General features: G+C 43.0%; 114 protein-coding genes, 11 pseudogenes and 1 riboswitch. Of the genes and pseudogenes, 100 read left to right on the forward strand and 25 right to left on the reverse strand.

All coding sequences use genetic code 11. The features are described 5' to 3' along the window. From AC58UU_RS32100 to AC58UU_RS32195, 20 genes are all read left to right on the forward strand, one after another. Positions 1-300 (forward strand): hypothetical protein (locus AC58UU_RS32100; protein WP_497321614.1); only part of this gene is annotated, 300 nt, incomplete at its 5' end. Positions 301-678: 378 nt separating this feature from the next. Further along, the gene (locus AC58UU_RS32105) at positions 679-1038 is read left to right on the forward strand and encodes a hypothetical protein (RefSeq protein WP_497321616.1); all 360 of its coding nucleotides are present in this window, start codon (positions 679-681) and stop codon (positions 1036-1038) included. Positions 1039-1206: 168 nt separating this feature from the next. After that, positions 1207-1635 carry a DUF4304 domain-containing protein gene (locus AC58UU_RS32110; protein ID WP_497321618.1) on the forward strand — a complete coding sequence of 143 codons (429 nt, stop codon included), beginning with the start codon at positions 1207-1209 and terminating at the stop codon, positions 1633-1635. A 340-nt stretch (positions 1636-1975) separates the two neighbouring features. Then, positions 1976-2617 carry an immunity protein Imm33 domain-containing protein gene (locus AC58UU_RS32115; RefSeq protein ID WP_497321620.1) on the forward strand — a complete coding sequence of 214 codons (642 nt, stop codon included), beginning with the start codon at positions 1976-1978 and terminating at the stop codon, positions 2615-2617. A gap of 236 nt (positions 2618-2853) precedes the next feature. Further along, complete coding sequence (locus AC58UU_RS32120; RefSeq protein WP_497321622.1) at positions 2854-3240, forward strand: DUF4304 domain-containing protein; 387 nt, start codon at positions 2854-2856, stop codon at positions 3238-3240. 211 nt (positions 3241-3451) lie between these two features. Then, entirely contained in the window at positions 3452-4183 is a 732-nt protein-coding gene (locus AC58UU_RS32125) for a hypothetical protein (protein WP_497321623.1), read from the forward strand. Between the two features lie 441 nt (positions 4184-4624). Further along, positions 4625-5329 carry a helix-turn-helix domain-containing protein gene (locus AC58UU_RS32130; protein ID WP_497321624.1) on the forward strand — a complete coding sequence of 235 codons (705 nt, stop codon included), beginning with the start codon at positions 4625-4627 and terminating at the stop codon, positions 5327-5329. Beyond that, entirely contained in the window at positions 5316-5642 is a 327-nt protein-coding gene (locus AC58UU_RS32135; RefSeq protein WP_497321625.1) for a hypothetical protein, read from the forward strand. The genes AC58UU_RS32130 and AC58UU_RS32135 overlap by 14 nt, the downstream gene beginning before the upstream one ends. 169 nt (positions 5643-5811) lie before the next feature. Next, positions 5812-6054, forward strand: coding sequence for a hypothetical protein (locus tag AC58UU_RS32140; protein ID WP_497321626.1), 243 nt, complete (start codon positions 5812-5814; stop codon positions 6052-6054). A 251-nt stretch (positions 6055-6305) separates the two neighbouring features. Next, a complete protein-coding gene (locus AC58UU_RS32145) occupies positions 6306-6788 on the forward strand; it encodes a hypothetical protein (protein WP_497321627.1) in 483 nt (160 codons plus the stop codon). Between the two features lie 362 nt (positions 6789-7150). Continuing rightward, positions 7151-7300, forward strand: coding sequence for a hypothetical protein (locus tag AC58UU_RS32150; RefSeq protein WP_497321628.1), 150 nt, complete (start codon positions 7151-7153; stop codon positions 7298-7300). A 3-nt stretch (positions 7301-7303) separates the two neighbouring features. Further along, positions 7304-8062 carry a cyclase family protein gene (locus AC58UU_RS32155; RefSeq protein ID WP_497321629.1) on the forward strand — a complete coding sequence of 253 codons (759 nt, stop codon included), beginning with the start codon at positions 7304-7306 and terminating at the stop codon, positions 8060-8062. 116 nt (positions 8063-8178) lie between these two features. Next, on the forward strand, positions 8179-8442 hold the full coding sequence (locus AC58UU_RS32160) for a hypothetical protein (RefSeq protein ID WP_497321630.1): 264 nt from the start codon (positions 8179-8181) through the stop codon (positions 8440-8442). A gap of 66 nt (positions 8443-8508) precedes the next feature. Then, the gene (locus AC58UU_RS32165) at positions 8509-8823 is read left to right on the forward strand and encodes a DUF2185 domain-containing protein (protein ID WP_497321631.1); all 315 of its coding nucleotides are present in this window, start codon (positions 8509-8511) and stop codon (positions 8821-8823) included. Between the two features lie 299 nt (positions 8824-9122). Continuing rightward, complete coding sequence (locus AC58UU_RS32170; protein ID WP_497321632.1) at positions 9123-10310, forward strand: ABC transporter substrate-binding protein; 1188 nt, start codon at positions 9123-9125, stop codon at positions 10308-10310. Between the two features lie 66 nt (positions 10311-10376). Further along, positions 10377-11252, forward strand: coding sequence for a branched-chain amino acid ABC transporter permease (locus AC58UU_RS32175; protein WP_497321633.1), 876 nt, complete (start codon positions 10377-10379; stop codon positions 11250-11252). 13 nt (positions 11253-11265) lie between these two features. Next, positions 11266-12213: a branched-chain amino acid ABC transporter permease gene (locus tag AC58UU_RS32180; RefSeq protein ID WP_497321634.1), complete on the forward strand. Its 948-nt coding sequence runs from the start codon at positions 11266-11268 to the stop codon at positions 12211-12213. Next, positions 12203-12991 (forward strand): ABC transporter ATP-binding protein, encoded by a 789-nt coding sequence (locus AC58UU_RS32185; RefSeq protein WP_497321635.1) that lies wholly within the window; start codon positions 12203-12205, stop codon positions 12989-12991. Before AC58UU_RS32180 ends, AC58UU_RS32185 begins: the two co-directional genes overlap by 11 nt. After that, on the forward strand, positions 12984-13691 hold the full coding sequence (locus tag AC58UU_RS32190; RefSeq protein WP_497321636.1) for an ABC transporter ATP-binding protein: 708 nt from the start codon (positions 12984-12986) through the stop codon (positions 13689-13691). The genes AC58UU_RS32185 and AC58UU_RS32190 overlap by 8 nt, the downstream gene beginning before the upstream one ends. 369 nt (positions 13692-14060) lie before the next feature. Continuing rightward, positions 14061-15224, forward strand: coding sequence for a serine hydrolase domain-containing protein (locus AC58UU_RS32195; RefSeq protein WP_497321637.1), 1164 nt, complete (start codon positions 14061-14063; stop codon positions 15222-15224). 1113 nt (positions 15225-16337) lie between these two features. Here AC58UU_RS32195 and AC58UU_RS32200 read toward each other — a convergent pair. Both AC58UU_RS32200 and AC58UU_RS32205 read right to left on the reverse strand, forming a co-directional pair. Beyond that, positions 16338-17504 (reverse strand): MFS transporter, encoded by a 1167-nt coding sequence (locus AC58UU_RS32200; protein ID WP_497321714.1) that lies wholly within the window; start codon positions 17502-17504, stop codon positions 16338-16340. A gap of 1577 nt (positions 17505-19081) precedes the next feature. Then, a complete protein-coding gene (locus tag AC58UU_RS32205; protein ID WP_497321638.1) occupies positions 19082-19276 on the reverse strand; it encodes a hypothetical protein in 195 nt (64 codons plus the stop codon). 264 nt (positions 19277-19540) lie between these two features. On the opposite strand from AC58UU_RS32205, the gene AC58UU_RS32210 reads away from it, so the two are divergent. Next, complete coding sequence (locus tag AC58UU_RS32210; protein WP_497321639.1) at positions 19541-20080, forward strand: TetR/AcrR family transcriptional regulator; 540 nt, start codon at positions 19541-19543, stop codon at positions 20078-20080. Between the two features lie 237 nt (positions 20081-20317). Here AC58UU_RS32210 and AC58UU_RS32215 read toward each other — a convergent pair. Together AC58UU_RS32215 and AC58UU_RS32220 are read right to left on the reverse strand one after the other, a co-directional pair. After that, positions 20318-20713 (reverse strand): annotated as a pseudogene (locus AC58UU_RS32215) (aldo/keto reductase); the annotation flags it as partial. 355 nt (positions 20714-21068) lie between these two features. Next, positions 21069-21446: a TetR-like C-terminal domain-containing protein gene (locus tag AC58UU_RS32220; protein WP_497321640.1), complete on the reverse strand. Its 378-nt coding sequence runs from the start codon at positions 21444-21446 to the stop codon at positions 21069-21071. 332 nt (positions 21447-21778) lie between these two features. On the opposite strand from AC58UU_RS32220, the gene AC58UU_RS32225 reads away from it, so the two are divergent. Beyond that, on the forward strand, positions 21779-22009 hold the full coding sequence (locus tag AC58UU_RS32225) for a hypothetical protein (protein WP_497321641.1): 231 nt from the start codon (positions 21779-21781) through the stop codon (positions 22007-22009). A gap of 194 nt (positions 22010-22203) precedes the next feature. Beyond that, positions 22204-24393 carry an S-layer homology domain-containing protein gene (locus AC58UU_RS32230; RefSeq protein WP_497321642.1) on the forward strand — a complete coding sequence of 730 codons (2190 nt, stop codon included), beginning with the start codon at positions 22204-22206 and terminating at the stop codon, positions 24391-24393. Between the two features lie 163 nt (positions 24394-24556). Here AC58UU_RS32230 and AC58UU_RS32235 read toward each other — a convergent pair whose 3' ends face one another. Continuing rightward, the gene (locus tag AC58UU_RS32235) at positions 24557-25297 is read right to left on the reverse strand and encodes a YwmB family TATA-box binding protein (protein WP_497321643.1); all 741 of its coding nucleotides are present in this window, start codon (positions 25295-25297) and stop codon (positions 24557-24559) included. A 526-nt stretch (positions 25298-25823) separates the two neighbouring features. Between AC58UU_RS32235 and AC58UU_RS32240 the strand changes: the two genes are divergently transcribed. The 5 genes from AC58UU_RS32240 (at position 25824) to AC58UU_RS32260 (ending at position 32107) form a co-directional block, all read left to right on the forward strand. Continuing rightward, complete coding sequence (locus tag AC58UU_RS32240; protein ID WP_497321644.1) at positions 25824-28940, forward strand: RCC1 domain-containing protein; 3117 nt, start codon at positions 25824-25826, stop codon at positions 28938-28940. Positions 28941-29041: 101 nt separating this feature from the next. After that, complete coding sequence (locus AC58UU_RS32245; RefSeq protein ID WP_497321645.1) at positions 29042-29185, forward strand: hypothetical protein; 144 nt, start codon at positions 29042-29044, stop codon at positions 29183-29185. Between the two features lie 665 nt (positions 29186-29850). After that, positions 29851-30690 carry a hypothetical protein gene (locus AC58UU_RS32250; RefSeq protein WP_497321646.1) on the forward strand — a complete coding sequence of 280 codons (840 nt, stop codon included), beginning with the start codon at positions 29851-29853 and terminating at the stop codon, positions 30688-30690. Positions 30691-30728: 38 nt separating this feature from the next. Continuing rightward, a complete protein-coding gene (locus tag AC58UU_RS32255) occupies positions 30729-30983 on the forward strand; it encodes a GNAT family N-acetyltransferase (RefSeq protein ID WP_497321647.1) in 255 nt (84 codons plus the stop codon). Between the two features lie 281 nt (positions 30984-31264). Continuing rightward, positions 31265-32107: a tyrosine-type recombinase/integrase gene (locus AC58UU_RS32260; protein WP_497321648.1), complete on the forward strand. Its 843-nt coding sequence runs from the start codon at positions 31265-31267 to the stop codon at positions 32105-32107. Positions 32108-32263: 156 nt separating this feature from the next. Here AC58UU_RS32260 and AC58UU_RS32265 read toward each other — a convergent pair whose 3' ends face one another. Beyond that, positions 32264-32848: a TetR/AcrR family transcriptional regulator gene (locus AC58UU_RS32265; RefSeq protein WP_497321649.1), complete on the reverse strand. Its 585-nt coding sequence runs from the start codon at positions 32846-32848 to the stop codon at positions 32264-32266. A gap of 1824 nt (positions 32849-34672) precedes the next feature. Here AC58UU_RS32265 and trxB (AC58UU_RS32270) point away from each other — a divergent pair. The 14 genes and pseudogenes from trxB (AC58UU_RS32270) to AC58UU_RS32335 all read left to right on the forward strand — a co-directional run. Further along, entirely contained in the window at positions 34673-35602 is a 930-nt protein-coding gene (trxB, locus tag AC58UU_RS32270; RefSeq protein ID WP_497321650.1) for a thioredoxin-disulfide reductase, read from the forward strand. A 49-nt stretch (positions 35603-35651) separates the two neighbouring features. Further along, a complete protein-coding gene (gene trxA, locus AC58UU_RS32275; RefSeq protein ID WP_497321651.1) occupies positions 35652-35963 on the forward strand; it encodes a thioredoxin in 312 nt (103 codons plus the stop codon). A 78-nt stretch (positions 35964-36041) separates the two neighbouring features. After that, positions 36042-36791, forward strand: coding sequence for an SDR family oxidoreductase (locus AC58UU_RS32280; protein WP_497321652.1), 750 nt, complete (start codon positions 36042-36044; stop codon positions 36789-36791). A gap of 933 nt (positions 36792-37724) precedes the next feature. Next, on the forward strand, positions 37725-38027 hold the full coding sequence (locus tag AC58UU_RS32285; RefSeq protein WP_497321653.1) for a peroxiredoxin-like family protein: 303 nt from the start codon (positions 37725-37727) through the stop codon (positions 38025-38027). Between the two features lie 449 nt (positions 38028-38476). Then, positions 38477-39139 carry an NAD(P)H-dependent oxidoreductase gene (locus tag AC58UU_RS32290; protein WP_171646010.1) on the forward strand — a complete coding sequence of 221 codons (663 nt, stop codon included), beginning with the start codon at positions 38477-38479 and terminating at the stop codon, positions 39137-39139. A gap of 468 nt (positions 39140-39607) precedes the next feature. Next, positions 39608-40246, forward strand: coding sequence for an FMN-dependent NADH-azoreductase (locus AC58UU_RS32295; protein ID WP_171646011.1), 639 nt, complete (start codon positions 39608-39610; stop codon positions 40244-40246). Between the two features lie 587 nt (positions 40247-40833). Next, positions 40834-41223 (forward strand): DsrE family protein, encoded by a 390-nt coding sequence (locus AC58UU_RS32300; protein WP_497321654.1) that lies wholly within the window; start codon positions 40834-40836, stop codon positions 41221-41223. A 336-nt stretch (positions 41224-41559) separates the two neighbouring features. Next, positions 41560-41940, forward strand: a complete 381-nt coding sequence (locus AC58UU_RS32305; protein WP_497321722.1) for a hypothetical protein — start codon at positions 41560-41562, stop codon at positions 41938-41940. Between the two features lie 57 nt (positions 41941-41997). Then, positions 41998-42234 carry a glutaredoxin family protein gene (locus AC58UU_RS32310; protein WP_497321655.1) on the forward strand — a complete coding sequence of 79 codons (237 nt, stop codon included), beginning with the start codon at positions 41998-42000 and terminating at the stop codon, positions 42232-42234. Beyond that, complete coding sequence (locus AC58UU_RS32315) at positions 42227-42925, forward strand: Crp/Fnr family transcriptional regulator (protein ID WP_497321656.1); 699 nt, start codon at positions 42227-42229, stop codon at positions 42923-42925. The genes AC58UU_RS32310 and AC58UU_RS32315 overlap by 8 nt, the downstream gene beginning before the upstream one ends. A 518-nt stretch (positions 42926-43443) precedes the next feature. Continuing rightward, the gene (locus tag AC58UU_RS32320; protein ID WP_497321657.1) at positions 43444-44034 is read left to right on the forward strand and encodes a YhgE/Pip domain-containing protein; all 591 of its coding nucleotides are present in this window, start codon (positions 43444-43446) and stop codon (positions 44032-44034) included. A gap of 6 nt (positions 44035-44040) precedes the next feature. Beyond that, positions 44041-44331, forward strand: coding sequence for a hypothetical protein (locus AC58UU_RS32325; protein ID WP_171643134.1), 291 nt, complete (start codon positions 44041-44043; stop codon positions 44329-44331). A 45-nt stretch (positions 44332-44376) separates the two neighbouring features. Then, positions 44377-44676: a hypothetical protein gene (locus tag AC58UU_RS32330; protein WP_497321723.1), complete on the forward strand. Its 300-nt coding sequence runs from the start codon at positions 44377-44379 to the stop codon at positions 44674-44676. Continuing rightward, positions 44591-45097, forward strand: a pseudogene (locus tag AC58UU_RS32335) (group II intron maturase-specific domain-containing protein); the annotation flags it as partial. The gene AC58UU_RS32330 and the pseudogene AC58UU_RS32335, both read left to right, overlap by 86 nt. Before the next feature lie 113 nt (positions 45098-45210). On the opposite strand, the gene AC58UU_RS32340 reads toward AC58UU_RS32335, so the two are convergent. The 3 genes from AC58UU_RS32340 to AC58UU_RS32350 form a co-directional block, all read right to left on the reverse strand. Then, positions 45211-45861: an FMN-dependent NADH-azoreductase gene (locus tag AC58UU_RS32340; RefSeq protein WP_497321658.1), complete on the reverse strand. Its 651-nt coding sequence runs from the start codon at positions 45859-45861 to the stop codon at positions 45211-45213. Between the two features lie 238 nt (positions 45862-46099). Then, positions 46100-47032, reverse strand: coding sequence for a DMT family transporter (locus AC58UU_RS32345; protein ID WP_497321659.1), 933 nt, complete (start codon positions 47030-47032; stop codon positions 46100-46102). A 421-nt stretch (positions 47033-47453) separates the two neighbouring features. After that, complete coding sequence (locus AC58UU_RS32350; RefSeq protein ID WP_497321715.1) at positions 47454-48053, reverse strand: nitroreductase family protein; 600 nt, start codon at positions 48051-48053, stop codon at positions 47454-47456. A 243-nt stretch (positions 48054-48296) separates the two neighbouring features. On the opposite strand from AC58UU_RS32350, the gene AC58UU_RS32355 reads away from it, so the two are divergent. The 8 genes and pseudogenes from AC58UU_RS32355 (at position 48297) to AC58UU_RS32390 (ending at position 54084) form a co-directional block, all read left to right on the forward strand. Continuing rightward, entirely contained in the window at positions 48297-48527 is a 231-nt protein-coding gene (locus tag AC58UU_RS32355; protein ID WP_497321716.1) for an ArsR/SmtB family transcription factor, read from the forward strand. 400 nt (positions 48528-48927) lie between these two features. Continuing rightward, positions 48928-50409 (forward strand): spore germination protein, encoded by a 1482-nt coding sequence (locus AC58UU_RS32360; protein ID WP_497321660.1) that lies wholly within the window; start codon positions 48928-48930, stop codon positions 50407-50409. A 20-nt stretch (positions 50410-50429) separates the two neighbouring features. Further along, the gene (locus AC58UU_RS32365) at positions 50430-51521 is read left to right on the forward strand and encodes a Ger(x)C family spore germination protein (RefSeq protein ID WP_497321661.1); all 1092 of its coding nucleotides are present in this window, start codon (positions 50430-50432) and stop codon (positions 51519-51521) included. 39 nt (positions 51522-51560) lie between these two features. Further along, positions 51561-52658: a GerAB/ArcD/ProY family transporter gene (locus AC58UU_RS32370; protein ID WP_497321662.1), complete on the forward strand. Its 1098-nt coding sequence runs from the start codon at positions 51561-51563 to the stop codon at positions 52656-52658. A 117-nt stretch (positions 52659-52775) separates the two neighbouring features. Further along, positions 52776-53138 (forward strand): hypothetical protein, encoded by a 363-nt coding sequence (locus AC58UU_RS32375; RefSeq protein ID WP_497321663.1) that lies wholly within the window; start codon positions 52776-52778, stop codon positions 53136-53138. A 21-nt stretch (positions 53139-53159) separates the two neighbouring features. Further along, positions 53160-53366 (forward strand): annotated as a pseudogene (locus tag AC58UU_RS32380) (IS3 family transposase); the annotation flags it as partial. Between the two features lie 160 nt (positions 53367-53526). Continuing rightward, entirely contained in the window at positions 53527-53724 is a 198-nt protein-coding gene (locus AC58UU_RS32385; RefSeq protein WP_497321664.1) for an MmcB family DNA repair protein, read from the forward strand. Between the two features lie 234 nt (positions 53725-53958). Next, positions 53959-54084, forward strand: a complete 126-nt coding sequence (locus AC58UU_RS32390; protein ID WP_497321665.1) for a hypothetical protein — start codon at positions 53959-53961, stop codon at positions 54082-54084. 53 nt (positions 54085-54137) lie between these two features. On the opposite strand, the gene AC58UU_RS32395 is transcribed toward AC58UU_RS32390, so the two are convergent. The 3 genes from AC58UU_RS32395 to AC58UU_RS32405 form a co-directional block, all read right to left on the reverse strand. Next, on the reverse strand, positions 54138-54365 hold the full coding sequence (locus AC58UU_RS32395; protein WP_497321724.1) for a hypothetical protein: 228 nt from the start codon (positions 54363-54365) through the stop codon (positions 54138-54140). A 1-nt stretch (position 54366) separates the two neighbouring features. Then, a complete protein-coding gene (locus AC58UU_RS32400) occupies positions 54367-55068 on the reverse strand; it encodes a Crp/Fnr family transcriptional regulator (protein WP_497321666.1) in 702 nt (233 codons plus the stop codon). A 147-nt stretch (positions 55069-55215) separates the two neighbouring features. Continuing rightward, entirely contained in the window at positions 55216-56655 is a 1440-nt protein-coding gene (locus AC58UU_RS32405) for a redoxin domain-containing protein (RefSeq protein ID WP_497321667.1), read from the reverse strand. A gap of 281 nt (positions 56656-56936) precedes the next feature. Between AC58UU_RS32405 and AC58UU_RS32410 the strand changes: the two genes are divergently transcribed. From AC58UU_RS32410 to AC58UU_RS32440, 7 genes and pseudogenes are all read left to right on the forward strand, one after another. Beyond that, a complete protein-coding gene (locus AC58UU_RS32410) occupies positions 56937-57587 on the forward strand; it encodes a peroxiredoxin-like family protein (protein ID WP_497321668.1) in 651 nt (216 codons plus the stop codon). A gap of 260 nt (positions 57588-57847) precedes the next feature. Then, a complete protein-coding gene (locus AC58UU_RS32415) occupies positions 57848-58051 on the forward strand; it encodes a hypothetical protein (RefSeq protein WP_497321669.1) in 204 nt (67 codons plus the stop codon). 36 nt (positions 58052-58087) lie between these two features. Then, positions 58088-58408, forward strand: coding sequence for a hypothetical protein (locus tag AC58UU_RS32420; RefSeq protein WP_497321670.1), 321 nt, complete (start codon positions 58088-58090; stop codon positions 58406-58408). Positions 58409-58532: 124 nt separating this feature from the next. Then, positions 58533-59768: an MFS transporter gene (locus AC58UU_RS32425; protein WP_171643147.1), complete on the forward strand. Its 1236-nt coding sequence runs from the start codon at positions 58533-58535 to the stop codon at positions 59766-59768. A 3-nt stretch (positions 59769-59771) separates the two neighbouring features. Then, a complete protein-coding gene (locus tag AC58UU_RS32430) occupies positions 59772-59981 on the forward strand; it encodes a winged helix DNA-binding protein (protein WP_497321671.1) in 210 nt (69 codons plus the stop codon). Between the two features lie 105 nt (positions 59982-60086). Continuing rightward, a pseudogene (gene trxB, locus AC58UU_RS32435) lies at positions 60087-61030 on the forward strand (thioredoxin-disulfide reductase). Between the two features lie 76 nt (positions 61031-61106). Beyond that, positions 61107-61442 (forward strand): thioredoxin family protein, encoded by a 336-nt coding sequence (locus tag AC58UU_RS32440; RefSeq protein WP_497321672.1) that lies wholly within the window; start codon positions 61107-61109, stop codon positions 61440-61442. 225 nt (positions 61443-61667) lie between these two features. On the opposite strand, the gene AC58UU_RS32445 is transcribed toward AC58UU_RS32440, so the two are convergent. Further along, positions 61668-62171, reverse strand: a complete 504-nt coding sequence (locus AC58UU_RS32445; RefSeq protein WP_497321717.1) for a LysR family transcriptional regulator substrate-binding protein — start codon at positions 62169-62171, stop codon at positions 61668-61670. An 875-nt stretch (positions 62172-63046) separates the two neighbouring features. On the opposite strand from AC58UU_RS32445, the pseudogene trxB (AC58UU_RS32450) reads away from it, so the two are divergent. The 7 genes and pseudogenes from trxB (AC58UU_RS32450) to AC58UU_RS32480 all read left to right on the forward strand — a co-directional run bounded on the left by trxB (AC58UU_RS32450) (position 63047) and on the right by AC58UU_RS32480 (position 67416). Beyond that, a pseudogene (gene trxB, locus AC58UU_RS32450) lies at positions 63047-63975 on the forward strand (thioredoxin-disulfide reductase). Between the two features lie 49 nt (positions 63976-64024). After that, complete coding sequence (gene trxA, locus AC58UU_RS32455) at positions 64025-64336, forward strand: thioredoxin (RefSeq protein WP_497321673.1); 312 nt, start codon at positions 64025-64027, stop codon at positions 64334-64336. A gap of 263 nt (positions 64337-64599) precedes the next feature. Further along, positions 64600-64713, forward strand: a pseudogene (locus AC58UU_RS32460) (methionine sulfoxide reductase); the annotation flags it as partial. A 5-nt stretch (positions 64714-64718) separates the two neighbouring features. Next, positions 64719-65381: a thioredoxin family protein gene (locus AC58UU_RS32465; protein ID WP_497321674.1), complete on the forward strand. Its 663-nt coding sequence runs from the start codon at positions 64719-64721 to the stop codon at positions 65379-65381. 499 nt (positions 65382-65880) lie between these two features. Continuing rightward, positions 65881-66261 (forward strand): hypothetical protein, encoded by a 381-nt coding sequence (locus AC58UU_RS32470; protein WP_497321675.1) that lies wholly within the window; start codon positions 65881-65883, stop codon positions 66259-66261. Positions 66262-66329: 68 nt separating this feature from the next. Further along, positions 66330-66920 (forward strand): ubiquitin-activating E1 family protein, encoded by a 591-nt coding sequence (locus AC58UU_RS32475; protein ID WP_497321676.1) that lies wholly within the window; start codon positions 66330-66332, stop codon positions 66918-66920. 124 nt (positions 66921-67044) lie between these two features. After that, a complete protein-coding gene (locus AC58UU_RS32480) occupies positions 67045-67416 on the forward strand; it encodes a hypothetical protein (RefSeq protein WP_497321677.1) in 372 nt (123 codons plus the stop codon). A 976-nt stretch (positions 67417-68392) separates the two neighbouring features. Here AC58UU_RS32480 and AC58UU_RS32485 read toward each other — a convergent pair. The 3 genes from AC58UU_RS32485 to AC58UU_RS32495 all read right to left on the reverse strand — a co-directional run bounded on the left by AC58UU_RS32485 (position 68393) and on the right by AC58UU_RS32495 (position 70102). After that, positions 68393-69079 (reverse strand): Crp/Fnr family transcriptional regulator, encoded by a 687-nt coding sequence (locus AC58UU_RS32485; RefSeq protein ID WP_497321678.1) that lies wholly within the window; start codon positions 69077-69079, stop codon positions 68393-68395. Positions 69080-69213: 134 nt separating this feature from the next. Continuing rightward, positions 69214-69657 (reverse strand): peroxiredoxin-like family protein, encoded by a 444-nt coding sequence (locus AC58UU_RS32490; RefSeq protein ID WP_497321718.1) that lies wholly within the window; start codon positions 69655-69657, stop codon positions 69214-69216. 340 nt (positions 69658-69997) lie between these two features. Then, the gene (locus tag AC58UU_RS32495; protein ID WP_497321719.1) at positions 69998-70102 is read right to left on the reverse strand and encodes an NAD-dependent epimerase/dehydratase family protein; all 105 of its coding nucleotides are present in this window, start codon (positions 70100-70102) and stop codon (positions 69998-70000) included. A gap of 359 nt (positions 70103-70461) precedes the next feature. On the opposite strand from AC58UU_RS32495, the gene AC58UU_RS32500 reads away from it, so the two are divergent. From AC58UU_RS32500 to AC58UU_RS32530, 7 genes are all read left to right on the forward strand, one after another. Further along, positions 70462-70815: a hypothetical protein gene (locus tag AC58UU_RS32500; RefSeq protein ID WP_497321679.1), complete on the forward strand. Its 354-nt coding sequence runs from the start codon at positions 70462-70464 to the stop codon at positions 70813-70815. A gap of 93 nt (positions 70816-70908) precedes the next feature. Beyond that, positions 70909-71571, forward strand: a complete 663-nt coding sequence (locus tag AC58UU_RS32505) for an NAD(P)H-dependent oxidoreductase (RefSeq protein ID WP_464650198.1) — start codon at positions 70909-70911, stop codon at positions 71569-71571. 93 nt (positions 71572-71664) lie between these two features. Then, entirely contained in the window at positions 71665-71793 is a 129-nt protein-coding gene (locus AC58UU_RS32510) for a hypothetical protein (protein ID WP_497321680.1), read from the forward strand. Between the two features lie 344 nt (positions 71794-72137). Continuing rightward, positions 72138-72746, forward strand: coding sequence for a thioredoxin family protein (locus AC58UU_RS32515; protein ID WP_497321681.1), 609 nt, complete (start codon positions 72138-72140; stop codon positions 72744-72746). 446 nt (positions 72747-73192) lie between these two features. Continuing rightward, positions 73193-73747: a hypothetical protein gene (locus tag AC58UU_RS32520; RefSeq protein WP_497321682.1), complete on the forward strand. Its 555-nt coding sequence runs from the start codon at positions 73193-73195 to the stop codon at positions 73745-73747. Positions 73748-73815: 68 nt separating this feature from the next. Continuing rightward, positions 73816-74154, forward strand: coding sequence for an MmcQ/YjbR family DNA-binding protein (locus tag AC58UU_RS32525; protein ID WP_171647097.1), 339 nt, complete (start codon positions 73816-73818; stop codon positions 74152-74154). 102 nt (positions 74155-74256) lie between these two features. After that, positions 74257-74574 (forward strand): FMN-dependent NADH-azoreductase, encoded by a 318-nt coding sequence (locus AC58UU_RS32530; RefSeq protein ID WP_497321720.1) that lies wholly within the window; start codon positions 74257-74259, stop codon positions 74572-74574. Between the two features lie 218 nt (positions 74575-74792). On the opposite strand, the gene AC58UU_RS32535 is transcribed toward AC58UU_RS32530, so the two are convergent. Both AC58UU_RS32535 and AC58UU_RS32540 read right to left on the reverse strand, forming a co-directional pair. Next, a complete protein-coding gene (locus AC58UU_RS32535) occupies positions 74793-75032 on the reverse strand; it encodes a hypothetical protein (protein ID WP_497321683.1) in 240 nt (79 codons plus the stop codon). Continuing rightward, entirely contained in the window at positions 74974-75123 is a 150-nt protein-coding gene (locus AC58UU_RS32540) for a hypothetical protein (RefSeq protein ID WP_497321684.1), read from the reverse strand. Before AC58UU_RS32540 ends, AC58UU_RS32535 begins: the two co-directional genes overlap by 59 nt. A 157-nt stretch (positions 75124-75280) precedes the next feature. Here AC58UU_RS32540 and AC58UU_RS32545 point away from each other — a divergent pair, with 157 nt between their 5' ends. After that, complete coding sequence (locus tag AC58UU_RS32545) at positions 75281-76537, forward strand: hypothetical protein (RefSeq protein ID WP_497321685.1); 1257 nt, start codon at positions 75281-75283, stop codon at positions 76535-76537. A gap of 40 nt (positions 76538-76577) precedes the next feature. Here AC58UU_RS32545 and AC58UU_RS32550 read toward each other — a convergent pair whose 3' ends face one another. From AC58UU_RS32550 to AC58UU_RS32560, 3 genes and pseudogenes are all read right to left on the reverse strand, one after another. After that, positions 76578-76745 carry a Ger(x)C family spore germination C-terminal domain-containing protein gene (locus AC58UU_RS32550; protein WP_497321686.1) on the reverse strand — a complete coding sequence of 56 codons (168 nt, stop codon included), beginning with the start codon at positions 76743-76745 and terminating at the stop codon, positions 76578-76580. Positions 76746-76757: 12 nt separating this feature from the next. Beyond that, positions 76758-77477: pseudogene (gene tnpC, locus AC58UU_RS32555) on the reverse strand (IS66 family transposase); the annotation flags it as partial. Positions 77478-77983: 506 nt separating this feature from the next. Next, complete coding sequence (locus AC58UU_RS32560; RefSeq protein ID WP_497321687.1) at positions 77984-78358, reverse strand: spore germination protein; 375 nt, start codon at positions 78356-78358, stop codon at positions 77984-77986. A gap of 182 nt (positions 78359-78540) precedes the next feature. Between AC58UU_RS32560 and AC58UU_RS32565 the strand changes: the two genes are divergently transcribed. From AC58UU_RS32565 to AC58UU_RS32580, 4 genes are all read left to right on the forward strand, one after another. Continuing rightward, a complete protein-coding gene (locus tag AC58UU_RS32565) occupies positions 78541-78894 on the forward strand; it encodes a DsrE family protein (RefSeq protein ID WP_497321688.1) in 354 nt (117 codons plus the stop codon). Positions 78895-79110: 216 nt separating this feature from the next. Further along, positions 79111-79191, forward strand: coding sequence for a hypothetical protein (locus tag AC58UU_RS32570; protein WP_497321721.1), 81 nt, complete (start codon positions 79111-79113; stop codon positions 79189-79191). Positions 79192-79396: 205 nt separating this feature from the next. After that, complete coding sequence (locus AC58UU_RS32575; RefSeq protein WP_497321689.1) at positions 79397-79618, forward strand: hypothetical protein; 222 nt, start codon at positions 79397-79399, stop codon at positions 79616-79618. A gap of 330 nt (positions 79619-79948) precedes the next feature. Beyond that, positions 79949-80344, forward strand: a complete 396-nt coding sequence (locus AC58UU_RS32580; protein ID WP_497321690.1) for a hypothetical protein — start codon at positions 79949-79951, stop codon at positions 80342-80344. Here AC58UU_RS32580 and AC58UU_RS32585 read toward each other — a convergent pair. Next, positions 80327-81206: pseudogene (locus AC58UU_RS32585) on the reverse strand (LysR family transcriptional regulator). The gene AC58UU_RS32580 and the pseudogene AC58UU_RS32585 overlap by 18 nt on opposite strands. Before the next feature lie 169 nt (positions 81207-81375). On the opposite strand from AC58UU_RS32585, the gene zwf reads away from it, so the two are divergent. From zwf to AC58UU_RS32635, 10 genes and pseudogenes are all read left to right on the forward strand, one after another. Beyond that, positions 81376-82866 (forward strand): glucose-6-phosphate dehydrogenase, encoded by a 1491-nt coding sequence (zwf, locus tag AC58UU_RS32590; RefSeq protein WP_497321691.1) that lies wholly within the window; start codon positions 81376-81378, stop codon positions 82864-82866. Between the two features lie 43 nt (positions 82867-82909). After that, positions 82910-83329 (forward strand): annotated as a pseudogene (locus AC58UU_RS32595) (thiamine pyrophosphate-binding protein); the annotation flags it as partial. Continuing rightward, positions 83326-83660: pseudogene (locus AC58UU_RS32600) on the forward strand (transaldolase family protein); the annotation flags it as partial. The pseudogenes AC58UU_RS32595 and AC58UU_RS32600, both read left to right, overlap by 4 nt. A 44-nt stretch (positions 83661-83704) precedes the next feature. Further along, positions 83705-85054 (forward strand): glucose-6-phosphate isomerase, encoded by a 1350-nt coding sequence (locus tag AC58UU_RS32605; RefSeq protein ID WP_497321692.1) that lies wholly within the window; start codon positions 83705-83707, stop codon positions 85052-85054. A gap of 16 nt (positions 85055-85070) precedes the next feature. Continuing rightward, positions 85071-86489 (forward strand): NADP-dependent phosphogluconate dehydrogenase, encoded by a 1419-nt coding sequence (gene gnd, locus AC58UU_RS32610; RefSeq protein WP_497321693.1) that lies wholly within the window; start codon positions 85071-85073, stop codon positions 86487-86489. 183 nt (positions 86490-86672) lie between these two features. Next, complete coding sequence (locus AC58UU_RS32615) at positions 86673-87719, forward strand: glycoside hydrolase family 19 protein (protein WP_497321694.1); 1047 nt, start codon at positions 86673-86675, stop codon at positions 87717-87719. A 48-nt stretch (positions 87720-87767) separates the two neighbouring features. After that, a complete protein-coding gene (locus tag AC58UU_RS32620; protein WP_497321695.1) occupies positions 87768-89330 on the forward strand; it encodes a carbohydrate-binding protein in 1563 nt (520 codons plus the stop codon). A 98-nt stretch (positions 89331-89428) separates the two neighbouring features. Next, positions 89429-89611, forward strand: coding sequence for a GH25 family lysozyme (locus AC58UU_RS32625; protein WP_497321696.1), 183 nt, complete (start codon positions 89429-89431; stop codon positions 89609-89611). 775 nt (positions 89612-90386) lie between these two features. Next, positions 90387-92318 (forward strand): fructose-1,6-bisphosphatase, encoded by a 1932-nt coding sequence (locus tag AC58UU_RS32630; protein WP_497321697.1) that lies wholly within the window; start codon positions 90387-90389, stop codon positions 92316-92318. Between the two features lie 92 nt (positions 92319-92410). Beyond that, entirely contained in the window at positions 92411-92680 is a 270-nt protein-coding gene (locus AC58UU_RS32635) for a VOC family protein (protein WP_497321698.1), read from the forward strand. Positions 92681-92702: 22 nt separating this feature from the next. Here AC58UU_RS32635 and AC58UU_RS32640 read toward each other — a convergent pair. Both AC58UU_RS32640 and AC58UU_RS32645 read right to left on the reverse strand, forming a co-directional pair. Then, positions 92703-92843, reverse strand: a pseudogene (locus AC58UU_RS32640) (TetR/AcrR family transcriptional regulator); the annotation flags it as partial. Positions 92844-93242: 399 nt separating this feature from the next. Beyond that, positions 93243-93458 carry a hypothetical protein gene (locus AC58UU_RS32645; protein ID WP_497321699.1) on the reverse strand — a complete coding sequence of 72 codons (216 nt, stop codon included), beginning with the start codon at positions 93456-93458 and terminating at the stop codon, positions 93243-93245. 607 nt (positions 93459-94065) lie between these two features. Between AC58UU_RS32645 and AC58UU_RS32650 the strand changes: the two genes are divergently transcribed. Continuing rightward, entirely contained in the window at positions 94066-94809 is a 744-nt protein-coding gene (locus tag AC58UU_RS32650) for an SDR family NAD(P)-dependent oxidoreductase (RefSeq protein ID WP_497321700.1), read from the forward strand. Between the two features lie 229 nt (positions 94810-95038). Here AC58UU_RS32650 and AC58UU_RS32655 read toward each other — a convergent pair whose 3' ends face one another. Next, positions 95039-95563, reverse strand: coding sequence for an SOS response-associated peptidase (locus AC58UU_RS32655; RefSeq protein WP_497321701.1), 525 nt, complete (start codon positions 95561-95563; stop codon positions 95039-95041). 1050 nt (positions 95564-96613) lie between these two features. Here AC58UU_RS32655 and AC58UU_RS32660 point away from each other — a divergent pair. The 13 genes from AC58UU_RS32660 to AC58UU_RS32720 all read left to right on the forward strand — a co-directional run bounded on the left by AC58UU_RS32660 (position 96614) and on the right by AC58UU_RS32720 (position 106422). Beyond that, entirely contained in the window at positions 96614-96844 is a 231-nt protein-coding gene (locus AC58UU_RS32660; RefSeq protein WP_497321702.1) for a hypothetical protein, read from the forward strand. A gap of 155 nt (positions 96845-96999) precedes the next feature. Then, positions 97000-97734: a DUF3221 domain-containing protein gene (locus tag AC58UU_RS32665; protein WP_497321703.1), complete on the forward strand. Its 735-nt coding sequence runs from the start codon at positions 97000-97002 to the stop codon at positions 97732-97734. 320 nt (positions 97735-98054) lie between these two features. Beyond that, complete coding sequence (locus tag AC58UU_RS32670) at positions 98055-98633, forward strand: TetR/AcrR family transcriptional regulator (RefSeq protein ID WP_497321704.1); 579 nt, start codon at positions 98055-98057, stop codon at positions 98631-98633. A 61-nt stretch (positions 98634-98694) separates the two neighbouring features. After that, entirely contained in the window at positions 98695-99507 is an 813-nt protein-coding gene (locus AC58UU_RS32675) for an SDR family NAD(P)-dependent oxidoreductase (RefSeq protein ID WP_307603253.1), read from the forward strand. 83 nt (positions 99508-99590) lie between these two features. Beyond that, positions 99591-99734, forward strand: coding sequence for a hypothetical protein (locus tag AC58UU_RS32680; protein ID WP_497321705.1), 144 nt, complete (start codon positions 99591-99593; stop codon positions 99732-99734). Between the two features lie 1247 nt (positions 99735-100981). Then, a riboswitch (ZMP/ZTP riboswitch) is annotated at positions 100982-101060 on the forward strand. A 59-nt stretch (positions 101061-101119) separates the two neighbouring features. Beyond that, positions 101120-101719: a DJ-1/PfpI family protein gene (locus AC58UU_RS32685; RefSeq protein WP_497321706.1), complete on the forward strand. Its 600-nt coding sequence runs from the start codon at positions 101120-101122 to the stop codon at positions 101717-101719. Positions 101720-101796: 77 nt separating this feature from the next. Next, positions 101797-102267: a GNAT family N-acetyltransferase gene (locus AC58UU_RS32690; protein ID WP_497321707.1), complete on the forward strand. Its 471-nt coding sequence runs from the start codon at positions 101797-101799 to the stop codon at positions 102265-102267. Between the two features lie 165 nt (positions 102268-102432). Next, positions 102433-102879, forward strand: a complete 447-nt coding sequence (locus AC58UU_RS32695) for a MarR family winged helix-turn-helix transcriptional regulator (RefSeq protein WP_497321708.1) — start codon at positions 102433-102435, stop codon at positions 102877-102879. 121 nt (positions 102880-103000) lie between these two features. After that, complete coding sequence (locus AC58UU_RS32700) at positions 103001-103858, forward strand: DMT family transporter (protein WP_497321709.1); 858 nt, start codon at positions 103001-103003, stop codon at positions 103856-103858. A 208-nt stretch (positions 103859-104066) separates the two neighbouring features. Next, complete coding sequence (locus AC58UU_RS32705) at positions 104067-104261, forward strand: hypothetical protein (protein ID WP_497321710.1); 195 nt, start codon at positions 104067-104069, stop codon at positions 104259-104261. Between the two features lie 302 nt (positions 104262-104563). Beyond that, positions 104564-105172 (forward strand): hypothetical protein, encoded by a 609-nt coding sequence (locus AC58UU_RS32710; RefSeq protein WP_497321711.1) that lies wholly within the window; start codon positions 104564-104566, stop codon positions 105170-105172. Positions 105173-105285: 113 nt separating this feature from the next. Further along, positions 105286-105810: a GrpB family protein gene (locus tag AC58UU_RS32715; RefSeq protein WP_497321712.1), complete on the forward strand. Its 525-nt coding sequence runs from the start codon at positions 105286-105288 to the stop codon at positions 105808-105810. Between the two features lie 144 nt (positions 105811-105954). Next, entirely contained in the window at positions 105955-106422 is a 468-nt protein-coding gene (locus AC58UU_RS32720) for a hypothetical protein (RefSeq protein WP_497321713.1), read from the forward strand. Positions 106423-106542: the final 120 nt, after the last annotated feature.

A 106542-nucleotide genomic window follows, 5' to 3' on the forward strand; every position in this document is an offset into this window, starting at 1 on the left:
TTCGGGCTGATGTTCGTATGGATTGCCTTCTTTTTCACCCGCTCGAATGGCAAAATGACCACGCGCAAGATATGGCGCAACAGGATTTACATGATATGCTCGAGCGCGATGATTTCCGCAATTTCTCTTTTTATCGTCGGAAATATTGTAAACATGGGGAGTATGTTAGTATTTATCGCCGAGAATTTTCTCCTCATTCCCGCAGGGGTGGCAATAATCATAAAAAGCGGTCTTATACTCGCGGACAAAAATGTCACCGCGAGCACAAAAAAGGACAGCGATATAACGCTCTCCGAGTAAATCCGATAAATTTTTAGTAAATAAGGAACATATCTTTTTCACGTATTTTTCCATCTACAAGATGAATATTGATGTCTCATTTTAAACCAGTTACGCTTACGGAATCGTTAGTGAAGCATCTATCCGCTGAAGTAACGGGCAGTAGAGCGTGGTGGAACGACTATATATCATCGCTCCCTTAGTGATACGGGTCACCGTTTCCATCAATAAGGTCTATTGGTTTCATGGAAACCCCTATAGCACTTCCACCGCTCGACTAAGAGTGAAATTTGAAGCGATACGATAAAGACGTTCATTCCAGTATATGGTATTATTTATTTAATCAAAGAATGATTTTATTGAAGTTTTACGGGAAGTTATGGAGTGTGGTGTAAACTGATGAAAAACAGACTTATCATAGGGGGCTGTATTACACTTTGCTTGATAGGTTTTACTTACTTCTTCTCTAGAGAAACACAACCTGTTGCTATGGTTGCTAACCAGGGCATCAATACCTGTAAAGAAGCACCACCTATTTCATTCCCATTGGATGGGAAAAAGTTTATTTTGAAATCTAATGATTCTCGGATAGAGCCTTTAGGCAAATTAGGTTTTGTAAAGTGTGTTAATGGTTATTTAACACGGGTTTATGACGATGGTATGAACGTAATGACCGTATATGGTTCATCGGAAAACCATGAAGACATTATCCTATCATTTAATGGGAAGAGGTGTTTGTATTCGCCTATTGCTAATTAAACGGAACAATTGCAAATTTAGAGACTGTTGAAAATGAGTAAGCTGTTTCTGCCTTACTTGTGCCACTGATTGGAAAGAAAGCACGATTTTATTGGACTATCTTCTAAATTAGGCAATAATTTTATATAGAGAGCGAGGATGTGTGGTTTGAATAATGCAAGGAGACAAATGGAAAAATCAATAAAAAATATTGCTATTCCATTTTTAAGAACATTAAACTTTAGAGGTTCTTTTCCAAGATTTTATTATCGTGAAAATGGATGTATAGTGAATGTCCACTTCCAGTTTAGCTCATACGGAGGAGCATTTTGCGTCAATGTAGACGGAGTGGATAGAGAAAAGGGAACCTTTGGTTTTCAATCTTTTAGATTAGGTAGTCAAGGCGGAGACAGGTGGTTTGTATTTGAACCTGACAATGACCTCTTCAGTCATTTGAAAAAAATCAGTGAGGGCAGATATATAGATGATAAAGTATACGAAATCTATGGACACTGGATTTATGAAGAGACAGATTTATCGAAGAGGACAGATTTTATTTCCAACAATTTAATTAGATTGATTCAACAAGAGATTATCCCTCTTATGAATGATAAGTAAAGGAGATTAGATAAAAGAGAAGTTCTATACAGAGAAACCACTCCCTTGTTAGGAGTGGTTTTGTCTTTATATACTGATGTATATTTTATGGTCAAAATGAACTTTGTGCTTAGCTACATTACGGTGAACCGTAGCATAAATAGAAGTCAGGTCGTTAAACTAACGGGAAACTTTTGTTCAACACAAAGCAATGGGAGGCTGCCGGCACGATCGGCAGCCTTTTGCTCACCGAACGGGCAGATTAGTTTAATGACAAGGGAAAAGTGATATGGAACTTGAATTACTAATCAACTGAAAAAAGGGAAAGAAGAGCATTGACTTTGATATAAGGAGAAAATGAATGATTGAATATCGTGGAATAAAAATTTTGTTTGAAAATGGATACATTCGGACAAATGGATTGTATAAAATGATAAAAAAAGAATTCATGATATCCATCAAAAAAAGGTTACAAGACGAGTATGTAGAGCTAATCAGATACTTAGTTAATTACGTAATTGATGCTAAGCCTTTAATTAAACCTGACCAAACCATTGCATACCATTCCTGGATGGTAAAATGTTGTGAACTTTCTGAACTTTATTATGAGATATGGGAAGTCCAAAGTAATGGTGAAGGTTATGTAGAAGGTGCCGACTATGCAATTAAAGTAGTTCAAGAACAAAAACAATTATGTCAGAAGTACGGGGCAACGCCCATATTTCCGATTTTTAATCAAATGATTGTTATTTCTAAAGGTGTGTATGAAGGACTAGCGGTCGAATCAGTGAGATATCCTTCACCAGAGCATATGTCGGGATGGTGGCTTACTACTGACCTGTATGACGATAACGTGGAATCTTTGATGACGGTTCATTATCACCATGCAGCATTTAAGAGACCAGAGTTAATCAAATATTTCGCTTTACCTTATGGATATAGATTTTATATATCAGAAAAAGAACAAGATATTTGGTTCGATCAAAATGCTTTGGTCGATTAAGCTAACTGGGGAACGTATGTATACCGAGATTACTTCGCAACGAAATTGACGCTATCGGATTATTGTATCGCTCCGCTAACGAAGAACATTACTTAAATAGGGATTGCTGGCTGCAGCGCAGTCAGACGATCCCTATTTTGCTGAAGTAAGGGCAGTAATGCAACGAATTATAGAGCCCTGCGTCTAAATAAACAAAGAAAAAGTTGGGGGGGTTAAGTTGTCCATAGAGAGATAAAATGATAAGTTCACTCAAAAACGTCGTTATTCCCAGCTTACGCGACCGCGGCTTCAAGGGTACTTTTCCTCATTTTCGAAGAATAAGCGAAAAGAAAATAGACCTTCTAACATTTCAATTCGATAAATATGGTGGTGGTTTTATTATCGAGATAGCAGTTTGTTCACCAGAGGGTCATACCCATCATTGGGGAGAAAAAGTTCCTCCGAACAAAGTGACCACACATGATTTACATCCCGATAATAGGCTAAGGATTGGTGATAAGGACGAATGGTTAAGATACGACAAACGTAGTTTCTTTGGCAATATTTACGACAAAGTAGCGAATAAGGTGTTAAAAAGTCTTAGTGACGCGGATGATTATTGGTCCGTCACTAACTTTCGCTAAGCTTAGGGGCACGCATGTGGAGGAGCAGGCGACGTAGAGGCACCTCTTCGTCATTAAGCTAAAGGGCAGTTTTGCGTAGCAAGCCCGATTTAGCAGGGGCCCCACATTTAGGTGCAGGGTGAAGTTTCAGGCATTACAAAGTTTAACAAAGGTTGTTGGGTGAAACATGGTATAATTCCTTATAAAAAAATCAATGTGGGGCGTTAAAACAATGCTAATACAGGAAGCCATCGAGGCAATAAAAAAAATTGATCGAGAAATTGACACCATAGACGACCTCTACGCCTTAGAAGTGTTCCATAAAGAATATTTCATCCCCAAACTTGTACCATTACCCGAAAGACCAGAGAGACTTTTAGGCCAAAATGGTCTACACTTTTTACAAATGTCCCTCCATAGGTCTTGGTATTTATTTAGCGGTGTCATTGATTCAATAAACAATAACAACGAGTTGGTGTTTGCAGTTACCACTAGGGCGCATTTTGAAATAACGGGTGCAGTTGCGTTATTTCTAAGGAAGCTGAAAAGTTTTTATGGCGGTGAAATTGCTTATGAGGAATTAGAGACTTTGCTCAGAAGGTTAAATCTAGGGATGAGGGCAAAAGGCGAAATTACCCATGCGCCAGATCCAATCAATGTTATGACTATGATTGATGCTGCTGACAAGGAATACAAAAAAGTCACAGGAGACAAAACACCGATTTTCAGAAGCGTTTATGACGAATTATCCGAGTTTTGCCACCCGAATAGCTTAGGCCTTCAAATGGCGGGGAAAGTGAATAAAATTGGGGTTGTAAGGTATAAGAGTATTGACGAACCAATTAGGGTTAGCAATTTCTTTCTCAGCAACTTTCTTATTACGGGAACTGCCTTCACTTATTTTTATAGAAATGCCCGTAGCCTACTTGAAGCACACGAAGACTTGCCAATCATCGTGAAATAAAAAAGGGGAGAAAAGTAACCTGGCTCTCCCTTTATATTTGAACATCGTGTTCAGTCAAAGACAATTCATGGCTGGACGAGTTAACCGTGAGCCTAAAAATACTGATGAGAGTAGCCGTTCTGGAAGCCATTTAACTAATGATTACGCTCCCTCGGGAACGTTAGTTGAACGAAACAGCGACAGTCTAGGACTTTATTTTTCTTGTCCTTGGCTGTCGCTGTTTCAATTCCTAGGATCAGTCTAAAACTTATTCTTCAAAAGTTGACGCTTTTTCAACTCCAAAACTGCATCAAATCAACAGTTTCTTTGGACAACAATAAATAGGTATTTGATGAGCTAAAGTGTCTTTAGGAATTAATTAATTATTTATTTGAAAACACACTTGACGGGGACATTGTCCCCGTTATGTATGATACTTATTGAAAGTTGGTGATGTAAATAATGCAGACTAAAGAAGTTACAAAAATACTCGGCACCAACAGGGAGCGACTTAAATACTTCAAGAAACAGGGGGTATTTGTTCATGAAAAAGCTATCACAGATAGCAAGAATGCCGACTATACGGAGAGGGATATTGCAACACTTAAAAAACTGGTCGTACTCACAAAGTCTGGGTTGACCTGTGGAGATATCAAAAAGGTGCAGGGTAGTGAAATGACGCTCCAAGATGCAATCATTGAACGCAGGCGTATGGTAGAGGAAGAAATGAAAAGAATGAGTGGTTCGCTGCTTCTTTTGGAAGAGCTGTTAGAAAACGATGTACATTATGACTCTTTGCCGACTGAATATTTCTGGAACGAGATACAGCAGAGAGAAAAGGGAGGCGAAGCGTTCATGGATGTGAATGAAATGTATGATTATCGCCCTGTCCCACTTATGCGTACTGTTAAGTGCCCTCACTGTAGTGCAGAGCAGAAAGTTGATTTGGATGACTATCTGTGGGATGAAACATCAAATGAAAGCAGTTTTGATGATGATATGGGGCCGGATATTGTGTACAGTTTTGATACTGAAGACAACTGTGAATGCAAAAAATGTGGTAAAGCATTTCAAATTGAGGGTTGGATTAGAGAATATCCAATAGGCGCTTACGATTCGGAGCATATTGAAGTTCATCTTAAGGAGGATTGTCATGGGGAAAACTAATGAAGAAAAAGGGCTGCTCGCAAAATTGGCAAGTGGTAAATTAGACAGTATGGTGGGAAATGAAAAAACCTACAGCGGATATAAAGACGTATACTGCGGTAAGTATATAAAAGACGGAGAGCCGGTCTCCTATAGAGAGGGAGAATCTAGTCGCTTTTTTAACGGGAAAGAAAATGAAAGGGTACCAGGAAAAAGAACAGAAGAGCACTACGATACTGATGAGCGTAAGTTGGAATTTCTTCAAAGATACGGATGGTTGATAGATGACGAAGATGCTAAGGCTTATAGCGCAAAATTCAAGCCGAAAAAATAGCAAGGTGGATTGATTTTGTTATATTCCAATTCAACAGATGGAGAGTTTCGAGACTGTAAAATAATTTGTGTAAACTCCTTAAAGCAAGCAATCTCTAGTATTAGACAGACAATAGAGAGGGGGAGACAGGAGAACACAAATTCATCGCCGTATGTAAATAAAATGAGGCATGATGGGTAATAAAACGAACCCCGTTTGGAGCTTAGAATGTCAGAAGGAGGTCGCTGTTGGAAAAGCTTCAGAAAGTAACGAGAGCGATCGAGTGTCCTTCCTTGAACGCGGTCAACATCGGCAGGCACTGCGTATTGGACCAACCCATTGGATTCCATTCGCCAGCATAACCGAAGCGATGATCGACGATCAGAACCCAGGAGGGAGCACAAACCAATTGGCTTCCTTGTTGTTGAAGTAACGGGTAACGATAGCACAACGACACCAGGCTGCCGGCAAGATCGGTGGCCTGTTCAACGGGCAGGATAGTTGAGTAAAAAACTGGTCGATCGAGCAGGTGAACGGGCCTTAGGTGCGGTCGGAGCGGTGATGATGAATTTAAGATTCATTATTGCCCTCCATGTGTAATTTTTTTATATAGACGCTTCAAAAAAACATTCCTGTCGTTTATAGCGTCTAAAGTTTAGAAACATAATTTTAGGAGGTTTCATCATGAAAAAAATCGTCCGATTCATCGCTCCGATCGCTTTATCTGCCGCCGTCCTTTTGCCTTCTGCCGCCTTTGCCGCCGAGCCAATAGAAGGGACTCTCCCGGAGAAAATAACATTAAAAGAGACGACGACGCTTTATTTCCCGGATGGAAGCGGACCGACGGGCCTCGCTTTAGCTCCTCAAACTGTGACCGTAATCGGAGGGAAGGGAAATTCTTTGACTTATACGATCGACACATGGGTCGGCCCTATGAATATTGTTGTCCCGGATACAAAAGCGGAAAAGATTAAACCTGACGGAAAATTCGTCGGGAAAACAGTCCAATTAAACAAGGTGACGACGCTTCATTCGGGTTGGACTTATCGTCCATCGGGAGCGGCCCTCGCTCCTCAATCCGTCAAAGTGACGGGACAAAACGGGATATATTTGACGGTCGAGACTTGGCTCGGTTGGAAGTATATCGACGAGAGAGATGTCCAGTAAACTATAGTAGGGCATTAAGCTAACGGCGAACGATAGCCTAGTACAACGGGCTAACAACTTAAAGTTTTCTAGAAGGGACGAGGAAAAAATCAGAAAAAAATTTTCCACTGAAAAAGCAGAGTGGTCAGATACAAGAGAAAAACACTATCGACAGGATTGTTTAGATATTGTATTTCAGTTCGGTGATACCCTAAAAAATATAGATGATAAAGTGTTTATAATAAGGAACGATAAACAATTCGAGATATTGAAACCAAATAAACAAAAAACATTCTGGTATGAAACTTGGTTAAATATAAAGGATTTCTACGGAGTATAAGCAATTATTGCTGCATGTATTGTTACGCTAACGGGAAACGATAGTGCGGCGATGGAACCGATCCATCGCTTGGTTTGACCAGCGCAAAGACTCACTGCTCGAAAAGATGCCATCGCGCGCAACGGTAGACGATCAGCAATTGGAGCAATATGGTATAATGGGCTTGAATCGGGAGACAAAGGAGGAGGAATAAGTGATGAAGCTTATCGACTTAAGCGTGCCGATTAGTCCGCGTATCCGCGAGCCTCTACCTGCGAAGATCGAGTATGCGAACCATGAGGCTGGGGCACTGCAAGCGGCTGCGGCACTCGGGCTTAAGCAGGACGATTTTCCGGAAAGCAAGGCGTGGGCGACGGAAACGGTAACCCTAAATACGCATGCGGGTACTCATATCGACGCGCCATGGCACTACTGGCCGACTTCGGAAGGGAAGCAGGCAAGAACGATTGACGAACTGCCGCTCGAATGGTTTTATTCCGATGGTGTAGTGCTCGATTTCAGTACGAAGCCGCCGGGTTACGAGATTTCGACGGACGATCTGATAGCCGAGCTGAAACGGATCAAGTATTCGTTGAAACCGTACGATATCGTTCTCATCCGGAGCGATGCGGACAAACGTTTGTACCACGAACATTATGCGTTCGTTCACGCCGGGGTATCTGCCAAAGCTACGCTATGGCTACTGGATCAAGGCGTCAAGGTAGTCGGTACTGACGGCTGGGGTTGGGATATCCCGCTCAACCTGCAAGCTGAAGCGTACAAAAAGCAGCCGAGGGAAGGCGTCTTGTGGGCAGCGCATTATGTCGGCAAGGACCGGGAATATTGCCAGATTGAGAAACTGGCCAATTTGGAAAAAATTCCGAAGCCGTTCGGCTTCAAAGTATGCTGCTTTCCGATCAAAGTGGAAAAGGCGAGTGCGGGCTGGACACGTCCGGTCGCAATCGTGGAGGAATGAGACAGAAAAAGTGCTACAGCACGTACCATGTGTAGTAGTGCTTATTTTCAGTTATTAATCCCTTTCGTTGTTCAACCGAGGGATGGAAAACGATAGCTTTATTAAGGAGATAAACGATGGAATGGATATTAGAAGATGTTGAGAAAGCCAATCAATTATCTCCAGACTCATTTTACATACCTTCTCTAAAAGAACGAAAAGGGCAAAAGAAGGGGGACCTAGTAAGGTTACACTTCATTATTAATATTCATATTCCAGAAGTAGACAGTCCAAGGGCTGAGAGAATGTGGGTGGAGATAACAGGTAAAAAGCTACTCAGCAAGAAATATACTGGTATGCTCACTAATCAACCTGTTTATATAAAAATGTTAGATGTGTGAGATACAATTGAATTTGAACCAAGGCATATTGCAAGAACAATAATAAAGGAAGATAACCCTTTATGGTTGGATATTGGAGAGAAAATGGCATTAGTGTCAAAGAAATGCTTAGAGGATGGAAGTACAATTCGTTGGATGTATCGGGAGAATGGGGATCGAGAAGAGGACAGCGGATGGAGAATATTCGCAGGTGATGAAGATGATGAATACAACAATGATACTAGAAATATAGCGATAATAAATGTTTACTATTTGTTGAATAAAGATCCCAGTCTATTAGTTCCTTTGAAAAGTGAAGTCGGTTCCGCATTTGAAAGAAAAAATGTGCAAACTCCATGGATCGAGATAAATTGTGATTTAACTAGATTACAATCAAAATAATAGAGCATGTATGCAAAACACCCCTTAACTTATCAAATAAGTTAAGGGGTGTTTTGCATTGCTGACGTTTTACAAGTTACAACATGCTTATATGTGTATAAATAAGAGAGAACAACAAGCGTACTAGACATTCTGTCAAAAATTTGACGAAATTATAGACAACTTGTGAACTTTGTTATAGTATAATTGACAATCGGTTAATTGATTAGCAAGTTGAACATGCTGGGTAAGTTAACTCTGTTTATGTATCCTTTTTTACATAAATAAAAAAAATTACGAATCTACAATGGGGGAACAACATGAAGAAGAATATCTTGGGAAAAGTTTCGTATGCGGTCATGAGTACATCATTGTTGGCGGGACTGCTGACTGGTTGCGGTGCAGCGGGAAGTGGGTCCGGCAGCTCAGGTGATGTTATCAAAATTGGAGCTAACTTGGAGCTTTCAGGCGCTGTTGCTTCTTACGGACAATCTATTGCACAAGGTATCGAGCTCGGCGCAGAAGAAATTAATAAAAATGGCGGAATCAATGGTAAGAAAATCGAAATTATTAAAGCTGACAACAAGTCAGAGGCAGCCGAAGCAACGAATGCAGCTATTAAATTAACCAGCCAAGATAAAGTGGCCGCGATTATTGGCGCAGCAACAAGCGGAGACACGGTAGCACAGGTTCAAATCGCTACAGATAACAAAACGGTATTGCTGACACCTTCTGGCACAAGCCCGAACGTAACTGTGGGAACGAGCGGCAAAGTCAATGATTATATCTTCCGTACTTGCTTTATTGACCCATTTCAAGGTAACGTTGCTGCGAACTTTGCAGCTAAAAACTTGAATGTGAAGAAGGCGGCAATCTTTGCAGACAACGCGAGCGATTACGCGAAAGGACTTGCAGCGTCCTTTAAAGATACGTTCTCAAAAGCTGGAGGTACTGTAGTCGCTCAAGAATCTTATGTAGCCAAAGATACAGACTTCCGCGCGACATTGACTCGTATCAAAGCAGCGAATCCAGAGTTCGTCTTTATTCCAGGCTACTACGAAGAAGTTGGTTTGATCATCAAGCAAGCACGGGAAATGGGAATCACGGTCCCATTCATGGGCGGAGACGGTTGGGATTCTCCGAAGCTGGTTGAACTGGCAGGCGCTGCGGCTCTGAACAATACATTTATTACGAATCACTACTCCTCCGAAGATCCGGACAAAACGATTCAAAACTTTGTTACAGCATTTAAAGGCAAATACGAGAACAAATCCCCGGACGCTTTTAACGCACTTGGTTATGACTCCGTTTACCTGATCGCAGACGGTATCAAACGTGCCGGCTCGACTGATGGAGCGAAAATTAAGGATGCTATGGCGCAAACCAAAGATTTGGCTTTGGTTTCCGGAAAAATTACATTTGACAACCAGCACAACCCGATTAAAACTGCAACAGTATTAAAGTATAAAGATGGTAAGCAACAGTTCGAAACAAAAGTTAATCCTTAATACGCATTTAGCATGGGTGGGGGAATCTCCCTCACCCGTTTCATTTTCAGAAGGGGATTGAAAATTATGGATTGGATACAGCAGATTATTAATGGGATCTCACTTGGCAGTATCTACGCGCTTATCGCATTAGGCTATACGATGGTCTACGGTATTATTCGCCTCATTAACTTTGCGCATGGTGATGTGTTCATGGTCGGCGCGTTTATCGGCTTCTATGCCATTAAATACGCTGGGTTAGGCTTCTTCCCGGCTCTAATCATCGCTATGGTTATCTGCGCGCTTCTTGGGGTCGTTATTGAGAGAATTGCATACAAGCGCTTGCGCAACGCGAGCCGAATAGCAGCGCTGATTACAGCGATCGGGGTTTCCCTTCTGATTGAATACGGAACTATCTATTTGCGCGGTGCTCAGCCAGAAGCGTTTCCGCAAGTATTGCCGAATCAAAGCTATAAATTTCTGGGAGCATCGATTAGCAGCGCTTCAATCTTCATTCTCTGCGTATCAGTGTTCTTAATGATTATTCTGCAATTCATCGTTCGCCGTACGAAAATCGGAAAAGCGATGAGGGCCGTATCCCACGATGCGGAAGCCGCTCGCTTGATGGGCATTAATGTGGATCGGACGATCTCGGCTACCTTTGCCATTGGTTCTGCTCTGGCAGGTGCGGCAGGGGTTATTTTCGGGATCTACTATACGAAGATCGAACCGCTCATGGGCGTGATTCCAGGTTTAAAAGCATTCGTTGCGGCTGTGTTAGGCGGTATTGGTATTATCCCGGGAGCTGCGATCGGTGGACTTGTCCTGGGCTTGGTTGAAACGTTGGTTAGTGCGCTGGGCTACTCCAACTGGCGGGATGCTGCTGCATTCATTATTTTGATTTTAATTCTCATCTTCAAGCCGTCAGGCATTTTGGGTAAAAATACTCGAGAGAAAGTGTAGGTGACGGATGAGGATGAAAAAAACTAACGGATTTTGGTTATTCCTTATTGTTTCCATTATTGTATATAGCCTTGTTCAGTTACTCATAAGCACAGGCATATTGAATGCTTTTTATTCGAATACGTTAATTTTTATTGTGATTAATATTATTCTCGCTGTCAGCTTACATCTGGTCATCGGGATTACAGGTCAATTCTCTATTGGTCATGCAGGTTTTTTGGCCGTAGGTGCTTATGTGGCCGCAATTTGTACGAAGCTGCATCTTCCTTTTCCGCTTGCTTTAGTTATTGGAGGCGTTGTTGCAGCAGCAACGGGCTTGCTGATTGGCATTCCGAGCTTGCGACTAAAGGGTGACTACCTAGCAATTGCTACACTTGGTTTTGGAGAGATTATCCGCATTGTGTTCGTAAATATTGAATATGTGGGCGGGGCAGCTGGGATGCAGGTTGCACATTTGACCAATTGGACATATGCCTTCCTTTGTCTGTTAGTTACCTTACTTGTCATTATGAACTTTACGAATTCCACGCATGGCCGAGCTTGTATTTCGATCCGGGAAAATGAAATCGCCGCGGATGCGATGGGAATTAACACGACGTATTATAAAGTTGTTGCTTTTGCAATTGGGGCGTTTTTTGCTGGTATTGCCGGCGGCTTATACTCGCACAATTTCTATATCATTCAGCCGACGAACTTTGGCTTTTTGAAGTCCTTCGATATTTTGATTTTCGTTGTACTTGGCGGATTGGGAAGCTTATCCGGCGCGGTGCTTGCCGCGATATTGATGACGATCGTTTCCACCTTTCTGCAGAGCTATCCGGAAACTCGGATGGTCATTTACAGCGTCATACTGATTGTTGTCATGCTGTATCGACCAACAGGTTTGATGGGAACTAAAGAAATCACTTCTTATTTAGGCAAATGGTCGTTTGGCAAAGGAGGACGTTTGCATGGCAAATAAACCTTTGCTGCTTGTAAAAGATGCCGGCATTCAGTTCGGCGGATTAAAAGCGGTATCTGGATTTAATATGGAAATTCATCAAGGAGAACTCATTGGTCTTATTGGCCCCAATGGAGCGGGAAAAACGACTAGTTTTAACCTGCTGACGGGTGTATATGTGCCAACGGAGGGCGATATTCTGTTCGATGGCAAGAGGTTGAATGGACTCGCACCTTATCAAATTACACGAAGCGGAATTAGTCGAACCTTCCAGAATATTCGTCTCTTTAATGAACTGTCCGTACTCGATAACGTCAAAGTCGCTTATCACTCTTTGTCTAAGCATTCGATGATGAGCTCTATTTTGCGCCTTCCTTCACATTTTGCAGGAGAGAAGGAAATCGAAGAGAAAGCATTGCAATTTCTCCGGATCTTTCAGTTAGAGTCCTATAAAGATGAAATCGCCAAAAATTTGCCCTATGGCCAGCAAAGACGATTGGAAATCGCTCGCGCGTTAGCCGCAGGCCCGAAGCTGCTCCTTCTGGATGAACCGGCAGCCGGGATGAACCCGCAAGAGACACATCAACTGATGGAGCTTATTGCGTTTATCCGCAAGGAATTTCAGTTAACCGTCCTGTTGATTGAACACGATATGAAATTAGTAATGGGTATCTGTGAACGGATTTATGTGCTCGATCATGGACAGCTCATCGCACAAGGAACGCCTGATGAAATCCGCAACCATCCCAAGGTCATTGAGGCATACCTAGGCGAGGAGGTGAAGAGCGGCGATGCTTAAAGTTGATGAAATCAATGTATATTACGGCAACATTCAAGCCCTGAAGGGAGTCTCTTTGGAAGTGAATCAAGGCGAGATTGTCACTTTAATTGGTGCCAATGGTGCAGGCAAAAGCACACTTCTAAAGTCATTGTCCGGTCTCCTTAAACCCAAGCAAGGTGATATCCAGTACATGGGCGGATCTATTGCGGGCAAGCCTGCACAAGAGATAGTAAAAGCGGGGATCTCCCATGTACCAGAAGGCCGCCGCGTATTTGCTAACATGTCCGTTGAAGAAAACCTGGAGCTCGGGGCTTATTTGCGTACAGATAAACGCGGCATTCGCGAAGATATGGAGAACGTGTATCGGTTGTTCCCTAGACTTCTGGAGCGTCGTAAACAGTTGTCAGGTACGCTATCCGGCGGGGAGCAGCAAATGCTAGCCATGGGTCGGGCGCTAATGGCACGCCCTAAGCTGCTTTTGCTGGATGAACCATCCATGGGTCTTGCGCCATTGTTGGTTAAAACCATTTTTGAAATTATTGTAGAAATCAACCGCACCGGCACGACAGTATTGCTGGTCGAACAAAATGCGAATATGGCGCTATCCATTGCTCATCGCGCTTATGTGATTGAAACCGGAAAAGACGTGATCTCGGGAACGGCTGCTGAGCTGCAGGCCAGTGACCAGGTGAAGCAGGCTTATCTTGGCGGTTATTAAAGAGCGGCTGCTCTGGACGGGTCCTGCCAACATTTTAACGAAATATATGCCAAGCCTTCGAACGTGATCGGCTTGGCGTTTTACTTACTCTAAAAAAACGGTCGTATTCGTATCTCTTTCGCGATAGGACCGTTTTTGTTTTTCTCGGTACTAGATTAAGGAATCTTAGATTGCAAAAGCACATGTGATGATTACCAAAAGATATACTTTAAGGAAGATAGGATATTTATGGATTATGATTCCACAAAGTGGTGAACATCATTGGAGGCTTTGGAGTACAGGGATCAGAAATTATTGGGATTGCTCTAATCCTTGTGGAAGATTATGTTATAATTATAGTTGAAAACGTTTCTGGGAGGGGATAGGAAAATGAACCCAAGTAAGCGACTGAATGATCGATTGACACCGCTACTTAAGAGTGTCATGGAAAAGGGGCCTGCCGGCTGTGCCTGTACCGTTGTGCGGCGGGGAGAAGTTGTTTATCAGGAAACCCTGGGTTATGCGGATTTGGAGAAGAAGAAGGAGATCACTCCGGATACAATCTACCGGATCTATTCGATGACTAAGGTAGTTACCTGCGCAGCGGCACTCATGCTTTATGAGAAAGGACTTTATCTGCTTAACGATCCGTTGGAGGAATACCTGACGGAGTTCAAAAATCCGCAGGTGTACCGATATAACGAATATGGTACCAAGTCTTTATCCCCTGCAGTGGGTCCGATCCGGATCAAGGATCTTTTCACGATGGCCTCCGGGCTTACGTACGGTGGTGACGGCACGGAAACCGAACGGCAAACCCGTACAATCATGGAGAACGCTGCAGCGACCGTTGACATGCAGGCTTTGTCCAAAGCGTTGGCAGAAGTTCCGCTGGCTTTCGATCCCGGCACGCACTGGAAGTATGGTACAAGCCACGATGTCTTGGCAGCATTGATCGAAGTGCTGTCCGGACAAACATTCGGAGAGTTTCTGCAGAAGGAAATTTTCGCTCCGTTGGGAATGACCGACACCTCATTCCGGATATCGGAGGATAAGCGAGATCGTTTATGTACCATGTACGATCGTGCAGAAGACGGTACGCTTACTCCTAATACCAGGATGGACGCCCGCTATCAACCAGGAAGCCGTCATGAAAGCGGCGGAGGTGGCCTGCTTTCGACGATCGGCGATTACAGCCGATTTGCTCAGCTGCTGGCGAAGGGCGGGGAGCTGGACGGGGTGCGGATTCTTAGCCCGAAAACGGTTCATTTGATGGCGACCAATCATTTAAATCCACAACAGATCAAGGATTTTAACTGGCCGCAAATGAGTGGTTATGGCTATGGTTTGGGGGTCCGTGTTATGATCGATCCTGCAGCCGGCGGCATCAACGGCTCGATCGGTGAATTCGGCTGGGCCGGTCTAGCCGGGTCTTACTTGTTGATCGATCCTAAGGAAGAATTGTCCGTCGTGTACATGCAGCAGCTGCTGCCGAGCCTTGAGCCCTTCATTCATCCTCGACTGCGGGCTGCCATTTACGGGGCACTGGATTAAGTCCGGGGTTAACGGTGGCGAGAGAATACATTGGCGCTATAATCACAGCGAATGACTCAAAAACTGAGAAGCATCGAATTAGATAATCCCTTCCTTTATTGAGACACTGATAAATAACATGTGTTGAAGAAAAAAAAGTTTTGAAGTAATTAGGCGTTCACTCTACTGGGTGAACGCTTTTTTAGTAGGTTGGAGTGATGATTAATCTAGATGAAGAATCTTTGTTAGGCGGGTTTGTAAAGTGATGGCCGCCCCGGCGACTAAACTAACGGGCAGGATAGTTCCAATTGTGTGGGGAAATGAGGTTTTTTAAGAGAACATAGGACAGTTGTGAACCTTCAGTTGGTTGATTAGAGGAGGGTTTTAATGAAGCTTTGTGAGGTAGCTATGTAACTCCGCAAGTGTTATAGAGATACTGTATTAGCAACGGCTGAAAATAAAGAGTCCCCGCAAGTATGGTGAAAGTAGAATATGGGTAATCCAAAGCTTATGAAAAATTTAACACAGATTAAACTTAAGTCTTAAAGATTAAACCTAACGTTAGTTGAAAAAGCAAGGAGCAGTCTGCAGATTATCAGGCTGCTCCTTTTTCAATGATCTATCTGGTAGATTGGTTATGGATACGCTGGACTAACTTCCAGAGCGGACAAATGTATTGTTCCATAGCGAGCAGGGCAGAGTGTATAAGTCTCAGGCTTACTAAGCTGTAGTAAAGGATAAGGGCATTACCATGATCACATCCTGTAAAGGAACGCCAACTGATAATGCCCCTATTGAGTTAAGTTTATTCCACACTAAACTCGAAAACGTTTTACCTCGAAGAACTAACGACGGCCATCGCCCGTCAGACCGTTCGAGATTACATCAATTACTATAAATTCGGATTCAAGCGAAACTAAGTAGCCAGTCTCCGATGTATTCCGAGGACTGGCTGCTTAAAACTTGCAAGGTGTCTTGATCTTGAGTCACAAAAGGGGTGCAGTTCTGTAACATTCCACCTTCTTTGTAAAACTACCTATTTTTATCATTATCTATAAACAGTAAGACGTTATAACCTTCTCTAAAGGACGACTCCGGAGTACTGGAATACTGCTCTATGATGCTGCAGCAGATTTACCCCCTGTGGAGGGCTTCTGAACGCGATAATCGGAAGGATGCAGCTGTCGTTGCAGCTCCGAGGAACACAATAGCAGCCCCGATCCAACTGATGGACGTGAGTGACACTTGCTCCACGACAACTCCACCGATGCCTGCACCGACAGCCATGGCTAGCTGCACCACAGAGTTGTTCAAGCTTAGCATAATACCTGATGCTTCCGGTGCCTGCTGGACCAAATTGTACTGCGTAGTCGGGCCCGACGTCCAGGCGGAGAAGGACCACAGCATGAGCAGTGGGAACATGACGATTGGCGACATGGCCGCGAGTGAGATAAGGATCAGAGCCACCGCATGAACCAGCAAACTGCCGATGAGCGTGCGGGGTACACCCCATTTATCCGAGCTGTAGCCCCCGAACTTGGATCCTAACAGGCTGGCAATGCCGAAAGCGAACAGCCCGATACTTACGATTTGCTCGCTCATTCCCGTAACAGAGAGCAGGAACGGCGAAATGTACGTATAAACAATCGAATATCCGGCGATCCAGAAGAACGTAATGAGCAACGCCACGGCGATTCTAGGCTCCTTCAACAAGGCCAGCTGCTTGCCGATCGGCACCGGCTCTTCCCCTTCCGACTTTGGAATCATGAAGGACACCGCGGCAATGGCCAGCAGCCCAAGTACCCCGAGGCCTGCAAAGACCATCTTCCAATCGTAGAAAGAAGCGGCCACTCTACCTAGTGGAACGCCGACAACCAGCGCGGTCGAAAAGCCCATCACGACTGTAGCGATACCGCTGCCCTTTTTACCGGGCGGAGCGAGTTTGGATGCCACCATCAATGCGGTAACAATAAATACGCCGGTACTAAGCGCCAGAACGATCCTCGAGATGAATAGAAAGAAAAATCCCGGCAAAACAGCCGTCATGGCTTTGCCTATGACAAATACGACAAGAGAATAAATGATTAGTTTTCTCCGATCCATTCGTGACGTTATAGCCATCAGAACAGGCGTCCCAAAAGCGTACGCCAATGAAAAAACAGTAATCAGCTGCCCAGCTACAGATACGGGAACCCCAATAGATGCCGCTACTTTATCCAGAATCCCCGCGATAATAAGCTCCGACGTACCGACAAGGAAGCTGACGACGGCGAGCATATAAATTTTCCATGCATTTGTTATCATTGTATTGCTCCTATTCCACTCCAATTTTATTTTTAAAATACGTTAGTAAAAAACTGAGTTATATAATTTAATTAATAAAAAATCTCAATATTCTCATGTGAAAATATCTTACATAAAACTCTTTTGCCCAATACCTAAATTTAAAGTATCTTTTCACTTTTTCCGTTACAGACCTGAGTTGTTTAATCATATAGTTCGAAAGCATTGATCCTTAAATTTGATCTGCGCTGATCGCATAAGCTACAGCATTTGAAAGTTCTGTATTTGTGCGCGCCGAATAGGAGGAGGGACTCAACAGGTAGGTCAGTGATGTCCAGAACAGCGAGAACAAGGTGAATTTTGCAGAGAGGTGTCCAGCTGCGGTACCGTCGAGTGATGATGAGCCACAGTGGTGAACACCGATCCAAGAAGACGCAGGTAAGGGACGGGGTCGCGAGATTCGAGATACGGGATAATCGTGCGCAGTTTGACGGCGAAAATAAGTACAGTTGCCGCCGCGATTCCGAAGATGCCATCTAGCCGAGGAGGCGGCGACGAAGCCGCTGATCGTACGTGAGAGCAGAATACCACTAGGGGTGCCTGACGCGATCGCGCCGACCACTCGTCAGCTTCCCTCAGGCTCGGTGAGCTCGCTGGCCAACTGGGGTCAGCAATTGCTCAGAAATGGTGGTCAGTACTCAACTGCCGAAAGCCACGAGAAGCACCGAGAAAGTCGGGGCAAGGGAGGAGTCGATGAGAATCACGGCTGACAGACTCAGGGTCTGGAATGACGCTGGCGTTGGTTGAGAGCATCGCCCCGCGGCACGAGAAGGAAGATCCCGAGTGCATATCCGAACTAGGTAACGGTCACCGGCAAAGACGACCTTTGTTGCCGGTGACATCCGATGGTTAGAGATGGTAGACATGGCCTCTTTCCCATTTCAGATTATAATAATTAAGTTGGACAGCTTCGTCGAACACTGTCGCCGTAGTTCTTTTGCATTACTTTCCTGTTCGAACTCACCTTAGTCTTCACTACAATTCTCAACCGACCTATGTACCGTTATAAGGATTTTCTAATACCTGTCCAATCATATAAATAGACATCCATTCCATAATTTCAGGATCTCTGTGCGAAAGTAAGAGGCTTTTTCTCGTATCTATTAAAGTGATTTATTCCATATCCTCTTGGCATAATTCAAAGTCGAGAATATTGAAGTTTTCGATGATTTCTTTCCTCACGCACAGTTTTCGGAATCGCGACCTTGCCTCTTTGAGTTTTATCAATGTAAAACCACCTGAGCGACAGTTTTATTTGTACTTATTCGCTAAGGATACTAATGCTTCGTTATCAAATAGGTTATTTTCAGCGAAAGATCCACATGACTCGATTTGAACGTTGTTCTCTTTCATGACGTTTGTACTTTTACTTTGATGATAGAAAGGATGGGTTTACAGCTGGAAAGACTTCATTATAAAATATCGAATCCAACAAAACGGTTCGAATAGAAGTGGCTTACTCCAATTGCCCTCTCGATACAATTCCTCCGTTGCCCGTCAAGAACTATATACGTCGCCAAAGGCTGTTGTATTAATTACAAGTCTAAATAATCCATTTTTTTTTGATTTTTCGATGCTTTTTTTCGTATTTCATAACTAGCATCCTGAATCCAAAGTTTCTTAGTAACAAATAATCTCTTCTTTTGAGACACCGCTTCGCCTTTTGATTTTCCCACCGCTTCTTCATTCTTGTAAGTAGCAGTTGTATCAATTAAACGATATCTTAGCATAAGAGCATAGTATACTGACTGTTCACATTGTTTCGCATTCTCAATTTGAAACCAAAGCCAAGAATAGGATCTCTACGCTTTTATTTAAATAGCTTTTTGCGTATTGATTCCTTCTTTTTATTTCCCTTGTATGGAATAATCATCACAAGTGTATTATTATATAAAAGACAGAATTACTGCAATAACCAGATGAGAAACTTTTGAGTAATAAGTAACAAAAACAAAGATTTTGGGGTTTATTTATGGAAAAGTGAGGGATTACGTATGTCTAAAGTGGATCGACGTATATTGAAGTCACAAGAAGCGATTAAAAAAGCTGTTGTTGAATTGATGAGTGAAAAAGATTTTGATGATATTACGATGCAAGAAATTTCAGACAGAGCAAACGTTAACCGAAAAACGATCTATCTACATTACAACGATAAATACGACTTATTGAATAATCTCATTGAAGGACACATCAAAGAACTCCGAATAATTTGCTATCCAGAATCCTCTGATGAAACCCAAATAACCTGGTTTGAGTATTTTGAAAGAAACTATAGCTTCTTTTCGGCTTTTCTGTCGGGTAAAGGAGCTCCGTACTTCCGCAGCAGATTCCTTGAATTTGTTATTGAAGATCTCCGCAATGGATGGGAGTTGGTCGAAGGGAGAAGGAACGGATTAAATGAGGACATTATGCTAAATTTTTTTGCATCAGCATACGTAGGACTCGTGGAATGGTGGTTTACGAAAGGGATGCCGTATCCCCCAAGCGTTATGAATAAACAAGCGGAGTTTATATTAGATATGAACTTGTCATAGTTTCAATAAAATGATGCCCCAATTAAAATCAAGGCATCATCACGTGAACTTCTTCTTTTTCGGAAATTTCACATGTTTCATTTTTAAAGGCTTTCGAGAGAAGGTAAACTCGAAAGCCTTTTTTAGCATATACATGCCTAGAAGCACGCATCTTCTTACAGTGATCGTCAGTAACGGCCAATCCTCATGTAGATGCTCGTGTTGGGCAGTATTGTTTTACTCTCTGCTTCAAGTATTTTAAGTATCAAATCTTATACCTGCGTATCTTTTTGCCGTTTCCGGATCTCTTTTGGAAGGAAACAGACTTGTTTTTGTGTCTATTGTTGCAATCTGTTCCATGTCTTCTTGTTTTAGTTCAAAGTCAAAAAGGTTAAAGTTTTCAATGATTCTTTCCTTACGAACTGACTTTGGTATCACAACAATTTCTCTTTGGATTAACCAACGTAAAATCACTTGGGCAACGGATTTATTATACTTTTCAGCTATGGCTACCAAAACTTTATTGCTAAAAATGTTGTTTTTTCCTTCTGCTAGCGGACCCCAGGATTCAATTTGAACGTGATGTTCTTTCATATATTTAGCACTTTCTACCCGTTGGCAGAAAGGATGTGTTTCAATTTGATTCACAGCAGGACAAAGTCACGAATAGACAAAATAGCCCTGGAAACGGGCTTTTTACCAATTACAAACTGTATGATGTGCATTTTATATAGAAGGTCTTTCTAGAATTAGATCTTAAATCTTGTGTCCCATTGCGAGGAGTTTCGGCATTTCAACCGCTCAACGACTTGGGGAGGCTCCCCAAGTGTGCCCGTGACAAAAACTTGCATACAATGCTGCTACTGCAAAATAATGAAGTTTACCACTTAATCGACAACAACATCTTTTACAAAGGAAAAGTACTTGAAACCCATGTTACTGCGTTAATTAGGATCGAAAGCATCTGACTTGGATGGCTTATTCAAGTCCTTCCTTCTTCTTTCTTAACTTAAGTTAGGTTGCTTTCTAATAGTATCCCCACTTGTTTTTCCATTACATTCGGTGGATAAGGCATACCATTCTTAAACCACCACTCCACGATTCCGACATAAACCGGTGCGATAAATTGAAGAATAATTTCTTCGCTAACCCCGCGTTTTTTTGCCTCAGTCATATCCCATCCATTCTTGACATCTTCGATGACAAACTCAAGAAATTGGCTTCGAAAGAAGGGAGCTCCCCTACTAGCTAACATGGCCGAAAAGAATAAATAATTGCGTTCAAAGTATTCGAACCAGGATATATTACCGTTTGCAGAATCATTTTCAGCTTCTGTTTCACAGATTTCTTTTAGCTCATTAATATGTTCCTGAATGAGCTTATCCATTAAATCAAATTTATCCTGATAATAAAATATATTATAAACACCAAAAGGCTTTAGATTTGATTTTTGAGCATCGACCGGATGTATATTCAGAGGTATCCAGTTATATTGATAATTACCTTAGAGAATTTTCCGAGATTGAGAGAGATAGCAGTACGAAGAGTCTTGTGCGATTTCTAACGACTTCTTTGGATTCGCGTTTAGATAGAGCATGCATGGGGTGGACGAGCAGCAACAGAATTCTGTTATATGAGTTTCAAAATCGGAATGATAAACTTGTTCTCAAACTTATCATCGGACCAGGAGATCCATCCCTCAGGGAAAGGATTTATAATGTGGCACAGAGAAATCCATCCATATTTAAAGGCATGCTGAGTTCGTTATCTCCACAGTACACGCAATTATATGCAAAGGAAATCATGCAAAAAGGCTTTCTAGAGAAAGACGAACCGATGGACGTGATCAAAGAGAAAATTAGAAAACAAATCAATAATTTCATTAGTGGTGACCTAAAAGCGATTGATAAAGCTATACTAGATGAATTATCAGTACCTATTACTCCTTAAAGTTGATAAAAAAACATTACTTTCTATTTTGTTGATGAGACCACAGAGTACCCCTTGTGGTCTTTTGTTTTGCCTATAGTTATCTTATCAAAATAGATCTCATTCTGGAAAAAAAGTAACAACTCAAGACTTAGATTTATGATAAAATGAAAACTGTCTGTAAAATTCATACAGCGAAGGAAAATGGAGGACTTATGCATATTCGACTTATATTTTGGAAGCAGTTCCTGGCCTCATTACTTTCATTAGTTCTTCTACTATCAACTTGTACAACTGCTATTGCAGGAGACGCAACGGACAATCAAAATCATTGGGCAGAAAAACAACTGTCAGAATGGATGGCTAAAGGATACTTAACAGGGTATTCCGATGGTTCCGTCCGACCAGACAAGACCGTAACTCGTGGTGAGTTTATAACTTTCATAAACCGCTCATTCGACTTTAAAGAAGCGGGTACGGTCAACTTCAAGGATACCGACTCATCTAGCTGGGATTATGGGGAAATAGCAAAAGCTATAAAGGCCGGTTATATTAGCGGTTACGAGGATGATACGATCCGCTCAAACAAAACGATCACACGGCAAGAAGCTGCCATTATCTTGACGATCTTACTTAAGATCGATACTTCTAAAGCGGTAGAAAAATCAGTGAAATTTAAAGATGAATCCTCAATTGCATCTTGGGCCATGAATGCCATAGATGTGCTAGCCTCAAAAGGTATTGTTAACGGCTATGAAGACGGTACCTATCGTCCTAATCAGTCGATTACAAGGGCAGAGGCAGTCGTGACAATTGATCGTGTGAAAAGCGCATCAGGTATCACGTATAACAAAGCAGGGACATACGGGCCGTCAAAAGGAATGGATACGATTCAAGGCGATGTCGTAATCAGTGGTGCGGGCGTAACCTTACAGAATCTCACCATTAATGGTAATTTACTGCTTGATGAAGGCATAGGTTCAGGTGATGTCTTCCTTAATAATGTCACAGTTAAAGGTATCACAACTGTGAAGGGCGGCGGAGAAAACTCCGTTCACTTTAAGGACAGTGCGCTCGTTACTGTCATCGTTAATAAGAAGGATGGTACTGTTCGCATTGTAGTTGAAGGTAGTACAAAGGTACAAACCATACACATTGAATCCTCTGCGAAGATTGAACAATCCAGTGATAGCACAACATTGATCTCGCATGTGATACTTACGAATGAGTTACCAGAGAATTCTAAAGTGACGCTTATAGGTAAATTCGATTCGGTAGATATTGTTGCTAATAAAATCGTAGTAGAAATTCTATCTGGCATCATTGGAAACTTAAATGTGAACAAAGGAGCCGAAGGCGCTAGCATAAACCTAAGCCGAGATGCTTCGATAGTTAACATGCTTTTGGACGCGGTTGTAAAAGTCCTTGGTGACGGAAAAATTGATAAAGCTACAATCAACGATGGAGCAAATGGATCAGAGTTCGATCATAAGCCAACAGTAGTTGTCGGAGTACAAAAAGATAGTATTAAAGAAAACAAGCCGGTGTTTGGTGGTGGTGGTAGTAGCGGTGGTGGTGGTGGTAACACTACGCCACAGATTACAACTGCTCCAGTATCCAGTGAGATCCATACTTTTAATTATTTTAGTGGGAACGATGAGGTTCATTTTGAGAACAATATGCCAACTGGTGCAACTTTAAAAGTCTACGACTCCGCTACGGGTGGCAATATTATCGGAAACAGCAACACGAATCAGGTCATTATCACGAACGGTTTTTCAACAGTAGTTTCCAACGTTTATGTATCTCTTACCGAAACTGGAAAACTGGAAAGCGAGAGGGTCGGACAGAAAATTGCAATTGCATTTCCATCTTCCCCCAACTTACTCGATATAAATATTAGGAACTATCGAGTGGGCGATGATCGAATTATTCTCAATCGCTATGAAATGCCTCCTGTTTCGCTTGTAAACTTTTATGATGGCACAGGACAGAGAATAGATACTACCCTCTCTACTAAATCTTCATCTTCTTTAATGTTTATTGTTAACCAAGGATTCGATTCTGTATCATCAAGCATCTATGCTGCTTATACTGTTACCGAAGATACATATGCATATGTAGAAAGTAAGAGGACGGAGCTGCAGATTCCAACACCGATCGATAAAGAAAATATGATAGTGGGAACAAATCTATCCTATACAAGTGATCAATTTGGTGAGAATTTAGTATTTCTCCACGCGACTACATCGAATGTTTCTGTAATAAGAGCTAACATTACCGATGGGTTCCTCATTGTTACTCCAGTAAATCGAGGTCTAGCAAGCGTATCTGTAGTTATTCGAAAAGAAAATGGCGAAGCTTTTAATATTGTATTTGATGTGGAAGTCATTGCTGCTCCTTGAGTAAACCTTACAAAAGAGATTAAAAGAAAGAAAAAACCTGCCCAGAGTTCAACTCTTCAGAGTTGAACTCTGGGCAGTCTCTTTTTGATTGATTACGATGTATATACCTTTTACGCCCCGCTCGGCTCCAATACAAAGAGGTGCAGCACTGAACCACTCCCGCTTAATATTCCATCGTGATGATCGGTGTCCCAACCGTTAGGCGCCACAGACCCGATGTTGTATCATGATGAAGGGAAATTTGAATGTTGACCTTGTGCTTGCCGCTCATAATAAATCCATCGAACACCGATGAGGCTAGCGATATGCTATAGGTCGACCTTTCAACAACATTTCCTTTATATACACGTGCTAATTCCGCCAAGAATTCCTTTGGGTTGCCTGACAAGGAGGCCGCTTCCGAAGAAGCATTACCTTGCATCATCACATTCCAAATGCCAAGTATGCTCTGATCTTTTAAGCGTGTACCCATTTGCTCCTGCCACTTCAAGAGATGATCTTGATCCACACTACCTGAAGCATCCAAACGCAACACCGCATAACAAGATGACTGTCCAGCTGGACTTGCAACCGTTAGCGTTATGTACGCTCCAGGTTCAAGCTCGGATTTCGCGGTATAAATCGCTTGCTGTGAAGGCAGTGAATCGTTATTCGTATGAGCAAATCCCAGTTCTCGGGATAAGCTTTCGCCCGCGGCGATAATTTTACTATTTTCGCTGTCACATTTCCCAAAATAACTTGTATATTTAATAATAACTTTAAGATCAGTTTGCATAAAAGGCTTCGCCACGTTCATCAGCAGTTGCGCATCTTGCTTGGCATGTGCATCCGCATGACGGATCCATCCGAAGAAAAGTCCCACGATTGTTAAACACAGGATGGCTTGGGTCCAACGTGTCCGCATGAAAAAAGCACCTCTTCACTAGAATCTATCACTCTAGTAAAAGGATGCCCTAATCTAGCAAATGCTAAACCTATCCACGGAACGTAGCTGGAATAATATGAAGAAAATTATAAACTTTAGCAACCTTTTTCTTATTTTGTTATACATTTATTTTACGCTTTCATTATTAGTTCGACGATCCATTTTCGCTTGTTCTTTTTTATCTAGGCAACAGTTGGAGAAGTAGCATGGCAGGAATTACATAACCCATCCACCGACTGTTCCTGATGGTAGAGGCGTCCTCTTTCTCAATGAAACCGTCGATATCATCAAAGTTGAGATGAATCCAATGTGAATCAAGTTGACTAAGCTGCGTTTCGTAAGTAGCTATTGCTGCGAACACTGCGTTACAAATATGAGCATTTATCAATGAAGTTGAATTTATTTGAGACATAAACATTATTCTACAAATTATAACGATATTTGCATTCCAAAGTAGTTACAATGTACTAATTACCACAAATTAACTACATGAGGAGACGTTAAGTTGAAGAAACGAGTAGCTATTTTATTAATTATTGTATTTGCACTTTTTTCTGGACCTAATTTAAGTTTTGCTGGAGAGGCTGTACAACTATCAAGTAGCAGGATAATTCAATTATCCACAGGTCAATCGCACGTAATGACTATTACTGATACTGGAATGTTATTAGGATGGGGAAACAATAGTCATGGACAACTTGGTAATGGTAGTTATATTAATAGCACTAAGCCATTACAAATCGGAACTGATACCGATTGGTTAAAAGTAACTGCAGGGCGAAACAATACATTTGCAATCAAAAAGAACGGTACTTTATGGGCGTGGGGTAGTAATTCTTATGGTCAGCTAGGAACTGGTGATACTCAAAACTATAATATTCCAATACAAATTGGAGCAAGTAATGATTGGGTTAAAGTAATTGCAGGAATTACATTTTCTGTAGGATTAAAAAAAGATGGAAGTATTTGGATGAGCAAGGATGGTGAAGGGTATTATTTCAAAAAAGTTTTTGATGGCTCATGGACTGACATTTCTGTTGGGGGTAGTCATTTACTTACGTTAAAGTCAGACGGCTCTCTGTGGTCATGGGGAGGGAATGGAAATGGAGAACTAGGGATAGGTACTGATGGACATACAGCTGGAAATGTTTTTGTCGATACGATTCAACAAGTTGGAATAGACTATGATTGGTCAATTATTTCTGCGGGAAATGGATCATCAATTGCACAGAAAAAAGACGGAAGTGTTTGGAAATGGGGGATGAACAGTAATAACATAAACATACTATACCCAGAAATGATTGATGCAAGTGTTAATGCCAAAGTTATTAGTTCTTCGTATTGGCATTCTACTTTAGTTAAATCAGATGGTACATTATGGACATTAGGTAAAGATACTGGCTCAGCGCAAATCCATGACGTGGGCACTCTGTTTCAGCAAATTGGAACTAAGACAGACTGGTATGAAGTAAAATCAGGTGATAGCTATACAGTAGGTTTAAAATCAGACGGGACTCTTTGGTCTTGGGGTTACAATAAATACGGTCAATTAGGAAATGGTAAACAAACTGATCAGTTGATTCCAACTCAAATAAGTAATAAAAATAACTGGACACTGGTTTCTTCATCTGGAGAACATACTGTTGCAACTGACACATATGGAGACTTATGGGCATGGGGACAAAATTTTGGATATCTTGGTGATGGTACGTGGGACACAAAATATTTACCTGAAAAGATAAGTACAGTTTCAAATGTTACATATATTCAAGCTGGTTGGTATTCAAATTATATAATTAACAAAGATAATGCTCTATACAACTGGGGAATTAATTCAGACTATCAATTGGGCGATGGAACAAATAATACTATTTACGAGCCAAAGTTGATCGGCATTAGTCAAGATTGGAAGTCGATCAGTAGTAGCTATACTGGTACTTTTGGATTGAAGAATGACGGTACACTATGGTTTTGGGGGACTGATTCAAATGGAAGCTTTTTTGGTTCCAGTTACCCATGGAAGATAATTAAGGAACCAATTCAAATTGGAATAGATAGTGATTGGGAAAAAATATCCGTTGGAAATGTATTTGTACTGGCTACCAAAAAAGATGGATCACTTTGGGCAGGAGGAAATAACTATCCAAGTAATACCCTAAATAATATTGACATGAAAAGAATTGGAAGTGATAATGATTGGGATCAAATTGATGCAGATTTCTTTTTTAGTGTTGGGATAAAAAGGGATGGGAGCTTATGGTTTTGGGGTAATGACTTACTAAATAGTAATCTTCCTAGCATGCCAACAAAAACAATAGATGCACCAGAACGTATCGGTACTGATTCAGATTGGATAAAAGTTTCAGCAGGTAATAAACATATTCTATTAATAAAAAAAGATGGTACAATTTGGGCATTTGGAAATAATGATTCGGGACAATTAGGTGTAGGAAATAGAGTTAGTAAGATCCTTCCTATACAAATTAGTAATCAAAAATGGAAAGAAATCTCCTCAGGTAGAGATGGTTCATTTGGAATAAGCATTGATGGGACGCTTTGGTCATGGGGATCAAATGATTCCTATGCACTTGGATTAGGGACAACTAATATTACTCCTGATCCTGAACATTTAGAAATAGATTTTCCAATTGTTTATGAAATTAATAACAGTGGTACAGTGGTAAATGGAGTAACAATTCCAAACTCTGATGTGCAAGTTTTAGTAAATTCTACTGTTATTGCATCGGGCAAGGCAAACGATAAAGGGATTTTTTCGATTAAGATAAATAAACAATCTTCGGGGACTATATTAAGTGTCATTGCAGTAGACGTAAATGGTCAGGTAAGCAACACAACAAGTGTGACAGTAAGCTCAGCACCAGATACAACAGCACCAATTGTTAATGGTGGTGGTGGCGGTGGTTTCATAATCAGCATCCCACCTGTGGAAACACCTAGTAAGGAAAAGCCAGTATCTAAAGACGTTTTCACAAAAAATATTGATACTACAAAAGTTATAACTGCAATAAAAGAACAAATCTTGACTAATAGAAGCTCATCCGCGAATGTTTTTTCTGATACTGCAAATCATTGGGCAAATCAAAATTTAAAAGTATTTATTAAACTTGGAGTAGTTAATGGCTATAAAGATGGTAGTTTCCACCCAGATGATAAGATTACGCGTGCAGAGTTTGCAACAATAATTTCTAAAGTATTTAGCCTTGAAAGTAGCGGCAATGTTTTAGGTCTTTCCGATGTTAAAGGTCACTGGGCTAAAGATGCTATTCAAGCGCTTTCTTCTCGAGGTATTATTAATGGCTACGAAGACAGTAGCTTTAAGCCAGATAACACTATTACTCGTGCAGAAATTATAGCAATACTTGCTCGTGTGATCGACTTAAGTTCAGCTCAAAAATCAAGTAGTGCTTCTTTCGGAGACATTGATGGTTCTTGGAATAGTGAGGAAATTAAAGAAGCTGCTGAGGTAGGGTTAATAGAAGGTCGGAATACCTCGACGTTCGCCCCGAATGAATCTTCTACTAGAGCAGAATCTTTAACAATTATCTTAAGAGCATTGGAATTAAATCCTGAAATTAAAACCATTCTAGATCAATTAAAATAAATTATTTAGGGGATCGTAACTTTACGCTCCCCAATGGGTATGTCAGTAACTATACGTTGATGCAAACCTTAGGTGTGCAGAGGTGTATCGTACCAAAAGTAGTGATAAAGAAGAAGGTTGAAATAGTAGTTGAAAGTCAGTATGGCAATGAAAGCGGCCCTGAATATGGTAGCGGGGCTGCGTGGCGAAAAGCCGCAAAATTTAATCACTTAAAACATCTTGTTATTATCGCAGGACATGCTTAGAAGGATCGTTATTACGATCCTCCTAAGCATGTCTTCTTTGTTTTTCTTAAACGCCCGTATAGGCCATGAAGCCGCCGTCAACTGGAATGGTGGTACCTGTTGCTCAAAATCAAACTTAAAGGAGTTGAAATAATTTGGCTAATTTTCTCGCAACATTTCTTTGGTTTGCTCTATGGGCAGACTCGCTATTCCTTGGAATCATAGCTAATTCAATTACTAAGAATGATCGTTTTTCTTTTGCTGTCCTAATCTGTTCAACGGGGATTGCATTTATTGGAGGCAGCTTTTTTGGCATTCTCAATTTTGTTTATGTAACTTTAGCCTAGGAGTCTCGGGCACGGTCGTGTCAACCATCGTGTCGATGTGTTTTTGATCAGCGATTGGAAATCCGCGCTTTCGCACACAAACATGTACACTAAAGTAATGCGATATTGAATAATGCACAGAAAGAAGCACTTCGTGGTTACACTCAGGTTGTCAAAGCGATGATCGCATACTGATAATCATAGAGATCTACCGCATAATAAGTGGTACGACATCATCGCTGGATCTGAATTCTGCCCCTTGACTTCTCAAACTCGGAATCAGTCGAAAGATTTCTGGGTACAGCAACCCGTTTTATGGTAACTTTAAGGATGTGTGGAAATTACAAGGAGGTTTTTATAATGAGTACTGTTCAATTTAATCTTTTCAATAATGGAATTGATTTTCTTAGAAGGGGATTAAACGAGTTTCTTTCAGAGGGAAACTCCCACTATGAAAAATATTCCGCATTACATATCGCAACTGCTGTTGAATTGATTCTAAAAGAAAAATTGATGAGAATAAATCCAGGGCTTATTTACAAGAATCCAGGATCCGCTTTTACTGTCACTGTTGATGAGGCTATTAAAAGACTGCACGATAATGGAGTTCAAATTACCCAAAACCATTTACATAGTATTTCCGTATTAAAAGACTTAAGAAATAAACTAATTCATTATCAAGTTACATATAACATTCGTGATCTCTCAATGGTTATTTCAAACTGTTTAGAATTCATACATAACTTTTTGTTAACTGAACTACAAGTAGATTTAAAAACTATAGCAGAAAGTGAAGACTGGATATCATTAATAGATAGAGTAAATAGCATAGGGAAGCATTATTTAGAGGAAGCTTTAAAGAAAATAGATGAGATTAGAAGAACAGAAACAATTTGTGTGCATAATAAAGACATTGATGCATATTGCCCGCGATGTAATACTGAAACTATGTTAATTAAAGAGTTGCTGCAGGAATATCCAAAATGGTCCGGTAATTGTTTAATATGTGGACTAGAAGCTATGCTCACGAGTTGTCAGTTCTGTTCCACGACTATTATTGATTATGGAAGCTCTGAAATATGTAATGTTTGTAGTGAAAAGATGATTGGGAGAAAAGACATTTTTAACCCATATGGAACTAAAGAAAATATTGAAGAGTTAAAGACAATAATACAACAACAACTTGATCTAAAAGATTGAACGAACTAGATTATTGCGCTTTTCGTTCCTTCAATAGTGTGGGAGCTTATTTAGGAGTATCTGGAAAGGGACTAATGACAGAGGCAGTAAAGGGGATAACTAATTTCGCTATTGAGTTTTTGGAAGCAAACCGCATCGAAATACGTTGCAATAGCCGTTATATAGCAAATGCACGTGTAGCAGAACAAGCAGGATATACGTTGGAAGGTATACTCCGAAACTGGAGTCATGAGAAGAATGGTGATTTAGCGGATATGATGGTTTTTGCAATGGTTAAAGGAAAAGAGTATTAGATATGTCTAGATACGAATAAAAGTATTGCTTTGATAAAGAAGTTACTATAATAACCTGGAAAGGTTCTGTGTGATTTTGTTTTTCTACTCTCGGGGACCGCGCTAAAGGGCAGGATGACGGGGGAATGTTATTAAGCTAACGGGAAACGTTACTTCAATAAGAATCGCAGACTTGCTGCACAGTCGGATGACGGTAATCGATAGATTAAAATTGAATATAAGATTAAACCCTCCTATTTCTAGCAAAACTAGAGTTAACAAAACTTGGGAGGGTTTTTATTATGAATTTGAAGGATCTGTGGATGCTGTATGAAGCTGATAAACGTATTTTGGGATTTAGTTCGCACACAATGAAAGCATACGCTTTACAATTAAAGATGTTAGTTTTTGATCTTGGTGATCTTGAACTAGAGGAAATATCTCTAGTCTTACTTAAAGACTATTTGGCTAGGGTATCAGAGAGATTAAAACCTAGTAGTTTAGGCCATCGAATTCGATTTGTGCGTTCCCTTTTTCGTTTTGCATTTGAAGAAGGACATCTCACGCGGAATCCTTCTATTAAGTTGAGAGAACCAAAGATGGACAAACGAATTCCGAAATTTCTGATTGAAGAGGACGTAATTCATCTTAAGATTACCTGTCGATCTCATAGAGAGCACGCATTATTAGAGTTTCTATATTGCACAGGATGCCGCGTTGGAGAAGTTCAGAAAATAAACCTTGAAGATATCAACTGGGAAAACTGTTCTGCTATTGTAAATGGTAAGGGATCCAAACAAAGAGAGGTCTATTTTACTACGGAGTGTAAGGTTTGGCTTAAGAGGTACCTGGAGAGCAGAAATGATACTTGTAAAGCATTGTTTGTCACCGAAACGAATCCTGTCCGTCGATTGTCGATTCCAACGATACGTTGGTCTTTGAAAAAGCTTGCTAAACGTGGTGATATTACTGCGAATGTATATCCACACCGATTCCGCCATACATATGCCTGCCAATTGCTAGATAACGGTGCACCGTTAGAATTTATTCAGGGGATGCTAGGACATGAGAAAGCATCTACAACTCAGATTTACGCCCAACTTCGCGGTGAGCGTAGGAGAGAATTATATCGTCGTTATTTTTAAGACTAATCAATGTATTGCCTTTACTCAAGAGAGGCAAAGTGTAGGTTACACGAACCGCTCCAAGCGGAAAGGCCATGACCCTCAACTAATTGTTGAAAAACATGACCTTTTTCAGTGCCCACTTTCACTTTTTACACCAAGGCGAATAACTGATTTTCATTTGGGTGAAATAAGGGTAGAACAAAGATACATCAGAATTTGCTCAGGCGAATAAACTCGAACAACTTTTTGAAGAAAATATGCTTCGATACTTATTAGCACCATATCTACTCTAAATTTTATATTAGGGGCTGGATGCACAGATGATTCCATTTCATCGAACATTTTAACTAAAATTTTACGCATTTTGTTATAAAGTGGATTTTGTGCCTGATAAGGAAGCTTACCCTCTATAAGCAATTGAGCTTTATTTTCAATGAAGAGCATGTAAATGCTCAAAATCCCTTTTAGCTGTTGTTGAGGTTGCTCTTGCCAATTCTTTTTAAGGTAATTTTCGATATCCTCAAAAAGAATAATAACACTATCCTGTATTAAATCCCGACACAAGTCACCTTTATTTGTATAATGTCGATATAGTGTGCCCTGACCGATCTTAGCTTCTACAGCAATTTGGGTCATGCTTACTTGATCAGCACCCTTTTGCTCAAAAAGCTTGTGGGCAGCAATTAGTATACGTTGACGATTTTCAACTGAATCTCGACGTTCTACTCGAGTATTCAATCCTGTAGTATTTTCCGCCACATAATCACATCCTAATGATAAAATTACTGATCAGACGGGTGGAGAATTCCCGATTAGCCAACTTAGGTTAATATACCTAAGTTGAAATATTGTTTAACCCCTAAAAAACATATTTGATATTTATTGTCTACAAATTATTCCAATATTATCCTCCCACTAATGAGAGATTTTTCATTCAGCACGAAACGGTCCATTCAAGTCTTTTTAAATTTACTCACTAACTTATTTCCGGGGCTAGCTGTGTTATTGTCTTCAAAATATGAACATGAATTTTCAGCTAAAGAATTAGTTTGTGACAGTCAAAATCAAAATGAATTCGGAAGTTGGACTCTCTAATACTTATCTTTCATTTTCAAGACGTATTACCGATTCAAACACAGGTACAGCTAAACGGCCAAGTTAACCATTCGACTAGAGTGAGAGCCCCCAAGGCTCTTTTTCTGTATGCCACGAGGCACGCATCTTCTAGCCGGTGAAAGTCCGGTCGCGGGAGGGGCCAAGTCCCCCGTAGCTAGGAGGCCTGCGTACGTCGAAATCCGTGCGTATGAAGTACATCGACGAAAGTACCGGTCGGAGACTGAGCGAGCGACATGCCAAGCCGTAACATGAAGTGAATCCTGCCGCGTCGTCAAAAAGGCCGAGGGAGACAAGGAAGCCGAGTCGCGGGAATATCGACGAAGGCCACGGAAGCTGCGAGGAACTTGGAACGGCAGCGAAGAATCCTCACGCGTAGAGTGGAGCGGCATGAGATGAAAGAGGATGCAGTGAACGCGGGTGAGGACACACCCCTGCTGCACGGGATTTTTTCGGCTCGTAAAGAGGCGCTCTATAAGCTCAGAAGGTGAAATGCAGGAGCGCGTCCCTGCACCCTTCAGTCGCCGTGCGGTAGAGTAGGGAGATGAAGACGAAGATTAAATGAACACTTCGCGGCCTTGAGCTGCTCACTTTAGGCATGGCACCCTCCACCGAAGGAGTTGCTCATTTTTCTCGGAGCAATCGTTTACTCACAACCGGAATGGTGGCTCTTCATCGAATATTCACTTTGGAATTCAAATACCCGATTTGAACTTCAAAATGAAAGGGTTAGTAGAGACCCTTATTTTTACTAGTCCTAATGCTATCTCAAATCTTTTTGAGGGGGAGATGATATCTTGCAACCGGGTTAGTTGAGGTACAGCATGCAAATTGTGATGCTCAGGCAATTACTGACATCATTCTTGATAAATGAACATGAATTCAATTTGATAGAAAACGCAGCGTGATTATGGCATCTATTTGAATATTGCTTCCGGGTAAGTCATTCATTTCACTTGAAGTTTGTGGACTATCAAAATGGAGCTTTGAAATCCAAATTCACACATTTGTTGATTTCACCTGAATTCATTACGCTAATAGCGTAGAGATATGTCTGCTGATAACCGCAGTGTTGCTAAAACTGCTTCATGATAAAAACGAGTTTACAATCACTTCAATATTCATCACATTTTTTGAACCGCTAGTTAAGGCGTTTCTGACATAATGAAAGCGACTCGTCATCGAAGCGTTTTCAATGAGTGGATATTTGACAGTAAGTTTTGAATAGCCGCGATTGTGTTGGCCAATTGTAATCTGGTTTACAGATAATAAAAGAATTGGGTCGTAAAATAAAATAGGAATGAACGAAATTTGTATTAAAGGAGATGCTCGAAAATGAGTTATTTAGCATTATCTAGAAAAACAGCACCGGTCACTGGAGGATTTTCCTCATAAGGTTTGCTTCAAATTTATTTGTGAACAAGTTAAATGCTCCGTGATATGGATGAAAACAGAAGAGGAGGCCTTCCTATGCATTATAAAGCGATTATTATCGGTACAGGTCCGGCCGGTCTAACGGCGGCGATCTATCTGGCAAGAGCGAATGTTGCTCCACTTGTTATTGAAGGAATTCAACCCGGCGGCCAATTGACGACAACAACCGAGGTCGATAACTTCCCGGGGTTCCCGGACGGGATTATGGGTCCCGAGCTGATGGATAACATGCGCAAGCAAGCGCTGCGCTTCGGCGCTACGATTCAGCCGGGCCGGGTGACGAAAGTGGACATGTCCAAGCGGCCGTTCACGCTGTTCTTGGAGGACGGCGGTCAATTGACGGCTGATTCGTTGATTATTTCGACAGGCGCATCGGCCAAGAAGCTGGGCATCCCCGGCGAAACCGAGAATATCGGCAGAGGTGTCAGCACCTGTGCGACTTGCGACGGCTTCTTCTTCCGCAACAAGAGAATCATCGTGATTGGCGGCGGAGATACCGCGATGGAGGAGGCGCAATTCCTGACCCGGTTCGCGTCCGAAGTTCGCGTCGTGCATCGCCGCAATGAACTGAAGGCTTCGAAGATCATGCAGGATCACGCGCGCGGCAAAGAGAAGATTGCTTGGAGCCTGAACCGGACACCGCTCGAAGTAACGGCGGGGCCGATGGGCGTAAGCGGACTGAAAGTACGTAACAACGAAACGGGCGAGGAGGAGCTGCTGGAAGCCGACGGGATTTTCCTAGCGATCGGCCACACGCCGAATACGGGCTTCTTGGCCGGGCAGCTGCCAACCGATGAGCTCGGTTATCTGCAAGTCATTCCGGGCACATCCCAAACCGCCATACATGGCGTTTTCGCCTGCGGCGACGTGCAGGACCGCATTTACCGCCAAGCCATTACGTCGGCAGGCAGCGGCTGTATGGCCGCGCTGGATGCAGAAAGGTTCTTGTCCGAGCAGCACGCTTAATATTTTCGCATAACGAATCAACCAATCATTCTTAAGGGAGGCATATGCCATGTCAGTTCAACCGATAACAGATGCTACTTTCCAAAATGAGACCGCAGCTGGCACTGTGCTCGTCGATTTCTGGGCGCCTTGGTGCGGAACTTGTAAAATGATCGCTCCGGTACTGGACGAACTGTCCGCCGAGATCGGCGATAAAGCCAAAATCGTAAAAATCAACGTAGACGATAATCCGGAATCCGCGGCCAAGTACAACGTCATGAGTATCCCCACCCTGTTAATATTCAAAGACGGGCAAGTCGTGAACCAAATAGTCGGGGTGCAACCGAAAGATCGATTGAAGGCGGCTATCGAGCAGGCCTGAGAGTCAGAAAAAAACACCCATACACCATGTTAAACCTAATCGCCCAGCAGATACGGGCTAAAATCCAGGAGGAAACTCATGAAAATTGTAGTGATCGGCGGCAGCGGACTTATCGGCAAAGGACTCGTACAGAACCTGAACAATCTCGGGCATGAAGCGGTGGTGGCTTCCCCGTCCCTGGGCGTCAACTCGGTAACGGGCGAAGGGCTGGCTGCGGCGCTGGCCGGCGCGCAAGCCGTCGTCGACGTCACCAACTCGCCTTCGTTCGAAGAGCAAGCGGTGCTGACGTTCTTCGAAACGTCGACCAAGAATCTGCTGGCCGAGGCGGCGAACGCGGGCGTGCAGCACTATATCGCCCTATCGATCGTCGGCACGGACCGTTCGCCCGGAAATGCTTATTTCAACGCCAAGGTCTCCCAAGAGAAGCTGATCCAAGCTTCCACGATTCCTTACACGATCGTCAGAGCGACGCAGTTCTTCGAATTTGCCGGCACCATCGCCTATACGGCGACGGAAGGTCAAACCGTCCGTTTGCCGTCCGCCGCCATGCAGCCGATTGCGGCCGCGGATGTGAGCGCGGCTTTGGCCGAATACGCGCTGGCGGAGCCCGTGAACGGCATTGTCGACCTGGCCGGACCCGAGAAGATCGGGATGGACGAGTTCGTCCGCCAATCCTTGAAGGCGGTTGGGGATAATCGCGAGGTCGTCACGGACAACGAGGCAGGCTACTTCGGCGGGCAAGTGGACGATAGCGCGCTCGTTCCTGCGGACGACAGCAAAGCGCGTATTGCGCCGACCCGTTTGGCGGATTGGCTCGCGCGCTCCTGATTGCAATATCTGGGAGACATATGGAATATCATGAGCAGGCTGCCAAATAGGCAGCCTGTTTTACTCTAACGGAGAACATTTGGGTAACCTTTAATGAAAAGCACGTACGAAGTTTGTTGAAGTCCCTCGGTACAATTTAATTTTCTCACGAATGCTCGCTTATTCGCAGGATTCCGCCCCTTTTATAGGGGGGGGGAGTCAGGAAGTTCGATCCGTTTAAAAACGTTGGCGACATGAGGGCGTACTGAAATAGAGGGGGAGGTTGTCGCCCCAGACATTTCCAGATACTGCACGCATTCTCCACGCCTTCCTTGGAGTTTTCACTCCCATGTCTCAACGGGTCATTGCCCTCTCATTCGTTACGCCTGTCCAAGGGGTGAAGGCCGGTCTTGCTATCGTTATGGGTCAGTGCCCTTTGGTTCAATGTATCCGGTACTCCGTGCTTTCTTTTTGAAATCCTGCGAATAAGCCAATCTACGTGCAACGCAATGGTTGTTTAAGCAGCTTGCTGAAGAGGCAGTGTTTTATGAGGGATGTACGCCTGACCGGTACGTGCCATACCAACTAAAATTCGGGCGAGTTTACCACATAGCTTCATAATCTTAATTGAGCGATTTTCTCCTGCCATCCAGGACAAAATAAAATTGACTGATAACTCAATGGTACTTGGCGGTTTAGTTTACAGATAAACATGCCAACCATCGGCATCTGTCATCTACATTACATTGTTCTGCCGTTTTACACAATTTCAAAAATAAAATGGAGAACTGTAAACTACATTACAGAACTCCGATTTTTTTAGAATTATAATTAAGCTACATTCGATATTGGAGGTTTCAGAACGATGAGTAAAATTTAACCGAATAACTGGAAGCGGCCACACAGCAGTTTAAGGCCAATGCACCGATTGAAGCGCAGATCAAGATCGGTCAAATGATTGAGGAACTTCAGAAATCGGGGATCGCTTCCGGGAAGCAACCAGGCGAGAAGACGATGGACTTTAAATTAACAAACGCACTAGGCCGGGATGTAGTTTTATTTGAAGAGATCGCGAAAGGGCCGGTTGTGCTGGTCTTCTATCGTGGCGGATGGTGTCCTTATTGCAATATGCAATTACAGGCTTACCAGCAGGTATTGCCGGAAATCCAGGCGATAGGAGCGCAGCTTATAGCGATTAGCCCGCAAAAGCCGGATCATTCGTTATCCCTTCAGGAAAAGGAAGGATTGGAATTTTAAGTCCTTAGCGATCCGAACGGCTTGGTAACGGCCAAGTACAATCTGCTCTTCGATGTTCGGCAGGAGTAAGGGAACTCATGGAAGGTATCGGAGTCGATCTTGCGGAGTACAACAAACCTCGAAATGGGTTTTGCCGGTTCCGGCTACTTTCATGATTGATGAAAGTGCCATTGTTCGCTTCTCCTATGTCAATCCGAATTTCATGCAGCGTCAAAGCCCGGAGGAAATTCTGCGAGAGCTAAAAAAACTGTAACGATTTTTGCATCATACATTTGTGAGCAGAATAATCGATTATGGTAAAAACAAGTCTGAAGAAGCGATGCTTAGTATTGGATATCCGTGGGCGGAGCGAGCGGCTGAAGCAGATTAATGAGGCAGACGCAGGCGGCTGTTGTACATGGGGCAGCTATGCATCTATATTAAATGTTAGTTAAGAAGGAGAATATAACATGACAATGACCAAGGAAGAAATTTTGAAAGCTTATCGTTTTCGGCATGCTAGCAAGGCATTTGATGCCAACAAAAAGATTTCGGATGAAGATTTTCACTTTATTTTGGAGACAGGAAGACTGTCTCCAAGTTCATTTGGCTTCGAGCCGTGGAAGTTTGTCGTGATCCAGAATGCAGCTCTTCGCGAAAAATTGAAACCTGTATCTGGCGGTGCCACGGGACAACTGCCCACTGCCAGCCATTTTGTAGTTATATTGGCCAGAAGAGAAGAAGGCTTACGGCCTGACTCGGTTCACGTGAACAAAATGTGGAAAGACATTCATCATATGCCTGAAGAAGTTGTGCAAGATTGGTACGATTTCTACAAATTCTTCGTCGAAACAGAACTCGAAGATAATGACCGTCTCATTTTTGAATGGTCAATCAGACAAACCTATATAGCATTGGGAAACATGATGACAGCCGCGGCTCAAATCGGTATTGATTCCTGTCCGATCGAAGGTTTTGATAAAAAGCAGTTGACCGCTATTTTACAAAATGAGGGTATCATTAACGGCGACGATTTCGGTGTAGCCTGTATGGTCGCTTTCGGATATCGTCAAAAGGATCCCAAACGTCCACAAACAAGACAACATCTCGATGAGATTGTTGAGTGGCGATAAACTTAAGATGATATTTCTCGGCATCAGGGGACATGTTTCGCTAACAGGTGCTCAAGTTTAAGAATGGGGTTGCTGCGGGTGCGGCAACTCCTTTTTTATGGTGCTAACGGGTAGGATTCTTTGGGGGATTGTGAAAAACCATTTTAGTACAAGAATGTAACGGCCGCTCACAAAAAATGCCTGAGCCGTCGTCAGTGACGGTCATTATAATATCTTCGCCAATTCTGACGGCTGAGATCTCAATGCGCCCCCTGTTAGCTTTTCGTATTTATCCCGTGCGTGAGGGCGTTCTTATGTTGTCAAGAATAACAATGGAGTCATCCCAATTCTACCCATGGCGACAAAAAGACCTGACACAATAAAGAAGCTGCTTTAAGATTGGCTGCAAAATATAACAACACTAAAAGAAAGAAAATGCCATTTATTTGGGATTTCATCAATTTAAGAAAAGGGAGCGTTTGATTTAACATGGCACAAGTTCTATACATTACTGCTAATCCAAAATCAATTGAAAACTCAGTTGGTCATCGAGTAGGACAAGCTTTTCTTAAAGCTTATTGCGAAACTCATGCAAATGATGAGATTCAGGAAATAAATTTATATGAAGAGGAATTTCCAATCGTAGATCGCGATATCCTTAACAGTTGGGAGAAAATGCGTCGAGGGGGAATGCCATTTTCAGAGTTGAGTCAAGTCGAGCAGCAAAAAATCAATGCTTTAAATCAATTTATAGATCGAGTAACGAGCGCTGATAAATACGTATTTGTATCTCCTATGTGGAACTGGAGTATTCCACCACGATTAAAAGAATTTATCGATTCCATTGTGGTGGCCGGAAAAACATTTCATTACACCGAAAATGGTCCTGTCGGACATTTAATGGATAAAAAAGCCATTCATATTCAAGTTAGCGGCGGTATTTATTCGCAAGGACCTTTAACGAAATTGGATCATAGTCACCCGTATTTAAAACAAGTGCTTAACATCATAGGTATTCATAATCTAGAAGTATTATATGTGGAAGGACATGATTTTGACCGAGAGCGAGCAGATGAAATTATTCGCAAGGGTATATCGGATGCAGAAAAGCATGCGATGACTTTTTAATCACGATGTCGATTTCGCCCCCCAGCTCGTGGCGCTGTTTCCGAGTCGGAGCACTGCTCGTCGTCGTCGGCCAGAAGGGATTTTTCGAACGGGAAATGGTAAATGGCCCTACTTTGCACGACGGAGCCGGTCTCGCTTCCATTAGATGATCCAGTCCGGATGATCCTCATGGTGCTTGGCTTGTTCATTGGATAATTGACGACAACCATGGACTGAACTAATAGGTAACGATAGTATCATGAAGAGCAGGCTGCCGGCATTTCCGGGAGCCTGCTCAACTATCGGACAGTATTATTTAGGAACAATCTTATCTGAGATTACAAAGTAGTGGTTTTACTCAAGCGGATAATCATAGCGAATGAAACCCTTGTAATTGGCAACCTTGTCATAGATCAAACGAGCTGTGGTATTGTCTTGACGAGTATGCGTGTTCAGCTTCATATACCGACTCCAGGGCTAGAATGATGAGCCATGTTATTTTACTGCGGGAAACCCATATCTATACATAAGGCACAACCCGAAAAATCACATCCGTAATGTGAAATATTTCGCAGAAGGATTCGTCTCATTCCGGTTATGATAAACACATGAAATACAAATCACAAAAACAAGGAGTGTTCATCATGAAAAAAGTAGCTATTATCGTACACGCCACGGAGAATGAAGGGGGAAGAGTGTCTCATGCCCTGCTGTATGGCCAAGAGCTGCACGAGGCTAATTTCGATGTCAAAATTTATTTCGACGGCCAAGGTACGACCTGGGTCAAAACGCTGGAGGATCCATCCCACATGTTCAATCCCCTTTACAAAGCCGCTAAAGGGCAGGGCCTCATCGCCGGAGTTTGCAATTTCTGCGCGAACGTTTTCGGCGTGACCGAGGATGCCAAATCCGCCGGCCTCCCGACTTTCGCCGAAGTTGAAGGACACCTCAGCATAACGAAATTGATTGCGGACGATTACCAAATCATCACCCTTTAATTTCGAAGCGGCGTAAACACCGTTTGACAACAGGAAGATGGGCTGGTCAAGACACCTTGATCAGCCCGTTTTCGCTTTCGCTTGACTCTCTCCCGTTTCGGCCATCATACCGCAGGAGTTGTTTAAAATGTGCTCCTTACCAACTAAATAGTTAGAATACAGTCATGGAGAGCAGAAAAAATCAAATCATTTCGTTGGCGTTCAAGCTGATTCAAGAAAAAGGCTTTGTTGACATGAGCTACGACGATTTATCGAAGCCGCTTGGCGTGACCAAAGCGAGCATTCATTACCATTTCGAAAAAAAGGAGGACTTAGGAGCCGCAATCCTGAGAGCGAATGATGGAGCGCTTGGAACAGCTGTTGCTTCGTATCGCTTCATTACCGCCCGAAGAGAGGCTGGAGCATTATTTTTCCGATCGGTTGTCTTGCTTCGGAATGCAGGATATATGTCCTCTATCTTCCCTGCAAGCGGATTTCGAATCGCTGCCTGTGGCGCTGCAGCACAAAGTAAAAGAAGTGAGCGAAAAGGAACTTTTTATCCTGATCCAAATTCTTAAAGCGATTCAGGAAGAAGGCGGCATCGACTCTGCAGCGGAAATCGAACCGCTTGCGATCATGATATTGGCAGGCGGTAAAGGAATTTTGCAATATCAGCGGGTATTCGGAAGGAAATTATCCCCTGTTTTTTTCAAACAAATCAATCGGCTTATTCAGTAGCCCGGCCGTGACTGGCCGGTTCTTATGACCTCAGCGGGAGCAAGGGGGGAGATGGAAATGAAGAATGTCGTATTGTATGGAGCCGATCATTGCGCCGCATGCGCCGAAGCCATAAAGTTCTTTCAACAGGAAGGAATTCCTTACCAATACAAGAGTGTCGGAACCGACAAGAAGGCTTTCGCCGAAATGCTTCGTCTCGGCGGTATCGCGACGCCGTTCATCGTAGCCGGTACGCACGTATTTCATTCGTTTGACCGCCAGAAATTGAAGGAGGCATTGAAACCGCATGGATAAGCTTTGGTATATATCGAGAATCAGCATTTTTGACTCTCTCTCTCCGGAGGATTTTAAGGAAATCGATATGATGGCTCCGATTTCCCATTTTAATGCAGTTCCCAAAGGCACGCTTATCCAAACTCCTGAACATCATCGCGACGGCTTGTTTTTCGTAAAAACAGGCAAGCTCCGGATGTACAAAGTGAACGCAGAAGGCAAGCAGTTTACGGCTGCGATCCTGGGGAGCGGCAATATGTTCGGCGAAATCGACTCCTTATCGTTCGGAACGCACGACATGTACATCGAAACGATCGAAGAGACTTTGATCTGCTCCGTTCTGCGCGAGCATTTCGAAAAGTTCCTCCTGAAAAGACCGGAGCTGGCCATGCGATTTCTGAAGGTTTTAAGCAATCAGCTGAAGGAGAAAGAGGAGCTACTTGAAAAGCTGGCCATCGGTAATATCGAAGATCGCGTGCTGCATTTGCTGCTTAAATTATCCGAGCAGTTCGGCACGGAAAACGACGGCTTCGTCAAAATCGATTTTCCTTTGACCCACCAAGAAATTGCCAATATGATCGGCGTAACGCGCGAATCGGTGACCACGATTTTGAAGGACTTGTCCCAAAAAGGCATCCTTGAAACCGGTCGAATGCAGATCTCGGTTCATTCGCAAAAAATCAGTGCATACTTGAATCATGCTGAGTTTTAACAATAACGAGCGATTACAGGCAAAACGAAACGGCCTCAATCCCATGGAATTCAGGACAAAGGCCGTTTAACCGCATTTTATTTTTTCTACTGTCTACTTGACGGGGGCAGTTTAAAACTGTTGATGCGTTTTTATTGATCCACGGAGCACACTAACCCTTGATCGTTTTGTTGTCAATTATGTAGTTAATGAAGGTGATAAGCTCGGATTTAATCACGCTTCCTCGAAATGATTCAGTTTTCTCACTCAGTCTCATGAATTCGCAGGATTTCACCCTTGGCTAAGTGTGAGAGAAGAAGATACACGAAGGAGATGATGGCTTGGGCAGTATACAGGGCAGGCATGAACAGAGGTGAAGAATGAACACCTAATTTGTTCCATATCTTGCACGTCTAAAATACTGTCCGATTCACCAAATAAAACTGGTTGATGCCTGTCCAAATTGCGATAATAGCATTCCTTGTTTATTAAGCGATAAGATGCTTGGGGCTCCGTTTACTTGCGAATGTGGACATAAAATGGCAAATATTACCGGAACCGACGCGAATTTCGGCCGCGACCTGTCGGAGTGCCTGCTGAATGCCGTGCCGCCGGGAGGAGAATGGCGGGCGCTGGTCTGGCGTGTCGTTTCTTCGGAGGAAGCGGCCATTGAGGCGATGAACCGCCAAGAGGCCTCCGCCGCGCTCGTCATTCCTGCGGACTTCTCGAAGAAGGTGGCGAGCCTGCTCTCGCCCGATCCGCAGTCCACCTCCGCCGTACTGTACGTTAACCAGGGCATGAATTACAACGGCGCGACGATGGCGAGCGGCATCGTGACCCAAATGCTCAGCGGCACGAACGCGCAGCTTCGCGAACGGCTGCTAGCGCAAGCTGGGCCAGGTGGTACACTAACGCCCTTGCAGACGAACGCACTCGCCGAGCCGATTATGGTTTTGAGCCGCAGCGTGAATACCGTCGGTCCGAACAGCTCGAACGGCAACGCACCCGTCGTGCTGACGCAGCTCGCCTGGTTCGCCGCGATGGTCTCGACGATGATGCTCTTCGTAACGGCGAACAGGGCGACCGCAAACGGGTTCCGCCTGCATCGCTTCGGCATCCGCGTATCCTAAATCCTGATGGGCATGGCTGCGCTCAGTATTCTCTGGATCGCCGGCCAAATGTTCGGCCTGCATATTCCGGACTACGAGGCCATCGGCTGGTACTTATTGTTCGTCTGTTTCGTGTTCTTCCTGGTCCAGACGACCGTCGTCAGCTGGCTGGGCGTCGCGGGCATGCTGCTCTTCGTGCTGGTCTTCTTCTTCGAGACACCGTTGCTCGGGGTACCGCCGGAGCTGCTTCCGGCATTCAGCCGCCGCTTCCTGTACGACTGGCTGCCGCTCCGGTTCGCGTTTAACATATTTCCTTAAAGTAAAAGCAAAGACCACCGGAAATCCGGTGGTCTTTGCATATCATTGTGTAGAGTTTCGAGGAATATTTTCTTCAAGTATTGTAACAGCAAGTTGAACAGACAGGCGTTATGTCTTAACGACGCCTTCCTTGGCAAGCTCGCTTATCACGCCACTGATCGCTTCGCGGTTAGCACCGAGCATATTGGCAATCTCTTGATGGGAAAGAGGCAGGTCGATCAGGGCATATCCGTTTTAAATGACGCCGAATTTGTCGCTCAGTGTGGAAAGGAGATGGAGAACGCGTTTTCTAAGACCATACCAACCGACGACCAAAAAACGTTGCAGCTTTACATGGAACAATGACCCTAAGATTCGAATTGCTTCGCAGAAAGTGAAAACGAAATTTAGGGAGATTACCTCGCGGAAAAGACCACTTTCGTTGGAGCAACGAATTAAAGAACTGAATCAATACCTGACTGGATGGTGTGGTTACTTTGCTTTAGCGGATACACCATCCATCTTTCAAGGACTAGACGAGTGGATACGGAGACGTCTGCGAATGTGTCTCTGGAAACAATGGAAGAAACCTAAAACCAAAGTAAAAAGGCTTCTATCTTTAGGAGTTCCTAAAGATAAAGCCTTCGAATCGGGAAATACCCGAAAGGGATATTGGCGTGTAGCTTGTAGTCCAATTCTTCACAAATCACTGGATAACCAATACTGGAAAACCAATGGATTGAAGAATTTATCAGATAGATACAAATTCTTACGGAATATTTCGTGAACCGCCGTATACCGAACGGTATATACGGTGGTGTGAGAGGTCGGGAGTTAATCTCTCCCTCCTACTCGATTATCTTCGACTATAGCGATGGTCACAAATGGCATTAGACACGGCTAGACAGTTACTTTCTTTGCCAGACGCGCTGCCGCTTCTTGAGCCTCATTTTTTGCTTTATCCAACACGTCCGCTTTGTCAAGCTTGCTTGTACCTTGAGCTCGGATAATTTGGTAATCCTCTATGCCGAGGAAGTTAAACATAGATATGAGGTACTTGTGTGAGAATTCGTTATCTGTATACCAATCGTTATTCGTGTAGATAGCGCCACTTCCTTGAATCACGAGTAGACTACGTCCGTCAGTTAGTAAACCTACTCCGTTTCCATTTTTTGTATATTTGAAGGTTTCGCGGGCAATCATGATGTTATCCATGTAATCCTTAAGCCGGGAGGGAATATTGAAGTTGTGAAGCGGCATGATGATCACGTATTTTTTCGCGCTCTTGAATTGGTGCAAAATTTCGTTCATTTTGCTGGTAACGCGGTTCTCTTCGTTCGTCAACTCTCCACCCGATTCAAATTTCTCCCAAGCGCTCAGAACGGTGCTGTTTATTTCCGGAATTTCTTCACCATAAAGATCAATTTGCTCAATCAATTCGTTCGGATTCATCTTGCGGTAGTTCTCAATAAAATATTTGCCGACTTCAAGACTAACTGAATCAGGGGCATCAACATTGGCATGCGCATTGATAACAAGTAATTTTTCCATTTTTCCACTCCTAAATTTGTTTAAATGGCGACATGATTATTCGCCGATAAATTTCAACTCCAATATACTGCAATGCATGTACCAAGTCTTAGAATGCAAACCTTCAATTAAGTTACGGCTTTCATTAGAAAACCTGATTAAGGTTTGGATCAACGGCCAAACAAAGTGTTCAAAGTTACGGTAATAGGGCAGATAGAGCCAGACTGTTGCAAACCGGAATTGAAGATGGTCACGGATTTTAAATTGTTTCCTTTAGGCCTAGCTGTTGAGCTACGGGAGCGCTAATCTGTGATACCTGTTTCCGTTTTATTGCAATCAATAACATACCGGCAATCGTCATGAGTCCCCCGAGCATCTGCGACATCTCCAAAGCATGCCCCAAGATAACTGAAATAATTGCTGTAAAGACAGGAATCAGATTCATCGTTATGCCGGCCTTGCTCGCACCTAGTATCTTAACTCCTTGATTCCAAAAGATAAACGAACCGACTGACGGGAACACCCCCATGTATATAACCCCTACGATCCCCAAAGAAGTGATTTTGTCGGAGTGAATCGGCTGGAAAAATAAAAAAGGAATCATCAGAATAGCACCGACCAGCGCAATCATCGCAACCAATGTCACAGGCGGAATACCTTTTGCTTTTTTTAGAAGCAATGAATAAGCAGTCCAACATAAGACGGCCAATAGCATGATCGCATCGCCCTCGTTAAACTGAGTATGAAACAACTGCAGCAGGTTGCCTTTCGTCAACACAATCAGAACACCAATAAACGAGGTGATTAATCCAATGAACTGAAAGGCACTTACTTTTTCTCTCAGGAAAATCAACGAAAAGAGCATAATCAAGCCAGGCGCAAGGGTAGTAAATAGAGCGCTGTTCGTCGCAGATGTGAACTGCAATGAAGCATACGAGAGATAAGTGTAGAGCACAATGGATAAAGTAGCTAGCAAAATGATCAACACCCAGTTATTCCTCCATATTTGATTCCATGAAGGCTTCTCAATAAATTGGGCAATGGGAATAAGAAGAATCAGTCCGACGACCCACCTTAGAAAGACTGTCCATTCAGCAGGTAATTCAGCTACAATCAATTTTCCAAAAATGATATTACCGGCCCAAAACAGATTAGCCCCGATCAGAAATGTCCATGCCTTATATTTCAACATATTTTTCACCTTCACTTTTTTTTGTTTTGCAGCCCATCGAATTCTTTAAAAGGGGTTTTTGGGTTTCTTTGTTGAAGCTCTCACCCGAGATGACTTTGTTATCAGTAATCACAGCGAACGATTCGGGTTCGCCTAGGGAAAAGGGAAAATTTCAAGGTCAGTTCCAAAAGTCTTCAGGCTACAACTATCTCAGAATCTGGAGTCCCGAACGAACAATGACTCTGCACTATTTACTTCGAACTATATAGTGAAGAATATCAGTACACTCAATATAACGCTTATTGACGAATTGACGTTCACAGCTTCATCATGTCTATTTTCGGGAATTGGCCGAGCTAGCGCGGATATCCTTATTTATATAAAATGGGATATCATGTTATTAAAGAAAGAGACTGTCATTGAGACAGCCTCAAGGTTAAGTTTATTTAAAAACTTTTATACGTTCTTGTACCGGATTAAATTTCTTTTCACCTGCTGCGGCAGACGGTTTACCGAACGGCATTTGGGCAATCAGTTTCCAGCTTTCCGGCAACTTCCATTCTGCTTTTACCCGTTCATCAATCAATGGATTGTAATGCTGTAGGTTTACACCCAGCCCTTCAGCCTCCAGCGCCATCCAGATCACCAATTGGTGCATTCCATTTGTATGCTGTGACCAAATCGGGAAGTGTTCTTGATAAGATGGATATTGTTTCATAAAACTATCAATAATTGACTGATCTTCAAAGAAAAGCACTGTACCGTATCCGTTCCGAAATCCGTTCATTTTTTCCTGAGTAGAAGAAAATTGTTCGGCAGGAATGTCTGCTTTGAGAATTTCGGTCGTAATATCCCATAACTTGTTATGTTGTTCACCCAAGAGCAGAACAACGCGGGTAGTTTGATTGTTAAACGCCGATGGTGTATGTTTAACAGTTTCCTCGATTATTTCTTGGATACTTTGATCCGAAATTGGTGATTCTTTGCTAATTCCATAAATGGAGCGCCGTTCGCGTAGTGCAGTGAATAAATCTTTCTCCAAGGTTTCCATGATACATCTCCTTACCATATTTTTCGATTTTCAATCTTCCATGTTCCTGTGTCCACGGGACATAAATTTATTATAACCACTACAAAAAAAAAGTTATGTGAAGTAAATTACATACTTGAATTGATCTTAGTGTGCAAGTGAAACTTAGTTTTAATTTAATTAGGGAACAGGAGCGATTAAAACAATACGTCACATGGTTTTTCGCTGTCAAGGGCTGCACGACGGCGCCGGATCATCGAGCTATTGGCAACTCACGCTTTGGAAATTTACGGACATTTTCAGATCAGCGCTCCTGCGGTGTCGCAGCATCTCAAGGTGCTGCTCGAGGCGAACGTCGTCACGATGGAGAAGCAGGCGAAGCAGCGCATCTATCGACTAAATCCGGTGGCGATTTCCGAAGTGGAAGAGTGGACCAGAAGGTATCGATTAATGTGGAGCCGCAAGTTTGAAAAGTTGTACATGTAGAATGACGGAGTCTCCGTAGTAGTCCGAGGGCGGGAAAGCCGGTCATACGGCGAAGGGAGACAATTTAAGTGGTTTGCTTGGCTCATTAACTGACCATAGTGAGGTGAAGACCTTTGATAATCAGTGAAATGCAAAGCAAACTGGCGACATGGTCAACAGAAAGCAAAGAACGAAAATTTGACCGACTTCTACGACTTATTGCTACGCTTTTTCCCGTAGCCACCGCCAGTACCCATCCAACGGCCTGACTGAACGACGTACAGATCAATGCTCGCCGACCTTGATCAGTCGAAATTTTTTGTGATTCCACCCATATGTATAAAAAAAGAGTTTTTTCCACAAAATAGCATGGCCCTATAAAGAATATTTGGATACTTTATCTAGAAAGGATTTATTCGCAATGAATACAGAATTTAAAAACCTCGATCAATTATTAAAATTATCCGGACAATCGAGTGACTTTAAGAAAACAGTGATTTTACTTGGTAAACAAGAAGTGAGTATTTTCTATTATAGTACCTTAATCGATGCGAAGTGGATGCAGCAACATTTGATTCTTGTGTTGCAAAATCGCTCATTGGATTCCGAAATCAAGGAAATTGAGGATATTAAGGCCTGGCTTCCCATTAATGATATAGAGATTACCGACGATTTAACAAATATTCAATTCAAACTGCTGAAAGGTTATGCGATCGTTCAACTTCATGAAAACGATCAAAAGTGTGCATTGGTTAATTTAGCCGACAATCATGGATTGCGAGAAAACAATGATACAGAAAACGAGTTTAGCGTCGTCGGCCCTAAAGTCGGTTTCGTAGAGGACCTAGATACAAACATCGGTTTGCTAAGAACACAAATCAATATCCCAAACTTGATTATAAAAGAAATCATCGTTGGTACAACTTCAAAAACAAAAGTCGCAATAATTTATATCGATGGGGTGACAAATGAACAGTATATTCAAACTGTTGAACAAAGGCTTACTGATATTGATTACGATTTCGTGTTTGATTCGTCCTTACTGGACCAAATGATGTCAGACAATTCTTTGACGCCATTTCCATTGTTTGTATCCACGGAACGCAGAGACCGAGTGGTGTATTCACTTATTAGCGGGCAAGTCGCGGTCATTAGCGACGGATCACCTTATATTATTACGGGACCCTCTACATTGTTTGATTTTTTTATTTCTGCGGAAGATTATTATTTGCCATGGATATTAGGTTCTTTTTTTCGAGTGATTCGAATCTTTGGTGTCATTTTTTCGCTGTTTACTACGTCAATGTATGTTGCGATAACCACATATCATTATGAAGTCATTCCAAAAGATTTGCTTAGTCCCCTTATTTTTTCCAGACAAAACGTTCCATTTCCTCCCTTCTTTGAAGTGCTTTTTTTAGAAATAACCATTGAATTTCTTCGGGAAGCAGGGGCCAGATTACCAACAAAAATTGGACAAACCTTAGGTATTGTCGGAGGAATTGTTATCGGTCAAGCTGCGGTCGCAGCAGCTTTAACAAGTAATATTTTACTAATTCTTGTCGCGCTATCGGCTTTAGCCTCATTTACGACACCGATATATAAGATGTCAAATACGATACGATTTTTACGCTTTCCTTTCATCATTCTGTCAGCGATATGGGGGGAAATTGGCATATTTATCGGGGTGGGTTTTCTGTTCATCCATATTATTCGTATAAAATCATTAGGCTCTCCTTACGCTGTTCCGATTTTTCCTTTTAGGATTATGTCTTTTAAAGACAGTTTTATACGTTCATCTTTTCAAATTCTGAATAAAAGACCTCAACATTTAAGAACAAAATCTTCAGTTAAGTATTCGCCTAAACCAGTTAAACAGAAAAATGACTTAGATGAAGAATAAATTATGGAAAGCGGGCCATTATGCATAGGAGGAAAATTTTTCTGGTTATCATTTTGTGTGCAGTTTTATCGGCTTGTGCCGATCAAAAAATTGTGAATCAGATTTGTCTTGCCCATGTAATTACCTTTGATACCGTTGCGAATGGCATAAAAAGCGCTGTTCTAATTTCTCACTTTAAAGAAAAGGGAAAAACAGAACTAGAACTTTTACATACGGAATCCAACTCTAATATTGGCGCTCTGCCACTACTAAATACGCGGACAAATGATCCCCTTGAAAGGGCACAGCTAAGGATGGTGTTATTCGGAAAAACGCGTGCAGAAAAAGGGACTGGGACTGTAATCCATCATTTTCTCCGCGATCCTAAAATTCCATCACGGCTTCAGCTTGGAGTCGTGGATCGGGACGCTTCGGAACTGTTGGAAATCATCAAAACAAACAATGAACCGTTTTTTTTATCGGATATGATTGAGCAAAACATGAGAAACGGAAATTTACCGTTGATGAACCTTCATGTATCCTTGTTTAATTATTATGGTGAAGGACGAGACATGTTTTTACCGTATTTTAAAATAGATAACGGAGAAGTAAAAATCGATGGTCTGGCTTTATTTAGAAGTGATAAAAAGATAACCGAAATTAGCATGAAGGACGCTTTCTTATTAAAAATGCTTATTCAGAATTCGAAGAATGGAAACTACAAGGTTCCAGTTGCAGGAAAGGCATCAAACAAACAGGGTGATGAAGATTTTATTTTATTGAGAAGCATGCATTCAAAGGCAAACTATATTGTGAACAATGTTAATCCAATCCCTTCTATTTCAATTCGGTTGAAATTGGTGACGGAACTTCAGAATGTCCCGGATTGGGTGGATTTGAGATCAGAAGAGCAGCTTACACAGCTTGAAAAAACGATGGGTTCTTATTTTAAAAAAGAAATTGAAAAATTCCTTTCACTATTGAAAGAAAATAAGGTTGATCCAGTCGGCTTGGGCGCCTTAGTAAGAAGTCGGTCTAAGAATTGGAGTGCCCAAGATTTTGAAAAAATTTATCAAGTAATAAAAATAACAGTAAGTGTTCAGGTTAAAATTGCTAATACTGGTAATGCTTGAACGATGTCTGGAAGTACAGTTTAGGGAGGTGTTTCGTAAATGAAAAATGCTGTTGACGAAAAATACTTAATATCTCCCTTCTTAATTGTTCCTCTAATGTATGTGAGTATGGTCGGGGTCGGAGTTCTGAATTTCCAACGTGAAGTGGCTGAACATGCCGGATATAATGCTTATATTTCTGTTGTTTTAGTGGGGATTAGCATTCATTTAATCTTATGGATGATTTATAAAATTTTCAGTTCTAATAAAGAAGGTCTAGATGTAACTGCAATCAACAATACATGTTTCGGGAAAATTGCAGGGAACATAATCAATTTTGCAATCGTTCTTTATTTTTTTTTCGGAGCTTATATTGAATTCAAAGCCAATATTGAAGTTATTCAAGTCTGGGTGTTTCCATCAATGAAAATTTTACCCATAAGCACCCTTTTGGTGTCGTTTATATACTATACCGTATCAGGCGGGTTTCGGTCCGTTACCGGACTAAGTTTTTTGGGATTCCTAATGGCACTCATTTTTATTATTCCAGAGAATATGTTAGTTTTTCCGTATACACATCCGGAAAACTTGATGCCTCTTTTTAACCATTCAATAACCGACATATTGCTCTCTTCTAAAAGCATGCTATATCAATTCCTGGGATTTGAAGCTCTTCTACTCTTTTACCCATTCATTAAATCACCGGTAAAATCTCAAAAATGGGCACATTTGATGGTATTTTTTGTTACATTATTGTATTTGATGATAATAATCATAACGTTTATGTATTTCAGTGAAGGGCAGCTGCGCGAAATCTCTTGGCCAACGCTTAATATGCTCAAGATTATTGAGGGACCTGTGTTCCAGAGAGTAGAATATCTAGCGATTTCATTGTGGTTGCTAAAAAATTTATCAGGCATATCTTTAAGCTTATGGGCGGCATGCCGTGGAATGAAAAACGTTTTTCAGATCAAACCGCGTGCGAGCTTGCTTACTTTTCTGGTCGGATTTCTGATATTAGAGTGTTTTCTGAAGGACCGTAGCATATTTCGATGGATGGCCGAGTTTTATTCAGACATCGGACTTTATTTTATTTATGGATATATCCCGATTTTGTTCGTAATCACGCAGGTAAGGAAAAATTGGAATAAAGGGTAGTAGTAGCACAGCTGATACCACCCGCAAACGAATGGATTATAATGCAGCTAGGTTGTTTAGTAAATAGTTACAAACGGGGCAAGGCTTCTGATCATCCTTTGAACTGTGATCCGTAAGATGGACACTTTGAAAAAAGTGCCCCTCTTGCGGGTCATTTGTGTGGCTTTTAAAGTCGCTACAGTACGGGCGTATCTCACTGGTCAACCGCCGATGGAGATCTTCTTGGAGTCAGGCTTTCATCTAGATGCCATTGGACATGACAAACCAAAGAAGTGTCTGTTGCGTTGGCGTCAGGTATTCACCGCTCGAGGTGAGGAAGGGCTGCTTGAAGAAATGCGAGGTAAACAAGCCACTGGCAGGAGGAATGCTGGTGTTAAGGTGAGTGTAAGCGGCTATTACCGTTGGTGCAACATCGAGGCAGAGCGTCAGATCAGAGAGGCTGCGGACGAACGTGAGGTACAGCTTCCAAGCACACTTTAAGCAGTAAACGGCAAAGCCGGTGCGCTGGTAATTAAAATGTGGCTTGAACGCCATAATGGGATTGTTATGAACAATAAAAAGATCCGCCGTTTAATGAAACAATTCGGTCTTATAGCGACCCTTCGTCAGGCTAACCCCTACCGTAAGATGGCAAAAGCTACGCAAGAACATCTAACGTGTGAGAACCTAACTAGCCAAAGACTTGAGAAAGTCATTTTTAGATATTGAAGAAAAGATGTGAGAAATTAGAGTGGAGCAGGATGGAATATAACAAGAAATCCGGAAGTTACAGAAGTCATCCCCTCGAACCTTCATTGATGCTGTAGAAACTCGGAATGCATTGTCCGTCCTTGAACTTAAAACACACGGAGAACTCCAAGACCGGGCTTTGAAGTGGCTATATAACCTGGGCCACATTGTAGCAAATGAAGTGGAGTTACCGAATGGGAGAAGGTGCGATGTCATCGGGTACGATGAGTCGGGAAGGATCATTATCATCGAGGTAAAAGCATCCGTCTCTGATTTTCGTAACGATGAGAAGGGCGTAGTTACCTTGAATTCTGTGACGTTTTTTATTTTCTGTTGAGAGATCCCGTTTCCGTTAATTTATTCTACAAACAACAGGATTCAATGAATGTAGGGCTTTTTTTGGAGCAAAACAGTTTGTATATAGTGTGGCTGATTCATCTGAGCATGCTCCAAAAGAACGTGAATTGATTTATAACGCAATTCATAAGCACTTAACCCGAAGGTATGTATATAGCCATTGAGCTTTCTGGTGCTTGATGAAAACCATTTCCAATTGATAGGCGTGAAGGAAATGAAAGAGCTAATTTCTGGATTAGATTCTTTCTTACAAGTAACGTTGGATGGATATCACTATCTTGAATGTATTGAGCAAGGTAATGCAGAAACAATACTTGAGAAGCCGAACAATATCGCTTAAATTAATTTCATTACATTCTAAAACGAACGTTCGCAATCTTCAAATAGAATCCGTTAATTAAGCGAAAAGCTGCCAGATTCTGCCGGCAGACCTGGTTGAGTTTTACCTTTTATCAAAGTGATTGGATGCATTATGCCAAGTACCTTCCCGTGATCGACTGCTCCGCATGGATGATCTGCGAAGGCGTGCCCTCGAACACCACCTGTCGACCCTTGCTGCCTCCGTCCGGTCCCATATCGATGATCCAGCAAAGACCACCGGAACTCCGGTGATCTTTGCATATCAATGTGTAGAGTTTCGAGGAATATTTTCTTCAAGTATTGTAACAGCAAGTTGAACAGACAGGCGTGATGTCTTAACGACACCCTCCTTGGCAAGCTCGCTCATCACGCCACTGACCGCTTCGCGGCTAGCACAGAGCATATTGGCAATCTCTTGATGGGAAAGAGGCAGATCGATCAGGGCATATCCGTCTTGAATGACGCCGAATTTGGCGCTCAGTGTGGAAAGGAGATGGAGCACGCGTTTTCTAAGATCATGAAGCGCAAGCTGTTCCAATTGCTCCTCCCGCTCCTTTAACCGGTCACTGAGTGCTTTAAGAAATTTGAGCGCGAGCTGAGGCCGATTGATCATCAGCCGTTCGAACTGAGGCTCGGACATGGTGCAAAGAAGCGACGATTCCATCGTTTCAATATAAACCCCCTTGGTTCCGAACGAGAATGAATTTAACTCTCCGAATATATTTCCTCTTGTGAGAATGCCAAGCGTGAACTGTTTTCCGCTGTCGTTCAGTTTATAGAGTCTAAGCTTGCCCTCCTTGATGAAATAGAGTCCCTCGCGCGTGGACTCCGGGGTTTGGACCAATGTGTTTTTTGTGATCCAATTGAAATGATGGATGGTATCTAGCTGATCGATCTCTCTAATTTCTTCTCGTGACATTTCTTCAAAAATACTTATTTGCGATAAATACCAGAGCTTGTTCATCAGATATATCGCTCCTCCAAAATAATGTTGGCAAAGTCATTGGCGTTCGTTGCAATAACATTATTGCAACGAACGGACTATTTTTAAGGCTTCGGATGGTTCCATCCGCGTTCTATGGTTTAAATCTGAAGCACCTGCTATGACGGTTCATTTTTTATCGATAATATATGTGGCTGTGACAGGAAGCTCAAAAGTATGGTCACCGTTATATTGATGTAGCTCAATACCAGATCTTTTCTGAATGGCTTGCATAAAGTCAGGCAGCTTGTATTTAAGATTGTAGTTTTCCGCAGTTTTGTTGTTCGTATCGCTAAGGACGAAGAAGCTCAGTTCATGTTTTTCTTTCATGGAAAGCGAATGATCCGGTGTTTGCGGGCTAATGGCAATCAATTGAGCACCGGCAGCTTTAATCTCATTCATGATGCGCTCATAGGCCTTCAATTGCAAATTGCAGTACGGACACCATTCACCCCGATAGAACACGATAATGACGGGGCCCTTGGCTAGTTCTTCAGATAATGTGACGGGTTTGCCCGTAGCATCTTCTAGGGTAAAATCGGGAGCCTTATCTCCGATATTCAGTCCTTTGCCTGCACCTTGATCTCGAAGGTCCTGAATCAATCTGGCAAATGTCGCCGCGGCATCTGGCGACATATTACGGTTTTGTGCCTGGAGTGCATCAAATTCATCTTTTAAGCTTCTTTCCCATTTAAAAACACTGTCCTGGACCATAAGCGAAATCGATTTTTGAATTGGCGGAAATTCAAATCCTAAAGATGCTGCTCTGGCATTCAATATCTTCCAAGTATAAGGAAACATGGCGTAGGGGGATAAAGTTTGTTCTTCATGTCCGCCTACATGAAACAGCGGGGTCGTATTCAAGCATTCCCCTATCTCATAACAGAGTTCTTGGATGCTTAAGTAACCGGTATTCGCCGCATTGATTGGTCCGACAAAATCGGATTTGGCTCCGATAAAATTAAGAAATTCGGCCGCATCCCACGCTGTCACATAAGTAATAGGATGCTCGGCTTCCAACACGCCGATAGATTTATGTTCAGCAACATGCCTCACATAGTAATCAAAACGGCCTGTATAATCGTCGGTTCCCGATACGACCATGGCTACGCGAACCGCAACGACGGGAAATGTCGCATTCCGGAAGAAATAGGCTTCGGCTTGGCGTTTTCCTTCGGCATAATCATATTTCTGAGCGTCTAAATCATAGCTGTATAGTTCCGGCATGAAATCGTCTTCGGTAATTTCGGTATCTTTACTGTTATAAACCGCCATACTTGAGGTTAATACATACCGCTTAACGCGGTTTCCAAACACTTCCAGGGCAATTTTGGCATCTTGAGGATTAAAGCAGATTTGATCGTAGACGACATCATAATAACAATTGCCGAACGCTTCCATCATGGCATCTTGATTCGTCCGGTCCACCTTTATTCGGGTCACGGCGTCGTCAAAATCATCTGGTGTCTGACCTCTTGTTGCAATGGTCACATCGTGGCCATCCCCGAGTAATAAATGGACTAACCGGCGACCGAAAAACGCTGTTCCTCCTAAAACGAGTATCTTCATCCATATTCTCCTTTCACGTTTGCATTCTTATTTTTTAATTAGAGAATTTTCTCCCGCCAGGAAAAAGATGCGGTTAATTGATAACCCATTGTCCATGGCAGGCTCCCTGATTCTTGCAGATTAACATGCCGGCCGAATCGGTTTCAGTAATCTACTTTACATTGTTCTTCCGAATTTCGTATTTCAAACTATGATGGAGAACTGTAATCTACTTCACTGAACTCCGCTTTAATTTGAATTTATAATCAAGCTATCCATTCGATATTGGAGGTTTCAGAACGATGAGCAACCAAAATTTAACCGAACAGCTGGAAGCGGCCACTCAGCAGTTTAAGGCCAATTCACCGATTGAAGCGCAGATCAAGATCGGTCAAATGATTGAGGAACTTCAGAAATCGGGGATCGCTTCCGGGAAGCAACCAGGCGAAAAGGCGGTGGATTTTAAATTAACAAACGCACTAGGCCGGGATGTAATTTTATTTGAAGAGCTCGCGAAAGGACCGGTTGTGCTGGTCTTCTATCGCGGAGGATGGTGTCCTTTTTGCAATATGCAATTAAAGGCTTACCAGCAGATATTACCGGAAATACAGGCGATAGGAGCGCAGCTTATAGCGATTAGCCCACAAAAGCCGGATCACTCGTTATCCCTTCAGGAGAAGGAAGGATTGGAATTTCAAGTCCTTAGCGATCCGAACGGCTTGGTAACGGCCAAGTACAATCTGCTCTTCGATGTTCCGCTGGGAGTAAGGGAACTCATGGAAGGTATTGGACTCGATCTTGCGGAGTACAACAATACCTCGAAATGGGTTTTGCCGATTCCGGCTACATTCATGATTGATGAGAGCGCCATTATTCGCTCCTCCTATGTCAATCCGAATTTCATGCAGCGTCAAAGCCCGGAAGAAATTTTGCGAGAGCTAAAAAAGCTGTAACGTTTTTTGCATCATTCGTGCCTTACGATAAGACCTGACATATCCATATATGCTGGTGATACGGGAGAAGCTTGTATGGCTGGGTTCAGCGACAATCGGAGCGGGCAGGCGCACGAGCAGGGCTGTATTCCCTGGTCGTGCGTTTAAATAGCCCACAAAGACCGCAGACGTCCAGCGTCCTCAAGCGAACATTTTGTTGATACAGAGGGGATAGAGGAGTGGAAAATAATTCTCAACCTCAGGCCATAAACGTCGAAAAATTGCTACGTCATTGGCTGGGTGCTATGAAGTTCCGATTCACGGTTGCCATTTCCGGAACAGCGAGCGATTTTGCTTCATTTGATGCCGGTTCCGGCGTCAGGACGCCGATCGAAATTGTATGTCACATATCGCAATTGTTACAAAACTGCTGTTCAGCGATTGCCGGTTCGCCGCGCGTATGGCTTGAATCTAAAGGTTGGTAGGAAGAAGCGGAGCGATTTTATAAAATAGTCGAACAATTGGATCAAGCCATCTTGCAATTTATTCCGGAGCAAATCATTGTCGAAAAGCTTGTTCATGGACCGTTAGCGGACGCGACCAGCCATATCGGCCAATTGACGCTGCTTCGCAGATTGTCAGGAAGTCCGGTTGCGTACATCAATTATTCGCAAACAACGATTTATGGGTGGATGGCTAAGGCAGACGGACATAGATTCCTGTGTTGGCTCTCAAGCAGCGTATACGGCTTGAAGAGGTCAATGCGTGGGCGGAGCGAGTGGCTGAAGCGGATTAATGAGGCAGATGGAGGCAGCTATCGACCGCGTAATGGCCGTGATTGACTCCGGAGAGATTGCCCCTTATTGGGCAAAGTAATGATAGAGGACCGGTACGGCGAATGCCATCCGGTCCTCAGTAAAAAGAAAGCAATAAAATCATCATCCAATTAATGAGAGGTCGTTCTCTATGAAAAAAATGTTATGGGTCATCTTCATGATGTCCACAGGAACTTCTTTTACGGCGCCTTTATTTCCGTTGTATCAGGAGCAGTACCGATTAAGCAGTCTACAAATCACCATTTTATTCGCTATGTATGCGATCTTCCTGCTGCCCACTTTGCTCATTGTCGGCTCCAGAGGAAGCGGTTGGGGGCTGAAGCGGGTTCTTCGCATCAGCATCCTGTTGTCGATCCTGGCCACGCTTCTCTTTATGGCAAGCCATCAGGCCTGGCTCGTTTACGGGGCGAGAATGCTGGAAGGAATCGCTTATGGAAGCTTTACGGGCACCGCAGTCGCGTTCTTGTTGAAGCATACGTCCAAAGAGAAAGCGGGCAAGGCGATTCTGTTATCGGGTATGGCCGTTTCCGTTGGTTTCGGTCTAGGACCTGCCTTGGCCGGTTTGATCATCGAGTATCTGCATCTGATGCCTCTGCGCGCACCGTTTTGGCTTTTGACTGTTCTGTTGCTGAGCGCTTGGGTCAGTCTGGAAACGTTGCAGGACGAGGATTTTCAAGCTCGGAAGGAACGCCGTCGAGCGACATCGATCTCGCTCGGGGTGTCTAACGACATTAAGCCTCATTTCTGGTCGTTTAGTGCGCTACCCGTTTTCACGCTTTTTACCTTGAACGGAACCGTTCTCTCCTTGATTCCTTCGTTCGTGAAAAACGTGATTCACACTTCCAACCTTGCCGTGTCCGGTCTCCTGATTCTACTACTTATGGGGGGCGGCACGATGATGCAAATGCTGCCTTGGTTCAAACAGCCGGTCGTACGCCTTCGGATCGGTATCGCTTTATTGGCTTGCGGAGCCTGGCTTGTCGTTCTCTCCGGGACGTCGGGAAGCATAAGCCTAATGTGGATCGGGGTGCTCGTTCAGGCGCTGGGCAGCGGTTGGACGTTCCAGATTAGCTTGCGACTGGCCGGCGAGCTTCCGAATGCATCGGAGCGGCCGAAGGTGATAACGACTTATTACTTTGCGGGTTACATCGGATTTATTGTTCCCATCGTGGGAGTCGGTCTACTAAGCTACTTATTTGACTTGTACGTGTCTCTGATCGTCCTGAATGTTCTCGCTTCCCTGGTGGTTCTCTACATATTGGGTTATTCCGTAAGGTTTGCTCGGTACTATGCCACCAGAAACGGAACGCAAGCTCAGGCGGAAGGTCTTACATCCAAGGTGGGTTCGCAGACCTTGCCATCCTGACGTATGAGGCTAATTCGTCGGGAACGTTCGAAGGAAGATGAAAGAGTAGTTATGATCAAGCTTACAAACACAGGTACAGCATTGAAGGGAAAGGCGTTATGTATTCCCTTATCACTACTCTCAGCCAGCGGCATGTCGACAGATGAACTGAGGACATTGAACGAAACCATCAATCATTTATCGGACAATGATATTCGTGTTAGCGGTAAATAAAGATGTATTGTTCTCAAGCTCGAAATTAACGCTACTTGTACATCTTTACCCCAATAAATTGTTTGCAATATTATTTTATATAATCTAAATAAGGAGTTGCTTATGATGTACAAAACAATTGTAATCGGTACTGGACCAGCTGGTTTAACCGCAGCGATCTACCTGGCAAGGGCGAATCTGGAGCATCTCTTGTTATCGAAGGTACCCAACCCGGCGGACAACTGACCACGACAACAGATGTTGAAAACTTCCCCGGCTTTCCAGACGGGATTTTGGGAACGGATCTGATGGATAATATGCGAAAACAAGCGGAGCGATTCGGAGCCAAGTTTAAATCCGGGCGGGTGAGCCGAGTCGATCTACAGAGCCGTCCGTTTCGTTTGTTCTTGGAAAGCGGTGAGACGCTTATCTCCGAGAGCGTCATCCTCTCGACAGGGGCTACCGCGAATTTACTTCACATACCGTACGAGCATAATTATATCAGAAGCGGCGTGAGCACTTGTGCTACATGCGACGGCTTTTTCTTTCGAGGCAAAAAGGTAATCGTTGTAGGCGGAGGCGATTCCGCGATGGAAGAAGCGCATTTCTTGACGAGGTTCGCCAAAGAAGTCCGTGTCGTGCACAGAAGAAACCAACTGAAAGCTTCTCAAATCATGCAGGACCGGGCACGACAAAATGAAAAAATCGAATGGAGTTTAGATCGGATACCTCTCGAGGTTATCCCGGGCGAGAAGGGAGTGTCTGGACTTAAGGTGCGCGATAATCAAACCGGCGACGAAGAAATCTTCGAAGCGGATGGAATTTTCGTAGCGATTGGCCATCATCCGAATACCGAGTTTCTTGACGGACAATTTCTGACCGATAGACAAGGATATTTGATTGTAAAGCCCAGAACATCGGAAACCAGTATTCCAGGCGTATTCGCTTGCGGTGACGTACAGGATCCTCATTACCGGCAAGCGATTACTTCGGCCGGCAGCGGTGCAATTGCTGCGATGGATTGCGAACGATTTTTGGAAGAAACATCCGATAAGTTAATTAGGAATTAGGCGAGTATTATGTATTGATACTCTATGGAATAATTAAATGTGTAATATGAAATCACTTTATAAGGAGCGACTAATAATGGAAAGACTACAATCGGCAGAACGTTTTCGCGATTTGGTTAATCGGGATCAATATACGATAGTTAAGTTCGACGCAACCTGGTGTCCCGATTGCAAAAACATGGACCGGTTTATTGGTGATATAGTAGCGGAAAATAGAGATAAGGACTTCTATGCAATCGATGTGGAACAATTCCAGACGGTTGCGGAAGAAAACGAGGTTATGGGAATTCCAAGTTTACTCATTTATAAAAACGGAGTGAAATTGGGACATTTGCACAGTAAGTATGCAAAGACACCTGTTCAAAGTGAGGGGATATCTGGAATCTGTATTCGTGTAATAAAGCTGTCATAATTGAGTATGAGCAGTGGAAACGATTTTGTATGGGAATATAATTTCAAGGCGATCGGCAGACGGGTTTGGGAGAATTTAAACAATCTTTACCTTTCAATTCCCGATCGTGAGTTTCTATTCAGCCAAACTTGTGCTTTTTTATGATAGCTTCGTAACACAGATACAACGGACGAATCAATATTCCACGAAAATATCCATATTCGACTCCCATTATCACCTAAAAGCTTATGGCCAGATTGTCTTGTCTGCCCAAAAGGTAGAGGAGGTTCTAGTTACGTAAATGAAAGCTCCGCGTTCATTTACGATGGAAGATGTAGTGGACATTGTAGCCAGTTCAGACATGATTCCAATACCTAATCCTTCCTGGACCATATTTAATGTTGTCATGTAATTATTGAGTACATATTTTATTTGAGGTTGTTTTCCGGATTGCTCAAACCAATCCATTATGGGAGGTTTACAGCCGGCATTGCAAATAATCAAGGGTTGATCCATGAGATCGACCGCCTGAATAACGGACTTCGCGGCAAGAGGATCATTCTCCTTAAATACCGTGTATATTTCTTCACGGTACAAATGGAATGTTATGAGTTCATCGTGATGGCCGGAAGGAACGATAAGTCCAACATCAACCTCCCTGGATTCAAGCCGTTCCTTTATTTCAGTAATGGTTCCCTCATGAAGTGTGAATTCAATTTTCGGATACTTCTCAGCTATACTGCACGTCAGAAATTCTCCAACCTGTCACACGGAGCAATAAAATTATTGGAATATACTCGTTTAATTCGATGTTAGTGAGGTGAATATCTAACTGCCTTAATTCGCCCTCAGGTATGAACTTTATGTCATCCTATAACCGCAGTGTTGCTAAAACTTCTTCATGATAAAAACGAGTTTACAATCACTTCAATATTCATAACATTTTTTGAACCGCTAGTTAAGGCGTTTCTGACATAATGAAAGCGACTCGTCATCGAAGCGTTTTCAATGAGTGGATATTTGACAGTAAGTTTTGAATAGCCGCGATTGTGTTGGCCAATTGTAATCTGGTTTACAGATAATAAAAGAATTGGGTGGTAAAATAAAATAGGAATGAACGAGATTTGTATTAAAGGAGATGCTCGAAAATGAGTTAATTAGCCTTATCTGGAAAAATAGTACCCGGTGACTGGTGGATCTAAGCAGTGACGTGAATGCAATTAAAAGTGCCGTAACAGACACGATCACCGCTTTCGGAGGCATTGATATTCTCATTAACAATGCCGCTACCTCTTCGATTTAAACCTTATTATCAATTCACTATTGAGGAATTTGACTACAATGTCTCCATAAATTGCGTACAGTCTTTACCGCCGTCCAGGCGGTTGGTTCTCACATGGTAGAAGGCGGTGGATAATGGTGGATAATTAATATAGGACGAATGTTTGATGAACACGCAGGTGAGTTGTGGAAGTGAAGGAAAGTCTAGACAACGACGCACACAGCTGCAACTATTTAATTTGTGTACAATACAGTTGCAGACAAAGTAAATTTTGCTTTATATCTATTTGTAAACAATTTAAATGCTCCGCGATATGGATGAAAACAGAAGAGGAGGCCTTCCTATGCATTATAAAGCGATTATTATTGGTACAGGTCCGGCCGGTCTAACGGCGGCGATCTATCTGGCAAGAGCGAATGTTGCTCCACTTGTTATTGAAGGAATTCAACCCGGCGGCCAATTGACGACAACAACCGAGGTCGATAACTTCCCGGGGTTCCCGGACGGGATTATGGGTCCCGAGCTGATGGATAACATGCGCAAGCAAGCGCTGCGCTTCGGCGCTACGATTCAGCCGGGACGGGTGACGAAAGTGGACATGTCCAAGCGGCCGTTCACGCTGGTCTTGGAGGACGGCGGTCAATTGACGGCTGATTCGTTGATTATTTCGACAGGCGCATCGGCCAAGAGCTGGGCATCCCCGGCGAAACCGAGAATATCGGCAGAGGTGTCAGCACCTGTGCGACCTGCGACGGCTTCTTCTTCCGCAACAAGAGAATCATCGTGATTGGCGGCGGAGATACCTCGATGGAGGAGGCGCAATTCCTGACCCGGTTCGCGTCCGAAGTTCGCGTCGTGCATCGCCGCAATGAACTGAAGGCTTCCAAGATCATGCAGGATCACGCGCGCGGCAACGAGAAGATCGCTTGGAGCCTGAACCGGACACCGCTCGAAGTAACGGCGGGGCCGATGGGCGTAAGCGGACTGAAAGTTCGTAACAACGAAACAGGCGAAGAGGAGCTGCTGGAAGCCGACGGGATTTTCCTGGCGATCGGCCACACGCCGAATACGGGCTTCTTGGGCGGGCAGCTGCCAACCGATGAGCTCGGTTACCTGCAAGTCATTCCGGGCACATCCCAAACCGCCATACCTGGCGTTTTCGCCTGCGGCGACGTGCAGGACCGCATTTACCGCCAAGCCATTACGTCGGCAGGCACCGGCTGTATGGCCGCGCTGGATGCGGAACGGTTCTTGTCCGAGCAGCACGCTTAAAATTTTCGCATAACGAATCAACCAATCATTCCTAAGGGAGGCATATGCCATGTCAATTCAACCGATAACAGATGCTACTTTCCAAAATGAGACCGCAGCGGGCACTGTGCTCGTCGATTTCTGGGCGCCTTGGTGCGGACCTTGTAAAATGATCGCTCCGGTACTGGACGAACTGTCCGCCGAGATCGGCGATAAAGTCAAAATCGTAAAAATCAACGTGGACGATAATCCGGAATCCGCGGCCAAATACAACGTCATGAGTATCCCCACCCTGTTAATATTCAAAGACGGGCAAGTCGTGAACCAACTCGTCGGGGTACAACCGAAAGATCGATTGAAGGCGGCTATCGAGCAGGCCTGAGTCTGAACAATCCTTTAGGTGAACCTATTACTTTGTCCGAAGAGTTAGCTAAAGGCCCGGTCATTCATATTTTTATCATGATGAATGGTACCCGTATTGTAACATGCAGTTAAGGGCATATGAACGTATCATGGGAGATGTACGAGCATTTGGCGCCAGTTTGATTTGATTAGTCCTCAAACTCCCGATCATTCTCTTTCCATGAAAGAAAAACATGAATTATGCTTTCATGTCTTGAGCGATCCTGGTAATAAAAAGGCAGGTTGCGTTATTGCATTAACTCGGCAACGCTTCGCTTTATTCCGAAAGAGGATCTGAAGAAGGAAGGATACGGGAAATACCTTCACTTGTTTGAAAATGATTCTTCGAAGGACTAAGTTTTATGAGATCCGCAGTCCGCAGTGTCCCAAAAATTATGAAGAAGGTGCGTGAAGAAATGGAAGCACGATTGAACTTAACACACAAAATCGGTCAAGGGATTTCTCCTCAACAGTTCATGGATGACATGCAGATTCGGGCGATAGAAAACAGTAATATCCCGAATACCAAAGAGCAGTTTATCTCCGTTTACGAGAATTTCACATGGACGCAAGAAGACCAGAAAGCATTCTTTACCGCTTTAAACAATCGCTCCGACCTGCACTGTTTGATTCTATGCACGGATTGGTGCCCGGACGTCATCTGGAACGTCCCCATACTGTTTCGAGTGATGGAGCAGAGCCGCATTTCGACTGAAGTGTTGCTCATGGAAGAGCATATGGAAACCATGGATCACTTTCTCACGGATGGGGGGCGAGCGCAGCCGATCGCGGTTATCTTGAATGCGTCCGGAGATGTTCTAGGCAGATGGGGAGCGCGTCCAGCCTATATTCAGGCCGTGATGGATCGGTTTAAAAAGAACAATCCAGATAAACAGAAAGCCGATTATAAGGAGAAATTGAACCAAATATATCGGGAGATCGGCGAGCTCTATCATGCTAGCAACGAATATCAGGAAGTTATGCTTCATGAATTAAGAGATTTGTTTACTACCTTTCCTTCGTGAATTTTCAATCTATCTGGAAGCAGGGATGACCGGACAGTAGTCATTTCACAATTATTGATTGTTGTCCGTATCAAACCTGAAGAGCATCATCGGCATAGCACCATACAATGATGTTTCGGGGGCCCGATTTGATGAGATTAAATGCCGGATGGGAAGAGCCGTCATAGCACCGTATGTTTTTGGGGTCATACTAGTGTTAATGCAAACATTAGGTTTAAACAGGAGCAGATCGCCGCTACTGATATGCTCCCCTTAAGGTAAACAGGTGAAATATAAAAACCTGCTACTGAATGGGGAGCTTTATTTTGCCTAGATGACAATATTCAGCACTGGAGAAACTTGTTATCCTGGAAGAAATTGAATTGAGCTTCTGCTTGAGAAGGTTCATTTCTTCGGTGGGGAGGTCGGTTTTAATTCTGTAGGCCTCTGACTCGAAGTTTTTCTGTGAAGTGATTCGCTCATAAACGCCGAAAAATTACTTCGTCATTGGCTGGCTGTTATGAAGTTCCGATTCACGGTTGCCATTTCCGGAACAGCGAGCGATTTTGCTTCATTTGATGCCGGTTCCGGCGTCAGGACGGCGATCGAAATTGTATGTCACATATCGCAATTGTTACAAAACTGCTGTTCAGCGATTGCCGGTTCGCCGCGCGTACGGCTTGAATCTAAAGGCTGGTATGAAGAAGCGGAGCGATTTTATAAAATAGTCGAACAATTGGATCAAGCCATCTTGCAATTTATACCGGAGCAAAGCATTGTCGAAAAGCTTGTTCAGGGACCGTTAGCGGACGCGACCAGCCATATCGGCCAATTGACGCTGCTTCGCAGATTGGCAGGAAGTCCAGTTGCGTACATCATTTATTCGCAATCAACGATTTAAAGGATGGATGGCTAAGGTAGACGAACATAGATTCCTGTATTGGCTCTCAGTTAAAAGGAGTTGTGCGAGTGTCACACTTAAAATTATCGGGGTGGATGCATGAAAACGATCTGTCTCTAAGAAAAAAGTACGTAAACTTTGTGATCAGACAACTTGGTGCAGGAGGGAATGGAGGATATTTTTTCCGTAACTTAGTCCAACAAGTATCGTCTTACAAGGCCAGTAATTCATATTATCAGGTTGATACCGTTTTTGATTTATTGATCGCAGATGGTGATGAAGTGGAGAAGAAGAATATAAGGAATCAATTATTTTCCGATGATGATGTGAAAGTGAAGAAATCGATTGCCTTAGCGGATCGTTACGGCGGCCATTATGGAGTGGATATAAAGAGAGTGACGGAGTATATCACTTCGCTCGAAATGCTTCGGCGCCTTTTCCCGATACATGATAACGGAAGGCAAAACATACCAATCTTAGTGCGAATGGTTGACAACGACAGATCACGGCAGCTATTCGATAGTTTCTTTTATTCTATGGTGATGAACAATCTGTTTCATATCAAAAGCATCTACGCTTCGGAAATTAACTTTAATGCTCAATTAGGGCAAATGAAGCCAACTTTTTTGACTGCAAATCAAGTCCGTGACTTCGATTGAGCAAGTAGAAAGGTGTTAGTATGACGATTAAAATTGCCAGGTTACCTGCCTTTTCTCTTGGAGAGCTGGTACGGATCAAGCGTCGTGCTGATATGACAAAAGAATGGGTGGTGTTATTCCGTAGTTGGGCGAAGCTTCTGATGTGATTGGGGAATATCACTTGGAAGGCTTTATTGATATGGAGGAATTTCCCTTAGTCTTCATATATGCCGATCTGATCGAAACCATTAATATGCTCCCGCTTCTGCTGCCGGACAAAATCAGAATCTGCTTTGCAGAGTCGATAAAAATCCTAATACCTGAAAAAGGAGAAATGTATATGAGTCAAGTTCAGTTTACGGAGGAGCAAATGCGTGACTTTTTGGAGATCAAAGGTTATGTTGTTGGTGACGCGGTTGACTTATTTGCGAAGGCTAACGCTATGAATTTTGAATACAATGAAAAAAGTGAACTTTGGAGTCCGATAAGTGATCCACATTTTCATTCGGGGGTATAGGAGTAACCAGGCAATCTACAAACGAGTAAATTCGATCACCAAAGCCTATTTTGGTATCTTGAATAAAAAAATAGAGAGGAGGCATCGCCCTCTGGCTTTTGAAGTAGAAGCTGGAGTGGCGATGCCGACTCAGTATTTTTACTTGAATGTCATGGCGAGTTGCGATGGACATACAATTTTCGTTTGTTTCAACCGAGCACCGAATTACCATAGATCAGAATATACGAAAGGCCAGTAACGTCTCTCGGCGGATTTGGTCTTCACCTTAAAGTTGCCCGGCATTTTTATTTTAATTACAACGTAACCCTCTAAAATAGCTTCCGGTTGTTAAATACAAAACTTAAGTGGGGTTGGGGGGAAAGAAGAAGCGGCTTTGGTGTGACGCCCAGCTTCTTCTTTTATAATTACGTAAAATTGTAGTTAGACGAATTTAAAAATAGATTCATAGCATTGTTACTGTAAATAATCGTTAATTGCATTTCTGATCGCCATTGTTTTATCTTGACCTCTGAAATGTAATTATCAATAACATCATCAATCCACATTGGAGCAAAAGTATCCTGACGAAATGAAAATTCTTCTAGTTTTTAATCCATCACGATTATCCGTATTAAGACCACATTCGCCATGATGCACCGTCTATTATCGTTTGAAGTGTGTCTATGCCTTTCCGTTCCTGAGAAGTACGGCAGCCGACACACGATTGGATGCCGTAGTCTGTTGAATCACCAACTTAGAATTGAGGTGCGTTAGATATTGAAAGATTCAAAATTGATTTACAGGCAAATATCGATAAAAGATCAGATTTAGACATCAATATGGTGTCATTTTTCTTATCAAGATCAAGCCTGCTGCCCAATTTCTTCACACTGCACAATAATTGGCGGGGAATTAGCGTGTCAATGAACATGCCGACTGTGCCGGTTCAACTCGATGCAAGTCTGGGCTGGGTGAATGCCGTGCAAGAGATGCTGGTTCAGGTATCGCCGGGTATCAGCATCGCGGCATCTATCTGAACAGACTTACGAGACGTTTTGATAACTCCATCCTTCACAAGCCCACTCATGACTCCACTGACGGCTTCCCGAGTTACACCAAGCATGTTGGCTATCTCTTGGTGCGTAAGAGGGAGATCGATTAAAGCATAACCATCTACGATGATACCAAATTTTGAACTAAGCATCGTTAACAGATGAATCACCCGTTCGCGGAGACCGTTAAATGCAATTTGTTCTAACTGTTCTTCTCTTTCCTTCAACCGTTCACTGACCGCTTTTAGAAATTTCAACGCCAGCCTCGGTCTGCTTATCATAAGCCGGTCGAATTGCGCTTCGGATATTGAGCAAACCAGTGTTGGTTCCATGGCTTCAATGTAAACATCTTTAGTACCACACGAGAAGGAATTGATTTCCCCAAACATGTTCCCATGAGTCAATATACCTAGAGTGAACTGTTTCCCACTGTCATTTAATTTGTATACTTTAAGCTTGCCTTCTTTGACGAAAGAAAGACTTTCGAGAATGGTATCAGGTGTTTGAACCAATGCGTCTTTCGGTACCCATTTGAAATGGCGAATGGTATTTAGTAAATCAATTTCCTTCATTTCTTCACTGGTCATTTCTTCAAAAATGCTGATTTGAGATAAATACCATAATTTATTCATTTGGCATTCCTCCATGTAACAATCCTCCAATTCAGGGAAAAGGTATCTCAATCTTATAGAATTTTTTGTCCATTCATCATGCTCTATAAGGCTCATTATGTCAATGCATCCTAGGCTTCTCAATTATAGTGACGTCACGATTTCCAAAACTTCTGACGGTTCCATTCTCGTTCTGTGATTAATATCTGAAACGCAGGCATTGATTCGGTTGTTTGATCGATGACATAAGTCGCAGGGACAGGCAGTTCAAACGAATTATCTCCATTTATATTAGGTAACATGCTTAAAATGCCTTGCATGAAATCGGGGAGTGTATATTTCAAGTTATACATTTCAGCCACTTTATTTTGGCGATCACTTTCACTTACCACAATATAACTCAGTCCTTGCTTTTCTTTTAGCGATAAAGAATTATCTGGCGTCTGAGGACTGATAGTTATAAGTTGGGCACCCGCTGACTTAATATCAGTCATGATGCGTTCATAGGCTTTTAATTGCAAATTACAAAATGGACACCATTCTCCTCTGTGGAAAATGAAAATGATAGGACCTTTAATCAATTCCTCTGATAACGTGATCCATTTTCAGTCGCGTTTTCCAATGTGAAATCCGGTGACACATTCCAGATGTTTAGTCCCTTGCCTACACCTTTGTTACGAAAGTCTTCTAAGAATTTTCCAAACACGGCAGATGCGTACGAATTGTTTGAGTTTATGGCCTGAACTTCCAATTCCAATCCTTCTTCAATGTTGGTTTCACACCTTTTTTTAGTCTTTCATCGTAACAATGTAGCAATTATAAAATAATGATTCTGTAATATAGTTTACAGATGTCAATTGGTTATGTAGTTATGATCAATACGTACCGATCCTAAATTCGTCCGGTCCGCTTTTTATTCGGGTCACGGCATCGCCAAAGTCATCGAGTCTGACCTCTAGATGCAATGGTCATATCATGAGCTTCCGCGAGCAATAGACGAACCATCCGGCGACCCAAAAACGCTGTTCCTCCTAAAACGAGTATCTACATCCGTATTCTCCTTTCACGTTTGCATTCTTATTTTTTAATTAGAGAATTTTCTCCCGCCAGGAAAAAAGATGCGGTTAATTGATAACCCATTGTCCATGGCAGGCTGCCTGATTCTTGCAGATTAACATGCCGGCCGAATCGGTGTCAGTAATCTACTTTACATAGTTCTGCCGTTTTACACAATTTCAAAAATAAAAATGGAGATTGTAAACTACATTACATAACTCCGATTTTTTTGAGAATTATAATCAAGCGTCAAAGCCCGGAGGAAATTTTGCGAGAGCTAAAAAAGCTGTAACGTTTTTTGCATCATTCATTTGTGAGCAGAATAATCGATTACGATAAGAACTGACATGTCTGATCGAGCTGCTTTCGTGATTTTCGCCGCAGTTGAACCCAAGTTGCTACAGCTTCGGGTGCTTGCTCCGGAACGATCCCTAGGGGTTCTTATGCCCACGAGACACTTGAAGCGTATACTGCAGAATTTGATTGAGAACGCCGTAAAAAATGTCCGAATATTTTATCGTTTGGAGAAGCAAAAGATCATGGGTATCGTGCATGCAAATGTTGCAGACCAGAGTGTGTGTCCGCAGCTGAATCCGTTCCTACCCGCACCTACGCTTCGCTTCATTCATGTTGGTACGCCCGCATCACGCTACAGGAGGACTTTGATCCGCAGTTGCTCTGTGAAGCCGTCGAGGCGTTAAGTGAAAGATGCCGACGCTTTTCGGATTCTCAGCGTGTCTACCTGGCAACGGGGGTTCTTTATTAAATGTAAGTTAAGAAGGAGAGAATATATCATGACAATGACCAAGGAAGAAATTTTGGAAGTTCATCGTTTTCGGCATGCAACCAAAGAATTCGATCCTAGCAAAACCATCTCCGACGACGACTTTGAATTTATTTTGGAAACGGGTCGGCTCTCGCCCAGCTCGTTTAGCACTGAGCCGTGGAGATTTGTTGTTGTTCAAAACGAACAGCTTCGGAACAAAATAAAAAACTCTTCGTATGGAGCGGCCAGCAAACTGCCGGAGGCCAGTCATTTCGTCATTATTCTTGCCCGGACCCCACTGGATATAAGATATGACTCCGCCTACCTGAAAGAGCAGCAGGTCAGAGACGTTCCGAAGGAATACCTAACAAGGCGGCTTGAAATACTTGAAGAGTTCCAGAGACATGATTTCAAGCTCCTGGATCATGAACGCTTTCTTACCGATTGGGCCGTCAAGCAGACGTATATACCGCTTGCGAACATGATGACGGCTGCGGCGCAAATCGGCATTGACTCATGTCCGATCGAAGGCTTTGACATTGAGAAAATGAACCAGCTGTTAGACGAGGAAGGGCTGCTGGAAGACGGACACTTTACCATCTCAGTCATGATTGCCTTCGGTTATCGCAAAAAAGAGCCGGGACCGAAAACACGTAGACCGTTTGATGATGTTGTGAAGTGGGTCAAATAAATATAATATGGTGGCATGTGTACCGGCGTAGGGGAGATGAATCCTTGCTCCGCTTTTTTTCATGCACAACGTTAGAATAATCGAAGCGAACGCTTGATTAAGTCGACTGTGATTGGAAGAAAGTTTAGCAACACGCCGCGCGGAGCCAAGGCAAGAGCGATCATTTACAACATCGTGGAAACGGTGGAGGCAAATGGTCTCTTCATGATAAAAACGAGTTAACAATCACTTCAATATTCATCACATTTTTTGAACCTCTGTTAAGGCGTTTCTGACATAATGAACGCGACTCGTCATCGAAGCGTTTTCAATGAGTGAATATTTGACAGTAAGTTTTGAATAGCCGCGATTTTGTTGGCCAATTGTAATCTGGGTTACAGATAATAAAAGAATTGGGTGGTAAATTAAAATAGGAATGAACGAAATTTGTATTAAGGAGATGCTCGAAAATGAGTTATTTAGCCTTATCTGTAAAAACAGCACCGGTCACTGGAGGATCTTAGCAGTGACGTGAATGCAATTAAAAGTGCCGTTTCCCAAAAATAATGAAGAGGGTGCTTGAAGAAATGGAAGCACGATTGAACTTAACACACAAAATAGGTCAAGGGATTTCACCTCAACAGTTCATGGATGACATGCAGATTCGGGCGATGGAACTTAGTAATATCCCGAATACCAAAGAGCAGTTTATCTCCGTTTACGAGAATTTCACATGGACGCAAGAAGATCAGAAAGTATTCTTTACCGCTTTAAACAATCGCTCCGACCTGCACTGTTTGATTCTATGCACGGATTGGTGCCCGGACGTTATCTGGAACGTCCCCATACTGTTTCGAGTGATGGAGCAGAGCCGCATTTCGACTGAAGTGTTGCTCATGGAAGAGCATATGGAAACCATGGATCTCTTTCTCACGGATGGCGGGCGAGCGCAGCCGATCGCGGTTATCTTGAATGCGTCCGGAGATGTTCTAGGCAGATGGGGAGCGCGTCCAGCCTATATTCAGGCCGTGATGGATCGGTTTAAAAAGAACAATCCAGATAAACAGAAAGCCGATTATAAGGAGAAATTGAACCAAATATATCGGGAGATCGGCGAGCTCTATCATGCTAGCAACGAATATCAGGAAGTTATGCTTCATGAATTAAGAGATTTGTTTACTACCTTTCCTTCGTGAATTTTCAATCTATCTGGAAGCAGGGATGACCGGACAGCAGTCATTTCACAATTATTGATTGTTGTCCGTATCAAACCTGAAGAGCATCATCGGCATAGCACCATACAATGATGTTTCGGGGGCCCGATTTGATGAGATTAAATGCCGGAAGGGAAGAGCCGTCATAGCACCGTATGTTTTTGGGGTCATCCTAGTGTTAATGCAAACATTAGGTTTAAACAGGAGTAGATCGCCGAGACTGATATGCTCCTCTTAAGGTAAACAGGTGAAATATAAAAACCTGCTACTGAAAGGGGAGCTTTATTTTGCCTAGACGACAATACTCAGCATTGGAGAAACTTGCTATCCTGGAAGAAATTGAATTGAGCTGCTGCTTGAGAAGGCCCATGTCTTCGGTGGGGTCGGTTTTAATGCTGTAGGCCTCTGACTCGAAGTTTTTCTGTGAATTGATTCGCTTGGTTTATCGTTCTAAGAAGGAATCACAAACTGATACTGAACTTAATGATCAGGAGAAGGCTATTGCCACAAATGCATATCGGCTACTTGTTGATTGGAAAACTCCACTGGGAATGAAGAAAGATGGAAGTTTCTCGGAAGAAGATTTCAGTAGTTGGTTAGAGCTAACTAAATCGTTATGTAATGAATCTGGGCATTTTGAAGTGGCACTTACACATATAGGTGGGGTACTGGTTTATTCTCCGCCTGACCTTGATGGTTTATGGATCAATGAAGTTGTTGCAGATGCCTTATATTCTAAAGATGCAGATAAAATGCGAAGAGGATTCACCCTTAAATTATTAAATTCTCGAGGGGGCCATTGGGTAGATCCGACTGGACAGCCAGTAAGAGACCTTGCAGTAAAATATAGACTTCAAGCTGAAGATGTAGAGAATGCTGGTTACCAGCGCTTCGCGGCTTCTATAAGGGGATTATCGGATTCTTATTACCGTGATGCTGAAAGAATCATTGCAGAACATCAACAAGTAGACATGGAGTTATAAGTAGTTTAATTTTATCGAAGCATCTTTTGGGGACTATACAATGTCATTTACGAAGGAGATGAGCCGGTTTGAAAAATAATTTAATTGAATACTGTCTAAACAAAAAAGGAACGAGTAAGGATTATCCCTCAGGACCCGATCCAATCGCTATAAAAATTGCAGGTAAAATATTCGCTCTTTTTTTTGAGAAAAAAGGGTACTTAGTCCTAAAATGCGACCCGGTGATTGCGGAGAACTTGAGAGAGCAGCATGAGGACGTTCGACCGGGGTATCATATGAACAAACAGCACTGGAATACGATTATTCTCGAGGGTTCTTTGCCAGAGTCGTTTATCTTTGAAATGATTGACCACTCTTACGATTTGGTTGTTAAAAGCCTTCCTAAGAGCATCCGGGAGTCTATTTAATTTCACAATTGTTGGATATCTATCTTACAAATCTGTTTCCTCATTTTTATATAACGAAGGCTGCGCTCCCGTATCTCAAGGCAGGAAGGGGCAGATTGGGGCATTCCCCCTCGGCTCAAGGCGTTCATCGACGCCTTCGTCATCGTCGGCAAGACGTTCCATTACACGGAACGCGGACCGGTCGGCCTGCTGTGCGACAAAAAAGCGCTGCACATCCAGTCGAGCGGCGGGATTTACTCCGCAGGGCCGGCAGCGGCCATGGATCACAGCCATCCCTATCTGCGCCTGGTGCTCGGCATCGTCGGGATTCGTGACGTACAAGCGCTGTACGTGGAAGGCCATGATTTTCAACCGGAGCGCGCGGAAGAGATCGTCCGGGCAGCAATGGAACAGGCCGTCAAGCTTGCCGCGGCCTGGTAACGCGCCTTAATTGGGGCAATTTATAATATGATGGCTTAATATACCATCATCTCTTCCCTTTAGGGTGGATTAACAGACAAAAGAAGAGGCTACCAAAAGAGGCTACCTTTCAGGTAGGCTCTTCTTCTTTCCGTTCGGCTCTGTTCAAAATTTTTAAGTGATTGAACTTTCAGGTTTTCCCTCAATATTTTGAATCGATTCTTCATCGACTTCGTTGGCTACGTTGAAAAACGTACAATTGCGTTCGGCGGTGGGTTCGTTTTTTTTAATAGGTCACGGAGGATTTCCCTCTTCAGCGCCTGCTCGGCGTAGAGTTTCTCGTGTTCCTTCTCCAAGGCCGCGTAGTCTGACGCTGAAGGAATGAACGCAGCTTGTTTTAAAGCCGATCCGTCCAGTTGATCAAGATCTTTGCGCCCCAGTTGCTTCCCAGCGTAACACCATCTTCGGATCGAGCTCATGCTGCCGCACAACGGCCGTCAAGTTACCGATCTCTTTGCCCTTGGCTACAACCATTTTCTTGAAATTCAGATCATACCGTTTTCTCTCCATGGCGTTCCCCTCCGACTAATTTCATTGTATCGGAATAAGGGGTGTACTGTCCAAGTTCATTTGGGGGCTAAATAGATGACCATAAATGGGCTGGAATAAAAATCTGTGGCCTAGGGACATAATGGTAACATCCGATGGGAAACAGGTGATCTAGAGAATGATGAAGAGATATCCACTTTTGATGAAAAGTGTTCCTTACAACACGAATGTTTTGCATCCATTAAATCCTTGGATACCTTTATGGTGGTCGGCAGCCTTTCCAGGATACGGACACGCTGTTATGAACAACCTCTTAATTGGCTACTGTCTAGCTATCTTTGAATTTACAATAAATAATCTTGCAAAGGTTAATCAAGCTATATATTATTCCATGATTGGTGATATCCAAAGTGCAAAAGACGTAATCGATCTTCGCTTCTTTTATTTATATATTGGAGTATACATTTTTACCATGTTTGATTCTTATCGAAGAGCTGTAGATCTCAATAATAATTATGTGTTGTCCTACAGAAAAACGAAAACAACAGACACAGCCTCTATGTCTACATTTAGTGTAAACACATTGAACAAGGTAAGTCCATCGGTAGCTCTATTCTGGGAAATGTTGATGCCAGGGCTAGGTTCATTATATTTGAACCATGTGTTCTCATTTCTGTTTAGTCTGGTTTCGTGGGTAATAACTATTACTTTTTCACGTTTTTACGTGGGATTGTTTTATAGCTTTACCGGAGATTTTGCAAAAGCAATAGAAGTTATTAATCCTCAGTGGTTTTTGTTTATTCCCTCTATTTATGGTGGATTTTTATATCATTGCTACTGGGAGGCTGTAAAAATTAACAAACATTATAAACTATCCCAAGCTCAGCTTCTGGTTTCTGAGTATCAAAATTCATTCGAAACCCCATTCCATTCGGAGAGAAAGGGAGAAGATATGTATATTGTTGCATCCTACGAACATTCAGCTTCTGTCGAAATCGCATTAAGTGAACTAGAACAGAATGGGGTGAAGAAGTCTGATATTCTTGCTTTGCCCCTACAAGTTCGAAATAAAAAGACCAGGTTGTTTGATAATGCTCATTACTCGGACGGTGTAAGTTTTGTGGATCTGGCAACCATCTTAGGTTCCATTTTCATGCTATTGGGTGGAATTTACGGTTTTGTCCTTAAGCTTGGCCCTGTGTTATGGGCATTGATCGGACTGGTCGTAGGAGGAGTTCTTGGTTTTTTAATAAAACTGATCGCGATCAAAAAAATGCCCACAATCGATTTGTTTGGTCGAATAAAAGCAACAGAAGTCTTTTTGATGGTAAAGTGTTCCGAAGGAAACGATGAATTAATTAAGGATATCTTATGGAAAAATAAAGCGTTAGGCGTTAATAATTACAATGAAAGTACTCCCCAGATTAATCTTTAGTAAAAGAAGGTCAATGTAGGGACTTCATTAGAGAAGTCCCTTATTCCTTAACTCCCATTTCCGTAAGATCCACATTCAAGTGTACATCTAATTCCCAATATTCTTTCTCCCACATTTCTGCATCCCAATTTCGCTTTTTACTTCTTACAAGTTCGCCAAATCCAAGTGGATCGATTCCCTCTTCTTTGTAAGCGTCACATAACCTCAAGCTTGCCCATGCCTATCCAATAACACGACAAGTGATCGGAATCGAAGATGACCATGGCAAATAAGGCTCGAGCGCCTCTGGATTTTGGTCTGGAAGCTGCGGAAGCTGCTCGAACAGATACTTTAAATATTGAAACGGAAGAAGTCCGTTTTCCTTTGCTGTCTCGATGACGCTGTATATCACCGCACTTGCCTTCGCACCGCGAAGCGTGTTCGCAAATAACCAATTCTTTCTCCCGATCACGAATGGCTTAATTGAGCGTTCACTTCGGTTGTTGTCGATCTCGAGTCGGCCATCCTTCAGGAATGCGGTCAATTTCTCCCACTGATTCAGGCTGTAAGAAATCGCTTGTTCAACCAGACTCTTCGGCAGTGTTTGAGAGTGCTGTTGCTTGAGCCGCAACGAATAAGCCTCCAGAATCGGAAGGCTTCGCTTCTTCCGTTCGGTATATCGTTCTTCTGGCGATGCATCCTTCAGCTCGCGCTCAATATGGAAGAGAGCATTGCAGTAAGCCAGTCCTTGATGAGCTACGGAATCCTTGTTACCTCTCGTCGCTGGCGGAGCTGCTTTCAGCGCTTCGTCATATTTACGTCGCGCATGTGCCCAGCATCCCACAAGAGTCACATCTACAACCTTATGATAGCCCGTATAACCATCGACATGCAGGTAACCTTTGAACCCGGATAGGAAGCTTTGCGGATGCTCGCCGCTACGTGTCCTCTGGTAATCATATTGATAAAAGTACCAATTGATGAAAAGAGCGAACTACAATTTCACATTTGGTTCAATGAAAAAAATATGATTGATTTTAAAGTTATTGATTTATTTTGTCCGTAGAACAGTATTAAAAAAAGGTCCTGTAGTATTTTCACCGCCAACCCCTAACCTTCTTGTCTTCCACACTATCGCGTGTGATACGGGATCACGTCCCAACCAGCCTTACCATGGTTGAACAAGTAGGGGGGATGAACTGAATACCTCTCGGGATCTAAGTCCCACGGGCAGATACGTTCGATCCCCGGCTACCGTTATCTTACGGCCTCAAAAAAATGAGGTCGACCAGAAATATCTGGTGACCTCATAATACGAACGGGCAGATTAGAAATTTGAAAATGACTGTAACTTTTTCCCGGGATTAGGAGTCTAATCCTTTCAATTATAGTAAGAGTAGCAAAGGTTAGTATTTATAAATTTATTTTAGCTTATTGGGATAAGATATAAAATACTAATATCTTTTATTAGACCAATTTACAATAAGAAATGTTAAATAAGATCACAATCACATACCCTTTCAGGAGCCTAAATTGAATGTTTTTGATCTGGTCGGTAATCTCGATATCATCAATCGGAATCCAAACCTTAATATCCTCGATCCGTTTGAATTCCGAATCCAGCGTACGAGTCTGCATCGCAAGTATAACCTGCTGGAGCAGCTTCTCATCGACTAATGTTTTGTAATAGGAAATGACTACTTCTTGCTTTCCCAGTGAAACCGTCGTCGTCTTAAAATCGCTCGATTGTGCGGATAGCTGCTTCAGTTGATCCGGATTTTCCAGCTCAGGTTGTAGTTCGGATACATGCTGTTCGGATTTAAGGCGATTGTTCAGCTTCATATACCGACTCCAGGGCTAGAATGATGAGCCATGTTATTTTACTGCGGGAAACCCATATCTATACATTAGGCACAACCCGAAAAATCACATCCGTAATGTGAAATATTTCGCAGAAGGATTCGACTCATTCCGGTTATGATAAACACATGAAATACAAATCACAAAAATAAGGAGTGTTCATCATGAAAAAAGTAGCTATTATCGTACACGCCACGGAGAATGAAGGGGGAAGAGTGTCTCATGCCCTGCTGTATGGCCAAGAGCTGCACGAGGCTAATTTCGATGTAAAAATTTATTTCGACGGCCAAGGTACGACCTGGGTCAAAACGCTGGAAGATCCATCCCACATGTTCAATCCCCTTTACAAAGCCGCTAAAGGGCAGGGCCTCATCGCCGGAGTTTGCAATTTCTGCGCGAACGTTTTCGGCGTGACCGAGGATGCCAAATCCGCCGGCCTCCCGACTTTCGCCGATGTTGAAGGACACCTCAGCATATCGAAATTGATTGCGGACGATTACCAAATCATCACCCTTTAATTTCGAAGCGGCGTAAACACCGTTTGACAACAGGAAGATGGGCTGATCAAGACACCTTGATCAGCCCGTTTTCGCTTTCGTTTGACTCTCTCCCGTTTCGGCCATCATACAGCAGGAGTTGTTTAAAATTTGCTCCTTACCAACTAAATAGTTAGATGAAAAAATCAAATCATTTCGTTGGCGTTCAAGCTGATTCAAGAAAAAGGCTTTGTTGCCATGAGCTACGACGATTTATCGAAGCCGCTTGGCGTGACCAAAGCGAGCATTCATTACCATTTCGAAAAAAGGAGGACTTAGGAGTCGCAATACGAAGCGTTTTCAATGAGTGGATATTTGACAGTAAGTTTTGAATAGCCGCGATTGTGTTGGCCAATTGTAATCTGGTTTACAGATAATAAAAGAATTGGGTCGTAAAATAAAATAGGAATGAACGGCTTCACGCTGTTCTTGGATTACAAGAACGCACAGGAGTAGGGACATTAAGAGGTAACCCGATTACACTTTGAAATATAAGTTGCCAGATTACATACATGAATTTCTTCGTAATGGGGGTATGATACTTGAAGAATTTAATAGTGTTGATTCGCTTGAGCTGCCTTCTACGGCAACTTATATAATAAATCAGAACGGCTTAATCACAGCCGGCTATGCGGATGTTGATCAAAGCAAGCGAATGGATCCTTTGGATACAATCCACGCAGTGCAATCGTTAAAATCGCGATAATCTCTGCTACTTATGAGACGTGGAGCTAGATCTATGTCTAACTGAGTTTGAAGGCTGATAATCGTATTATAGTGGAACTACGAAAAGAAAGCATAGATGACGGATTGAAAAGCGGTCATGTGATTTTAGCTGCTGTCCCAAAGCCGAACAATTTTTCGTTTCCGGTGCCCGGAGTGGTATTAAAATAAATTATCCTATTATTAGGATAATTTATTTTAATAATATATATTATTAGGATAAATGATTCAGAGAGCTATGCTGAAAGGAGAGAGGCAAATATAGCCCACTAGAAATTTAGCCAAAAGAATAATGTGATAGGAGAGATTAAACATGATGCACTATTATGTTTCCAATAAAGCTCATCTTTTTTGGGATGATGTGATTGAAGCAGTTGTGATTCGTTGGAATTCCTTTGCTCAGAACGAGGATTTCCGTGTGCCACTGGAAAAAATGATTGAACTGGCAGTCATTAAAAAGGCAAAAAAAGGCTTGTCTGATAACAGTCATATATTACTTTCAGCAGAAGACGCTAAATGGTTGTCTGAAGATTGGCTTCCTAGACTCCTGAATGTTGGCATTCAATATACGGCTACAGTTGCTCCAGATAAAACAATTACTAATATCGGCTTAAGAAAATCTATCGGAAAAGATACAACTAAATGGCATCACCATGATTTCGAGGATATACACAATGCGGTCGGCTGGTTATCAGGAATATCCGCGTGATGCGTTAATTAGTCTGGGACCGGAAAGCGGCATGTTGCGCATAATCATAGTTCCTACGTGTGAAGGCGGTATCGGCACGTCTAATTGAATCTCGAAGAGCGCTCCTTCTTCCAGTTCTTTCGATACGAATTCTCTGGTCTCGTAAGAGATTCCGAGTCCTTTCCGCGCTAACTCGATGAGAAGATCCACGCTTCCGACCTCGATTTCAGGTTTGAGGCTATGACCATAGCTTTGAAATAATACCGTGATGGCCATTCGAGCCCGGCTATTGCGCGAGAAAAGGATGACGGGGTATTGGAGCAGCATATCCAAAGATAGAACTACGTCTTTAAGCTCGGAATAAAGGGCTCCCGCTACAAAACAATCCTGCAGCTGGAAACTTTCCCTTACTTCAAGCTGGAATCGACGACCGGCATACGAACGACGCCCAAATCAATTTTTCCTTCTTTTAAGAGAGCAATGATTTCCGGCGTAGTTCCGTGATTCAGATGTAGTCTGATGCCGGGATACTGCTTATGAAAGTTTTCCAAATACGGAAGAATGTAATGCTTGAACAGTGAATCGCTTCCGCCGATACGTAGCTCGCCGCTGTCCAGATTTTTAAGCGCGGTCATTTGTTCTTCAGCCAGCGATATTAAGATCTGAGACTTCTCTATATAGGAATACAGGATGGTGCCCTCTTGCGTCAGCGCAACGCCTTTGGAATTGCGGTAAACAAAGTGATACCAAAGCAGTCTTCCAGCTGTTTGATGGCGTGGCTGACGCTTGGTTGGGTGAGGTACAAGGCTTTGGCAGCCTGAGTTAAGCTGCCTGTCTTCGCAGCCAAGCAAAATACTTTGTACAATTCGTAATTATTATTCATAGATCTGGTCTATAGTTCCTGTTAAATAGATTAATTGTATGGATGATAATCGTATTATAGAAGAACAAAAAAAAGAATCCAGAGCCTTCGGATTGGAAAACACTTATGTGACTGTTAAAGTCGCCTATGCCGGTCCTTCAAGAGAGCTCTGCTGGAAGGAGAAAGTAAATTGGAGCCAACCACGTTTGTCTTATTTGGAGCGACAGGGGATTTAGCCAAAAGAAAAATTTACCCTGCCTTGTATCTTTTGTTCGTCGATCAGAAGCTGCCGAAATCCTTCTCCTTGATTGGTCTTGGAAGAAGAGAACTGTCTGATGAAACATTTCAAGCAAATGTAGAGCAATCTCTTAGTACTTTTTCCAAAAGTGAAGGAAGAGATCCAGAAGTAATGAGAAATTTCTTGCGTGCATTCCGTTATCATGTTCTGGATGTTAACCGCAAAGAAGATTACACGAAACTGCTGCAGTTGGTTGAACAGCGGGAAGATGAGCTTAATATTTTGCCCAATCGTATGTTTTATTTATCTGTTGGACCTGAATTGTTTGAAACGATCGCAGCAAACATTCATGAAAGCGGACTTGGTTCCGCGAATGGCTGGAAGCGTCTGGTGATCGAGAAGCCTTTCGGCCACGATTTGCCATCTGCGAGACAGTTGAACATTCAGTTGAACCAAGCATTCGATGAGACTGAAATTTACCGAATCGATCACTACCTAGGCAAACCTATGGTCCAGCAAATGGGGCAACGGCTTCACTCCGCTCTCTCGGAGCAAGATCTAGGGACCCGAAATATTGCCAACATACAAATTACGGCGAGCGAAACCTTGGGCGTGGAGGAAAGAGCAGGATATTACGATCATGCAGGCGCGATCCGCGATATGTTCCAGAATCATATGCTTCAATTGCTTATGATGTTAGCGATCGAGTTGCCGAATCGAAGCTCGGTAGTAGAGGTTGGGAATCTTAAGAAAAAAGTAATGAAGACGTTGAAGCCACTTCACAAAATGGATGTTAGCCATCATATCGTCCGTGGACAATATGAGGAGGGGGAAATTAATGGGGAAAAGGTTGCCGGCTATACAGCAGAACCGGGAATTGCCTTGGACTCCCTAAATGATACTTTTATTGCGGCCAGACTAAAAGTCGATGATCTATTCTGGAAGGACATTCCCATCTATATCCGAACGGGCAAGCGATTGAAAGAGAAATTGACGAGGATTGTTATCGAATTCAAATCTGAGAGTCCCCTACAGGATCATTTGATCGTAGAGATTGGTCCCAACGATGGAATCTTCTTTCAAAGAAGCAACTCTGGCAAGGAGGTTTCGGATGTTGATAAACCCGTTCAAAGTAAATTAAGCGTCATAAAAGCTGGTATCCCGGAAGCTTATGAAATTCTTATCCACGATGCGTTGAAGGGTGATAAAACTTATTTTGCCCATTGGGATGAAGTGGAATTGTCGTGGGAATGGGTACAGCCTATATTAGACGCTTATAGAGAAAATCTTCTACCGCTTCATATCTATCCAGCGGGGACGTACGGACCTAACGAATCCGATAAGCTGCTTGAGCAAGACGGCTTTCATTGGTTCGATTTCAAAAGCGCGTCGATTAACGACGCAAACAAAGGAGAGTTATATGCTTATGGACACAAAACTTGATCAATTATCCGTGAATACGATTCGAACTTTATCCATTGATTAAATCAACCGGGCGAACTCGGGGCATCCCGGGCTACCGATGGGAGCCGCCCCAATGGCATATTCATTATGGGCAAAACATCTGAAGCATAACCCAGGCCATGCCAAGTGGTTTAACCGCGATCGGTTCGTTTTGTCCGCGGGGCATGGCTCTGCGCTCCTTTACAGTATTCTACATTTATCGGGATATAAGGTGTCGATTGATGACCTTAAGCAATTTCGTAAGCTAGAGAGTAAAACGCCCGGTCATCCAGAATACGGACATACAGATGGCGTTGACGCAACGACCGGTCCTTTAGGACAAGGAATTGCGATGGCCGTCGGGATGGCAATGGCGGAGGCTCATTTGGCTTCGAAATTTAATAAAGAGACCTTCCCCATCGTTAATCATTACACTTACGCACTTGTTGGAGATGGCTGTCTGTGACCTTGATTTTTACCGTGAATCAAGCCTTGTTGGCTGCGCGGGCAGGCGCCACTTATGTATCCCCGTTCTTGGGTCGACTAAATGACATATCGGAAGACGGCGTACAATTAGTCGTCAAGATCGCGGAGCTATTCCGAGTCCACAACTTAGATGCTCAAATCATCGCCGCATCCGTACGTCATCCTGATCATGTCACGCGCGTAGCCAAGGCGGGCGCGCATATCGCAACGGTGCCTTTCAGCGTAATGAACAAATTTCCAAGCATCCGTTGACGGATCAAGGGCTTGAGAAATTCTCAGCCGATTGGAAAAAAGCGGTTAAAAGCTGAACGACCATGAATGGAGATAAGATCACCAAGAGGAGGAACCAAACATGACTATTAAATTTGATTATTCCAACGCACTAGCTTTCATGCAGAAGCATGAAGTCGATTACTTCAAGGATTTCGTAAAAGCAGCGCATTCAATGCTTCATGAGAAGCAGGGTCCTGGCTCCGATTATCTAGGTTGGGTGGACTTGCCTCTTCAATACGATAAGGAAGAATTCTCGAGAATCAAGGACGCTGCCCAAAGAATCCGTGGCAACTCCGATGCGCTAATTGTCATTGGGATTGGAGGTTCCTATTTAGGAGCCAGATCGGCCATAGAAGCGCTATCCCATACGTTTCATAATCAGATGAACGGTAATACCCAAGTGTATTTTGCTGGGCAAAATATCAGTTCAACTTACATCGCCCATTTATTGGAGCTGCTGGAGGGCAAGGATGTTTCCTTGAATGTCATTTCCAAGTCGGGAACGACGACGGAACCGGCAATTGCATTCCGTATTCTGCGTAATTTCATAGAGAAGAAATACGGAAAAGAGGAAGCAAAAAAACGCATCTTTGCAACAACCGATAAATCTAAAGGTGCATTAAAAAAACTTGCCGATGAAGAAGGCTATGAAACCTTTGTTATTCCTGACGATGTAGGGGGACGCTATTCCGTTCTTACAGCAGTAGGGCTGCTTCCCATTGCCGCCGCCGGGCTCGACATCGATCAAATGATGGCGGGTGCTGCCGCCGCTGCACAGAAATACAATAATGCCGATCTAGCTACAAATGAGAGCTATCAATATGCAGCCGTTCGCAATGCCCTTTACCGCAAGGGAAAAACCATCGAGCTGCTGGCTAACTTTGAACCAGCCTTGCATTTTGTATCCGAATGGTGGAAGCAGCTGTTCGGCGAAAGCGAGGGCAAAGACCAGAAGGGGCTTTATCCGGCATCCGTCGATTTTTCGACTGATTTGCATTCGATGGGACAGTATGTTCAAGAAGGCCGGCGCGATCTCATCGAGACGGTGCTTTCGGTAAAGAAGCCACGGGTAGAGTGGACCATTCAAGAGGACTCGGGCAATCTGGACGGATTAAATTTTGTTGCGGGCATGACGATGGACGAAGTAAACAAGAAGGCAGCCGAAGGCACACGGCTTGCGCATGTTGACGGAGGAGTACCTAATCTGATTGTAGAGGTGGATGCGCTCAATGAATATACATACGGTGAAATGGTGTATTTCTTCGAGAAGGCATGCGGCATCAGCGGCTTGCTGCTTGGGGTGAACCCGTTCGATCAGCCGGGCGTGGAAGCTTACAAGAGCAATATGTTTGCGCTTCTTGGCAAGCCTGGATTTGAAGCGCAAAAGGACGAGCTCATCAAACGTTTATCTGTACCAGGCGGAAAATGACAGGGAGGTAGTTACAATGAAAAAACAGCAAATTGGCGTGGTCGGCTTGGCCGTCATGGGTAAAAACTTAGCCTTGAATATTGAAAGCAAAGGGTTCTCGGTGGCTTTATATAATCGTTCACCAGAGAAAACGAATGAACTTGTGGCGGAAGCGCAAGGAAAGAACCTTATAGGTACTTATAGCGTCGAAGAATTTGTCCAATCGTTGGAGACGCCGCGTAAAATATTAATCATGGTAAAAGCGGGAAAACCGACAGACGATACCATTGATCAGCTCGTACCTTACCTCAGTCAAGGGGATATTCTCATCGACGGCGGAAACGCCTATTTCCCTGATACACAAAGAAGAAATAAAGATCTGCAAGATAAAGGATTCCGCTTTATCGGTGCTGGTGTTTCGGGCGGCGAAGAGGGAGCCCTGAATGGCCCTGCGATTATGCCAGGCGGGCAAAAAGACGCGTATGAACTGGTAGAGCCAATCTTGACTGCCATTTCGGCCAAAGTGAACGGCGATCCATGCTCGACCTATATCGGAGAAGACGGCGCTGGCCATTATGTCAAAATGGTACACAACGGCATCGAATACGGCGATATGCAGCTCATTGGCGAAGCGTATCACCTGCTAAAGGATGTACTGAATTTAAATACGAGCGAACTGCATGACATTTTCTCCGAATGGAACAATGGCGAGCTGGATAGTTATTTGATCGAAATCACGGCCGATATTTTCGCAAAGACAGATCCGGATACAGGCAAACCGATGGTGGATGTCATTCTCGATTCGGCAGGACAAAAAGGAACCGGAAAATGGACAAGCCAAAGCGCATTGGATTTGGGAGTTCCATTGTCCATTATTACCGAATCCGTGTTTGCGAGGTTCATCTCGGCGATGAAAGAAGAACGCGTAGCCGCAAGCAAGCGGCTGAGTGGCCCTGCGGAATCCAGCTATGACGGAGATCCTAAGGAATTCATCGAGGCCGTTCGCAAAGCTTTGTATACCAGTAAAATCGCTTCGTATGCGCAAGGCTTTGCGCAAATGAGAGCTGCTTCCGACGAATACAATTGGAATTTGAACTATGGCCGCATTGCAATGATATTCCGCGGGGGATGCATTATCCGCGCAAGATTTTTACAAAATATTAAATATGCTTATGACCGAGACCCGGCTCTTAAAAACCTGTTGTTGGACGAATATTTCGGCGGAATCGTTAAAAACTATCAGGATGCTTGGAGAAAAGTCATATCAATTGCCGTAACCAGAGGGATTCCGGTTCCTGCGTTTGCTTCCGCTTTAGCTTATTATGACAGCTATCGTACAGAGAGACTACCGGCTAATTTGCTTCAAGCGCAAAGAGATTATTTTGGGGCGCATACGTTCGAGCGGCTTGATCAAAAGGGAAGCTTCCACTTCCAATGGATGGAAAATAACGAATAACCTATTCATGCAATCCTTATAACGAATCCATTATTTAAACAACATAAAGGCACTCCTGTGGATGATCATGAAACTTCTCATGATTTCAGACAGGAGGATTGGCGCATTATAAAAAATTAGAATTATTATTAATAAATAGTAACTTTAAAAAATATTAACAAATTAAACTTCGGAGGATTTATCATGACATCTACCATCAAATCGGCAGCGAATAACACCTTTGTCTCCGCAGAAAATCAAGGGGCGAGTCCGCTCGTTGCCAACCGGCCGGCCGCGCAAGCCTGGGAAACGTTCAATGTGATTCATAATTCCGACGGGACGGTATCGTTCCTATCGATCGCGAACAATAAATACGTGACGGTGGATCTCAATCAAGAGACCAATCTGATCGCACGCGCGTCCGTCATCCAAGAATGGGAGAAATTCAGAAAGATCGACCGCGGCAACGGCAAGGTTGCGCTGCAAGCCGTAGCCAATCAACTGTACGTATCCACGGATTTAAACAAAGGCGGCGTGTTGTACGCGAATCGTACGGCTGCAGCGGGATGGGAGGAATTCACGATCGAGCAGGCGGATACCTCCGCTACCCAACCGCAGCACCCGAGTGGCAGCGGGTTCATCGTGTCGGAGCAGGAATTCAGCCAAATCTTCCCATCCCGTCAATCGTTTTATACGTATGCTGGATTTATCGCGGCGCTTGGTGCCTATCCCGGCTTCGCGAACACGGGCGACGACACGATGCGCAAACAGGAAGCGGCGGCGTTCCTGGCCAACGTCTACCATGAGACGGGCGGCTTGTACTATATCAACGAGGCGAATACCGCGAATTATCCGCATTATTCGGACTACAGCAACACCCGATATCCTGTCGCGTCGGGCAAGCAATATTACGGCCGGGGACCGCTGCAACTCAGCTGGAACTATAACTACGGCGCAGCGGGCGATGCCCTGGGGCTTCCGCTTCTTAAAAATCCGGACTTGGTCGCCCAAGATTCCTCGGTCGCCTGGAAGACGGCGCTTTGGTTCTGGAACACGCAGACCGGTGCCGGATCGTTAACCTGTCATGACGCCATGGTGAAGTCGCACGGATTCGGCGAAACGATCCGTACGATCAACGGAGCGCTCGAGTGCAACCACGGAGGCGGGGGTCCGGTTCAAAGCCGGGTCGAGCAGTATAAGCGCATTTGTTCGATTCTGGGTGCCGCGCCGGGCAATAATCTTTCCTGCTAATCGTAATTGTCGAAGGCAGCATACTCTCAGAGAATAGGAGACATGACTATGAGTACTGGTAATTGGCGCCTCGTATGGAGCGATGAATTCGATGGAGCGAGCGGCGCGGCTCCGGACCCCGCCAAATGGGGTTATGACATCGGCGGAAGCGGATGGGGGAACAACGAGAAGCAGTATTATACGAACAGCACGAAAAACGCGTATTTGGACGGCTCGGGTCACTTGGTCATCAAAGCAATCAAAGAAAACACGAACGGCATGCCATATTCTTCGACCCGGCTGGTATCCAATAAAAAGGGCGACTGGACGTACGGCAGATTCGAGGTCCGCGCCAAGCTTCCTGCCGGGAAAGGCTTGTGGCCCGCCATCTGGATGCTGCCGACCGATTGGGAATACGGCGCTTGGCCGGTCAGCGGCGAGATCGACATCATGGAACAGCGCGGCTCGGATCCGCTAAAGGTGCACGGAACGATCCACTTCGGCAATCCGTGGAAGTATATCAGTTCGAGCTACACGCTGCCGGACGACGGCTACCACGTGTACGCCGTGGAGTGGGAGCCCGATGAAATCCGGTGGTACGTGGACGGGAACCTGCACCAAACACGCAAATCGTCGGAATGGTACAGCTCGGGCGGCGGCAGCCCGGCGCCGTTCAACAAGCGATTCCATTTCCTGCTGAATGTGGCTGTCGGCGGCAATTTTGACGGCGATCCGGATAACACGACCGTATTTCCACAGACGATGCTCGTCGATTATGTGCGTGCGTACGATCACGATGCGAATGCGGCACCGGCGCCCGTGACGATCCCCGCTCGAATCGAAGCCGAGAACTTCAGCGCGATGAACGGCGTTCAGCTGGAGAGCACGACCGATGCCGGCGGCGGCCAGAACGTTGGCTATATCGATGCCGGCGATAGGATGGAGTACAAGCTTAACGTTACCGCAGCAGGCCGATATACGGTACAGTACCGCGTTGCGAGTCCGGCCGTGACCGGCCAGATTCAATTGAAAGCAGGAGAGACGGTACTCGCGACGACGGCCGTTCCGAATACGGGCGGCTGGCAGAACTGGCAGACAGTCTCGGCGACGGTGAATCTCGATGCCGGTCAGATCACCTTGTGCGTTTTTGCGAACGGAGCAGGCTTTAACCTGAACTGGATCGGCTTCGCGAAATCCGAGAGCCCGAACCTGTTGAAGAATGCGGGCTTCGATACGGGCGATATGACAAGCTGGTTCGAGTGGCATAACAACGAGCTTGCCCAGAAGGTCGATCAGGACCAACCGCATAAGGGAAGCTTCAAGCTGACGCATTGGGCGGCAGGCGATTATCAGCAAATTACGGCGCAGAAGGTCAATGTGCCGAACGGGATGTACAAGGCGAGCGTGTGGGTACGCTCCAGTGGCGGCCAGCTCGCACTGAAGCTGTATGTCAAGAACTACGGAGGTGCAGAGCTGGGAGCGGACATCGGTACAAGTCCGGTGACGACGTATACGCAATTCACGATCGACAACATTCCGGTCACGAACGGGCAGATCGAGGTCGGGGTCTTCAATGACGCCAAAGGCGGCAACTGGGCTGCTTTCGACAGCTTCGAGTTCGTGAGCAAGTAAAAGCATGACCCCTAACACGAATGGTACGTATGATCTAGTGCCATTCGTTCTCTGATGTGAAATCGCAAGACGAAACGCAAAGGACGTGCTGGAACACGATGCAGTCAAAATCGGCAAGCAATAGGAAGGTAATCGACGTATCGCACCATCAGAGCGACCGCGGCGTTGTCGGTTGGGCTGCCGTCAAGGAGGACAGCGTCGCAGAGGCGTTCATCAAAGCGTCGGAGGGTGGTTCAGGCAGAGATAAAGCATTTGCATCACATCTAAACAAATGGCCGTGAAGTTTATTCACAGCCATTTATTCCAAACTATTATTAACAAGATGATAAGACAATGGTGATCGGAAATGCTATTAACGATTATTTACAGTAGTAATAAATAATAAAAGCAACAAAAAAAAAGAAAAAATGTAAGAGGACAAGAACATATATCTATAGAGATCCGCGCGCAGCACGGATTTATCATTGTTATGGATGTAAGTTCTTGTCTTTTTCACAAGACAAGAACTTACATCCTTTACCGATACTGGACAAGAACAAAAATCCTTTGCCGTGCTGGAGTTCAACGCATAATATTTCACAGTTAAAGAGTGTCAAAAAGCACATTAAAGACTATTTAGGGACGTCATTCAAGAAATGAAAAATTAATTTTTGTGCTAAGAACATATATTTTTTGCCGAATTATTGTACAAGAACATTTATCTATTGCCGTAAATATAGACAAGAACTTATATTCTTAGATGATTTTTTGGACAAGAACAAAGTATTATTGCCAAAGCGTGAAATTGTTCAACAAAAGAGGTAATTTGTTAACCTTTACACTTCTCATCAAATTATTCTGTGTAGGTTGATTGTCAGGTCGGTAGTCTGTTTACGAACGGGCAGGATAGCGTGGGAAGATTCAGTTATAATAGCTGTTAGTAAGAGTACCAAAGGGAACCTCGGAAACCTAATGTTTTTCCCTTTACTGTTTACACTAAGCTTAAAGGTACGCGACTAGCCCCATTTAAAAAACCTCTTATACATCACCATATTTCCTTGAAGGGGGACATCTGTTTTGGATGAGCAGTTTCTAGATTTATTGGCCCAGAAATATGATACGGAAGAACAAGTTGTGACAGCAATCATCAACCTTGAAGCGATCTCCAATCTTCCCAAGGGAACTGAGCATTTTGTCAGTGATTTGCATGGGGAGTTCCAGGCTTTTCAGCATGTGCTAAGAAACGGCTCGGGTACCGTAAAAGAGAAGATCAAAGCTTTGTTCCGTGAGGTTTGGACGGAGCATGAAATCACTGATTTTACGGTGTTAGTTTATTATCCGGAAGAAAAAATACAGCTGGTCAAAGGTGACCTGTGCAATAAACAAGCCTTGAACCAATGGTACAGACAAACGATTGAACAAATGCTTAAGCTCATTTCTTTTGCCTCTTCCAAATATACGCGCTCGAAATTGCGTAAAGCTCTGCCGGAGCAGTTTGTATATATTGTAGAAGAGCTTCTATACAAGACGGATTCCACCAACAATAAGGACCCTTATTATGAGGAAATATACCGGCAAATTATTTCCTTAGGCCAAGCGGACAAGCTCATTATCGGCCTTGCGTATACGACCCAGCGTTTGGTGGTTGACCATCTTCATGTGGTTGGAGATATCTATGACCGCGGGCCTGAGCCTGATAAAATTATGGACACACTAATCAACTACCATTCTGTAGATATTCAGTGGGGGAACCATGATGTCCTGTGGATAGGCGCCTATGCGGGTTCTCTGGTCTGCCTTGCGAATATTATCCGGATCTGTGCCAGATACGACAATCTAGACATCATCGAAGACGTATATGGAATCAATCTTCGCCCACTTCTGAACTTAGCGGAGAAATATTATGAGGACAATCCGGCCTTTAGACCGAAACTGCAGACCGACCATAACGGTTCGGAAGAGGAGATCCTGCAGATTACCAAAATTCATCAAGCCATTACAATGATTCAGTTTAAGCTTGAAATCCCTATTATCAAGAGACGTCCATATTTTAATATGTCTGAAAGACTTTTGCTTGAGCAAATCGATTACGACAAAAATGAAATCAAGATCGGCGAAAAAACGTACCCGCTGGAAAACACCTGTTTCTCAACCGTAAATCCGCAGCGGCCTGAAGAATTACTGGAAGAAGAACAGCAGGTGATGGAAAAGCTGCTGTTCTCCGTTCAGCATTCCGAAAAGCTGGCTAGACATATGAATTTTTTTATGAAACAAGGCAGCCTTTATCTAAAATACAACGGGAATTTGTTATTTCACGGCTGTATTCCTTTGGATGAAGAAGGAAACATGGAAGAAATGCAGATTGAAGACAAAGTGTATTCGGGCCGTAAGCTGCTCGATGTTTTTGAATACTATTTACGTTACGCCTTTGCGCATCCGGAAGAGACGGATGATCTAGCTACGGATATGGTATGGTACATCTGGACAGGGGAATGTTCCTCGCTCTTTGGAAAGAGGGAAATGACCACCTTTGAACGATACTTTATCCAAGATAAAGAAGCCTATAAGGAGAGAAAGAACCCTTATTACCATTTGCGTGAAAATGAGGAGATCTGCAGGAAAATCCTGCTGGAATTTGATATGAATCCAGATCATGGACATATCATTAACGGCCATACGCCAGTTAAAGAAATTCGTGGAGAGAACCCGGTTAAAGCAAACGGGAAACTGGTTGTTATTGACGGTGGTTTTTCCAAAGCCTATCAATCTACAACAGGCATCGCCGGATATACCTTGTTGTATAATTCCTTTGGGATGCAGCTCGTTGCTCATCAGAAATTTAATTCCAAAGAAGATGTGTTATGTAACGGAACGGACGTATTGTCTGTAAAAAGGCTGGTAGACAAAGAACTGGAGCGGAAGCTGGTGAGGGAAACCAATGTCGGGGAGAAGATGCTGCAGAAAATCTCAAATTTGAAGAATCTCCTGGAATATCGCTACATGAAATGAAACAACTGCTACAGCCGCGTTACGCTCCCTCGAAATGATTCAGTTTCCTCACTCAGACTCATGAATTCGCAGGATTTCATCCTGTAGATAGTATGAAGAAGTGGATGGAGGAGGAGCCGGTAGCTTGGGGATGGGGAACTGGGCATGCACCTATTAACAATCCCAACTCCAGCCCAGATTCCTTAGGTCGAGGATCGGTTCGGATGATCTTTACAGTCAAAGATCCGGATTCGGTATTCAAATGGGCCCTCGATGCTGGAGCAACCGAAGTTGCACCCATAAGTGAAGGCCACGGTTGGCGTATTGGGCGCGTCATCGACCCGTTTGGCCACCATTGGGAGATCGGCAAGCCGCTCAGCTAATGAATGCAATTAGTGAACTTTTTATATCCGGGATGTCTCGGTAATGCAGAAAAAAGTTAAAGCGGTTGATGGTGGCGCGCTCTGTGATGCGATTTACCGAAATTTTCTCGACATCCATTTCCTGTAGCAATTCAACAAAGGCTTCTCTAAGCAATCGACACATGCGGAGTATGTGGAAATCTGTGCGAGGCGTGTTATTATCCGTAATTTCCATTTACATTTCGTCAAAGAATGTCGATTGTAAATACAATATTTCTGATTATAATTTAATTTACAAAGTGTCTATTATATAACATATTGTAAACTTAGTCTATGAGAGAGATTCTGTAAAAAAAAAAAATGTCCAATGACACAAATGTGCCTACATATTTTAAAATGTAAATGCTTGAGGAATCAGGCTTTTTTATTTTTATGTGGGAAGATTTGTGTCACCAAAAAATGCACAAATGTCCCTAGGTGGTTTGAAGCCGGACGGCTATTACTTCTACATTCAGATTGCTTGAGTTGATGTTCGCCTGCTTCCATCGGCCTGTATAATTGTCGGTTCAAGATACGACCATGGCTACGCAACCGCAACGGCGGGAAATGCCGCATTCCGGAAAAAATAGGCTTCAGCTTGGTGTTTTCCTTCGGCATAGTCATATTTCTGAGCGTCTAAATCATAGCTGTATTGTTCCGGCATGAAATCGTCTTCGGTGATTTCGGTATCTTTACTATTATAAACCGCCATGCTCGAGGTTAAAATATAACGCTTAACGCGATCGCCAAACGCTTCCACGGCGATTTGGGCGTCTTGTTATTCTGTATTTCGTATTTCAAAATATGATGGAGAAATGTAATCTACTTCACAGAACTCCGATTTAATTTGGATTTATAATCAAGCTATCACTTGATACGAATACTAGCCATGTCCGAAGGGAGTCTTACTTTACATTATCCCCTAATGATTTCTCCCTTAAGGGTAATCAAGCAAATCGTTGCAATGTTTTTATATTTTGAACTTGAAAAGTTCGTTCTTCATAAAGAAACAAAATATTCACCTCCCTCAATTAAGATTTATGGTGCATTCATGACAGGCAGGTGGACACGTTCAAGCGGGATAACAGTAAAGGGGATTCTTACGCCTACTGGGGGAGTGGCAAAATTGTAATGAGTGAAATTGCCTTTCCTCATTTATTTATGTTATGACTATTGATTCACCGCCATCTGATGATAGGTTGACTGACATATCTTGGTTCTCGAAGTATGATTACAATGAATTTGATATGATATACCTACGGTTGGCAAAAGTCATTGGTGCAGGAAAAAAAGCAATGAACATTTACAAACTTGTCTGTATGATAATGATTGTGATTGACAAAACCCAAATTAAAGGAGACTGGAAGATGGAATTTCAAGGAAAAGTCGTAGTGATTACAGGTGGAAGCAGCGGTATAGGAAAAGCAGTGGCAATTGAACTGGTGAAACGAGGAGCAAATGTAATTATTAATGGCCGCCGCGAACAAATGCTGGTAGAGGCTGCAAGTGAAATTGATCCGACAGGTGCACACGTCGCTTATGTTGCCGGCGACATTTCAGACACTCAAATCGCAGACAGCTTAATCGGCGAAGGGCTTTCTCGCTTTGGCCGGATCGACACACTGGTGAACAATGCTGGCATTTTTATTGCGAAACCATTCACGGACTTCACTAAAGAGGATTTTACATCGATGTTGTCAATCAATTTGGCAGGATTTTTCCATGTTACGCAGCGTGCGGTGACTGAGATGATGAAAGTGGGTTCCGGCCACATCGTAAACATCACAGGAAGTGGGATTGTAGTACACCCACACAAGTCTTTGCCATCTGTACTTGCCGCACTGACCAAAGGAGGTTTGAACTCAGCAACAAAATCGCTAGCGATTGAGTATGCGGATAAGGGTATTCGTGTGAACGCTGTCGCGCCTGGGGTAACCAACACACCTATGCATGCGGTTGAGACACATGACTTTCTGTCTAAATTGCACCCTATAGGCCGAATGGGCGAGGTTCAAGATATTGTTGACGCAATTGTGTATCTGGAGTCCGCACATTTCGTGACAGGAGAGATTCTTCATGTCGACGGCGGTCAAAACGCTGGCAACTGGTAAGCCACTGAAAATTTGATTATAGTATGAAAAAACCAACTGCAAGGAGATTAAGGTGGGAATTCATAAAATGAGAGAATTCCCGCTAGGCCGAATCGGACAAACGTACTTTACCCCAACGAGCAGGTCACCAAAATACGGTGGGAGCATCTGAGTCGTAATTAGGGCAAGTAGGCAGGATCCCAAAGTAGGATCCCCCCTCTCTATTTACTGTTTATCTCTATTTTCTCGATCAACTGCGCTCCGTTATTTGCAAACCTTTCCGACGTCCTTTCGAAACGGGATACCTTACCATCTGTTCCGCGGGTAAGGGAACGAGCAAGGATTGAAGTAATTCTTTGTCTGAATTGTCCGGATCTAACCAGGTATCAACGCCTAATGGCTCCAGAATAACCGGCATGCGGTCATGCACATTTTTAACTAGATCATTCGGGGTTGTGGTAATGATTGTGCAGCTCCGCAGCTTTTCCCCGTCAGGCTGCGTCCATTCGTCCCATAGACCGGCATATCCATAGACGGATTTATCCTCCAACTCAAACCGGTACGGTTGCTTGTCCGCCCCTTCTTTTTTCCACTCATAGAATCCGTCTGCCGGTAGTATGACACGCTGGCTTTTCAGAAGACGGCCAAAGGCAGGCTTTTCCTGAACGGTCTCGGCCCGTGCGTTAATCATCTTAAACCCGACCTTAATGTCCTTTTCCCAAAATGGCACCAAGCCCCAGCGAAAACCTTCGTTCTTCGGGAATATCGGGGGCAAACTAGATTCTCCTGCGAAGACAATTATGTAAGAGGACAAGAACATATATCTATAGAGATCCGCGCGCAGCGCGGTTTTATTATTTTAAGGATGTAAGTTCTTGTCTTTTTCGCAAGACAAGAACTTACATCCTTTACTGATGCTGGACAAACTTATATCCTTTGACATGGTGGAGTTCAACGTATAATATTTCACCATTTAAAGAGTGTTAAAAACCACTTTAAATACTATTTAGGGACGTCTTAAAAGGAATAAACAATTAATATTTGTGCTAAGAACTTATATCTTTTTTGCCGAATTATTGTACAAGAACATATAACTATTACCGTAAATACAGACAAGAACTTATATTCTTAGCTGATTTTTTGAACAAGAACAAAGTGATATTGCCATAGCGTGAATTGGATCAACAAGAAGTGATTTGTTAACCTTTACACTTATCATCAAATTAATCTGTGTAGGTTTTAGTAATCGTAATAATTGGTGCTGTCGTCTGGATATTGAGTTTTGGCATTTCTGTTGTTGGAAACTAAAAAACACCTTCTCGTAAAGAGAGATGTTTTAAATGAGAGGCTGACAGAGACGAGTGTACTGGTAATATACAATATATGTTCAAGTGGATAGTTCCGCATTAGGTCAATACCCCATTTCGATACCCATTTCACTATTCCTTCCAACAAGCAGCTGTAGCCGATCCGATATCCCACCACTTACCGTCACGATACGTAGTTTACGGGTTATACCTTACTGGATCTGTGCAATATGCTGATTTTGATTACCATAACAACAACTTTGTGATCACTCATTTGTTTGGACTCACTATTTGGTGGAAGCGTTGCTATTTTCGGTCTCTTCATATTAATGCATTTTTAAGATACCGACTTAAAAATAAGTGGGAAAGAAATGGGGGCTTGTTCAAGTAACGGGCAGTAGAGCTTGATAAAAATAAGCAGAATGGACCATTTCAAATCTTCAAGTCAAAATGTAAAATTTTACTATAACGAAATAAAGACAAAATAACCAAACTTTACCAAACGGGAGGGAAATTCAGTGGAACGTAAAATAAATTTGCTGATTGGTTTCGTTGTTGGAGTGGTATTTATGCTTTTGCCTACGCCAGTTATTTACATATTAGGACGATATTCTTATGAAATTACTGGTGGTGGTTCATTAGAAAATATCATTCAAACTATCATTAAGACAATTGGGCTTGTAGTTGTCATCACTATTGGAATGAAGCTAATACTAGAGGCATTTAAGGAATTAAAAAATAAGAAGTAATTATTAATGTAAATGACATGGGCTTCGCTGAACGGGCAGGATAGTGGAATGTTTTCGACTAACTAAATTTGTGAACAGCTAATCCGACTGAAAACTTATTAAGTATGCATAATCGTCTAATAATTACTAACATTCATATTAGGAGGTATTCGGATTTGAAAAAATTTATTCTTGGTTTAGTTTGTGGAATCGGATTAACTGCTACGACTGCTGTTTATGCATCAGAGACCATTCAAGCATACTTATTTCCAGTCAGGTACGAAATTAACGGTCAAGATAAAGAATTAGATAGCGAATATGTAACATTAAATTATAATGGTCATGCTTATGTACCTGTTCGATTTATAGCAGAAAGTATGGGTGCATCAGTGGGATATCATCAACAGTCAAGTACAATTTTTATTGACCAGTCATCAGACGTACCTTATAGTAGTAGAAATCTTGCTTTAGGAATACCTAATCTTGAAGGATACATTACTAAAGTAGAAAACCAAAGAATACTTGTTGTAAGTTCCAATCCAAAAGATTTTAGTTCAACAGGTGGTGTTAAGGAATTCTACGATGCTGTATGGGTCACGAACGTACCTAAAGATGTTAAAGTTGGTCAACAAGTACAAGTTTGGTTTCAAGGGGGAGTCGCCTTGACTTCATATCCTGGACAGGCTAGGAGTGATAAGATATCCTTTAAGACAATTGAAAAACCTATTAAAGCAACACTATCAGAAGAACAAATTATTAATCAGGCAGTGAATGAATACGTCAATATTAAAATCTTTGTAATAAAAGAAGTTAAATATGATGAAGTTACAGATAAATGGCAAATTCGATTTAAAGATGGAATATTAGATACTTCTCAGGGACGGGATTACATAGTTCAAATTACTGATTAAGCAAAACTAATCTTCGTTATACAATGCTTCAGTATGATTAAAACTAACTTCCGACTTATTCATGGGACGTATATACTAGGTTACTTTATAAAAGTGATTAAACTAACGGTGAACGATAGTTAAGGAGCTTACCTCGCGGTAGTTCCTCTTTTTGTTCATTGAAGTAACGGGCAGATTAGTTTACTTGTGATATGCTGAACCCTATCACAAGTGACAGCGAAAAATACGGGAACGATCAGTAAAAAATGTTATTTACCGATCGTTCTCATTATGGTATAGTACTCGATGTGGAATAAAGAAAGGGGAAGGAGGAGAACATAATGCCTAGAGTGAAGGAATTTGATGAGGACGTAGTTCTGACGAAAGCGATGCATTTATTCTGGGCACAAGGCTATGAGAAGACATCCATCAACGACCTGGTCGAGAATATGGGCATCCATCGCAGAAGCTTGTACGATACGTTTGGAGACAAACATCAATTGTTTCTAAAAGTCATCGACCGTTATTGCAAGACCTTGCTCGGGCACTTTGATTCAGGCGTTACTCGCGCCAAAAGCGCAAAAGAAGCTTTGCGTTTTCTATTTGACTATATGTTTGAAGGAAACGAAGAGAAGCCGCTGGGCTGCTTGCTCGTTAATATGGCGGTGGAGCTTGCTCCGTGGGATCCCGAAGTGGACGTTATGGCTGAAGAAAGCTTTGACCGGACGGAACAGCTTATTGCCGGACTGATCCGAAAGGGACAGGAAAACGGAGAGTTCGCCACGACCCATGACGCAAGCGAACTTGCGGCGAATATTCATAACACGATGGTGGGGCTGCGCGTACTTGCTCGAACCTCCGCCGACAAAGAGAAGCTTTACCGCATAGCCGATTTTACAATGGCGATGCTTAATGCCTAAGTAAAGCTTTTTTTTTGCCAATATTAGAACGATCGATCTCAAATAAAAAGGAGAAATTACGATGAGTAAAGTGTGGTTTATTACAGGAACTTCGACAGGATTTGGCCGCCATTTTGTGGAGCAGCTGCTTCAAGCGGGAGACAAAGTCGTTGCAACGGCGCGCAGACTTGATGCTATTCAGGATTTTAAAGCGTTGGCACCGGATCGTGTCCATCTTGCTGCTCTGGATGTGACCAAGAAGGACCAAATTCAAGCCGCCGTTCAAGAAGCCGTTGACGTATTCGGGCAAATCGACATTGTCGTGAATAATGCGGGATACGGACTTTTCGGCATGCTGGAAGAGTATACGGATGAACAAATCCGGAAACAGTTCGACGTTAACTTGTTCGGCGTACTGGATGTCATTCGCGCGACGCTTCCCGTGTTCAAGCGTCAAGGCTCGGGGCATTACATTAATTTCTCGTCTTTCTTCGGAGAAGTGTCCTATCCGCCGTTCAGCCTTTACGCCGCTTCCAAGTTTGCGGTCGAAGGCTTCTCTGAGTCATTCGCACAGGAATTCGCAAGCTTCGGGATCAAGACAACCATCGTGGAACCGGCCGTGTTCGCAACCGAGTTTATCGGACACTCGATGGACCGCTCCGTGATGAAGCCGGAGTACCTGCCGTATTACGAAGCTTTTCAAAAAGGATTTTCGAACGTCAAGATCGGCGATCCGGCCAAAGCGGTGCAATATATTATTTCCGTCATTAAAAGCGGTAATGTGCCGCTCCGGCTGCCGGTTGGATCTTATTCTGCAGACACGATTCGCGAATCGTATAACAATAAGCTGAAAGAGCTCAGCGTATGGCATGAGCGTTCGGCTGAAGCGGATTGATGATAGTTCTGTTTGAAGACGAGATCCTCCAAATGTAGATTGTTAATTGAGCCATCTTATTAATGAACACTTGAGGAGGAATCTTGCATTCGAAGGTGAGCGCTTCGCCTAGTCCGCTACGTACGCAGCTACCCGGAACAGCTGCCTTTCCTGCGCGACCTGGTGGGCCGGAGGCTACACGAAAGCCAGCTCCAGCCGTTAATGAAGGTGAACCGTATCATAAGTAAGGAAAAGAGCCGTAGATGAAATGCCCCCTTAGAATAGCCCTTTTGCCGTAGATGCAGGGGGCTATTTCTGTTACGCCTTCCATGAACTAATTTTACTAAATCTTAAAATGGTGAAACCATTGAGCTAAGCACTACCCTTCACTTTTGTTAATCTATCCAATGATACGGTGAACCGTACCACAAGTCGTTGAACTAACGGAAACGATAGTTCAATTAACCGCTTTATCATGAGGCGGTTTTTCTTTTGGTTGAAATCAACAATATAGAATAACAGAAAACCATATTCTCTATTTAGGAGGAACGGTTTTTTTATTCCTTCCATCAAGCAGCCTGACTTATGTCCAAGCAATCACTATGTAGGGAGCATATGTTTATATCGTAATGAAAATTCACTGAGGGGAATGAGTAAATATGAGCGGAGTAGGTACTAGCGCAGCAGCTGTTTTGGTTCTTTTTGTTCTTTTGGTAATCATCTTATCAGCAACTTGTGTGTGGTAAAATTCTTTAATACAACACTAATATCGAGAAAAACAAAAACGGTTCCTATCGCGAAATAGATGCGCGAACACGGATCGTTTTTTTCTGTTGTTGGAAACTAAAAAACACCTTCTCATAAAGAGAGAGATGTTTTAAATGAGAGGCTGACAGAGACGAGTGTACTGGTAATATACAATATATGTTCAAGTGGATAGTTCCGCATTAGGTCAATACCCCATTTCGATACCCATTTCACTATTCCTTCCAACAAGCAGCTGTAGCCGATCAGATATCCCACCACTAACCGTCACGATACGTAGTTTACGGGTTATACCTTAATGGATTTGTGCAATACGCTGATTTTGATTACCATAACAACAACTTTGTGATCGCTCATTATCAGTTTGTTTGGACTCACTATTTCGTGGAAGCTGTTACTATTTTCGGTCTCTTCACATTAATACATTTTTTAAGATACCGACTTAAAAATAAGTGGGAAAGAAATAGAAGTCATTACGGAGAACGATAGTTGAAAGAGACTGTAAGCAATAGTTTGTAAGAAGTACTTCAAAACTTATTTGTAATTCAGGTTTTTTGCCCGAAAACACCACTTCAAAACTTATTTGTCACCAAACAGGAGATGATTATGCTAAATAATTAACGAACTTTATTAGGCGGGGTTTGCAGTCCCCAGCATTAAGCTAAAGGGCAGGTTAACGTGATAATTAACTTGATTATATTAGTTTTTTCGGACTATAATAAAGTAAATATTTGGTATGTGTAACTGGCGAAACGTGGAGTACCACGAGGAAGCACATATTTCAAACGCCGTTCGCCTGGGCAAAGTATTTGATCTAAGATCAGATGCTTTTTTTTTGTTTCATTCATGAAAGGGACGGTGTTATGGAATGAAAATAGCTTATATTCTTTTTGACAAGATGACAACATTGGATTTTGTCGGCTTTTATGAAGCGGTATCTTGGCTAAAAATTCTAAATGCTAAAGAAGATGTGTCTTGGGATCTCTGTGCAAAACACGAGGAAATTACAGACGACCGTGGTATGACAATAAAGATAAAGCATATTAGCCCAGATCTGTCTAAATATGATTTGATATTTATACCCGGAGGTATGTCTACCAGAGAATTGAGATACGATATAGAGTTTGTTTCTTGGATACAAAGTGCTCGTGATGTGGAATACAAAGTGTCTGTTTGTACGGGTGCTTTGCTTTTAGGTGCCGCAGGGTTCTTAACTGGTAAAATGGCGACAACGAACCCATCTGCTTACGAATTATTGACTCCTTATTGCACAGAGGTTGTTAAGGCTCGAATTGTACGGGATGGGAATATTTTTACCGGCGGAGGTGTTTCAGCTTCTATCGATTTAGGTTTGTACCTTGTTGAATCATTAACGAGTACAGATGTAACGGAAACGACTAAAAAGATGATGGATTACCCGTACTATCATTCAGGGAAATTGACTAGTGTTTTCATGCCGTACGAGTGATGGAATAGTTAAAATTACAAATCACGAATGAAAGTTAATTATTTTCAATAGCTTCATATAATTTAGGGGGTGAAGGCTTGATTATACGTTTATTGGAAGATAAAGATCGAAGCCAAGTTAATGATATTATGGCAAGTCATCCTCTTCAATTCCCAGAATTCATCATTGATAAATACCCGCAAAGGTGGTCTGATTTTTTGGAGATAAAGGATCATAAGAACTGCGGGTATTACGTGGCACATTCCGATATTATTCTTGGCCATGCTGGATATATTTTTGATGTCGAAACAGGCTTTTATGAAATAGTTGGGGTAGCAGTTCATAAAGAATGTCAACGTAAGGGAATCGGAAAATTACTACTTGATACCATATGTAATCAGGTCCATTTAATTGGTGGGAAACAGGTGATTCTACACACTTTGGGTCATATCAGAAATGAAAAAACGCTAATTTTCTACCAGAGTATCGGTTATGAGCAAGTAAACTTTGAAAAGGACTTCTTTAAATCTGATTATCATAGAGTAACTTTTGTGAAAAAGTGGGACTAATAGTATTCCGCTAACGTAATGTTGAAATGTGATAATTAATTGTTCAAAACTGGCTCAGTCGTTCTGATTGTTGAGCATTGAAGAAGGAAGAGTTTATTGACCGAAAAAACAAATCGTGATAGTATTGATTCATAAATTTCGAATTCGAACTATAGAGGGATTTGTATGAATGATCAGGATCTACAAGCTACATTGAAATTGTTTATCGTCCTTTCACGAGCTTACAAGAGTGTATTGGAACATTCGCAGATCGATGCGCAACGCCACGGGTTAAGTCTATCCGAATTTTCGGTTATGGAACTATTGTATAGCAAAGGTCCCCATCCGTTAAAAATGATCGGAGAGAAGATTGTATTAGCCAACGCCAGTATCACTTACGTGGTCGACAGTCTGCAGAAAAAGGGCTATCTTGTCCGTAAAGATGATGCAAAGGACCGACGTATTGTGATTGCAGCATTAACACCGGAAGGCGATGCAAAGATGGCGGAGATCCTTCCCTTACAGTTTCAAGCGCTGCATGAAGGCATGAAAGGGCTGGCAACAGAAGAAAAGCTGCAAGCTATCGAGTTATTAAAACAATTGGGCACAGTTGCTAAGAGAGAGTTAAAGTGAAATCTTCGCATTAATGAGGGGATATTTGCTCGGAGGATCGATTAATTTTTTTTGGAATAATATTTCGAATTCGTAAATTATTAAATCATAAATTCAAATTATGTAATAGGTGGTGGTTTATGTGTCGGGTCTTCTTTACGGAATGATATCCGCATTTTTATTTGGCACGGCGGATTTCCTAGCGGGAATCTCCAGTCGGAAATTAGGTATTTATTCGACCTTCTATTTCATGCAGGCAACAGGCCTTCTTTTCTTAACTGCTGTATTTCTGCTGACTGGTCAATGGCAAACTCTTATAGCTCATCCCGGTTCCACAGCACAGGCAAGCCTATGGATGGGTGTCGACGCGGTGGGAATTATGTTTTTATACCAAAGCCTCCTTAAAGGGAATGCCGCTGTGGTCGCACCGGTTGCTTCCAGCTTTTCGGCGGTTACCGTCGTACTTGCGTATTGTTTTGGCGAACGTCAGGGCATGCTTGCGATGGTTGGAGTGGTTTTGACAATTCTCGGTGTCCTTGTAACTTCGCTGCGCAGTACTCAGGCTCGATTTCTTCACAAGGAAAGATTCGTCAGTGGAACCATCTGGGCGGGTCTCGCTGCACTGTTCCTTGGCGCAGCTTTCTTCGGGCTCCGTTTTCCTAGCTCGGCCTTGGGTGGCATCGCTACCGTATGGATTGGTCGATTGCAAGCAACATTGCTTTTGCCGCTTGTCTTCCTGATGTTGAAGCGTCCTATTAACAAACCTCAGACAAAAGATTGGAAATGGCTAGTGCCTATTGGAGTGTTTGATTCCGTCGCACTGGTCAGCTACAACATCGGCCTAGAGCTTGAGCAAACTTCTATCGTTGTTACAGCCGCATCACTTTTTGCGATCATTACCCTGCTTTGGGGAGTATTGATATGGCGTGAGAAGCTTCAATGGAACCAGTGGATTGGTATTGGAGCGACTTTCACGGGGATTATTTTCATCACCATTTGATTAAGCTTGATGCATCTATCACCTTATAGATCACACATTAGTTAATTGCCCTTCAGGGCTAAAATAACGAGAACGCAATAATCAATAAGTGAAGTCGGCTGCCAAACATGGTTGCTGACTTCTCGGCTCCTGGATATTAATTTTGAAGGTTTTACCAATTCTACATGGAATAACATAAATTAAATAAGTCCTTGGGAAGAGATGAATTATGTTAGGTGCTGTTATTGGGGATGTAATAGGTTCAGTATTTGAATGGCATAATACCAAATCTACAAAGTTTAAGCTTTACGATAGGTTCACAAGATTTACTAATGATACTGTTTTAACTATAGATATAGCTGACGCTATTCTAAGCAAGAAAAACCATAGTAATAAGTTATTTGATTATTACGCAGGCAAATAATTGGTTTATTCAATGACAAGTACAACATTTTATTTTAAGTATCTTGTTTACCTTTACCAATTTGTTTATTTTGAACTTATAGCTAATTCTAAATAAATCAGGAAGATCCGCTGAACTAACGGAGAACGATAGTTCAATCACGACATGACGGCAGCCGGCACACGATCGGCTGCCTCTGTCTGTTGAAGTAACGGGCAGTTTAACGCAACTTTCCATTATTTGGTGTCGTATAAGAAGTGAAACGGGCGAGACGAACGGCTATAGAGTGAAGAGTGAGAAACTTTTAGGGAGTGAACAAAGTGATGATGTATTCTAAAGGCATCAGAATATTGATTGGTGTTGTTTTTATCGTTTGTGTAGTGGGAGGTGCAATGGCATTCCAAAGCACATATGCTAAAAGTACGATTAATCAAAGCCACACAAATCCTCCTAACTATCCCGAAAATGAAAATGGAAAGACATTCGGTTCTACTGAAGAATCCACCTCTGTTGAAATGCTACCTGATTTAATCCATGCAGGAAGTGTGAATGGCATTGCAGGATATGTGCTGAAAAAAGATTATCTCGGTGAACCTGGTCGTGATGTCCCACTGTATGATGTTGATGGGAAAAGCATAATTGGTTCTTTTCATATTGGCACTAAGAATATGAACTATCCTAAAAATAAAAACGGACAGACATACGGTTCTGCCACAGATGCTACTTCTCCAGAAACGGAACCTGAATTAATCAGTGCTATAGGTGTGGATGGCACAAAAGGATATGTGCTGAAAAAAGACATAGACGGTGAGCAACCAAAATCACCCGAGGAAGCCATTTCGATACAGAACAGTAGATCGCCAGGTGGTCGTGATATTCCGCTGTATGACGTTGATGGTGAAACCGTAATTGGTGTGTTTCATGGTGGATGAAATTAACAAAAAAAGTATGTTCAAGTGTTACGCTAACGAGAACAGATTACCACGCGGCATCTACCTCTTGTTTCGTTGAAATAATAGATGCTAAGCCAAAGAGGAGGGGACCTATGGAAACGGTGAAGATTGAAGAATATAACGATGAATGGCCATTTAATTACCAAAAGGAGAAAAGAGAAATTGAGGAGGTTATGACTGATAAAGCAATTGCTATTGAACATATTGGCAGCACTTCTGTTCAGGGACTAGGAGCAAAACCGATTATCGACTTCATGGTCGGAGTAAAGGATTTAAAAGAAGTTGAATCATTTATTGAACCCCTTGCAGAGATTGGGTATGAGCATGTTTTTCATAAGGAATTCCCTAACAGAAGGTTCTTTAGAAAAGGTCAATGGAGAGCAGGAACGCATCATTTGCATATTTACGTTTATAGAAGTGAAGAATGGAATAACAATATTCTATTCAGAGATTATTTAAAAAACCATCCTGAAATGCTTAAGCAGTACAATCAATTAAAAAAAGAGCTTGCAGAAAAGTATCCTCATGACAGGGTTGCTTATACCAATGCCAAGCATCCATTTATTATTGATGTAATTCAAAAGGCAAATTTGATCGAGAAAAATAACCTCCGTTGATTATGCTAACGGATAACGTTAGTTAAGACAAACCTGGGAGCAGATCGCCGCGGCATAGGCAGGTTTCTGCAACTTGATTGTTATTCTGTACTTCGTTATTTTGGGTGTATTTTCCTTAAAAACTCTGAATGGAAGTGTTCCTTTGTGGTAAGAAAGGCTGTTATTACGTTTTTATTGTTAGGACTCGGTATTATTTCATTTTCCATTTGGAACTATGTCGATGATGATGTAAGAAGGGTATTGTTTGAACGACAACGTGCTTGGCAGGATCAAGATTTTCAGAAGGTAAAGCAAGTGTACATAAAAACTGAAACACAAGAAGTCCTTTTGACGGAAGATAGCAAAATCATAACGGAGCTTATGAAGGATTTAAAATATAAGCTGGCAACAAATCAGTATTGGTTAGTAGAAGCTAAAAAAGGTGGATTTATCCCTTACAATAAGGGGGGATGGGAATTAGTCTTTAAAACTGATGAATATGAGAACTTGGCTTTCGCAAAATACTCACAACAAGGTGACGTGCTTACTTATCAAACGTTCTATGGGCCAGTTGCCACTTTTGCTTCAAGCGAAGTTTTAAAAAAGCTACTTAGAGAAAAGGAATTATTATAGTGCCATTGAACTACCATGAAAATTAAGAATCGGCAGTCGAAGAAAAAGAACAGCACTAAAGAAGACGCAGCTAATTCATTTTTTGAAAATGTGCAGCGCCTAGGATATTGGTGATCCGTG

The organism is Paenibacillus sp. JT22N1 (genome assembly GCF_059692155.1).

Coding starts and splice junctions, on each gene's coding strand:
- AC58UU_RS32105 (WP_497321616.1), top strand. CDS start 679: ATGAAAAACAGACTTATCATAGGGGGCTGTATTACACTTTGCTTGATA.
- AC58UU_RS32110 (WP_497321618.1), top strand. CDS start 1,207: ATGGAAAAATCAATAAAAAATATTGCTATTCCATTTTTAAGAACATTA.
- AC58UU_RS32115 (WP_497321620.1), top strand. CDS start 1,976: ATGATTGAATATCGTGGAATAAAAATTTTGTTTGAAAATGGATACATT.
- AC58UU_RS32120 (WP_497321622.1), top strand. CDS start 2,854: ATGATAAGTTCACTCAAAAACGTCGTTATTCCCAGCTTACGCGACCGC.
- AC58UU_RS32125 (WP_497321623.1), top strand. CDS start 3,452: ATGCTAATACAGGAAGCCATCGAGGCAATAAAAAAAATTGATCGAGAA.
- AC58UU_RS32130 (WP_497321624.1), top strand. CDS start 4,625: ATGCAGACTAAAGAAGTTACAAAAATACTCGGCACCAACAGGGAGCGA.
- AC58UU_RS32135 (WP_497321625.1), top strand. CDS start 5,316: ATGGGGAAAACTAATGAAGAAAAAGGGCTGCTCGCAAAATTGGCAAGT.
- AC58UU_RS32140 (WP_497321626.1), top strand. CDS start 5,812: ATGATGGGTAATAAAACGAACCCCGTTTGGAGCTTAGAATGTCAGAAG.
- AC58UU_RS32145 (WP_497321627.1), top strand. CDS start 6,306: ATGAAAAAAATCGTCCGATTCATCGCTCCGATCGCTTTATCTGCCGCC.
- AC58UU_RS32155 (WP_497321629.1), top strand. CDS start 7,304: ATGAAGCTTATCGACTTAAGCGTGCCGATTAGTCCGCGTATCCGCGAG.
- AC58UU_RS32160 (WP_497321630.1), top strand. CDS start 8,179: ATGGAATGGATATTAGAAGATGTTGAGAAAGCCAATCAATTATCTCCA.
- AC58UU_RS32170 (WP_497321632.1), top strand. CDS start 9,123: ATGAAGAAGAATATCTTGGGAAAAGTTTCGTATGCGGTCATGAGTACA.
- AC58UU_RS32175 (WP_497321633.1), top strand. CDS start 10,377: ATGGATTGGATACAGCAGATTATTAATGGGATCTCACTTGGCAGTATC.
- AC58UU_RS32180 (WP_497321634.1), top strand. CDS start 11,266: ATGAAAAAAACTAACGGATTTTGGTTATTCCTTATTGTTTCCATTATT.
- AC58UU_RS32185 (WP_497321635.1), top strand. CDS start 12,203: ATGGCAAATAAACCTTTGCTGCTTGTAAAAGATGCCGGCATTCAGTTC.
- AC58UU_RS32190 (WP_497321636.1), top strand. CDS start 12,984: ATGCTTAAAGTTGATGAAATCAATGTATATTACGGCAACATTCAAGCC.
- AC58UU_RS32195 (WP_497321637.1), top strand. CDS start 14,061: ATGAACCCAAGTAAGCGACTGAATGATCGATTGACACCGCTACTTAAG.
- AC58UU_RS32205 (WP_497321638.1), bottom strand. CDS start 19,276: ATGCTAAGATATCGTTTAATTGATACAACTGCTACTTACAAGAATGAA.
- AC58UU_RS32210 (WP_497321639.1), top strand. CDS start 19,541: ATGTCTAAAGTGGATCGACGTATATTGAAGTCACAAGAAGCGATTAAA.
- AC58UU_RS32220 (WP_497321640.1), bottom strand. CDS start 21,446: ATGGATAAGCTCATTCAGGAACATATTAATGAGCTAAAAGAAATCTGT.
- AC58UU_RS32230 (WP_497321642.1), top strand. CDS start 22,204: ATGCATATTCGACTTATATTTTGGAAGCAGTTCCTGGCCTCATTACTT.
- AC58UU_RS32235 (WP_497321643.1), bottom strand. CDS start 25,297: ATGCGGACACGTTGGACCCAAGCCATCCTGTGTTTAACAATCGTGGGA.
- AC58UU_RS32250 (WP_497321646.1), top strand. CDS start 29,851: ATGAGTACTGTTCAATTTAATCTTTTCAATAATGGAATTGATTTTCTT.
- AC58UU_RS32260 (WP_497321648.1), top strand. CDS start 31,265: ATGAATTTGAAGGATCTGTGGATGCTGTATGAAGCTGATAAACGTATT.
- trxB (WP_497321650.1), top strand. CDS start 34,673: ATGCATTATAAAGCGATTATTATCGGTACAGGTCCGGCCGGTCTAACG.
- trxA (WP_497321651.1), top strand. CDS start 35,652: ATGTCAGTTCAACCGATAACAGATGCTACTTTCCAAAATGAGACCGCA.
- AC58UU_RS32280 (WP_497321652.1), top strand. CDS start 36,042: ATGAAAATTGTAGTGATCGGCGGCAGCGGACTTATCGGCAAAGGACTC.
- AC58UU_RS32285 (WP_497321653.1), top strand. CDS start 37,725: ATGATTGAGGAACTTCAGAAATCGGGGATCGCTTCCGGGAAGCAACCA.
- AC58UU_RS32290 (WP_171646010.1), top strand. CDS start 38,477: ATGACAATGACCAAGGAAGAAATTTTGAAAGCTTATCGTTTTCGGCAT.
- AC58UU_RS32295 (WP_171646011.1), top strand. CDS start 39,608: ATGGCACAAGTTCTATACATTACTGCTAATCCAAAATCAATTGAAAAC.
- AC58UU_RS32300 (WP_497321654.1), top strand. CDS start 40,834: ATGAAATACAAATCACAAAAACAAGGAGTGTTCATCATGAAAAAAGTA.
- AC58UU_RS32305 (WP_497321722.1), top strand. CDS start 41,560: ATGATGGAGCGCTTGGAACAGCTGTTGCTTCGTATCGCTTCATTACCG.
- AC58UU_RS32310 (WP_497321655.1), top strand. CDS start 41,998: ATGAAGAATGTCGTATTGTATGGAGCCGATCATTGCGCCGCATGCGCC.
- AC58UU_RS32315 (WP_497321656.1), top strand. CDS start 42,227: ATGGATAAGCTTTGGTATATATCGAGAATCAGCATTTTTGACTCTCTC.
- AC58UU_RS32320 (WP_497321657.1), top strand. CDS start 43,444: ATGGCAAATATTACCGGAACCGACGCGAATTTCGGCCGCGACCTGTCG.
- AC58UU_RS32325 (WP_171643134.1), top strand. CDS start 44,041: ATGGGCATGGCTGCGCTCAGTATTCTCTGGATCGCCGGCCAAATGTTC.
- AC58UU_RS32340 (WP_497321658.1), bottom strand. CDS start 45,861: ATGGAAAAATTACTTGTTATCAATGCGCATGCCAATGTTGATGCCCCT.
- AC58UU_RS32345 (WP_497321659.1), bottom strand. CDS start 47,032: ATGTTGAAATATAAGGCATGGACATTTCTGATCGGGGCTAATCTGTTT.
- AC58UU_RS32360 (WP_497321660.1), top strand. CDS start 48,928: ATGAATACAGAATTTAAAAACCTCGATCAATTATTAAAATTATCCGGA.
- AC58UU_RS32365 (WP_497321661.1), top strand. CDS start 50,430: ATGCATAGGAGGAAAATTTTTCTGGTTATCATTTTGTGTGCAGTTTTA.
- AC58UU_RS32370 (WP_497321662.1), top strand. CDS start 51,561: ATGAAAAATGCTGTTGACGAAAAATACTTAATATCTCCCTTCTTAATT.
- AC58UU_RS32375 (WP_497321663.1), top strand. CDS start 52,776: ATGGACACTTTGAAAAAAGTGCCCCTCTTGCGGGTCATTTGTGTGGCT.
- AC58UU_RS32390 (WP_497321665.1), top strand. CDS start 53,959: ATGAAAGAGCTAATTTCTGGATTAGATTCTTTCTTACAAGTAACGTTG.
- AC58UU_RS32395 (WP_497321724.1), bottom strand. CDS start 54,365: ATGCAAAGATCACCGGAGTTCCGGTGGTCTTTGCTGGATCATCGATAT.
- AC58UU_RS32400 (WP_497321666.1), bottom strand. CDS start 55,068: ATGAACAAGCTCTGGTATTTATCGCAAATAAGTATTTTTGAAGAAATG.
- AC58UU_RS32405 (WP_497321667.1), bottom strand. CDS start 56,655: ATGAAGATACTCGTTTTAGGAGGAACAGCGTTTTTCGGTCGCCGGTTA.
- AC58UU_RS32410 (WP_497321668.1), top strand. CDS start 56,937: ATGAGCAACCAAAATTTAACCGAACAGCTGGAAGCGGCCACTCAGCAG.
- AC58UU_RS32425 (WP_171643147.1), top strand. CDS start 58,533: ATGAAAAAAATGTTATGGGTCATCTTCATGATGTCCACAGGAACTTCT.
- AC58UU_RS32430 (WP_497321671.1), top strand. CDS start 59,772: ATGAGGCTAATTCGTCGGGAACGTTCGAAGGAAGATGAAAGAGTAGTT.
- AC58UU_RS32440 (WP_497321672.1), top strand. CDS start 61,107: ATGGAAAGACTACAATCGGCAGAACGTTTTCGCGATTTGGTTAATCGG.
- trxA (WP_497321673.1), top strand. CDS start 64,025: ATGTCAATTCAACCGATAACAGATGCTACTTTCCAAAATGAGACCGCA.
- AC58UU_RS32465 (WP_497321674.1), top strand. CDS start 64,719: ATGAGATCCGCAGTCCGCAGTGTCCCAAAAATTATGAAGAAGGTGCGT.
- AC58UU_RS32470 (WP_497321675.1), top strand. CDS start 65,881: ATGAAGTTCCGATTCACGGTTGCCATTTCCGGAACAGCGAGCGATTTT.
- AC58UU_RS32485 (WP_497321678.1), bottom strand. CDS start 69,079: ATGAATAAATTATGGTATTTATCTCAAATCAGCATTTTTGAAGAAATG.
- AC58UU_RS32500 (WP_497321679.1), top strand. CDS start 70,462: ATGTCTGATCGAGCTGCTTTCGTGATTTTCGCCGCAGTTGAACCCAAG.
- AC58UU_RS32505 (WP_464650198.1), top strand. CDS start 70,909: ATGACAATGACCAAGGAAGAAATTTTGGAAGTTCATCGTTTTCGGCAT.
- AC58UU_RS32515 (WP_497321681.1), top strand. CDS start 72,138: ATGGAAGCACGATTGAACTTAACACACAAAATAGGTCAAGGGATTTCA.
- AC58UU_RS32535 (WP_497321683.1), bottom strand. CDS start 75,032: ATGAGCTCGATCCGAAGATGGTGTTACGCTGGGAAGCAACTGGGGCGC.
- AC58UU_RS32540 (WP_497321684.1), bottom strand. CDS start 75,123: ATGGAGAGAAAACGGTATGATCTGAATTTCAAGAAAATGGTTGTAGCC.
- AC58UU_RS32545 (WP_497321685.1), top strand. CDS start 75,281: ATGATGAAGAGATATCCACTTTTGATGAAAAGTGTTCCTTACAACACG.
- AC58UU_RS32560 (WP_497321687.1), bottom strand. CDS start 78,358: ATGAAGCTGAACAATCGCCTTAAATCCGAACAGCATGTATCCGAACTA.
- AC58UU_RS32565 (WP_497321688.1), top strand. CDS start 78,541: ATGAAAAAAGTAGCTATTATCGTACACGCCACGGAGAATGAAGGGGGA.
- AC58UU_RS32570 (WP_497321721.1), top strand. CDS start 79,111: ATGAGCTACGACGATTTATCGAAGCCGCTTGGCGTGACCAAAGCGAGC.
- AC58UU_RS32580 (WP_497321690.1), top strand. CDS start 79,949: ATGATGCACTATTATGTTTCCAATAAAGCTCATCTTTTTTGGGATGAT.
- AC58UU_RS32605 (WP_497321692.1), top strand. CDS start 83,705: ATGACTATTAAATTTGATTATTCCAACGCACTAGCTTTCATGCAGAAG.
- gnd (WP_497321693.1), top strand. CDS start 85,071: ATGAAAAAACAGCAAATTGGCGTGGTCGGCTTGGCCGTCATGGGTAAA.
- AC58UU_RS32615 (WP_497321694.1), top strand. CDS start 86,673: ATGACATCTACCATCAAATCGGCAGCGAATAACACCTTTGTCTCCGCA.
- AC58UU_RS32620 (WP_497321695.1), top strand. CDS start 87,768: ATGAGTACTGGTAATTGGCGCCTCGTATGGAGCGATGAATTCGATGGA.
- AC58UU_RS32625 (WP_497321696.1), top strand. CDS start 89,429: ATGCAGTCAAAATCGGCAAGCAATAGGAAGGTAATCGACGTATCGCAC.
- AC58UU_RS32635 (WP_497321698.1), top strand. CDS start 92,411: ATGAAGAAGTGGATGGAGGAGGAGCCGGTAGCTTGGGGATGGGGAACT.
- AC58UU_RS32650 (WP_497321700.1), top strand. CDS start 94,066: ATGGAATTTCAAGGAAAAGTCGTAGTGATTACAGGTGGAAGCAGCGGT.
- AC58UU_RS32670 (WP_497321704.1), top strand. CDS start 98,055: ATGCCTAGAGTGAAGGAATTTGATGAGGACGTAGTTCTGACGAAAGCG.
- AC58UU_RS32675 (WP_307603253.1), top strand. CDS start 98,695: ATGAGTAAAGTGTGGTTTATTACAGGAACTTCGACAGGATTTGGCCGC.
- AC58UU_RS32685 (WP_497321706.1), top strand. CDS start 101,120: ATGAAAATAGCTTATATTCTTTTTGACAAGATGACAACATTGGATTTT.
- AC58UU_RS32695 (WP_497321708.1), top strand. CDS start 102,433: ATGAATGATCAGGATCTACAAGCTACATTGAAATTGTTTATCGTCCTT.
- AC58UU_RS32705 (WP_497321710.1), top strand. CDS start 104,067: ATGTTAGGTGCTGTTATTGGGGATGTAATAGGTTCAGTATTTGAATGG.
- AC58UU_RS32710 (WP_497321711.1), top strand. CDS start 104,564: ATGATGTATTCTAAAGGCATCAGAATATTGATTGGTGTTGTTTTTATC.
- AC58UU_RS32715 (WP_497321712.1), top strand. CDS start 105,286: ATGGAAACGGTGAAGATTGAAGAATATAACGATGAATGGCCATTTAAT.